Source organism: Aeromicrobium panaciterrae, from assembly GCF_031457275.1.
Lineage (GTDB): Bacteria > Actinomycetota > Actinomycetes > Propionibacteriales > Nocardioidaceae > Aeromicrobium > Aeromicrobium panaciterrae_A.
Genome location: NZ_JAVDWH010000001.1, coordinates 2,032,276 through 2,143,241, shown reverse-complemented (window position 1 = coordinate 2,143,241; position 110,966 = coordinate 2,032,276). Strand labels below are relative to the sequence as shown.

The 110,966-nt window shown below is 64.2% G+C and carries 118 protein-coding genes, 3 tRNA genes and 1 other RNA gene (2 of these 122 only partly in view); 70 read left to right on the top strand and 52 right to left on the bottom strand.

The features are described 5' to 3' along the window. Positions 1-671 carry the final stretch of a 3-isopropylmalate dehydratase large subunit gene (gene leuC / locus J2X11_RS10960; protein ID WP_309970696.1) on the top strand. The gene continues 751 nt to the left of window position 1, outside the view, so only the last 671 of its 1,422 coding nucleotides appear in the window; the start codon falls outside the window, past its left edge; it ends in the stop codon at positions 669-671. Positions 672-673: 2 nt separating this feature from the next. Continuing rightward, complete coding sequence (leuD, locus tag J2X11_RS10955; RefSeq protein WP_309970693.1) at positions 674-1,273, top strand: 3-isopropylmalate dehydratase small subunit; 600 nt, start codon at positions 674-676, stop codon at positions 1,271-1,273. Here leuD and J2X11_RS10950 read toward each other — a convergent pair whose 3' ends face one another. Further along, entirely contained in the window at positions 1,274-1,459 is a 186-nt protein-coding gene (locus J2X11_RS10950; RefSeq protein WP_309970691.1) for a hypothetical protein, read from the bottom strand. A 43-nt stretch (positions 1,460-1,502) separates the two neighbouring features. Here J2X11_RS10950 and J2X11_RS10945 point away from each other — a divergent pair, with 43 nt between their 5' ends. Beyond that, positions 1,503-2,255: a lysophospholipid acyltransferase family protein gene (locus tag J2X11_RS10945; protein WP_309970689.1), complete on the top strand. Its 753-nt coding sequence runs from the start codon at positions 1,503-1,505 to the stop codon at positions 2,253-2,255. 2 nt (positions 2,256-2,257) lie between these two features. Continuing rightward, positions 2,258-3,259, top strand: a complete 1,002-nt coding sequence (locus tag J2X11_RS10940; RefSeq protein ID WP_309970686.1) for an NAD(P)H-dependent glycerol-3-phosphate dehydrogenase — start codon at positions 2,258-2,260, stop codon at positions 3,257-3,259. Positions 3,260-3,413: 154 nt separating this feature from the next. Here the strand turns inward: J2X11_RS10940 and J2X11_RS10935 are convergent, their stop codons facing one another. Beyond that, positions 3,414-4,481: a trans-sulfuration enzyme family protein gene (locus J2X11_RS10935; RefSeq protein WP_309970682.1), complete on the bottom strand. Its 1,068-nt coding sequence runs from the start codon at positions 4,479-4,481 to the stop codon at positions 3,414-3,416. A 50-nt stretch (positions 4,482-4,531) separates the two neighbouring features. On the opposite strand from J2X11_RS10935, the gene J2X11_RS10930 reads away from it, so the two are divergent. After that, positions 4,532-5,590, top strand: coding sequence for a D-alanine--D-alanine ligase family protein (locus J2X11_RS10930; protein WP_309970680.1), 1,059 nt, complete (start codon positions 4,532-4,534; stop codon positions 5,588-5,590). On the opposite strand, the gene J2X11_RS10925 is transcribed toward J2X11_RS10930, so the two are convergent. Then, a complete protein-coding gene (locus J2X11_RS10925; protein ID WP_309970678.1) occupies positions 5,587-6,021 on the bottom strand; it encodes a DUF3515 family protein in 435 nt (144 codons plus the stop codon). The genes J2X11_RS10930 and J2X11_RS10925 overlap by 4 nt on opposite strands. A gap of 3 nt (positions 6,022-6,024) precedes the next feature. Further along, the gene (locus tag J2X11_RS10920; RefSeq protein ID WP_309970674.1) at positions 6,025-6,261 is read right to left on the bottom strand and encodes an Lrp/AsnC family transcriptional regulator; all 237 of its coding nucleotides are present in this window, start codon (positions 6,259-6,261) and stop codon (positions 6,025-6,027) included. 85 nt (positions 6,262-6,346) lie between these two features. Here J2X11_RS10920 and J2X11_RS10915 point away from each other — a divergent pair, with 85 nt between their 5' ends. Continuing rightward, the gene (locus J2X11_RS10915) at positions 6,347-7,303 is read left to right on the top strand and encodes a thiamine-phosphate kinase (protein WP_309970672.1); all 957 of its coding nucleotides are present in this window, start codon (positions 6,347-6,349) and stop codon (positions 7,301-7,303) included. Position 7,304: 1 nt separating this feature from the next. On the opposite strand, the gene J2X11_RS10910 is transcribed toward J2X11_RS10915, so the two are convergent. Continuing rightward, positions 7,305-8,723 (bottom strand): amidase, encoded by a 1,419-nt coding sequence (locus J2X11_RS10910; RefSeq protein WP_309970669.1) that lies wholly within the window; start codon positions 8,721-8,723, stop codon positions 7,305-7,307. A 70-nt stretch (positions 8,724-8,793) separates the two neighbouring features. Beyond that, positions 8,794-8,979 (bottom strand): 50S ribosomal protein L28, encoded by a 186-nt coding sequence (gene rpmB / locus J2X11_RS10905; RefSeq protein WP_309972351.1) that lies wholly within the window; start codon positions 8,977-8,979, stop codon positions 8,794-8,796. Positions 8,980-9,134: 155 nt separating this feature from the next. Here rpmB and J2X11_RS10900 point away from each other — a divergent pair, with 155 nt between their 5' ends. From J2X11_RS10900 to coaD, 4 genes are all read left to right on the top strand, one after another. After that, positions 9,135-10,721 (top strand): DAK2 domain-containing protein, encoded by a 1,587-nt coding sequence (locus J2X11_RS10900; RefSeq protein ID WP_309970666.1) that lies wholly within the window; start codon positions 9,135-9,137, stop codon positions 10,719-10,721. Then, positions 10,721-12,859 carry an ATP-dependent DNA helicase RecG gene (gene recG / locus J2X11_RS10895; RefSeq protein WP_309970664.1) on the top strand — a complete coding sequence of 713 codons (2,139 nt, stop codon included), beginning with the start codon at positions 10,721-10,723 and terminating at the stop codon, positions 12,857-12,859. The genes J2X11_RS10900 and recG overlap by 1 nt, the downstream gene beginning before the upstream one ends. Before the next feature lie 76 nt (positions 12,860-12,935). Beyond that, positions 12,936-13,481 carry a 16S rRNA (guanine(966)-N(2))-methyltransferase RsmD gene (gene rsmD, locus J2X11_RS10890; RefSeq protein WP_309970661.1) on the top strand — a complete coding sequence of 182 codons (546 nt, stop codon included), beginning with the start codon at positions 12,936-12,938 and terminating at the stop codon, positions 13,479-13,481. A gap of 1 nt (position 13,482) precedes the next feature. Continuing rightward, a complete protein-coding gene (coaD, locus tag J2X11_RS10885; protein ID WP_309970658.1) occupies positions 13,483-13,956 on the top strand; it encodes a pantetheine-phosphate adenylyltransferase in 474 nt (157 codons plus the stop codon). Positions 13,957-14,027: 71 nt separating this feature from the next. On the opposite strand, the gene J2X11_RS10880 is transcribed toward coaD, so the two are convergent. Then, complete coding sequence (locus J2X11_RS10880; RefSeq protein ID WP_309970655.1) at positions 14,028-14,381, bottom strand: hypothetical protein; 354 nt, start codon at positions 14,379-14,381, stop codon at positions 14,028-14,030. 48 nt (positions 14,382-14,429) lie between these two features. Next, complete coding sequence (dinB, locus tag J2X11_RS10875; protein WP_309970653.1) at positions 14,430-15,629, bottom strand: DNA polymerase IV; 1,200 nt, start codon at positions 15,627-15,629, stop codon at positions 14,430-14,432. Positions 15,630-15,866: 237 nt separating this feature from the next. Between dinB and J2X11_RS10870 the strand changes: the two genes are divergently transcribed. The 9 genes from J2X11_RS10870 to J2X11_RS10830 all read left to right on the top strand — a co-directional run bounded on the left by J2X11_RS10870 (position 15,867) and on the right by J2X11_RS10830 (position 22,543). Continuing rightward, positions 15,867-16,412 carry a YceD family protein gene (locus tag J2X11_RS10870; protein ID WP_309970650.1) on the top strand — a complete coding sequence of 182 codons (546 nt, stop codon included), beginning with the start codon at positions 15,867-15,869 and terminating at the stop codon, positions 16,410-16,412. 3 nt (positions 16,413-16,415) lie between these two features. Beyond that, a complete protein-coding gene (gene rpmF, locus J2X11_RS10865; RefSeq protein WP_309970647.1) occupies positions 16,416-16,601 on the top strand; it encodes a 50S ribosomal protein L32 in 186 nt (61 codons plus the stop codon). Further along, positions 16,556-17,323 carry a ribonuclease III gene (rnc, locus tag J2X11_RS10860; protein WP_309970643.1) on the top strand — a complete coding sequence of 256 codons (768 nt, stop codon included), beginning with the start codon at positions 16,556-16,558 and terminating at the stop codon, positions 17,321-17,323. The genes rpmF and rnc overlap by 46 nt, the downstream gene beginning before the upstream one ends. Beyond that, on the top strand, positions 17,316-18,182 hold the full coding sequence (mutM, locus tag J2X11_RS10855; RefSeq protein ID WP_309970640.1) for a bifunctional DNA-formamidopyrimidine glycosylase/DNA-(apurinic or apyrimidinic site) lyase: 867 nt from the start codon (positions 17,316-17,318) through the stop codon (positions 18,180-18,182). Before rnc ends, mutM begins: the two co-directional genes overlap by 8 nt. Positions 18,183-18,196: 14 nt before the next feature. Further along, complete coding sequence (locus J2X11_RS10850) at positions 18,197-18,667, top strand: GNAT family N-acetyltransferase (protein WP_309970636.1); 471 nt, start codon at positions 18,197-18,199, stop codon at positions 18,665-18,667. After that, positions 18,664-19,896, top strand: coding sequence for a deoxyguanosinetriphosphate triphosphohydrolase (locus J2X11_RS10845; protein ID WP_309970633.1), 1,233 nt, complete (start codon positions 18,664-18,666; stop codon positions 19,894-19,896). The genes J2X11_RS10850 and J2X11_RS10845 overlap by 4 nt, the downstream gene beginning before the upstream one ends. A 41-nt stretch (positions 19,897-19,937) precedes the next feature. After that, entirely contained in the window at positions 19,938-21,818 is a 1,881-nt protein-coding gene (dnaG, locus tag J2X11_RS10840; protein ID WP_309970630.1) for a DNA primase, read from the top strand. 71 nt (positions 21,819-21,889) lie between these two features. Then, entirely contained in the window at positions 21,890-22,480 is a 591-nt protein-coding gene (locus J2X11_RS10835; RefSeq protein WP_309970627.1) for a sigma-70 family RNA polymerase sigma factor, read from the top strand. Continuing rightward, positions 22,471-22,543, top strand: a tRNA-Asn gene (locus J2X11_RS10830). The genes J2X11_RS10835 and J2X11_RS10830 overlap by 10 nt, the downstream gene beginning before the upstream one ends. Before the next feature lie 50 nt (positions 22,544-22,593). Here the strand turns inward: J2X11_RS10830 and J2X11_RS10825 are convergent. Next, the gene (locus tag J2X11_RS10825) at positions 22,594-23,154 is read right to left on the bottom strand and encodes an ester cyclase (protein WP_309970624.1); all 561 of its coding nucleotides are present in this window, start codon (positions 23,152-23,154) and stop codon (positions 22,594-22,596) included. A gap of 1 nt (position 23,155) precedes the next feature. Further along, positions 23,156-23,896, bottom strand: coding sequence for a PIG-L deacetylase family protein (locus J2X11_RS10820; RefSeq protein ID WP_309970622.1), 741 nt, complete (start codon positions 23,894-23,896; stop codon positions 23,156-23,158). 27 nt (positions 23,897-23,923) lie between these two features. On the opposite strand from J2X11_RS10820, the gene J2X11_RS10815 reads away from it, so the two are divergent. Together J2X11_RS10815 and J2X11_RS10810 are read left to right on the top strand one after the other, a co-directional pair. Then, positions 23,924-23,997, top strand: a tRNA-Met gene (locus tag J2X11_RS10815). Between the two features lie 24 nt (positions 23,998-24,021). Continuing rightward, positions 24,022-24,450, top strand: a complete 429-nt coding sequence (locus J2X11_RS10810; protein ID WP_309970620.1) for a phosphatase domain-containing protein — start codon at positions 24,022-24,024, stop codon at positions 24,448-24,450. Here the strand turns inward: J2X11_RS10810 and J2X11_RS10805 are convergent. Then, complete coding sequence (locus J2X11_RS10805; RefSeq protein ID WP_309970618.1) at positions 24,447-24,752, bottom strand: GNAT family N-acetyltransferase; 306 nt, start codon at positions 24,750-24,752, stop codon at positions 24,447-24,449. The two genes, J2X11_RS10810 and J2X11_RS10805, sit on opposite strands and share 4 nt — an antisense overlap. Before the next feature lie 113 nt (positions 24,753-24,865). Here J2X11_RS10805 and J2X11_RS10800 point away from each other — a divergent pair, with 113 nt between their 5' ends. Next, positions 24,866-25,375 carry a DUF3145 domain-containing protein gene (locus J2X11_RS10800; protein ID WP_309970616.1) on the top strand — a complete coding sequence of 170 codons (510 nt, stop codon included), beginning with the start codon at positions 24,866-24,868 and terminating at the stop codon, positions 25,373-25,375. Between the two features lie 160 nt (positions 25,376-25,535). On the opposite strand, the gene J2X11_RS10795 is transcribed toward J2X11_RS10800, so the two are convergent. Then, entirely contained in the window at positions 25,536-26,396 is an 861-nt protein-coding gene (locus tag J2X11_RS10795; RefSeq protein ID WP_309970614.1) for an acyl carrier protein, read from the bottom strand. 90 nt (positions 26,397-26,486) lie between these two features. Here J2X11_RS10795 and J2X11_RS10790 point away from each other — a divergent pair, with 90 nt between their 5' ends. Next, positions 26,487-27,446 carry an alpha/beta fold hydrolase gene (locus J2X11_RS10790; protein WP_309970611.1) on the top strand — a complete coding sequence of 320 codons (960 nt, stop codon included), beginning with the start codon at positions 26,487-26,489 and terminating at the stop codon, positions 27,444-27,446. Here the strand turns inward: J2X11_RS10790 and J2X11_RS10785 are convergent. Together J2X11_RS10785 and aceE are read right to left on the bottom strand one after the other, a co-directional pair. Next, complete coding sequence (locus J2X11_RS10785; RefSeq protein WP_309970608.1) at positions 27,439-28,512, bottom strand: phosphatase PAP2 family protein; 1,074 nt, start codon at positions 28,510-28,512, stop codon at positions 27,439-27,441. The genes J2X11_RS10790 and J2X11_RS10785 overlap by 8 nt on opposite strands. Before the next feature lie 62 nt (positions 28,513-28,574). Further along, positions 28,575-31,331, bottom strand: coding sequence for a pyruvate dehydrogenase (acetyl-transferring), homodimeric type (gene aceE, locus J2X11_RS10780; RefSeq protein WP_309970605.1), 2,757 nt, complete (start codon positions 31,329-31,331; stop codon positions 28,575-28,577). A 127-nt stretch (positions 31,332-31,458) separates the two neighbouring features. On the opposite strand from aceE, the gene J2X11_RS10775 reads away from it, so the two are divergent. The 3 genes from J2X11_RS10775 (at position 31,459) to J2X11_RS10765 (ending at position 32,619) form a co-directional block, all read left to right on the top strand. Then, positions 31,459-31,845, top strand: coding sequence for a DUF3052 domain-containing protein (locus J2X11_RS10775; protein ID WP_309970602.1), 387 nt, complete (start codon positions 31,459-31,461; stop codon positions 31,843-31,845). A gap of 79 nt (positions 31,846-31,924) precedes the next feature. After that, the gene (locus tag J2X11_RS10770) at positions 31,925-32,404 is read left to right on the top strand and encodes a peroxiredoxin (RefSeq protein WP_309970599.1); all 480 of its coding nucleotides are present in this window, start codon (positions 31,925-31,927) and stop codon (positions 32,402-32,404) included. A 141-nt stretch (positions 32,405-32,545) separates the two neighbouring features. Beyond that, a tRNA-Val gene (locus J2X11_RS10765) sits at positions 32,546-32,619 on the top strand. A gap of 220 nt (positions 32,620-32,839) precedes the next feature. Here the strand turns inward: J2X11_RS10765 and J2X11_RS10760 are convergent. Genes J2X11_RS10760 through J2X11_RS10745 form a run of 4 tightly spaced genes read right to left on the bottom strand, consistent with a single transcriptional unit; the run spans position 32,840 to position 39,809 of the window. Next, entirely contained in the window at positions 32,840-33,937 is a 1,098-nt protein-coding gene (locus J2X11_RS10760; RefSeq protein ID WP_309970596.1) for a hypothetical protein, read from the bottom strand. 44 nt (positions 33,938-33,981) lie between these two features. Then, positions 33,982-35,079 carry a hypothetical protein gene (locus J2X11_RS10755; protein WP_309970593.1) on the bottom strand — a complete coding sequence of 366 codons (1,098 nt, stop codon included), beginning with the start codon at positions 35,077-35,079 and terminating at the stop codon, positions 33,982-33,984. A gap of 39 nt (positions 35,080-35,118) precedes the next feature. After that, positions 35,119-36,915, bottom strand: coding sequence for a YhgE/Pip family protein (locus J2X11_RS10750; RefSeq protein ID WP_309970590.1), 1,797 nt, complete (start codon positions 36,913-36,915; stop codon positions 35,119-35,121). Continuing rightward, positions 36,915-39,809, bottom strand: a complete 2,895-nt coding sequence (locus J2X11_RS10745) for an MMPL family transporter (protein WP_309970587.1) — start codon at positions 39,807-39,809, stop codon at positions 36,915-36,917. The genes J2X11_RS10750 and J2X11_RS10745 overlap by 1 nt, the downstream gene beginning before the upstream one ends. Before the next feature lie 72 nt (positions 39,810-39,881). On the opposite strand from J2X11_RS10745, the gene J2X11_RS10740 reads away from it, so the two are divergent. From J2X11_RS10740 to J2X11_RS10715, 6 genes are read left to right on the top strand one after another with little or no spacing between them, the layout of a single operon-like run. After that, positions 39,882-40,517 carry a TetR/AcrR family transcriptional regulator gene (locus J2X11_RS10740; protein WP_309970585.1) on the top strand — a complete coding sequence of 212 codons (636 nt, stop codon included), beginning with the start codon at positions 39,882-39,884 and terminating at the stop codon, positions 40,515-40,517. Beyond that, on the top strand, positions 40,514-41,281 hold the full coding sequence (locus J2X11_RS10735) for a putative protein N(5)-glutamine methyltransferase (protein ID WP_309970582.1): 768 nt from the start codon (positions 40,514-40,516) through the stop codon (positions 41,279-41,281). Before J2X11_RS10740 ends, J2X11_RS10735 begins: the two co-directional genes overlap by 4 nt. A gap of 49 nt (positions 41,282-41,330) precedes the next feature. Then, complete coding sequence (locus J2X11_RS10730; RefSeq protein WP_309970578.1) at positions 41,331-43,427, top strand: RecQ family ATP-dependent DNA helicase; 2,097 nt, start codon at positions 41,331-41,333, stop codon at positions 43,425-43,427. 22 nt (positions 43,428-43,449) lie between these two features. Next, on the top strand, positions 43,450-44,586 hold the full coding sequence (locus J2X11_RS10725; protein ID WP_309970575.1) for a Nif3-like dinuclear metal center hexameric protein: 1,137 nt from the start codon (positions 43,450-43,452) through the stop codon (positions 44,584-44,586). After that, positions 44,583-45,326 carry a zinc ribbon domain-containing protein gene (locus J2X11_RS10720; RefSeq protein WP_309970571.1) on the top strand — a complete coding sequence of 248 codons (744 nt, stop codon included), beginning with the start codon at positions 44,583-44,585 and terminating at the stop codon, positions 45,324-45,326. The genes J2X11_RS10725 and J2X11_RS10720 overlap by 4 nt, the downstream gene beginning before the upstream one ends. Beyond that, the gene (locus J2X11_RS10715; RefSeq protein ID WP_309970568.1) at positions 45,323-46,396 is read left to right on the top strand and encodes a histidine phosphatase family protein; all 1,074 of its coding nucleotides are present in this window, start codon (positions 45,323-45,325) and stop codon (positions 46,394-46,396) included. The genes J2X11_RS10720 and J2X11_RS10715 overlap by 4 nt, the downstream gene beginning before the upstream one ends. Here the strand turns inward: J2X11_RS10715 and J2X11_RS10710 are convergent. Beyond that, positions 46,393-47,148 (bottom strand): YaaA family protein, encoded by a 756-nt coding sequence (locus tag J2X11_RS10710; protein WP_309970565.1) that lies wholly within the window; start codon positions 47,146-47,148, stop codon positions 46,393-46,395. The genes J2X11_RS10715 and J2X11_RS10710 overlap by 4 nt on opposite strands. 9 nt (positions 47,149-47,157) lie before the next feature. Further along, complete coding sequence (locus J2X11_RS10705; RefSeq protein WP_309970562.1) at positions 47,158-47,712, bottom strand: TMEM165/GDT1 family protein; 555 nt, start codon at positions 47,710-47,712, stop codon at positions 47,158-47,160. A gap of 230 nt (positions 47,713-47,942) precedes the next feature. Here J2X11_RS10705 and rnpB point away from each other — a divergent pair. Further along, positions 47,943-48,303: RNase P RNA component class A (rnpB, locus tag J2X11_RS10700), an RNA gene on the top strand. A gap of 10 nt (positions 48,304-48,313) precedes the next feature. Here the strand turns inward: rnpB and J2X11_RS10695 are convergent. Then, positions 48,314-48,544 (bottom strand): hypothetical protein, encoded by a 231-nt coding sequence (locus J2X11_RS10695; protein ID WP_309970560.1) that lies wholly within the window; start codon positions 48,542-48,544, stop codon positions 48,314-48,316. A gap of 88 nt (positions 48,545-48,632) precedes the next feature. On the opposite strand from J2X11_RS10695, the gene J2X11_RS10690 reads away from it, so the two are divergent. From J2X11_RS10690 to J2X11_RS10680, 3 genes are read left to right on the top strand one after another with little or no spacing between them, the layout of a single operon-like run. Next, entirely contained in the window at positions 48,633-48,938 is a 306-nt protein-coding gene (locus tag J2X11_RS10690) for a hypothetical protein (protein WP_309970558.1), read from the top strand. Positions 48,939-48,967: 29 nt separating this feature from the next. After that, positions 48,968-49,804, top strand: a complete 837-nt coding sequence (locus J2X11_RS10685) for an aldo/keto reductase (RefSeq protein WP_309970555.1) — start codon at positions 48,968-48,970, stop codon at positions 49,802-49,804. A 31-nt stretch (positions 49,805-49,835) separates the two neighbouring features. Further along, a complete protein-coding gene (locus J2X11_RS10680) occupies positions 49,836-50,018 on the top strand; it encodes a hypothetical protein (protein ID WP_309970553.1) in 183 nt (60 codons plus the stop codon). Here the strand turns inward: J2X11_RS10680 and map are convergent. Further along, positions 50,008-50,847, bottom strand: coding sequence for a type I methionyl aminopeptidase (gene map, locus J2X11_RS10675; RefSeq protein WP_309972349.1), 840 nt, complete (start codon positions 50,845-50,847; stop codon positions 50,008-50,010). The two genes, J2X11_RS10680 and map, sit on opposite strands and share 11 nt — an antisense overlap. A 38-nt stretch (positions 50,848-50,885) precedes the next feature. Here map and J2X11_RS10670 point away from each other — a divergent pair, with 38 nt between their 5' ends. Both J2X11_RS10670 and J2X11_RS10665 read left to right on the top strand, forming a co-directional pair. Beyond that, positions 50,886-51,095, top strand: coding sequence for a hypothetical protein (locus tag J2X11_RS10670; RefSeq protein ID WP_309970550.1), 210 nt, complete (start codon positions 50,886-50,888; stop codon positions 51,093-51,095). After that, positions 51,095-51,382: a hypothetical protein gene (locus J2X11_RS10665; protein ID WP_309970547.1), complete on the top strand. Its 288-nt coding sequence runs from the start codon at positions 51,095-51,097 to the stop codon at positions 51,380-51,382. The genes J2X11_RS10670 and J2X11_RS10665 overlap by 1 nt, the downstream gene beginning before the upstream one ends. Here the strand turns inward: J2X11_RS10665 and J2X11_RS10660 are convergent. After that, on the bottom strand, positions 51,379-51,852 hold the full coding sequence (locus J2X11_RS10660; protein ID WP_309970543.1) for a MarR family winged helix-turn-helix transcriptional regulator: 474 nt from the start codon (positions 51,850-51,852) through the stop codon (positions 51,379-51,381). The two genes, J2X11_RS10665 and J2X11_RS10660, sit on opposite strands and share 4 nt — an antisense overlap. Before the next feature lie 54 nt (positions 51,853-51,906). Between J2X11_RS10660 and J2X11_RS10655 the strand changes: the two genes are divergently transcribed. The 3 genes from J2X11_RS10655 to J2X11_RS10645 are packed head-to-tail and all read left to right on the top strand — an operon-like array spanning position 51,907 to position 54,238. Further along, positions 51,907-52,878, top strand: a complete 972-nt coding sequence (locus J2X11_RS10655; protein WP_309970541.1) for a glutamate-cysteine ligase family protein — start codon at positions 51,907-51,909, stop codon at positions 52,876-52,878. Continuing rightward, positions 52,875-53,852 (top strand): ATP-grasp domain-containing protein, encoded by a 978-nt coding sequence (locus J2X11_RS10650; protein WP_309970538.1) that lies wholly within the window; start codon positions 52,875-52,877, stop codon positions 53,850-53,852. Before J2X11_RS10655 ends, J2X11_RS10650 begins: the two co-directional genes overlap by 4 nt. Next, positions 53,840-54,238 carry an MAPEG family protein gene (locus J2X11_RS10645; RefSeq protein WP_309970535.1) on the top strand — a complete coding sequence of 133 codons (399 nt, stop codon included), beginning with the start codon at positions 53,840-53,842 and terminating at the stop codon, positions 54,236-54,238. The genes J2X11_RS10650 and J2X11_RS10645 overlap by 13 nt, the downstream gene beginning before the upstream one ends. Positions 54,239-54,246: 8 nt before the next feature. Here J2X11_RS10645 and panB read toward each other — a convergent pair whose 3' ends face one another. Together panB and J2X11_RS10635 are read right to left on the bottom strand one after the other, a co-directional pair. Next, positions 54,247-55,110 carry a 3-methyl-2-oxobutanoate hydroxymethyltransferase gene (panB, locus tag J2X11_RS10640; RefSeq protein ID WP_309970532.1) on the bottom strand — a complete coding sequence of 288 codons (864 nt, stop codon included), beginning with the start codon at positions 55,108-55,110 and terminating at the stop codon, positions 54,247-54,249. Positions 55,111-55,206: 96 nt separating this feature from the next. After that, a complete protein-coding gene (locus tag J2X11_RS10635; protein WP_309970529.1) occupies positions 55,207-56,958 on the bottom strand; it encodes an NAD+ synthase in 1,752 nt (583 codons plus the stop codon). A gap of 228 nt (positions 56,959-57,186) precedes the next feature. Between J2X11_RS10635 and glnA (J2X11_RS10630) the strand changes: the two genes are divergently transcribed. Genes glnA (J2X11_RS10630) through J2X11_RS10620 form a run of 3 tightly spaced genes read left to right on the top strand, consistent with a single transcriptional unit; the run spans position 57,187 to position 61,883 of the window. Further along, the gene (gene glnA, locus J2X11_RS10630) at positions 57,187-58,524 is read left to right on the top strand and encodes a type I glutamate--ammonia ligase (RefSeq protein ID WP_309970525.1); all 1,338 of its coding nucleotides are present in this window, start codon (positions 57,187-57,189) and stop codon (positions 58,522-58,524) included. A 20-nt stretch (positions 58,525-58,544) separates the two neighbouring features. Further along, positions 58,545-61,466 carry a bifunctional [glutamine synthetase] adenylyltransferase/[glutamine synthetase]-adenylyl-L-tyrosine phosphorylase gene (locus J2X11_RS10625; protein ID WP_309970523.1) on the top strand — a complete coding sequence of 974 codons (2,922 nt, stop codon included), beginning with the start codon at positions 58,545-58,547 and terminating at the stop codon, positions 61,464-61,466. A gap of 39 nt (positions 61,467-61,505) precedes the next feature. Then, complete coding sequence (locus J2X11_RS10620) at positions 61,506-61,883, top strand: hypothetical protein (protein WP_309970522.1); 378 nt, start codon at positions 61,506-61,508, stop codon at positions 61,881-61,883. Between the two features lies 1 nt (position 61,884). Here J2X11_RS10620 and J2X11_RS10615 read toward each other — a convergent pair whose 3' ends face one another. The 7 genes from J2X11_RS10615 to J2X11_RS10585 are packed head-to-tail and all read right to left on the bottom strand — an operon-like array spanning position 61,885 to position 68,110. Further along, a complete protein-coding gene (locus J2X11_RS10615; protein WP_309970519.1) occupies positions 61,885-62,169 on the bottom strand; it encodes a WhiB family transcriptional regulator in 285 nt (94 codons plus the stop codon). A 3-nt stretch (positions 62,170-62,172) separates the two neighbouring features. Beyond that, positions 62,173-63,399: a cyclopropane-fatty-acyl-phospholipid synthase family protein gene (locus tag J2X11_RS10610; RefSeq protein WP_309970516.1), complete on the bottom strand. Its 1,227-nt coding sequence runs from the start codon at positions 63,397-63,399 to the stop codon at positions 62,173-62,175. Beyond that, positions 63,396-64,142, bottom strand: a complete 747-nt coding sequence (locus tag J2X11_RS10605) for a DUF1365 domain-containing protein (RefSeq protein WP_309970512.1) — start codon at positions 64,140-64,142, stop codon at positions 63,396-63,398. Before J2X11_RS10605 ends, J2X11_RS10610 begins: the two co-directional genes overlap by 4 nt. Continuing rightward, positions 64,136-65,413 (bottom strand): NAD(P)/FAD-dependent oxidoreductase, encoded by a 1,278-nt coding sequence (locus J2X11_RS10600; RefSeq protein ID WP_309970508.1) that lies wholly within the window; start codon positions 65,411-65,413, stop codon positions 64,136-64,138. The genes J2X11_RS10605 and J2X11_RS10600 overlap by 7 nt, the downstream gene beginning before the upstream one ends. A gap of 15 nt (positions 65,414-65,428) precedes the next feature. Next, positions 65,429-65,644: a hypothetical protein gene (locus tag J2X11_RS10595; protein ID WP_309970505.1), complete on the bottom strand. Its 216-nt coding sequence runs from the start codon at positions 65,642-65,644 to the stop codon at positions 65,429-65,431. 25 nt (positions 65,645-65,669) lie between these two features. Continuing rightward, the gene (locus J2X11_RS10590; RefSeq protein ID WP_309970502.1) at positions 65,670-66,959 is read right to left on the bottom strand and encodes a fatty acid desaturase family protein; all 1,290 of its coding nucleotides are present in this window, start codon (positions 66,957-66,959) and stop codon (positions 65,670-65,672) included. Between the two features lie 17 nt (positions 66,960-66,976). After that, on the bottom strand, positions 66,977-68,110 hold the full coding sequence (locus J2X11_RS10585) for a ferredoxin reductase (protein WP_309970499.1): 1,134 nt from the start codon (positions 68,108-68,110) through the stop codon (positions 66,977-66,979). A 100-nt stretch (positions 68,111-68,210) separates the two neighbouring features. On the opposite strand from J2X11_RS10585, the gene J2X11_RS10580 reads away from it, so the two are divergent. After that, the gene (locus J2X11_RS10580; protein ID WP_309970497.1) at positions 68,211-68,843 is read left to right on the top strand and encodes a TetR family transcriptional regulator; all 633 of its coding nucleotides are present in this window, start codon (positions 68,211-68,213) and stop codon (positions 68,841-68,843) included. Positions 68,844-68,846: 3 nt separating this feature from the next. Here J2X11_RS10580 and J2X11_RS10575 read toward each other — a convergent pair whose 3' ends face one another. After that, positions 68,847-69,254: an SRPBCC family protein gene (locus tag J2X11_RS10575; protein ID WP_309970495.1), complete on the bottom strand. Its 408-nt coding sequence runs from the start codon at positions 69,252-69,254 to the stop codon at positions 68,847-68,849. 111 nt (positions 69,255-69,365) lie between these two features. On the opposite strand from J2X11_RS10575, the gene J2X11_RS10570 reads away from it, so the two are divergent. Together J2X11_RS10570 and J2X11_RS10565 are read left to right on the top strand one after the other, a co-directional pair. Then, positions 69,366-71,072: a choice-of-anchor A family protein gene (locus J2X11_RS10570; RefSeq protein ID WP_309970492.1), complete on the top strand. Its 1,707-nt coding sequence runs from the start codon at positions 69,366-69,368 to the stop codon at positions 71,070-71,072. Beyond that, entirely contained in the window at positions 71,069-71,983 is a 915-nt protein-coding gene (locus J2X11_RS10565) for an NAD-dependent epimerase/dehydratase family protein (protein ID WP_309970490.1), read from the top strand. The genes J2X11_RS10570 and J2X11_RS10565 overlap by 4 nt, the downstream gene beginning before the upstream one ends. On the opposite strand, the gene J2X11_RS10560 is transcribed toward J2X11_RS10565, so the two are convergent. Genes J2X11_RS10560 through J2X11_RS10550 form a run of 3 tightly spaced genes read right to left on the bottom strand, consistent with a single transcriptional unit; the run spans position 71,984 to position 73,870 of the window. Then, entirely contained in the window at positions 71,984-72,619 is a 636-nt protein-coding gene (locus J2X11_RS10560; protein WP_309970487.1) for a hypothetical protein, read from the bottom strand. It abuts the gene before it with no gap. 10 nt (positions 72,620-72,629) lie between these two features. Beyond that, complete coding sequence (locus J2X11_RS10555) at positions 72,630-73,268, bottom strand: lysoplasmalogenase (protein WP_309970485.1); 639 nt, start codon at positions 73,266-73,268, stop codon at positions 72,630-72,632. Between the two features lie 53 nt (positions 73,269-73,321). Further along, on the bottom strand, positions 73,322-73,870 hold the full coding sequence (locus tag J2X11_RS10550; protein ID WP_309970482.1) for a hypothetical protein: 549 nt from the start codon (positions 73,868-73,870) through the stop codon (positions 73,322-73,324). A 160-nt stretch (positions 73,871-74,030) separates the two neighbouring features. Between J2X11_RS10550 and J2X11_RS10545 the strand changes: the two genes are divergently transcribed. Both J2X11_RS10545 and J2X11_RS10540 read left to right on the top strand, forming a co-directional pair. Further along, complete coding sequence (locus tag J2X11_RS10545) at positions 74,031-74,750, top strand: SDR family oxidoreductase (protein ID WP_309970479.1); 720 nt, start codon at positions 74,031-74,033, stop codon at positions 74,748-74,750. 16 nt (positions 74,751-74,766) lie between these two features. Beyond that, positions 74,767-75,759 (top strand): NAD-dependent epimerase/dehydratase family protein, encoded by a 993-nt coding sequence (locus tag J2X11_RS10540; protein ID WP_309970477.1) that lies wholly within the window; start codon positions 74,767-74,769, stop codon positions 75,757-75,759. A 15-nt stretch (positions 75,760-75,774) separates the two neighbouring features. Here J2X11_RS10540 and J2X11_RS10535 read toward each other — a convergent pair whose 3' ends face one another. Both J2X11_RS10535 and glnA (J2X11_RS10530) read right to left on the bottom strand, forming a co-directional pair. Next, complete coding sequence (locus J2X11_RS10535; RefSeq protein ID WP_309970475.1) at positions 75,775-76,395, bottom strand: thermonuclease family protein; 621 nt, start codon at positions 76,393-76,395, stop codon at positions 75,775-75,777. 246 nt (positions 76,396-76,641) lie between these two features. Then, on the bottom strand, positions 76,642-78,063 hold the full coding sequence (gene glnA / locus J2X11_RS10530) for a type I glutamate--ammonia ligase (RefSeq protein ID WP_309970471.1): 1,422 nt from the start codon (positions 78,061-78,063) through the stop codon (positions 76,642-76,644). 169 nt (positions 78,064-78,232) lie between these two features. Here glnA (J2X11_RS10530) and J2X11_RS10525 point away from each other — a divergent pair, with 169 nt between their 5' ends. After that, positions 78,233-78,592, top strand: coding sequence for an RDD family protein (locus J2X11_RS10525; RefSeq protein WP_309970469.1), 360 nt, complete (start codon positions 78,233-78,235; stop codon positions 78,590-78,592). 33 nt (positions 78,593-78,625) lie between these two features. Beyond that, positions 78,626-81,025 carry a hypothetical protein gene (locus tag J2X11_RS10520; protein ID WP_309970466.1) on the top strand — a complete coding sequence of 800 codons (2,400 nt, stop codon included), beginning with the start codon at positions 78,626-78,628 and terminating at the stop codon, positions 81,023-81,025. A gap of 1 nt (position 81,026) precedes the next feature. On the opposite strand, the gene J2X11_RS10515 is transcribed toward J2X11_RS10520, so the two are convergent. Genes J2X11_RS10515 through J2X11_RS10500 form a run of 4 tightly spaced genes read right to left on the bottom strand, consistent with a single transcriptional unit; the run spans position 81,027 to position 84,362 of the window. Further along, positions 81,027-81,734, bottom strand: coding sequence for a DUF4191 domain-containing protein (locus J2X11_RS10515; protein ID WP_309970464.1), 708 nt, complete (start codon positions 81,732-81,734; stop codon positions 81,027-81,029). Positions 81,735-81,744: 10 nt separating this feature from the next. Further along, the gene (gene lipA, locus J2X11_RS10510; RefSeq protein WP_309972347.1) at positions 81,745-82,668 is read right to left on the bottom strand and encodes a lipoyl synthase; all 924 of its coding nucleotides are present in this window, start codon (positions 82,666-82,668) and stop codon (positions 81,745-81,747) included. 36 nt (positions 82,669-82,704) lie between these two features. Beyond that, complete coding sequence (lipB, locus tag J2X11_RS10505; RefSeq protein ID WP_309970461.1) at positions 82,705-83,430, bottom strand: lipoyl(octanoyl) transferase LipB; 726 nt, start codon at positions 83,428-83,430, stop codon at positions 82,705-82,707. Further along, positions 83,427-84,362, bottom strand: coding sequence for a metallophosphoesterase (locus tag J2X11_RS10500; RefSeq protein ID WP_309970458.1), 936 nt, complete (start codon positions 84,360-84,362; stop codon positions 83,427-83,429). The genes lipB and J2X11_RS10500 overlap by 4 nt, the downstream gene beginning before the upstream one ends. A 79-nt stretch (positions 84,363-84,441) precedes the next feature. Here J2X11_RS10500 and J2X11_RS10495 point away from each other — a divergent pair, with 79 nt between their 5' ends. Together J2X11_RS10495 and J2X11_RS10490 are read left to right on the top strand one after the other, a co-directional pair. Beyond that, positions 84,442-84,861: a hypothetical protein gene (locus J2X11_RS10495; protein ID WP_309970455.1), complete on the top strand. Its 420-nt coding sequence runs from the start codon at positions 84,442-84,444 to the stop codon at positions 84,859-84,861. A gap of 54 nt (positions 84,862-84,915) precedes the next feature. Continuing rightward, positions 84,916-86,010 (top strand): NAD(P)-dependent alcohol dehydrogenase, encoded by a 1,095-nt coding sequence (locus tag J2X11_RS10490; RefSeq protein ID WP_309970452.1) that lies wholly within the window; start codon positions 84,916-84,918, stop codon positions 86,008-86,010. A 9-nt stretch (positions 86,011-86,019) separates the two neighbouring features. On the opposite strand, the gene J2X11_RS10485 is transcribed toward J2X11_RS10490, so the two are convergent. From J2X11_RS10485 to lpdA, 3 genes are read right to left on the bottom strand one after another with little or no spacing between them, the layout of a single operon-like run. Further along, entirely contained in the window at positions 86,020-86,904 is an 885-nt protein-coding gene (locus J2X11_RS10485) for a TIGR01777 family oxidoreductase (protein ID WP_309970449.1), read from the bottom strand. Between the two features lie 4 nt (positions 86,905-86,908). Then, positions 86,909-88,753, bottom strand: coding sequence for a 2-oxoglutarate dehydrogenase, E2 component, dihydrolipoamide succinyltransferase (gene sucB, locus J2X11_RS10480; RefSeq protein ID WP_309970446.1), 1,845 nt, complete (start codon positions 88,751-88,753; stop codon positions 86,909-86,911). Positions 88,754-88,774: 21 nt separating this feature from the next. Further along, complete coding sequence (gene lpdA / locus J2X11_RS10475; RefSeq protein ID WP_309970443.1) at positions 88,775-90,157, bottom strand: dihydrolipoyl dehydrogenase; 1,383 nt, start codon at positions 90,155-90,157, stop codon at positions 88,775-88,777. 107 nt (positions 90,158-90,264) lie between these two features. Between lpdA and J2X11_RS10470 the strand changes: the two genes are divergently transcribed. After that, positions 90,265-90,834 (top strand): hypothetical protein, encoded by a 570-nt coding sequence (locus J2X11_RS10470; RefSeq protein WP_309970440.1) that lies wholly within the window; start codon positions 90,265-90,267, stop codon positions 90,832-90,834. Beyond that, positions 90,834-91,175 (top strand): iron chaperone, encoded by a 342-nt coding sequence (locus J2X11_RS10465; protein ID WP_309970437.1) that lies wholly within the window; start codon positions 90,834-90,836, stop codon positions 91,173-91,175. Before J2X11_RS10470 ends, J2X11_RS10465 begins: the two co-directional genes overlap by 1 nt. Before the next feature lie 2 nt (positions 91,176-91,177). Here the strand turns inward: J2X11_RS10465 and J2X11_RS10460 are convergent, their stop codons facing one another. Beyond that, positions 91,178-92,632 (bottom strand): leucyl aminopeptidase, encoded by a 1,455-nt coding sequence (locus tag J2X11_RS10460; protein ID WP_309970434.1) that lies wholly within the window; start codon positions 92,630-92,632, stop codon positions 91,178-91,180. A gap of 38 nt (positions 92,633-92,670) precedes the next feature. Between J2X11_RS10460 and gcvT the strand changes: the two genes are divergently transcribed. Both gcvT and J2X11_RS10450 read left to right on the top strand, forming a co-directional pair. Beyond that, positions 92,671-93,771 (top strand): glycine cleavage system aminomethyltransferase GcvT, encoded by a 1,101-nt coding sequence (gene gcvT, locus J2X11_RS10455; protein ID WP_309970432.1) that lies wholly within the window; start codon positions 92,671-92,673, stop codon positions 93,769-93,771. A gap of 2 nt (positions 93,772-93,773) precedes the next feature. After that, positions 93,774-93,971, top strand: coding sequence for a hypothetical protein (locus J2X11_RS10450; RefSeq protein ID WP_309970429.1), 198 nt, complete (start codon positions 93,774-93,776; stop codon positions 93,969-93,971). A gap of 97 nt (positions 93,972-94,068) precedes the next feature. On the opposite strand, the gene J2X11_RS10445 is transcribed toward J2X11_RS10450, so the two are convergent. Next, entirely contained in the window at positions 94,069-94,626 is a 558-nt protein-coding gene (locus tag J2X11_RS10445) for a DUF3043 domain-containing protein (RefSeq protein WP_309970426.1), read from the bottom strand. Between the two features lie 31 nt (positions 94,627-94,657). Here J2X11_RS10445 and J2X11_RS10440 point away from each other — a divergent pair, with 31 nt between their 5' ends. The 10 genes from J2X11_RS10440 (at position 94,658) to J2X11_RS10395 (ending at position 103,850) form a co-directional block, all read left to right on the top strand. Next, complete coding sequence (locus J2X11_RS10440; RefSeq protein WP_309970423.1) at positions 94,658-95,368, top strand: PspA/IM30 family protein; 711 nt, start codon at positions 94,658-94,660, stop codon at positions 95,366-95,368. A gap of 3 nt (positions 95,369-95,371) precedes the next feature. Continuing rightward, positions 95,372-96,268, top strand: a complete 897-nt coding sequence (gene htpX, locus J2X11_RS10435) for a zinc metalloprotease HtpX (RefSeq protein ID WP_309970420.1) — start codon at positions 95,372-95,374, stop codon at positions 96,266-96,268. Next, positions 96,268-96,834, top strand: a complete 567-nt coding sequence (gene pspAB, locus J2X11_RS10430) for a PspA-associated protein PspAB (RefSeq protein WP_309970415.1) — start codon at positions 96,268-96,270, stop codon at positions 96,832-96,834. Before htpX ends, pspAB begins: the two co-directional genes overlap by 1 nt. A 29-nt stretch (positions 96,835-96,863) precedes the next feature. After that, positions 96,864-98,135 (top strand): aspartate aminotransferase type Ic, encoded by a 1,272-nt coding sequence (locus J2X11_RS10425; RefSeq protein ID WP_309970412.1) that lies wholly within the window; start codon positions 96,864-96,866, stop codon positions 98,133-98,135. A gap of 7 nt (positions 98,136-98,142) precedes the next feature. After that, positions 98,143-99,258: a glycerate kinase family protein gene (locus tag J2X11_RS10420; RefSeq protein ID WP_309970410.1), complete on the top strand. Its 1,116-nt coding sequence runs from the start codon at positions 98,143-98,145 to the stop codon at positions 99,256-99,258. 78 nt (positions 99,259-99,336) lie between these two features. Then, on the top strand, positions 99,337-99,705 hold the full coding sequence (locus J2X11_RS10415; protein ID WP_309970407.1) for a HesB/IscA family protein: 369 nt from the start codon (positions 99,337-99,339) through the stop codon (positions 99,703-99,705). Positions 99,706-99,770: 65 nt separating this feature from the next. Continuing rightward, the gene (locus J2X11_RS10410; protein ID WP_309970404.1) at positions 99,771-100,754 is read left to right on the top strand and encodes a carbohydrate kinase family protein; all 984 of its coding nucleotides are present in this window, start codon (positions 99,771-99,773) and stop codon (positions 100,752-100,754) included. Positions 100,755-100,875: 121 nt separating this feature from the next. Continuing rightward, a complete protein-coding gene (gene ctaC, locus J2X11_RS10405) occupies positions 100,876-101,694 on the top strand; it encodes an aa3-type cytochrome oxidase subunit II (RefSeq protein WP_309972345.1) in 819 nt (272 codons plus the stop codon). After that, a complete protein-coding gene (gene ctaD / locus J2X11_RS10400; protein ID WP_309970402.1) occupies positions 101,694-103,451 on the top strand; it encodes an aa3-type cytochrome oxidase subunit I in 1,758 nt (585 codons plus the stop codon). The genes ctaC and ctaD overlap by 1 nt, the downstream gene beginning before the upstream one ends. A 3-nt stretch (positions 103,452-103,454) precedes the next feature. Then, positions 103,455-103,850: a cytochrome c oxidase subunit 4 gene (locus tag J2X11_RS10395; RefSeq protein ID WP_309970399.1), complete on the top strand. Its 396-nt coding sequence runs from the start codon at positions 103,455-103,457 to the stop codon at positions 103,848-103,850. Here the strand turns inward: J2X11_RS10395 and J2X11_RS10390 are convergent. Continuing rightward, positions 103,844-104,083, bottom strand: coding sequence for a hypothetical protein (locus J2X11_RS10390; RefSeq protein ID WP_309970396.1), 240 nt, complete (start codon positions 104,081-104,083; stop codon positions 103,844-103,846). The genes J2X11_RS10395 and J2X11_RS10390 overlap by 7 nt on opposite strands. An 88-nt stretch (positions 104,084-104,171) precedes the next feature. Between J2X11_RS10390 and J2X11_RS10385 the strand changes: the two genes are divergently transcribed. Further along, positions 104,172-105,332, top strand: a complete 1,161-nt coding sequence (locus J2X11_RS10385) for a L,D-transpeptidase (RefSeq protein ID WP_309970393.1) — start codon at positions 104,172-104,174, stop codon at positions 105,330-105,332. 58 nt (positions 105,333-105,390) lie between these two features. Here J2X11_RS10385 and qcrB read toward each other — a convergent pair whose 3' ends face one another. The 4 genes from qcrB to ctaE form a co-directional block, all read right to left on the bottom strand. Then, entirely contained in the window at positions 105,391-107,106 is a 1,716-nt protein-coding gene (gene qcrB / locus J2X11_RS10380; protein ID WP_309970391.1) for a cytochrome bc1 complex cytochrome b subunit, read from the bottom strand. Then, a complete protein-coding gene (gene qcrA / locus J2X11_RS10375; RefSeq protein WP_309970388.1) occupies positions 107,103-108,152 on the bottom strand; it encodes a cytochrome bc1 complex Rieske iron-sulfur subunit in 1,050 nt (349 codons plus the stop codon). The genes qcrB and qcrA overlap by 4 nt, the downstream gene beginning before the upstream one ends. Continuing rightward, positions 108,149-108,973 carry a cytochrome bc1 complex diheme cytochrome c subunit gene (gene qcrC / locus J2X11_RS10370; RefSeq protein ID WP_309972342.1) on the bottom strand — a complete coding sequence of 275 codons (825 nt, stop codon included), beginning with the start codon at positions 108,971-108,973 and terminating at the stop codon, positions 108,149-108,151. Before qcrC ends, qcrA begins: the two co-directional genes overlap by 4 nt. 76 nt (positions 108,974-109,049) lie before the next feature. Beyond that, positions 109,050-109,688, bottom strand: a complete 639-nt coding sequence (ctaE, locus tag J2X11_RS10365; protein WP_463675073.1) for an aa3-type cytochrome oxidase subunit III — start codon at positions 109,686-109,688, stop codon at positions 109,050-109,052. A gap of 26 nt (positions 109,689-109,714) precedes the next feature. Here ctaE and J2X11_RS10360 point away from each other — a divergent pair, with 26 nt between their 5' ends. Further along, on the top strand, positions 109,715-110,119 hold the full coding sequence (locus J2X11_RS10360) for a response regulator (protein ID WP_309970384.1): 405 nt from the start codon (positions 109,715-109,717) through the stop codon (positions 110,117-110,119). A gap of 5 nt (positions 110,120-110,124) precedes the next feature. After that, positions 110,125-110,966: the 5' portion of an anthranilate phosphoribosyltransferase gene (gene trpD, locus J2X11_RS10355; RefSeq protein WP_309970381.1), read on the top strand. It continues 211 nt past the right edge of the window; only the first 842 of its 1,053 coding nucleotides appear in the window; it begins with the start codon at positions 110,125-110,127; its stop codon lies beyond the right edge, outside the window.

Sequence of the window (110,966 nt, the reverse complement as noted above, 5' to 3'; positions counted from 1 at the left end):
CCGGCGCCGACTGGGATGCCGCTGTCGCGCACTGGGACAGCTTGGTCACCGACGACGACGCCGAGTTCGACAAGACGATCACGATCGACGCGTCGACCATCACGCCGTTCGTCACCTGGGGCACCAACCCCGGCCAGGGCGTGCCGCTGTCGGGCAACGTTCCCGACCCGGCCTCGTTCGAGGACGACAACGAGCGCATCGCCGCCGAGAACGCCCTCGTCTACATGGGGCTCACCGCTGGCACGCCGATGAAAGACATCAAGGTCGACACGGTCTTCATCGGCTCGTGCACCAACGGTCGTATCGAGGACCTCCGCGTTGCGGCCTCGCTGATCGAAGGCCACAAGGTCGCCGCTGACACCCGGATCCTCGTCGTACCGGGATCCGTACGCGTACGTCTGCAAGCCGAGCAGGAAGGCCTCGACGTCATCTTCAAGGACGCCGGAGCCGAATGGCGTGGCGCTGGCTGCTCGATGTGCCTCGGCATGAACCCCGACCAGCTCGCGGTCGGTGAGCGCAGCGCGTCGACCTCCAATCGCAACTTCGAGGGACGTCAGGGCAAGGGTGGCCGTACGCACCTCGTCTCGCCCGATGTCGCCGTTGCAACAGGCATCCTCGGACACCTCGCCGGTCCTGCTGACCTGGCTGAGCTCGCAAAGGCAGGTAACTGACCATGGAGAAGTTCTCGTCTCACACTGGTGTTGGCGCCCCGCTTCGTCGCAGCAATGTCGACACCGACCAGATCATCCCCGCCGTGTGGCTCAAGAAGGTCACTCGCGACGGCTTCGAAGAGGGACTGTTCTCGGCTTGGCGCAACGATCCTTCGTTCGTGCTCAACCAGGACGCCTTCAAGAACGCGACCGTCCTCGTCGCCGGCCCCGACTTCGGTACGGGTTCGTCGCGCGAGCACGCCGTCTGGGCGCTGCAGAACTACGGCTTCAAGGTCGTCATCTCGCCGCGCTTCGGTGACATCTTCCGCGGCAACTCCGGCAAGGCCGGCCTGCTCGCGGCTCAGGTCGACGACAAGGTTGTCCAGCGTCTGTGGGACTACCTCGACGAGAACCCCGGCGCGTCGATCACGATCGATCTCGAGACTCGTACGGTCAAGGCCGGCGAGGGCCCCGACGCGATCGAGGACTCGTTCACGATCGACGACTACACGCGTTGGCGCCTGCTTGAGGGACTCGACGACGTCGGCATCACGCTGAGCCACGAGGACGACATCGTCGCGTACGAAGCGAAGCGCCCCAGCTTCAAGCCTGCAACGCTCTGATCAGTTCCATATCTTGATGCCGGTGATGGTGTCGCCGTCAGTCTCGACGAATACGCGCTGACCGACACGTAGGTGGCGGATGTGCTCTGCCAGTGTCGCCGCGCCGAATTCCATCGGCATGCCCTCGTCGGTCAGGAGCTTTCCTGAACGATCCGCGGGGTCGAAGCTGGAGACGGTGCCTTGCATGCCCTCACCCTAGTGGCGGTGGCTCGGGGTTAGGCTCGCCCTCATGCAGAAACGTGTCGTCCCGCGCACCACACGGGTCATCGCATTCTTCCTGCGTCCGCTGTTTCGGATCTTCTCAAAGCGTGACTATGCAGGGGTCGAGAATCTGCCCGAGGGCGGATATGTACTCGCGCCCAATCACCTCTCGCATCTCGATCCGCTGTTCATCGCGCTCTTCATGCTCGACAACAACGTGCCGCCGCGATTCCTCGGCAAGGACACGATCATGGACCTGCCCGTGATCGGTCGGATCCTCCGATCGGCGGAGCAGATCCCGGTCTATCGCAGCACCGAAGGCGCCGCTGAGTCGCTGCGTGCCGCCGTCGCAGCGGTCAATGACGGCCAGATCATCACGATCTACCCCGAGGGCACGATCACTCGCGATCCTGCCGCATGGCCGATGAGCGGCCGGACGGGCGCCGTACGCGTGGCGCTGGCGAGCGGCAAGCCGTTGATCCCGGTCATGCAGTGGGGCCCTCAGGCGGTCCTATGGCCGTACTCCAAGCGCCTCAGGCTTCTCCCGCGCAAGACGATCCACGTGCGGGTCGGCAAGCCGATGGACCTCAGCGCGTACGAAGGCAAGCCGCTCACCGAAGAGCTCCTTCATGCGGCAACTGACGAGCTGATGGACACCCTTACTGCCATGATGTCTGAGGTACGTGGAGAGCTTCCCTCGACACCGAGGATCGACATTCACACGTTGAGCAAGCCCCGGAGCAATTACAAGGGGCAGAACTACAAGCGATTGGACTCCTGACAATGGCCAAGACAGCCGTGATGGGTGCAGGGTCCTGGGGCACCGCGTTCGCTCTGGTGCTCGCTGATGCCGGCAACGACGTATGCATGTGGGGTCGCCGCGAAGAGCTCTGCGAGACGATCAACTCCAAGCACGAGAACACCGACTACCTTCCCGGCATCGCTCTCCCAGAGACCATCACAGCGACGCACAATCCGGCCAAGGCGCTCGAGGGTGCGGAGATCGTCGTGCTCGCCGTACCGTCACAGCAGCTGCGCTCGAACCTCGAGTCGTGGAGCAAGCACATCCCCGCCGACGCCGTCATGGTCAGCCTCATGAAGGGCGTCGAGCTCGGCACCCACAAGCGCATGAGCGAGGTCATCGCCGAGATCACTGGCGCCGGACCTGAGCGCATTGCCGTTGTCTCCGGCCCCAACCTTGCCAAGGAGATCGCCAACCGCGAGCCTGCCGCCAGCGTGGTGGCGTGCACCGATCAGGCGGTTGCTGAGCGCATCCAGAAGGCGTGCCACACAGCAGCATTCCGTCCCTACTCGATGACGGACGTGATCGGCTGCGAGCTTGCCGGCACCGCCAAGAACATCATCGGCCTCGCAGTCGGCGTGTGCGTCGGCCTCGGCTATGGCGACAACACGAAGGCGTCTGTGATCACGCGAGGCCTCGCGGAGGCAGCCCGGCTCGGCGCAGCAATTGGCGCTGATCCGGTCACGTTCATGGGTCTGGCGGGTATGGGCGACCTCGTCGCCACCTGCTCGTCGCCGCTGTCGCGCAACCGTACGTTCGGCGAGAAGCTCGGCGAAGGTATGTCGGTCGAGGAAGTGACGGCGCAGACCCGCCAGGTGGCTGAGGGCGTGAAGTCCTGCCAGTCCGTCAGCGAGCTCGCAGCCATGTATGGCGTCGAGATGCCGATCGTCGAGCACGTCGCGGCGCTGATCGCCGGCAAGATGACCCCGAACGAGCTCGTCTCAGCCCTGATCTCGCGACAGGCAAAGCCCGAAAAGGTCTAACCCCTCGCTCGCTAAGGAGCGAAGCGACTGGGAGGGGCGAGGAACGAGCCCCGAAGCGTGGTGAGTTCGAGGGCTCGAGCGAGCCTCTAGTCGCACGCCCCTTCGCTTCGCTCCCGCTCCTCGCAGAGCTCGTCGCTAGGGGGGCGGGGTGCGGCTAGTTCGTCGCGGCGAGGACGTTCTGGATATCGATCCAGAGGTCCTCAACATCTTCGATGCCGACCGAGAGTCGAATCAGTCCCTCTGGGACGGACTCAGACTCACCAGGGTGACGGCGACGGCGCTCCCACGTCGACTCCACACCGCCGAGGCTGGTGGCGTACGTGATGATGTCGCTCTGCTCAGTCATCTTCTGCGCGACCTGCGGGCCGCCGACGACTTCGAGAGCGATGATCGTGCCGAAGCCGGGGTAGCGCGACGAGCTGATGAGCCGGTGTGCCGACAGGCGCTTGTGCAGTTCCTTGGCGTTTGCCTCGGCGCGGTCGAGCCGAACGTGGAGCGTGCGGATGCCGCGAGCAGCCAGCCAGGTCTCCATGGCTCCGGGGATTGCGCCGAGCGTTGACCGGCGCTTCTCGATCGCCTTGTGGGCGCGTTCGCTGTTGGTGACGATCGCACCCAGCACCACGTCGCTGTGCCCTGACAGCAGCTTGGATGCGGAGTGGACGACGAAGTCGGCGCCGAGCTCGAGTGGGCGCTGGCGCAGGGGAGTGGCGAAGGTGTTGTCGACCGCGACCGCGGTGCCGGACTTGGCGGCGGCATGTGTGATGGCTTCGATATCGGCGATCTGGAGTCCCGGGTTGGTGGGCGACTCGATCCAGACGAGCGCAGCGCTCTCGGACGCGGCGATGATCTCGGCTGTGTTGTCCATGTCGACGAGGCGGAGCTCGATCTGACCGCGGCGCGCACGCTCCTTGAGCTGGTCGACCGTGCCGTAGTAGGCACCACGGGGGGCGACAACCACAGACTTGGCCGGCACGAGATCAAAGAGCGCAGTGGAGGCAGCTATGCCCGATGCGAACGCGAGCGCACGCCCACCTTCGAGGGCACCGAGCACCTGCTCAAACGAGTCCCAGGTCGGATTGCCGTGGCGTCCGTACTCGGACTGACCACCCGGAACCAGCGCGCTGGCAAGCGTGATCGGTGCGTTGAGCGGGCCCCCTGGCACGCGGTTTGGCCGTCCCGCGCCGACCGCAATGGTCGAGGGCGAGAGATCGTGTCCGTGCATGCGCCCCATTGTGACACTGACCGGTATCTTGGTCCGCAATGAGCCTCTCGATGGACCCCTCAGTCGACAAGCCCCGCCTGGCCGTGATCTTTGGCGGTCGTTCCAGCGAACATGGCGTCTCCTGCCTCACGGCGCGCGAGGTGCTCGCTGTGATCGATCGCGAGAAGTACGACGTACAGCCGATCGGCATCACCCGTGAGGGTGACTGGGTGTCCGAAACGGCCGAATGGCCGGACCTCGAGCCAGGCACGCTGCCCGAGGTGCGCGCCGGCAACGCCGCATTCACCTGGGAAGCTCTGCACGAGTTCGATGCCGTTTTCCCGCTGCTCCACGGCCCGTGGGGCGAAGACGGCACGATCCAGGGCCTGCTCGAGATGGCGAATGTCCGCTACGTCGGCGCCGGCGTCCTCGCCAGTGCCGTCGGTATGGACAAGCCGTTCACCAAGACCGTGTTCTCCGCTGGCGGTCTGCCGCAGATCCCGTACGTCACGATCCAGCTGTGGCAGTGGAAGAGCCAGCACGATCGGGTGATTGCCCGGATCAAGGCACTCGGCCTGCCGGTGTTCGTCAAGCCGGCCCGCGCAGGATCAAGCTCGGGCGTGATGATGGTCGACTCGTGGGACGAGCTCGACGGTGCCGTCGCCAAGGCTCAGGACTTCGATCCCAAGGTTGTCGTCGAAGCCGCCGCCAAGAACAAGCGCGAGCTCGAGTGCGCTGTCATGCAGCAGCCGGACGGTACGCCGATCGCCAGTGTCGTCGGCGAGATCACCGTCGCCGAAGAGTCCAACCATGAGTTCTATGACTTCGAGGCGAAGTACCTCGACGGCACCAGCGTCAACATCGTGCCCGCCGACATCTCGACGACGTTGAGCGAGCGGATCCGTACCTACGCGGTGCAGGCGTTCGAGGCGATCGGTGCCGAAGGCCTGGCGCGCGTCGACTTCTTCGACACATCAGACGGCCTGATCATCAACGAGATCAACACGATGCCCGGATTCACCCCATTCTCGATGTTCCCGTTGCTGTGGGAGGCGAGTGGTGTGCCGTACGCCGAGCTCGTCGATCGCCTGATCCAGCTGGCGCTCAACCGCGACACAGGTCTGCGCTAGACGCAGGCCTTGACCACCGGGTCGTGCTTGAGCACGGACGGTGCGATGTCGACCAATGCGTCGGCGGCCGGGTCGTATGCGGCCGGCACCTCGACGCTGATGAAGAACTGGCGACCGATCGTCGTGAACAGGTAGCCGTCCGCGATCTTCTCGGTGAACCAGCCGACATCGGCGACCATGTCGCAGCGTGATGTCGCCAGGAGCTCATCTGGCTTGGTGACGCCGCAGCGCAGGATGATCGCTGGATCACCCCATGCCGTGGCCTTCGAACCCTTCACGAGCACCTGCTTCTGACCCGCAACCTTCTGGACGCCGTCGGCGTACAGGGCTTTGCAGTCAGCGTCGGTGTCAGGCGTCGTGGGGTACGTGTCCACCACGAGCCCCGAACTGCACCCCGCGAGCAACAGCAGCGCGGGCAGGAGTCGCTTCACGCGTCAGATGCGCACAATCGGGCAGGTCAGCGTGCGGGTGATGCCGGGAACGCCCTGCACCTTGGTGACGACCATGGCGCCAAGCTCATCGACGCTGGCGCCCTCGGCGCGGACGATGACGTCGTACGGGCCGGTGACGTCCTCGGCCATCGTGACGCCCTCTATGTCGGCGATTGCCCGGGCGACATCGGCCGCTTTGCCGACCTCGGTCTGGACGAGGATGTAGGCCTGAACAGCCATCATGAAACTCCTTCGTGGGGGCGAGACTTGCCACGGTATCCGATGCCTCCCGCGTCCGACCCGCTACCTGCGCCACAATGCCCCTATGGACTCTGGTGCAGGTGGTGAACCGACAGTCGGTGAGGTTGGCGAATTCGGGCTGATCGAGTTGATCCGCCAGGGCATCGGCACCAGCAAGCACGTGTTGATCGGGCCTGGCGATGACGCCGCGTACCTAGCAACCAGTGACGGCAAGGTTCTCGTGTCGACCGATCTGCTGGTGGAGAACCGGCACTTCCGGCGCGACTGGTCGAGCCCGTACGAGATCGGTCGCAAGGCGGCCGCGTGCAACCTTTCGGACATCAACGCCATGGGAGGTGTGGCGACCGGGCTGACGATCGGCTTCGGAGCTCCCGCAGACCTGCCGGTGGCGTGGGCCGTCGACATGGTGCGAGGTTTCGAGGAGGAGTGCTCGAAGGTCGGCGCCCATATCGTCGGCGGTGACGTCACGGCGTCAGACCTGATCATCCTTGCGGTGACAGCACTCGGCGACGCCGTACGACCTGTGCGTCGCGATGGTGCACTGCCGGGCGATGTCGTCGCGTTCGCAGGCCAGCTCGGACTCGCTGGCGCCGGATTCGCTGCGCTCAGTCGCGGATTCCGCTCGCCGCGCGCCGCCGTGGATGCGCACCGAATCCCCACCCCGCCGTATGCGGCCGGGCCCCAGGCAGCGAATGCGGGAGCAACCGCAATGACCGACATCAGTGACGGGTTGCTGGCCGACCTCGGTCACATCGCTGAGTCCAGTGGTGTCGCCATCGACCTCACGTCGTCAGCGTTCACGCTTCCCGAGCCGGTTGTCACGGTCGGAGAGGCCCTTGGTGCAGACGGCATGGCGTTCATGCTCACCGGCGGCGACGACTACGCGTTGGTCGCCACATTCAGCTCCGAAACGACCCTGCCGAAGGGCTGGACGCGCATCGGCGTCGTATCCGACGGCTCGGGTGTGACAGTCGACGGCAAGCCGTACGAAGGCCCTGCGGGCCACCAGCACTGGCGCTAGATCAGCGCTGGATCTTGGCGAAGGGTTGGGCAGCCTCGAGCTCGTACGCGATCTCCAGCAGCGTCTGCTCGTCACCGTGATCAGCCGAGATGTGTACGCCGATCGGCATGTCCGCGGACGACCGACCGAGCGGTAGCGAGATTGCCGGTCCACCGGACGCGTTGTTGAGCGGGGTGAACGCTGCGTAGTTGATCAGGCGCTCGAAGACGACGGGGAAGTCGACGGCGGGGGACAGGTGTCCCAGCTCAGGCGTCGCGTAGGCGAGCGTCGGCGACAGAATCACGTCGACGTCCGCGAATGCCTGGTGATAGACCTGCGTCGATCGCTTGAGTCCGCGGATCGCGGCCGGAGTACGCCACGCATTGCGCTTGAACGTCTTGGCCAGTCCGCGGGTGAACGGATCGGTGAGGGTCTTGTCGAAGTCGGGGCTCATGACCCGCTTGCCGAAGTGCTGCGTTGAGAACGCCAGCATCGCCCAGTAGTGCTTGAAGTCCTCCATGAACTTCTGATCAACCGGGAGCTCGACCTCGACGACGTCGTGACCGAGCGACGTGAGGAGGCCAGCGGTGTGCTCGACCGCCTTGCGGGTGTCGTCGTCAGTGGAGAAACCGGTGATCGAGTCGACGATCAGGCCGATCTTCAGTCGACGATCCGACGGCCCTTCGACCAATCCGAGCTCGGGCATTCCGGCGGCGGCCTGGTGGATCTGGGTCGCAGCCATGAAGTGCGCGGTGTCGCGTACAGACCGCGTCACGACTCCGTTGGAGATGATGTCGACCGGCAGCGAGGCTGCGGCGTGAGCGGGTGCGACGCGACCGCGGGTGGGCTTGAGGCCCACGAGACCGCATGCGGCTGCCGGGATACGAATCGAGCCGCCGCCATCGTTGGCGTGGGCGATTGGTACGACGCCAGACGCCACGAGAGCTGCGGCGCCACCCGAGGATGCGCCTGCCGAGTAGCCGGTGTTCCAGGGGTTGCGGGTCGGCGGGAGCGTGGCGTACTCAGTGCTGGCGTTGAATCCGAACTCCGGCATCGTCGACTTGCCGAGCATGGTGAACCCGGCTGACAGGAACTGGTCAGTGAACGCTTCGTTCTTGGTTGCCACACGCGACTTCACCGCAAGTGAGCCCTGGTCGGTCGTGAGCCCTTCGACCTCGGTGTTGTCCTTGACGAAGCTGGGCACGCCGGACAGAAGTCCGGGGGCGGGGTTGTCGGCAGCCTTCAGTGCCCGATCGAAGTCGGGTACCTGAATGGCGTTGATGGCCGGGTTGACGGCCTCGGCGCGGGCGATCGCGGCTTCTGCAGCTTCGCGTGCGCTGATGGTGCCTGCAGCAATGGCAGCGGCGACCCCGACTGCGTCGAGGTCGCCGAGAGCGTCATCGGTGAAGGCGTGTACTCGGGAGTTGGTCTCGTTGGTCACGAGAAGACTCTAGACGGCGATCCGTAGGACCACTCGCCGTTCGACCGGTACAGGTCCAGAGAGAAACGAGTTAGCGGCTGACCTTGCCGGCCTTGAGGCACGACGTGCAGACATTGACGCGCTTCGGGGTGCCCTCAACCACAGCGCGAACACGCTGGATGTTGGGATCGAAACGACGCTTCGTGCGTCGGTGCGAGTGGGAGACGTTGTGGCCGAAGCCGGGTCCCTTGCCGCACACATCACAAACCGCAGCCACGGCGAACTCCTGTTGAATCAGATTGCTTGGACGAATGTGGGTGCCGCCGACGCATGCATCAGCAGACAACCGCTCAAGAATAGCCGATCACTCGACGCTGACGCGAATCGCGTTGGGTCCGCTGGGTGCGCGGTGGTGACCGATAGCCTCGCCCCATGGGCCTCACCCTCAACTCCACGGCGTTTCGGGCGTGGACTCAGCTGTGCGCTGAAGCCCTTTCTGTCGCTCGGGCCGAGATCGATGCCCTCAACGTGTTCCCGGTCCCTGATGGCGACACCGGCACGAACGCGTACCTGACCTTCGTGTCCGGCGCAGACGCAGTCAACGCGCTTCCCAGGGGCACGGAGCTTCAGGCGCTGGTCAAGGCGTACGTCGATGGGCTGCTCACGGGCGCCAAGGGCAATACCGGCGTGATCCTGTCGCAGCTCGTACGCGCCTGCTTCTCTGACCTCGACCTCGCGAGCAACGTGACTGCCACCGATGTTGCTGCGTCGTTCGTCGCCGCCGCCGACGCTGCGTATGCCGCGGTCGGCGTACCGGTCGAGGGCACGATCCTCTCGGTGGCCCGCGCTGCTGCCGTCGGAGCCACGGAGGCTGCTGAGGCAGGCGTCGATGGCCGTACGGTCTTCGGCAAAGCCGCCAACTCGGCTCGCGTTGCATTGGCGCGCACACCGGAGCAGATGGAAGTGCTGGCCCGCGCTGGCGTCGTCGACGCAGGCGGCCGTGCGCTGGTCGTCGTGCTCGATGCCACGGAGCAAGCCCTCACCGGACGCGTGCCGGAGAAGGTCACCGCGCCCGTGCCCGTGCCGGTTCTCGTACCCGGCGATGACCTCAGCGCCGATGGACCCTCGTACGAGGTGATGTACCTGCTCGATGCGGATGACGACGCGATCCCTGAGTTGCGAGCGAAGCTGCTGCCGCTTGGCGACTCGCTCGTCGTGGTCGGCGGCGACCGGCTCTGGAACATCCACGTGCACGTCGACGACGTGGGTGCTGCGATCGAGGCCGGAATCGCGGCCGGTCGGCCCTACCGGGTCACCGTCACCCACTTCGCCGACCAGATCGCGCAGCGCCCCAAGGGCGGGCGCGTGGTTATCGCTGCGACAACAGGCGCTGGTCTCACGGCGCTGTGCGAGGAAGCCGGAGCGCAACCGCTCGCATTTACGCGCGAAGCGCCGCTGACGGTCGCCGCAATGAGTGCATCGCTCAAGGACTCGGGCGCCGACGAGATCATCGTGCTGCCCAACAACTACCGCTACATCGGCCAGTTTGAAGCCGCAGCGCAGGCGGCGCGACAGGACGGCATACGTGTGGCTGTCATCCCGACCACCGCCCAAGTGCAGGGACTCGCAGCGTTGGCCGTTCACGATCCGGGCCTTGGCTTTGACGAGGTTGTCGTTGCCATGTCGAGCGCTGCCGCGCATACGCAGCACGGCGCCGTCACGATCGCGACCGAGCCCGGTATGACGATGGTCGGACCGTGCAAGCCAGGTGACGTACTCGGCGTGATCGCCGGTGACTTCGCGGTTGTCGGCAACGACGTGTTCGAGGTGACCGTCGAAGTGCTCGATCGCATCCTGTCGCCGGGCGGCGAGATGGTGACCGTCGTGCTTGGCGAGGGCGGCGCCGACGGCGTCGAGGCGCACCTGACCGAGCACCTGCGCCAGGCCCGACCGGACGTCGACCTCGTGGTCTATGACGGGGGCCAGGAGAACTACCCGCTCTTCATCGCGGTCGAGTGATGGTCGGCCTCGACACCAAGCTCGGCAACATCCTTGGCGACAAGACGGCCAAGCCATTGGCCACGGCGTTCGAGATGAAGACCGTCGGCGATCTGCTGCGGCACTACCCGCGCCGGTACGCCGAGCTCGGCAAGCTCACCGATCTCTCCGAGCTGGTGGTCGGCCAGCACGTCACGATCATGGCCCGCATTGACTCGGTCAAGAACCACTCGTTCGGGTCGGGCGGTCGGCGTACGCGTACGGAGGTTGTCGTCACGGACGGCACCGGATATCTCACGCTGACGTTCTTCCAGCAGGCCTGGCGGCTCAAGTCGATGGTCCCCGGCACGCTGGGTCTCGCTGCCGGTGAGGTGACCGAGTTCAACCGCAAGCTCCAGCTCACGCACCCCGACTGGGAGTCGATCGAAGCGTCCGACGATCCGACCGAGGCGAGTCGGCTGAGCCGCGGCATCATCCCGATCTACAAGGCCACCGCCAAGATGGCGACCTGGAAGATCGAACGCTGCGTCGGTATGTGCCTCGATGCAATCGACCCAGTCGCTGATCCGCTGCCAACCGACGTACGAGACCCGCGTGGGTTCTTTGACCTGATGGGCTCGTTCGAGGCAATCCACCGTCCTCGCAATGCGAAGGACTGGCAGCGTGCTCGAGATCGCTTCCGGTTCGAGGAAGCGTTCGTCGTACAGACCGTGTTCGCGCAGCGGCGTCTCGCGGTCGAGAACGAGCGCGCGAAGGCGCGACCAGTCGCGCCGGGGGGACTGCGCGAGCGGTTCGAGCAGCAGCTCCCGTTCACGTTGACTGCCGGTCAGAGCGGGGTTCTCGCTGAGATTGCCGCGGACATCGAGAAACCCCATCCGATGCACCGACTGCTCCAGGGCGAGGTGGGTTCCGGTAAGACGATCGTGGCTCTGCTCGCGATGCTCCAGGTCATCGACTCAGGCGGCCAAGCGGCCCTGCTCGCGCCCACAGAAGTACTGGCATCGCAGCACTATCGGGCAATCACCGGGCTGCTGGGGGATCTTGCCAAAGGCGGCATGCTCGGCGGCGCCGATGGGGCCACCCGCGTACGGCTGCTGACTGGCTCGATGGGTGCCAAGGCGCGCAACGAGTCGCTCCTCGATGCTGCGTCCGGCGAAGCCGGGATCGTGGTTGGTACGCATGCCTTGATCCAGGATCACGTGCAGTTCGCCGAGCTTGGACTCCTTGTTGTCGACGAGCAACACCGCTTTGGCGTCGAGCAACGGTCAGCGCTGGTCGACCGCGCCGAAGTGACGCCCCACGTACTCGTCATGACTGCAACGCCGATCCCACGAACCATCGCGATGAGCGTCTTCGGCGACCTCGAAGTGTCGACGCTGCGAGAGCTCCCGGCAGGGCGCCAACCGATCCAGACCACCGTCGTACCGTCTGATCGCCGTTCATGGCTCGACCGCGCGTGGGAACGCGTACGTGAAGAAGTCGGCAACGGCCGTCAGGCGTACGTCGTGGTCTCGCGCATCGGTGAGGGCGGCGAGGTCGATGACAAGGACACCCGCTCGCTGGTCGAGCTGGCAGATGAGCTGACAGCTGGGCCGCTCCAGGGTCTGCGAGTTGGCAGCCTTCACGGCCGCATGAGTTCTGAGGAGAAGGACGCAGCCATGAACTCGTTCTCCGGCGGCTCTCTCGACGTACTCGTCGCAACGACGGTCGTCGAGGTTGGCGTCGACGTACCCAACGCCACCGTCATGGTGATCATGGACGCCGATCGATTCGGAATGTCGCAGCTTCACCAGCTACGAGGACGCGTGGGACGAGGCAGCGAGAAGGGTCTCTGCCTGTTGGTGACGTCAGCCGAGGAGGGCTCGCCGGCACGCGAGCGCCTTGATGCAGTCGCCGGCACCAATGACGGCTTCGAGCTCTCGCGGCTCGACGTCGAGCTCCGTCGCGAAGGTGACGTCTTGGGCGCCCGTCAATCCGGTGTGCGTTCGAGCCTGCGCCTGCTGTCGGTCGTACGCGACGGTGAAATCATTGATGAAGCGCGTACTGCTGCCGAACTTGTGGTCGCCGCCGATCCGTCGCTGTCGTGCCACCCAGCACTCGCCGATGCCGTCGCCGATCTGGAGCGTTCCGAGCAAGCCGACTACCTGGAGCGCACATGACCGAGCGCCAGCGAGGTCACGACAAGGCTGTCATGTCGTCGTTTCCGTACGCTCCTTTTCCGACGGAGATGACGACATGACCCGCATCATCGCCGGCGCGTACGGCGGACGACAGATCAAGACACCCAAGGGCGACGGAACGAGGCCGACGAGCGATCGAGTCCGCGAGGCGCTGTTCTCATCGCTCGAGTCCGAGCTGGGTGGCTTCGACGGCTTGCGCGTACTCGACCTCTTCGCCGGATCGGGCGCCCTTGGCCTCGAGTCGCTTTCGCGGGGAGCGATCCACGCCACGTTCGTCGAATCGGATGCTCGAGCCGCGGCGGTCGTGAAGCAGAACATCGAAGCGCTGGGTGCGCCCGGAGTCGTCGTCCGTACGACAGTCGAGCGCTATCTGACCACCTTGCCCGGCGAGCCCTTTGATCTGGTCTTCCTCGACCCGCCGTACGCGGTGACGACAGATGCCGTCTCGGAGTTCGTATCGTCGCTCACCGACGTCTGGACGGCGCCAGACGCGCTGTTTGTCGTCGAGCGCTCCACCCGCGATCCCTTCGTGTGGCCAGAGGGTGTCGAAGGTCTCAGGAACAAGAAGTACGGAGAGACGACGCTTTGGTACGGTCGCTGACATGACGAAGGTCGTGTGCCCCGGCTCGTTTGACCCCGTGACCAATGGTCACCTCGACATCATCGAACGCGCTGCGCGCCTGTTCGACGAGGTTGTCGTTGCGGTGCTGGTCAACGAGTCAAAGCAGGGACTGTTCTCGATCGAGGAGCGCAAGGACCTGTTGGCCGAGGCCACCTCGCACCTGCCCAATGTCTCGGTCGCTTCGTTCAAGGGTCTTTTGGTCGACTTCTGCACCGCCAACGGCATCGCTGCGATCGTCAAGGGTCTGCGCGCTGTCACGGACTTCGACTACGAGCTCCAGATGGCGCAGATGAACGGCAGCCTCACCGAGGTCGACACAGTGTTCATCCCGACGACTCCCGAGTACTCGTTCCTCGCATCAAGCTTGGTCAAGGAAGTTGCCAAGCACGGTGGAGACGTTTCTGGCCTCGTCCCCGACTTCGTCCTGGACAAGCTCAAAGCCAAATTCGCTTAGGCGGGTACTCCGTTCCCTAAGGAGGCCGTCCGCGGCCGACTGGGAGCGAGCTCCCTCCCGCGACTTCGTCGCTAGGGGCCGGAAAGTTCGGCGATCAGGGCTTCGGCCAGCGCTCTTGCTGCGTCGGGGTCGACGTATGGGGGAGCGAGACAGCCGGTCTCCAGGTCCTCCAACGAAACCCCGTCGGGCACGACAGCTGTGTCGCCACGCTGCGCGACATGACGTGAGCGTTCGTGGACGATCAGCTCGTGAGTCGCTCGCTGGCAGTCACCGCTCTGCTTGATGTCAGCGAGAGTGACGACGACCGATTCCCAGAGCGCCTGGCGCACTTCGTCGGAGAACTCGGTGGTCTGGAGGAGTTCGCAGCGGTAGACGACGCGGCGCAGCTCAAGCACCACGGTGTTGCGATCTACTCCCTCTCCCATTGAAAGATGCTACGAGCGCGGCAGGTTCGCCGTGGCGAAACGTCCGGATCAGTCGGGCAGGATCGGCATGGCATCTCGATCGGGCCGCCCGACTTGCACGGCCCGGCGGAGCGACTTCGAACCGAACTTGTCGCGGATGGCGTCGACTGCGTCATCGATCGTCGCCCCGCCGACCACGTCGATCGGCAGCGCGAGTTGCATTGGGTTGTCGTCGAGCGATCCAACCGAGACGCCGATCAGGGTGATGCCCTTCTCGGCAATCGCCGCTGCGCGTGAGGCAAGCAGTTGGCGAGCGACATCGAGGATCGTCAGCGTATGAGCGGTGGGACGCGGCAACGTATGCGAACTCGTTGAGCGGGTGAAGTCACCGAACCGCAGCCGGATGGTGACCGTACTTCCCGTACGACCCGCTGTTCGCATGCGACCAGCGACGCGGTCGACGAGTCCCAGCAGGGTCAGATCCAGCTCTTCGGCGGTGTGATGGCCGCGGCCGATCGCGTGCTGAGCTCCCATGGAACCTCGGCGCTTGCCCACGACCACAGGCCGTGGGTCACGGTTGTGCGCCAACGCATGCAGGTGATGGCCACTGCCAGGTCCGAGCAGCTGGACCAGCTCGCCTTCGTACATCGCTGCGACATCGCCGACCGTGTTGATGCGTGCTGCCCGAAGCTTGCCCGAGGTGACCTTGCCAACGCCCCACAGCCGCTCGACCGGCAGCGCGTGCAGGAAGTGCAGCTCGCGCTCGATCGGCACGACCAAAAGACCCTCGGGCTTGGAGACGGCGCTGGCGACCTTGGCGAGGTACTTCGTACGCGCCACACCGACCGAAATCGGCAAACCGACGCGCTCCATGACGTCCACACGGAGCTGAGCGGCGATCTCTGACGGCAGCCCGCGTATGCGCCGCAGCCCTCCAACCTCGAGGAATGCTTCATCGATCGACAATCCTTCGACCATCGGCGTCGTGTCGTGAAAGACGTCGAAAACATCGCGGCTGGCCTGCGTATATGCGTGCATACGCGGTGGCACGACGATCGCGTCAGAACAGATGCGCAGCGCCTGGCGCCCACCCATCGCCGTACGTACGCCGGCACGCTTGGCCTCGTACGAAGCGGCCATCACGACACCGCCGCCGACGATGACCGGCCGGCCCCGCAAGGACGGGTCATCACGCTGTTCGACCGAGGCGAAGAACGCGTCGAGGTCAGCGTGCAGCACTGTGCCCTCGGTCAGTGTGCTTTCACCCATGCCAGCATCGTGTCATCGAGGGCTGACACTAGGTTTCGACCTTCCTGGCGCCTTCGGCGCGGCACGCTCAACCTCGAGTGACGCCGCTCGCAGGGCTCGCTTGGTCACTCGATTGGCTCAGGCGTGGCTCCGCGGGTTACGATTCTCTTCGGCCTGCTTGCGGGTCGAAGATTTGTCGTGCATCTGGATGGATGGTCAAACGTGCTGTCGGGACCTCTGGTTTTCGATACCCATGAGATGGGTCGCAAACCGGGCGCCGAACGTACTTTCACCGTCACGATAGAAGCACCGGCAGATTTGGGTTACGACGTCTACGGCGTGCCCGAGGGTTCCAAGGTGGATATCGAGCTTCGGCTCGACGCCATCATGGAAGGCATCCTGGCAACAGGGACCGCCTCGGCGCGAGCAACAGGTGAGTGCGTACGGTGCCTGGACTCGATCGACAACGCTGTTGTCATCGGATTCACGGAACTTTACCTCTACGACGATGCACCCGAAGATCAGAAATCTGAAGACAGTTTCATCCTTGAGGACGAGCTACTCGACCTCGAAACCGCACTGCGGGACGCGGTGGTGCTTGCACTGCCGCACAACCCATTGTGTGGTCCGGACTGTCCGGGATTGTGTGCTGAATGTGGCGCTCGACTCGCGGACGATCCAGATCACACACACGGTGACGCGATCGACCCTCGTTGGTCGGCGTTGAGCCAGCTGGCGGACCAACCGGTCCGGACAGCCGAGACATCAGAGTCGGGGAACGTTCCCGATGACAGCAAGGAGTAGATCGTGGCAGTCCCGAAGAGGAAGATGTCGCGCAGCAACACGCGCCACCGTCGTTCGCAGTGGAAGACCACTGCAACGCAGATCGTTGATTGCGCCAACCCTGCCTGTGACTCCAAGGTGCAGCCGCACCACGCCTGCACCAAGTGCGGACAGTACGGAGCTCGCGGCGAGAGCCGCCAGGTTCTCTGATCCACCCCGACAAAACGGGGGCGTCAGTATCCACTGACGCACTCCGGGATGTCCTTGGAGTCCAGGATCTCGATCCCGGGCTCCTTCAGCATGCCCTGACGCACCGTTCGTTCGCGTACGAGAACGGTGGCGTCCCCAACAATGAGCGCCTTGAGTTCCTGGGCGACTCCGTGCTCGGTCTCGTCGTGACCGACACGCTTTTCACCAAGCACCCCGATCTGCCCGAAGGCCAGCTGGCCAAGCTACGCGCTGCGGTTGTCAGCGCGAAGGCCCTGGCTGTTGTCGCTCGTACGCTCGGCGTCGGCGACCACGTACGTCTCGGTCGCGGCGAAGAAGCCACCGGCGGTCGCGACAAGGCATCGATCCTGTCCGACACCGTCGAAGCGCTGCTTGGTGCGATCTACGTGCAGTTCGGCATCGAACGCTCCGCCGAGGTCATCCACCGCATCTTCGATCCGGTGATTGCCGATGCGGCCAAGCTCGGCGCTGGCCTCGACTGGAAGACCTCGCTCCAGGAGATCGCCGCCAACAACGATCTGGGCGTTCCTCAATACACGCTCGACGGCACGGGCCCCGATCACGACAAGACGTTCACCGCGAGCGTGAAGGTCGGCGAGCGAGTCTTTGAGGGCGGCATCGGTCCGTCCAAGAAGGAAGCCGAGCAGATGGTGGCCGAGATCGCCTGGCAGGCCATCACCCGCGACCTCGAAGCCAGTGCCTGAGCTTCCTGAAGTCGAGGTCGTGCGCCTCGGCATCACTGACCACGTCGTTGGTCGCACCATCTCGGCCGTCGAGGTCTTCGACGTGCGATCCGTACGCCGCCACCTTGCTGGACCGGCTGACTTCATTTCACGACTTGAAGGTCGTACGGTCGTCGGCGCTGCTCGACGCGGCAAGTACCTCTGGATGCAGCTCTCTGATCCTGATTTTGGGGCGAGCGACGCCGTGCTCTGCCATCTCGGGATGAGCGGCCAGTTCCTCATTGCCAATGCCGGCGACGAGCCGCCTCGCCACCTCCGCGTCTCGCTGGCGCTCGACAATGGTCGCGAGCTGCGTTTCGCTGACCAGCGCATCTTCGGCGGTATGTCCTTCAGCGAGGACGGTGCCGAGCTGCCGGACGAGATCGCCCACATCGCTCGCGATCCGCTCGACCCACTGTTTGATGCCGCTGCTTTTGCGGCTCGGCTCCGCAAGCGCGAGACCGGCGTTAAGCGCGCGATCCTCGATCAGACACTGATCTCCGGCGTCGGCAACATCTACGCCGACGAAGCGCTCTGGCGTACGCCGCTGCACTACGCCCGCAACACACGACACCTCAAGACGCGTGAGATCGAGGCGCTGCTGGGCCACATCACGCAGGTCATGCATGAGGCGCTCGAACAGGGCGGCACGTCATTCGATGCGCTGTACGTCAACGTCAACGGAACGAGTGGCTACTTCGATCGCTCGCTGCAGGCGTACGGGCAAGAGGGCAAGCCCTGCCAGCGCTGCGGCACCCGGATGCGCCGCGATGCATTCATGAACCGCTCGTCCTACTGGTGCCCGTCGTGTCAGCCGCGCCCGCGCAACGGCAAGTTCTAAGTACGCTGACCCCCGTGACCGTCACTCTGCAGCCGATGACTCCCGAGCGATTCGTCTCGTGGAACGAGCGGCTGGTCGTGGAGTACGCCAAGGAGAAGGTCGATTCGGGCAACTGGCCGGCCGAAGGTGCTTTGGAGCGCTCGGCAAAGGAGAACCAGCGGGATCTACCTCATGGTCTCGACACTCCTGGCCACGGCATCTTCGTGGGGCTTTCCGGCGGTGAAGAGGTCGGCGTGCTCTGGCTGTTCACCGATCCGGCGCTGAAGACGCCCGAGACGATGATCTACGACATCGAGATCGCTGAGGACCACCGCGGCAAGGGTCTCGGTCGCGAACTCCTGACAGCCGCGGAGGAGTGGTGTGCCGATCACAGCATCGGCCTGCTCAAGCTCCATGTGTTCGCAAAGAACACCACCGCGGTCAGCCTGTATGAGTCAGCAGGCTTTGAGGCCACCAACATCAACATGGCGAAGATCATCCGATGACCGACGCACCGTACGGCGACGAGGCGCGCGTTCGTTTTGTCGACGAGCCACCCAAGCGCGCAGGTCGTACGCCGTTTGAGCGCGATCGCGCTCGCGTCGTCCACTCGGCAGCATTGCGACGGCTCTCGGCCAAGACTCAGGTCATGGGCGCTGGCTTTGATGACTTCGTACGCAATCGGCTGACGCACTCGCTCGAGGTTGCCCAAGTCGCCCGAGAGCTGGGCAAGGCGCTCGGCTGCGATCCCGACATCGTGGACTCGGCGGCTCTCGCTCACGATCTCGGTCACCCGCCGTTCGGTCACAACGGCGAAGTTGCCCTCGACGAGGCTGCGCAGTCGTGTGGTGGCTTTGAGGGCAACGCCCAGACCCTCCGCATTCTCAGCCGACTCGAGTCGAAGGCGTTCGCGGCCGACGGTACGAGCGTCGGTCTCAACCTCACCCGCGCGACGCTGTCGGCCTGCGTGAAGTACCCGTGGGCGCGTGGCGAGGCGCCCGATGGCAGCGCGAAGTTTGGCGCGTACGCCGATGACCTACCTGTCTTCGAATGGTTGCGCGAAGGTGCTCCGGCGAAGCGCCGCCCGATCGAGGCGCAGGTCATGGATCTGGCGGACGACATCGCGTACTCAGTGCATGACGTCGAAGACGGAGTCGTCGGCGGCTGGTTCGCTCTCGGTACGGGCGAGCTCGACCGCGCAGCGATCCACGACGTGGCGCGCGACTGGTACGACACCGAGGCAACTGACGATCGACTCGATGCTGCTTCGCTGCGACTGCAGGAAATGCCGGAGTGGCCGACTTCCCGCTTTGACGGCAGTCGTGCCGAGGGAGCCGTGCTCAAAAGCCTGACCAGCGCACTGATCGGTCGGTTCGCCAACGCCGCTGAGCTCGCAACGAAGCAGCAATGGGGCGAAGGCCCGCTCATACGGTTCGACGCTGACCTCGAAGTGCCCACAGATACGCGCGACGAGATCACCGTGCTCAAGTCGATCGCGGCTCACTACGTCATGCGATCTGACGATCGGGTCGGTCCACAGGGCCGTCAGCGCGAGCTGCTCCATGCCCTCGTCGAGGTGCTGGATCGCGGTGAAGGACGCGACCTCGAGCCCGAGTTCGCGGCCGATTTCCAGCGCGCGACGGACGATGCTGGCCGGCGTCGAGCGCTCATCGACCAGGTCGCCAGCCTCACCGATGTGTCGGCCCGCGCGTGGGGTTTGCGTCTCCTCAACTGACCGCCGTATGAGTGTGGGTTCGGCCGACTAACATTCACCACATGCCAGGGCGGATCAAGGACGAGGACATTCAGATCGTCCGCGAGCGCGCCCGCATCGATGAGGTCATCGAGCAATACGTCACCCTCCGCAACGCCGGCGGCAACCGCATCGGTCTTTGCCCGTTCCACGACGAGAAGTCGCCGTCGTTCAACGTACGACCGGTGCAGGGGTTCTATCGCTGCTTCGGTTGCGACGCGTCCGGTGACGTCTACAAGTTCCTGATGGAGATCGAAGGCCTCACCTTCGTCGAAGCCGTCGAACGACTGGCCGCCAAGTACGGCATCACCCTCCGCTATGAAGACGGCGACGCCGGTCCTCGCCGCGATCCGCAGCAGCGCAATCGACTGCTCGAGGCGCACCGAGAAGCGGGCGCGTTCTACGCCGCCGCGCTGCAGTCATCGACGGACGCTGAGGTCGGCCGTCAGTTCGTGAAGGATCGAGGCTTCGACCAGGCTGCCGCCGAGGTCTTTGGTATGGGATTCGCGCCACGTGGGGGAGAGGCGCTCGTCGCCCACCTCAAAGGCAAGGGATTCACCGACGACGAGCTCACGATCGGTGGACTCGCAGCCAAGGGCAACCGCGGTCTCTATGACCGGTTCCGCGGTCGACTGCTCTGGCCGATCCGCGAGATGACCGGCGAGATCATCGGATTCGGCGCTCGCCGCATGTTCGACGACGACCGCGTCGAGGCGAAGTACCTCAACACCTCCGAGACACCGATCTACAAGAAGAGCCAGGTCCTCTACGGACTCGACATGGCCCGCAAGGCGATCTCGTCGTCGAGCCAGGCCGTCATCGTCGAGGGCTACACCGACGTCATGGCCTGCCACCAGGCTGGCGTGATGACGGCTGTCGCCACGTGCGGCACAGCGTTCGGCGAGGATCACGCCCGCGTGATGCGCCGCCTCATGCTTGATCACGATGCGTTCCACGGCGAAGTCATCTTCACGTTCGATGGTGACGAAGCCGGTCAGCGTGCGGCACTCAAGACGTTCAGTGGTGACCAGCAGTTCGTCGCGCAGACGTACGTAGCCGTCGAGCCGCGCGGCATGGATCCGTGCGATTTGCGTCTAGCCGACGGAGACGCTGCCGTACGCGAGCTCGTAGCGTCGCGCATCCCGCTCTACCGCTTCGTACTCGACAACATGCTCAGCAAGTACGACCTCGATCGAGGTGACCAGCGCGTCGACGCTGTACGCGAAGCGGTCTCGCTCGCATCGGCGATCCGTGACAAGTCCAAGGTCGATGAGCTTATGCGTGAGATCTCCGGACGAGTCGGTGTCGACATCGATCAGGTACGCGCCGAGCACCGCAAGCGCGCTGCGGCGCCCAAGCCCGCGCCAACGACCACCACGCGTCCGACCGAGCCAACCAGCGACATTCCGCCGGTTGAGGTTTCGAGCTTCGGCGGTCCGCAGTTCTTCGACGAGCGTGAGGCGCTCAAGGCGATCGTTCAGCACCCGCACCTGGCCAAGGAGCTTGCCCAGGGGCTCGACGCCAACGACTTCACCCACCCGATCTCGCAGGAGCTCTGGGGCTTCATCCAGGTCATGCCATGGCCCGATGCCCCCGATTCCAACTGGCTGCCCAAGCTGTCGGACTCGGTCGCCAGCGACGAACTCAAACGCGTACTCGCCGTTGCCGCGGTCGAGCCGATGCGCGCGGGGGAGAGCAACATGAGCTCCGTCGTCGAGTCGGTCATCCTGCGGCTCCAGCTGCTCACGACGGCTCGGCGGATCAATGAGGTCAAGTCCAAGCTGCAGCGCACCAACCCGATCGACGAGGCCGAGCCCTACAACCGAATGTTCGGTGAGCTCATCGCCCTCGAGCAGCAGCACCGCACGCTGCGTGACCGCTCGATCGGCATCCCCACCCTCTAGAGCGTCAGGCGACGTCCACAGCCCGTACGCGGGCTTCCCAGCAGCGGTCGCGGGCGGCCGAGGCTGGCGTCATGGACGCCTTCATCAAGAGCCTGCTCGCCCAACCACAGCTCGCTGCAGCGGACGAGCAGTCGTTGGCGCGACGGGCCCGAGATGGCGATCCCGAGGCTCGAGACACGCTCATCACCGCTGGCATGCGGGCCGTGGCGCTACGCGCGATGCTTCACGGATTCAGGGGCGACGAGATGCGCGACGCCGTGCAGTCCGGCGCGCTCGGCCTGATCCGCGCTGTCGACCGCTTCGATCCTGATTGCGGCACGCGTTTGTCGACGTACGCCTGGCACTGGATCGGCTCAGCCATGAAGCAGGCGCGCCGCGACGATCCGCTCAATGCCGCCGACGAACCGTTCGTCGAGGACGCGATCGGTGACGGTCACGAACTCCTCCTGGGTCTTCCCGACGAGCTCGCCGAAGTGCTCCGTCTGCGCTACGGATTGGGCGCCGCAGATGCTGCTCCGATGACGCTCAGTGAAGTCGCGCACACCTGCAGCCTGACGGTCGCGCAAGTCAGGCAACGCGAGGCGAAGGCGATGCGGCATCTGCGCGTGGGACTTGCTAAGGTTGTGCACCGTGCTCCACACCGTGGGGCCGATCCCCTGTAGCTCAATTGGCAGAGCAGCCGACTGTTAATCGGCAGGTTATTGGTTCGAGTCCAATCGGGGGAGCAAGACAGCAACGGCGCCGAAGATTCGGCGCCGTTTCGTCATTCCCAGGCCTAGGTGTCGAGGTCCGGTGCTGTCGTGTTGACGAGACGAGGGTCGGGCTCTGAGCCCGACATCGTCAGCATGCCGAGGAGAGCTCGGACGAGCTTCATGAGGTCACGCGGATCCTTCTTGTTCAATCCGCCCACGACTTGCTTGAGGACCGAGAGCTGATCGAAATAGATGCGCTCCGTGATGAGGCGTTCGTCCTCATCGAAGATGAAGAAGGCCGTGATCCTCGTGCGGTGCTTGCCACCGGTGGCGGGGATCTTGCCCAACGGACCGAGGTGGGTGCCCAGCAGCCAGAACTCGACGATGACGGAGTCCGCGCTGTGGCGGATCTCGATGATCTCGTGGTTCTGGTCGGGGAATGCGACTCGTGTGTCGCGGTAGTAGTCACGAACCTCGGTGTCACCATCGTGGACGACCATCATCGGAATCAGCTCGTAGTGCGGATGTGGGAACGTCGACAGGGTTGCGTCCCAGTCGTGCGCGACCTCGTCATGGAAGTGGTCGAGGACGAGCTTCTCTCGTGCTCGAAGGACGGTCTCGTTCGGGATCGCAAATCGGTTCATGTCATTCGCCCCAGGACATTGAGAAGACTTCGAATGGTGCTGCGTGCGTGACGCCGAGGCGTGATCCGGTCGGACGCGACATACCTTCGAGGAACTCGGCAGGATCGAAGTGCTCCCAGCCGAGACCGTCGATGTACGCCTTGTGAGCCATCAGGGATGCGACGCCTCGGTCGAAGGTCTCGGTTGTGTCGACTCCGTGCTTGCTGTCTGGTGAGCCCGCCGCCCAGACCTGCTTCACGCCGCCCCACGGCTCGACGCCGTCGATGAGCTGCTCGGAGAAGATCCAGCGGTTGCCGGCGTCGCTGACGGCATTGAGTGACGCCTTGCCCACTGCGATGTGATCAGCCTGGTTGGGCATCGAGCCGCCCCAAGTCTCGCGGAAGTTGTTGGTGATCACGATCTCGGGCTTGTGTTTGCGGATGACCTCGGCGATGACACGCCGCAGCGGTACGCCGTACTCGACGATTCCGTCGGGGAGGCCGAGGAACTCGACAACCTCGACGCCAACGATCTTGCCGGACTCAATCTGCTCGCCGATGCGCACTTCACGCGCTTGATCAGGCGTCATGCCGTCGATCCCGGCCTCGCCACTGGTGACCATGCAATAGACGACGGCCTTGCCTTGATCGGTCCAACGGGCGACTGCAGCAGCGGCACCGAACTCGACGTCATCGGGGTGGGCAACGACAACGAGAGCGGTCTCCCAGCTCTCATCGACAGGTTCAAGGGGAAGAGGGTCCATCCGGCTAGGCTAAGCCCGCATTCCCTTGGGGAGGTAGCTCAGCTGGTTAGAGCAGGGGACTCATAATCCCTGGGTCGCGGGTTCGAGCCCCGCCCTCCCTACTTGAACGTGACAGGAGGGCGTACGTGCGCGACGCGGTGATCTTCGACATGGACGGCACGCTGTGCGACACCTCGAGTATTGAGCACCTGATCGAGGGCGACGAGAAGGACTTCTGGGCCTTCCACGCTGCCTCTGCCGACTGCCCGCCTCATTCGGACGTGGTCGACGCCGTCAAGAAGGAACACAAGGCTGGCCGAGCGATCCTCGTGGTCACGTCGCGCGAGTTCCAGTGGCGTGACACGACGCTGACGTGGCTGACCAAGCACGACGTACCGCATGACGCGGTCTACATGCGGATCGTCGGCGACTACCGCAAGGACGTCCTGATCAAGACCGACATCCTCGAGCAGATCAAGGCTGACGGATTCAACGTCGTCGCGGCGTGGGACGACAAGCCCGCCGTGCTCGACCTGTGGCGTGAGAACGGCATCGACGTCCACCCGGTGGGCTAGAGACCGAAGACGGGGCGTTCTTCTTCTCGTACGAGGTCGGTGAGTTCGGGGTCATCGCGGATGACGCGAGCCACGAATCGGCAGTAGGGAAGCACAGTTCCGCCACGCTCGGCGATCTGTGCGAGAGCACCGCGTACGAGCTCATGGCCCAGGCCATTTCCCTCGTAGTGCGGGTAGATGCGGGTGTGTGGAACCTTGTACTCGTCGCCGTGCTTGCTGTATTCGACGTATCCCGCGAGCTCACCGTCGACCTCGATCTCGAAGCGGGACCGCTCGGGGGCGTCCTGGACAGTCGTCGCCATTCGACATTCCTCTCGGGACAAATGTTGTCCCTGGTCGCTGCAATGCGTCACAATGGTCGCAGGTGCTCCCAAGACGCTGGGGAAGGCGACACTAGGGAGGCACCCAAATGAACATGTCTTCGCCGACCACCCCGACCCGGGGTGTGCTTTTCGTGCACTCAGCTCCGTCTGCGCTGTGCCCTCACGTCGAGTGGGCTGCTGCTGGCGTACTCGGCGGAACTCCCGACATCGCCTGGGTGCCTCAGCTCGCCGATCCCGGTACGTACCGCGCCGAGCTGTCCTGGCAGGCCGAGGCCGGTACGGGTGCCGCACTCGCCTCAGCCCTTCGTGGCTGGGAGAAGCTTCGCTTCGAGGTCACCGAGGAGCCGACCGCACGCTCCGAAGGCGCGCGCTTCTCGTACACGCCGAAGCTCGGCATCTTCCACGCACTGACTGGGTTGCACGGCGACATCCTGATCCCGGAGGACCGCATCAAGGCCTTCCGGGTCAAGACCGCCCTCGGCGAGATCACGATGGACGAAGCCCTCGACGGTCTCCTGGGCGCTGCCTGGGATGCCGAGCTGGAACCGTTCCGTCACGCCGGCGACGGCGCTCCCGTCCGCTGGCTCCACAAGGTCATCTAGGGCATCTCTCCCAATTCGATGGTCGGCTCGCGCGGCCCCGCATCCCGTCTGGCGGCGTTATCGTCGTCGCCGCACAACCCCGGTGCGACTCCCTCCTCTGCCTTGCCATCCGGGCGCGGATGCCACGCTCCCTGATCGACCACCAATTGAGAGAGACGCCCTAGCCGATTTCGACCGCGACCGAGGGCGAGGACTTGCCCGACTCCTCGTGGAACAGGCGGAACTCACGCCTGCCCGTACGCGACGTGTAGATCTCTGTCGCGTACCTGCCGCCTGCCTTGGTCTGGGTGTCGACCGGGAAGTCATCCCAGTCGCTACCGGGATCCTTGACCTGCACCTGAAGTGTCGCGCCAGCCCCAAGCTCCGGGAAGGCGCCCTCAAGTCGGAACCGTTCGCCGGGAGAGACCCGAGTACTGGAGACCACGAGCGTCGGATCCTCGGTCGGCTCGCCGTCTGTCTCAACAGGGGCCGGGGTTGTCGTAGCAGTTGTGGTGGGCGCGTCGGGCGTCGTGACGCTGAGCGGTGGCAGGTTGGCAGCGCCCAAGCCAGTCGCACCGATCACGGCCGCGCTGCCCAGACCGATGAACACACCCAGCCCTGCGCCGATGATTGCCATCCACGTTGCGAACCGACCGGCAACGCGGACCTTCTCGCTGTCGAGGTGCTCGCGAGCCGGTGCAGCGTCGTACGACCGTACGGGCGCTGGCTCAGGCGTCGAAACTCGCGGCACTGGGGGAGCGAGCTTGGCGGGTACGGCTGGCGGGCGCGAGCCCTGAGGCGCGCCATCGTGATGGACGACGGCGTTGACAGCGCTCTTGACGGTCGTGAAGCCGTCGATCGCCTCATCGGACAGATAGACGTTGAAGCGTCGCCCGAGTTCCTCGCCGATCTCGATCATCGTGATCGAGTCGACGCCCAGATCCTTGAGCTTGGCGTCGAGTTGAACAGCCTCAGGTTCACACCCCTGCACTGCGGCCAGGATGTCGGCGAGTTCTGCGAGTACGTCTTTGGGAGCCGGCACGCCCCGAGTCTATGTCGCGTGTGGAGAGTCACGTACGCATCTATCGGGGTTCACCGTTTGGATGCTCCCTGGCCACCTTAGGATGAGGCGATGGAGACGCTTGGCGAAGTCCAATACCTCACCGTTCACGGTTACCGTCGCGCGTTCCGCATATCCGGATCTGGCCCCGCCCTGCTGCTTCTGCACGGGCTCGGCTGTGACTCGTCGACTTGGGTTGACGTCATCCCGGCGCTGTCGAAGCAGTTCACGGTTATCGCTCCTGACCTGCTCGGTCACGGCGAGTCCGACAAGCCCAACGCTGACTACTCGCTCGGCGGCTACGCCAACGGTATGCGTGACCTGCTGACTGTCCTTGGCATCGACAAGGTGACCGTCGTCGGTCACAGCTTCGGTGGCGGTGTGGCGATGCAGTTCGCCTATCAGTTCCCCGACCGCACCGAGCGCGTGATCCTGGTCTCGACCGGTGGCCTCGGCAAGGAAGTCACTCCACTCATTCGCTTCCTCACGGTGCCGGGCAGCGGTGCAGTGCTGGCGGCGGCGACGTTCAAGCCGTGGCGCCCCGTCGTTGCGGGCGCCTTGCGAACCCTGGCCAAGTCACCGCTCAGCGCCACCCGCGACCTCGACGAAGTCGCTCGCATCTACGAGACTCTCGGCGATCCGGCGCAGCGTACGGCCGTGCAGCGCGTCACCAGCCATGTCCTCAACTGGCGCGGCCAGTTCGTCACCATGACCGATCGCAGCTACCTGGCGCGACTGATGCCGGTGCTCGTCGTATGGGGCCGCCAGGACATGGTCATCCCGTCAGCGCACGCCGACATGGCACCCACGCACGAGATGTCTGACGTCCACGTCTTTGAAGATTCGGGCCACTTCCCGCACAAGGATCACCCGAAGGACTTCGTACGTATCGTGACGAAGTTCATCGCTGACAACGAGCCGGCTCACTATCACAGGGGCAAGTGGCGCGCGCTGCTGCGCCGTGGCGACCAGTTCGAGCTCGAGAGCGTTCCGACCGGAGCCGAAGCGGCCGCTCAGCCCGCGATCAGCTAACTGATTCTGCGGCCGGTTCTGGATCGGCGATGTCGGCCTTTGAGGCGATCTCGGCCTCACGCGCCGGACTTCGTCGCCGTCGCCCGCGATTGCCTGAGGCCCAGGCGCCGATCGAGACCGACAGCCAGCCGATGAACAGACCCGCGACATCGTCCGGGATGTAGTGCCAACCGAAGTAGATCGTGGCGAGGATCGTCATGACCAAGAACGCCCAGGCGAGCACGCGGATCGCGAGCTTCTGGCCGGTGCGCTCGAAGAAGATGCACGCTGTCACGACGACTGACACGTGCAGCGAAGCGAAGCCGGCGATGCCGTACGTCGAGCTGCCCCCCGGATCTTCCTTGAAGCCCGCCCCAGCTCTGAACAATGAGCGTTGCAGTGCCGTCACGCCTGTGACCGGGAGGTCTTGGAACATCGACGACTGCGCGAACGCCGGACCGAGAGTCGGCAGCGAGTAGTAGCTCACGACGCCGAGCACCCAGTTGAGGCTCAACGCAGTGGCGTACCAGGCGCCAAGCGAGAGGTCCTTGCCCCACACCAGGAACGCACCGAGCGTCAGCGGGATGAGCGGCAGGTAGGCCACGTATGCCGTGGCAAGCACCTGTGCGGCGACATCAGTGCCGAGGAAGTTGTGTAGCACCTCAGCAGGGTTGTGCTGGAAGAACAGGTAGTGGTCGAACCGCAGCATGTCGCGGTCGTACAGGACACCTTCGCGGATCAGCGGGAGATCGCTCTTGAGGTTGCGGTAACTGACGTAACAGACGTAGAAGGTGATGAGTCCGGTCGCGATGTAGCCAACGCGCTTGAGGCTCCAGTCCGCCTTGATGATGTCGCGGAATGCTCCCACGACTCCACCGAATCCTTTGCGCCAGCCGCGGCGAATCGCCACGGGGATGACGCCGACTGCGAAGAACAGCAGTCCGATCACGGGGAGACGTACGTAGGCGGGCCCGAGGAATCCGTCAGGGTCTCGCAACTTCACGTCGAGTCGTTGTGAAGCGATGATCGCGGTGACGCCTACGACGATGGAAAGGCACACGCCAAAGGTGTAGGGCCAACGTCGCATGCAGTTCATCCTAGGGGTGGATCCTTAAGGGGAGATGAGGGCCATCTCCCCGTAAGACGCTCCTAGGCGTCTCCGCCTTCCTGCGGCACTCCGGTCACGGCAGTCGGGTCGTCGATGCGGAACCGCGTGAACGCGTCACGTGCAGTCTCAGGCGCGACCAGGCCGCGATGAGCGAGGCTCTGCAGGACGCTGACGACGATTGACTCGGCGTCGACCTGGAACGTTCGACGTGCTGCGGCACGGGTGTCCGCGAAGCCGAAGCCATCAGTTCCGAGTGACTGCCACGGACCAGGCACCCAACGGGCGATCTGATCAGGCACGGCGCGCATGTAGTCGCTGACGGCGACTGTCACGGCGGACGTGTCCATCAACTTGACCGTCACGTAGGGCATACGGCTGTACTCGCCGGGGTTGTTGAGGTTCCAACGCTCGGCCTCGACGGCGTCCCGCGCGAGCTCGTTCCACGACGTCACAGACCACACGTCGGCAGGTACGCCGTACTCGGTCGCGAGGATCTCCTGAGCCTTGAGCGCCCACGGCACTGCGACGCCGGACGCCATGATGCGCGCGGTTGATTCGCCGCTCAGTGCCTTGCGGTAGAGGTACGTGCCTTTGAGCAGTCCTTCGACGTCGAGGTCAGCCGGCTGCGGTGGTTGTACGTACGCCTCGTTGTAGACCGTCAGGTAGAAGATGATGTCTTCGCCGTGCGGCTTGGCGTCCGTTGTGCCGTACATGCGCTCAAGGCCGTACTGCATGATGTGGCTGATCTCGAAGCCGAACGCCGGGTCGTAGTGCACGACCGCGGGGTTGGTCTGCGCGATCAGTGGCGAGTGACCGTCAGCGTGCTGCAGACCTTCGCCGGTGAGCGTCGTACGACCCGCAGTGGCGCCAATCAGGAATCCGCGCGCCAGCTGGTCAGCCATGGCCCAGATCGAGTCGGCGGTCCGCTGGAAGCCGAACATCGAATAGAACATGTAGATCGGGATCATCGGCTCGCCATGCGTCGCGTACGCGCTGCCTGCGGCCGTGGCTGACGCCATGGCGCCGGCCTCGCTGATGCCCTCGTGGAGGAGCTGGCCCTGCTTGGACTCCTTGTAGGCGAGGAGCAGCTTGCGGTCGACGGCGTCGTACGTCTGGCCAGCCGGGTTGTAGATCTTGGCCGACGGGAACATCGAGTCCATGCCGAAGGTGCGGTACTCGTCAGGCGCGATCGGCACGATGCGCTGTCCGATCTCGGGGTCCTTCATCAGATCGCGCAGAAGACGTACGAAAGCCATCGTCGTCGCGATCTGTTGCTTGCCCGAGCCCTTCTTGAGCTCGTCGTACATCGAGTCCTCGGGCAGCTTCACGCTGACCGGGCTGACGACGCGCTTGGGCAGCGATCCGCCAAGAGCATCGCGGCGGGCCTTCATGTACTGGATCTCTTCGCTGTCGTCGCCCGGGTGATAGAACGGCGCGATGTCGGAGCCGTCGATCTGCTCGTCGGAGATCGGAATGTTGAGGCGATCGCGGAAGCCCTTGAGGTCGTCCTTGGTCAGCTTCTTCATCTGGTGGGTCGCGTTGCGGCCCTGGAACGACTCGAGGAGCCAGCCCTTGATGGTGTGCGCGAGGATCACGGTCGGCTGGCCGGTGTGCTTCTGTGCAGCCTCGAACGCGGCGTAGACCTTGCGGTAGTCGTGGCCACCGCGGGGGAGACGCTCGATCTCTTCGTCCGAGAGGTGCTCGACCATCTTCTGCAGGCGCGGGTCGGGGCCGAAGAAGTTCTCGCGGTTGTAGGCACCCGACTCCACCGACAGCGTCTGGAACTCGCCGTCGGGGGTGCGGTTCATCTGGTTGACGAGAGCGCCGTCGGTGTCGCGGGCGAGCAAGTCGTCCCACTCGCGACCCCATACGACCTTGATGACGTTCCAGCCGGCGCCGCGGAAGTAGGACTCCAGCTCCTGGATGATCTTGCCGTTGCCGCGTACGGGGCCGTCGAGCTGCTGCAGGTTGCAGTTGATGACGAACGTCAGGTTGTCGAGCTCTTCGCGAGCTGCGACACCGATCGCGCCGAGCGACTCGACCTCGCCCATCTCGCCATCGCCAAGGAACGCCCATACGTGCTGCTGGCTGGTGTCCTTGATGCCGCGGTTGTGGAGATAGCGGTTGAAGCGCGCTTGGTAGATCGCGTTGATGGCGCCGAGGCCCATCGAGACCGTGGGGAACTCCCAGTAGTCCGACATGAGGCGAGGGTGCGGGTAGGACGAGAGGCCTTTGCCTTCACCGTGCGAGCGCTCCTGGCGGAACCGGTCGAGCTGTTCTTCGTCGAGCCGGCCTTCAAGGAACGAGCGCGCGTAGATGCCGGGCGCTGCGTGGCCTTGGTAGTAGAGGTGGTCGCCACCGCCAGGGTGGTTCTTGCCACGGAAGAAGTGGTTGAAGCCGACCTCGTAGAGGCTGGCTGCTGACTGGTACGTCGCGATGTGGCCACCGACGCCGAGGCCCGGGCGGTTGGCGCGTGAAACCATGACGGCTGCGTTCCAACGGATGTAGGAGCGGATGCGGCGTTCGATCGCTTCGTTGCCGGGGAACCAGGGTTCGCGCTCGGGCGGGATCGTATTGATGAAGTCAGTGCTGCGCAGCGCAGGCACGCCGACGTTCTGCTCGCGGGCACGTTCGAGGAGCTTGAGCATCACGTACCGGGCGCGGCTACGTCCGCCGCTTTCGATCATCTCGTCGAGCGAGCTGACCCATTCCGCCGTCTCTTCAGGGTCGATGTCAGGGAGCTGCGTCGGCAGGCCCTCGTGGATGACGGGCGGACGTTCCTGGCCGGTAGGCGACATGCTCACTCCCTTGGTGTCTTGTGGACCCCTCCATCATTCCACCCTCGGTTCGCTACTGTGATACCGGCAACAGGGCAGACAAACCTACTTTTCAGTAGGTTTTCAACGAACGTAGGGAGACATCGCGGTGGACGCGGGCAAGTTGGGCTTCGGTCCTGACACCGTCATCCAGGAGCTTGGCTGGGATGAGGACGTCGACGAGGAGCTCCGTGTCGAGATCGAGCGTCACACCGGAAACAACCTGGTCGACGGCGACGTCGGCGATGTGGTTGACGGAGTCATTCTCTGGTGGCGCGATGGGGACGGCGACCTGGTCGACGAGCTCGTCGGATCGCTGCAAGACCTCGTTGAGGGCGGCTCCGTATGGCTGCTGACTCCCAAGATCGGACGGCCCGGCTATGTGCCCGGCGCTGACGTCGTAGAGGCTGCCCCAATCGCGGGTCTGTCGACCACGACGACTTCGTCTGCGTCAGCCGAATGGGCCGCGACTCGCCTCACCGCTCACAAGCGGTGAAGCTGAGCGAGCTCTGCGAGCGAACGCTGAGCCGGGTTGAGCGTGCCACGCCGAAGGCGTCAGGAAAGTCGAAACACTCGTGACGTCACTCGAGAACGCAACCATCGAGATCGGTGACGTCGCTCCCGACTTCACCCTGAAGAACCAGCATGGCGAGGAGATCTCGCTGTCGTCGTTCCGCGGCGAGAAGAACGTCGTGCTCGTGTTCTTCCCGTTCGCGTTCAGTGGCATCTGTACGGGCGAGCTGTGCGAGATCCGCGACAACCTCGGTGACTTCGCCGAGCTCGATGCCGAGATCTTGGCCGTTTCCTGCGATCACTTCTTCTCCAACCGAGCGTTCGCGGATCGTGATGGATACGAGTTCTCGTTGCTCAGCGACTTCTGGCCGCATGGCGATGTTTCTCGCTCGTATGGCGCGTTCAACGAGGGTGCGGGCGCCCCGAATCGGGGTACGTATGTGATTGATCGCGAAGGTCTGCTGCGCTGGAAGATCGTTCAGGGGATCGGCGAGCCACGGAACCTCAATGACGTTCGTGAAGTTCTTGCGGATATTTCCTGAATTCTTGGTCAATTTGGCTGCGCAGCAAGTCTCGGATGCGGTTTGATATTGCTGCTGCGGCTGCCAGGGACCCGAGACCTTGGCAGCCGCTTCATTTTCTTGATCGGCGTAGGTCTGCGGTAATGTTCCGCTGGTTCCCGAGGGCGAATAGCTCAGTTGGTTAGAGCATCCGGTTTACACCCGGGAGGTCGGGGGTTCGAGTCCCTCTTCGCCCACCGAAGGACAGGGCTCCCCACCTGAGTGCTAGGTGAGGAGCCCTTAGTCATTCTGGGAGCCCTGCCCTTCGGTGAATCCAAGCGAGTACTCGAGTCGGGCCCCACCACCGACCGTACGCAGGCGCGGCGCAGCCGCCACGTCGTACGGCCTTGACGAGGGATCCCTCTTCGCCCACTTCGATGGTGAGGCCGGCTGTCCTTTGGCCGGTGTCACCATCAATCATTTTTCGTGGCCAGCTTTTTGGAGCATCCCCAGGAGAACCTCGGTGATGTCGTCGTGCCCCGGCTGGCGGCGCACGAAGTTGTAGATTTCGCGGGCCTGGGCGACCTTGCGCGGCCGCAACGTTTTCGAGGCAAGCAGCTCGAGGTCGAGTGGCTCATGGAACGTGGGGAAGCTGTCCAGACGGTCAATCGAGGCGAGGCACGCCATGGTGCGTAGGCATTTGAGGCAGCGGCAGCAGTTCATGTCGGTGAACTTCTCGTAACAGACGCGAAGGTGTCTTTGGGCAACAGGATTGTCGGCGAACAGTTGGGCCTTCACCGATCGACCGACTTCGGCTCCGTCATGCTCGACGGTGAGCCTGTCGGTGGTCCACTGCTCATCGAGCAAGGGGTGAGAACCCCACTTTTGACCGGTCGCGTACGTGTGCGTGGCGGGAATCAGGATCCGGTCCAGGATTGGGGAGAACAGCGTCGCCAAGGTGGCGAGAGCCGCGCCGTGAGCTTCGCTTCCCCAGCGGGTGTCCTCGGCCAAGAACTTGCGGATCGTGGTCCTGGCGGTCAGGAGTCGAACTCCGCTTTCGGCCGCGACATCCTCAAGGAGCGCGTTGGTACGCGCGATGGCCTCCCTTTCGCGAAGGGGGACATCGATGCCGAAGCCGTAGACGATCGCTCCGATGCGATCAGCGTTCTTGGTCAACGTGTGGAAGGAGTCGACACCGCCGGTGAAGAACGCGCCGGTGATCTTCTGTGGAGACCCCAGTCGGCGACGGGTTCGTTCGGCGGGAGGCGCGTGCACCTCGACCTGCTTCATTCGATGCGGGTACCAGGTCGACAAGATGTCCTGAACGCGTGCAATCGAGGCGGCCCGCTCTGAGATCGGGTCCGTGAGCTCCAGATCCTCACCACGGCGTTTCGCCACGACCAACATGGTCGGCAGCCACAGATCGCCCTTGTTCGTCTTCACGAACGGAATGTCGGGAGACGTCACAAACGTGAGCACTCGACGGCTGCCGTCGGTGAAAGTCACCTTCACCTTGGTGCGGTGTCGACCGTCCTCAAGAACGTCCTGCCGCGTTCGACCGACCTTCATCGTCACGGGTAGAAAGATAGACCACGGCGTCCTGGCGACTTCTGAACCGCCTACACCGTGGGCTTTTCGAGCAGATCCCAAAGGATCTTCTTGATGTCGTCGTGGCCTGGCTGTCGCCGGACGAAGTCGTAGAGATTGCGCACGTTGGTGACGTCATTTCCCCGGCGGCGCATCACGTAGGCAGCCATCAGTTCGAGGTCGAGTGGCTCGTGGAAGGTCGGGAAGTCGTCGAGGCGGTCAATCGCTGCGAGGCCCGCCATGGTGCGCTGACACTTGAGGCAGCGGCAGCAGTTCATGTCCGCGAACTTCATGTAACAGACGCGGAGATTCCGCTGGGCAACTGGATTGTCGGCGATCACTTGAGCCTTCCAGGGACGGCCGGCTTCCGAGCCGTCGTGCTCGACGGCAAGACGGTCTGTCGACCACAGGCCATCGAGCATGGGGTGTGACCCCCATTTGGGAGCGTTCGAGTACGTGTGGGACGCAGGGACGAGGATCCGGTCGACAATCGGAGAGAACAGAGTCGCGAGAGAGGCGAGAGCCGCGCCGTGGGCCTCGCTACCCCAGCGGGTGTCCGGTTGCAGGAACTTGCGGATCGTTGTCCTCGCGGTCAAGAGTCGCACCCCGCTTTCGGCCGCGACATCCTCAAGCAGTGCGTTGGTGCGTTCGACGGCCTCGATCTCGCGGAGTGGCACGTCAATGCCGAAGCCGTAGACGATCGCTCCGATGCGATCAGCGTTCTTGGTCAGGGTGTAGAAGGAGTCCACGCCGCCGGTGAAGAACGTGCCAGTGATCCTCTTCGGTGACCCCAGTCGGCGGCGGTTTCGCTCGGCGGGAGGCGCGTGCACCTCGACTCGCTTCATCCGCTGCGGGTACCAGGTCGACAAGATGTCCTGAATGCGGGTGATTGAGGCAGCTCGTTCGGAGATTGGGTCCGTGAGCTCCAGATCCTCACCACGGCGTTTGGCCACCATCAACATGGTTGGCAGCCACAGATCGCCCTTGTTCGTCTTCACGAACGGAATGTTGGGTGACGTCACAAACGTGAGGACTCGACGGGTGCCGTCGGTGAACGTCACCTTCGCCCTTGTGCGGTGTCGTCCGTCCTCAAGAACGTCCTGCCGCGTCCGACCGACCTTCATTGTCACGGTCTGAAACTAGGGGATCGAGTCTCTACCCGCCATAGTTCATGCTGCGCTGATCTGTACCTGCGTCACAGTGACGGTGCGCTCTCGATGAGCTGCGATCGAGGTCGCGATGAGGCCCAGCACCAGCCATACGGAGAGCGCGATGATCGGGGCAGTAATGCCGGCTCCGCCGGTCTGGGCCCCGCGAAGACCGTCGATTGCCGGATTCAGCGGCGAGAGGGTGCGCACGGCTTCGAACAGGTTGGGAAGGCTGCCCGCTGGCTGGCTCGGATCAGACATCGAGGCTTGAACGAACAGCCAGGCCGCTCCGGCGAAGGTGCCGCCGCGTCCGAACAGAGCCACCAGGGCCTGGACGATCGCCGTGAAGCTCCAAGCAGCGACGAACGCGACCAAGGTGAATTGGACCGGCCGCTCGACACCGAGCCGATCGGTCAGGGCGAACACCCCGAGCAGGGCGACAACCTGGCTGCCAGCGAGCAGCAGAGCGGGAAGGTAGCCGGCGAACGTTGCTCGCCATCCGGGTAGTGCTGCCGCAAGGGCGCGAGCCGCGAGCGGGGTGAGCAGGATGAACGTGGCGAGTGCGCCAAGGAACAGCGCAACTGCCAGGACAAACGGAATGCGGGCCTGGGTCGCGGAATCGACAGCATTGATCTTTTCGGTCTCGGCTGTCACTGGGGCCGCTACGACCTTGCTGAGCTGGGCCCGTTCGCCGGCGCTGTAGTTCGGCACCTGCTTGGCGCCGTCGGCGAGTCCGTCCGCGAGCTTGTTCGATCCACCCGCGAGCAGTCTTGCGCCGGCAGAAGCCTGCGAAATCGCGTCGGCGAGCAGCGGAACCTGACCTGCGAGCTGGCGAGTGCCATCGTGCAGTTGTCCGGTGCCGTCTGCGAGCTCAGCGGTGCCACCCTTCAGTGTTCCGATACCACCGTCGAGCTTCGCCGTACCGCCAGCGAGCTGCTTGGCTCCGTCGCGAGCTTGTGCGACGCCGTCGCAGTAGGCCTGGAACAGGATCAGTCCGGGGCACTTCGCGACGAGTTGGTCCATACCCGAGGCGAGCTGCGCTGAGCCGCTCTTGAGCTGGGCGCTGCCGTCCTTGAGTTTGGCGACTCCACTGTCGAGCTGCTGGACTCCGTCGTCGAGCTGAGCCACACCGGAGTCGAGCTTCTTGGCATCGGCAGGGAAGCTCGCAGTCTTCTGATTGAGCAGCGCCAGGCCGTCGCTGAGTTGCTGGGCTCCGTCATCGAGTTGACCAGCACCATCGGCTGCCTTGCCGACGGAGGACTTGATGGTGCCGAAGCCGACATACAAATTGTCGAGGTACGTCGTGGTGACGAATCCGTTGAGCGTCGAGGTGGTGGCCTTCCCGACGACGCGGGCGATCTGACCGTTGAGGTAGCTCGTGGTGTCGTTCGTTTCGATGCTCAGCGTCCCCTGCTCGGGGTTCTTGCCTGCGGTCGAGATGGCGGAGGCCGAGAGGTTCTCGGGGATCGTCAGCACGGCGCCGTACGTGCCGTCTTTCAGTCCCGCGGCCGCGTCCTTGCTGTGGGTGATGACCCAGTCGAAGTTGTCGGTGGAGGTGTCTCCGGCGAGCTGGCCAGCAAGCAGTCGCCCGACCGCCACAGGCATCTCGTTGCCTTTGAGGTCCTTGGTCGTCACGATCTTGTCGTTGTTGACGATGGCGGCCCGGACGGTGCTGACGTCGTCACCCGCGTCGGTCAACGTCTGAAGCAGCCCGGCCAGTAGCGGCACGACCATGACCGTCAGGAGCGCGATGCGCGTACGGCGTGCGCGAGTCAGCCGGGCGAGCTCGAACCAGGGGAGGGAGCGGGAGGTGAACATCAGTGAGCCATTTCGTGGTGGGGGAGTCTGGCGGGCAGCTCGACGATGTCGACGTGCTCGACGTCGTGAGGACCCTCGGCGGCATACGTGACGCTGGCGATGACGCTGGGACCTTCGATGCCAGTGAGAGCGCCGACAGTCGACCAGAACAGCTGGATCTGGCTCGGCGAACGCAGGTCGTCGACGTCGGGAATGATCACGATGTCGGGGTTCGAGGTCAGTGAGAGCGCAACTCCCAAGGTCAGGCGTTCGAGGTCTGACAAGTACGCGACGCGGTCGTTCCTGCGCAGAGGCAGCGGGTCGCCGGCGCGCGCCCAGGCATAGGCGTCGAACAGGGCGGAGTTGATTCCGGTGATGACCTCGTCGATGCGTGACTTGGCGATCCAGGCTCGCAGGGTGCCGACGGAGAGCTGCTGGGCAACGTGCTCGCCCACGGTCATCTGCGGGTCGAGGTCATTGATGCCGGTGAACTCGGCCAGCTGTACGCGTGCACGTACGTGCCCGGCCTCGTACGGGAGGAGATGGTCGGCGACACGCATCTGTCCGTCGGCGAACGGGAGGCGGCCGGCGAGAGTCAGCAGTAGCGCGTTCTTGACTCCGCGGTCTTGACCGGTGACGAGCATCCAGCGCCCGCGCTCGAGGCGCAGGTCGAGCGGAGCGCGATCGATGTCGTACGGGGCAGCGAGGACAAGTCGTTCGGCGGTCAAGACGACGTCGGCCCGATCGGCCGGCCACGTCGCCTGGGTCAGTCGTGCACGCAGTCCTTCGCCTTCAACGTCGACGTGGGGGAGCCAGCGGTCGATCGATGCGGGCAGCCACCAAGCTCGAGCGCCGAAGAGTTGCAGCGCGGCCGGCACGACGATCATCCGCACCAGGAAGGCGTCCACGAAGACACCGACGGCGAGGCCCAGGGCTACTGGCTTGATCGAGGGGTCTCCATCCGGAACGAAGGCGGCGAACACGGCGAACATGATCGCGGCCGCAGCCGTGACCACCCGACCGCTGGAGACGAAGCCACGCTCGATCGATCCGGAAGCGTCCTGAGTTCGCGCGAACTCCTCCTTCATACGGGAGACGAGGAAGACTTCGTAGTCCATCGCGAGGCCGAACAGGACGCCCATCAGGACAATCGGCAAGAAGCTGATGACGGGTCCGGTGTGTTCGACGTTGAGCAGGCCGTTGAGCCAGCCCTCGTTGAACACCAGCGCGACTGCGCCCAGCGAGGCGCCGAGCGACAACAAGTAGCCCAAGGTCGCCTTGAGTGGCACGAGGATCGACCGGAACACCGCCATGAGCAGGAGCAGCGACAAGCCGACGACGAGGATGCCGAATGGCAGCAGCGCACTCTTGAGTCGAGACGAGATGTCGATCTGGATCGAGGTGGCTCCGGTGACCGTGGTGCGTACGCCGTGCTTCTTCTCGATCGCAGGCCCGGCTGCCCGGATGCGCTCGACGAGGTCCTCGGTCTTCACGTCGGAGCCGCCGGTGGTCGGCACGATCTCGAGGACAGCGGTGTCGGCATTCGGGTTGGGCGTCGCCAGGATGATCGCCTCGACGCCATCCATCTTCTCGATGTCCGCCTTGAGTCCGGCGACAAGTCCGAGGGGGTCTGTGCTGTCGACGATGTTGGCCTCGACCAGCAGGGGGGCGTTGAAGCCCGGACCGAATCGCTCGGTGACGAGGTCAAATGCCTTGCGCTGGGTCGTGGACGTGGGCGCTATGCCGTTGTCGTCGAGGGCCAGCAGAAGACCTCGAGCGGGGAGTGCCATGAAGCCGAGGGCGACCACGACGAGCGCGATCGTCGCAACCGGTCTGCGAGTGACCGCCCGAACCCAGCGGTGGGCGAACCGCGCTCTGGCAGCACTTTCGGTGGCGCGAGCTGAGGGAGTCAGGCGAGTGCCGGCGAAACCGATGAACGCCGGAAGGAGAGTGAGTGCGACGAGCACCGCGACGACCACGGCGCCTCCGGCCACGACCCCCATGGCTGTGAGGAACGGAATGTTGGCGACCGAGAGACCGACCAGCGCGATCATGACGGTTGCGCCGGCAAAGATCACGGCGGACCCGGCGGTCGCAATGGCGCGGGCGGTGGACTCTTCCTCGTCGATGCCCTGGGCGAGCTCTTCGCGGTAGCGACTGATGATGAACAACGCATAGTCGATGCCGACCGCGAGACCGATCATCAACGCGAGCAATGGCGTAGCGCTCGACAGTGTGAGAACTGAGGTGGCGGCAAACGTGATGCTCATCGTGACGCCGACACCGACCATTGCCGTGACGAGGGGAATCATGGCGCCGCTGATGCTGCCCAAGAACAGAAGCAATACGACGAACGTGATGGCGACACCGACGGCCTCGGTGGGGGTGAGCTTGGGCCCGGTGTTGGTGAACGCCACACCGCCGAACTCCGCGGTGAATCCTGCATCGCGAAGGGGTGTGGCCTTGGCCTCGAGTTTGGTCAGCATCGCGGGGGTGATGTCACCGAACCCGTCGATGAACTGCACCTGAGCCATGGCAGCTCGATCATCCTTGGCGATCGAACGGTCGATCAGTGGGCTGTACGGCGAGAGGGTGCTTTCGATGAAATCGAGCTTGTCGATCGTCTTCAAGGTGCGTGCGACATCGGCTTTGATCTCGGGATCGGAGAAGGTCGCACCCTTGGGAGCCACCATCACCAGCTGAGCGGAGGCGCCGCTGAGTTGAGGGAACGTGCGCTCGAGGGTGTCGAGGGAGGCCTGCGACTCCGTACCGGGGATGTCGAACGAGTTGCGGGTGCCCTCGGAGAAGGCACCCATCAGGGCGCCGGAGCCGATCAGTAGGACGAGCCAGAACGCCAGTACGCGTCGTCGGTGCACGAACGACCATCGGCCGAGGGAGTACAGGAGTGACGACACACGCTCACGATACGTTTCTGTATTGGATACGTCAATGTATCCAAAGGCCTCGTTCTCGGTTATCGTGGCGGGATGCCAACCACAGAGATGAAGAGCACGCGACGCCGCGAGGCGACCCGCGAGCGACTCCTCGACGCGGCGCGGGACGTGCTGGCGGAGAGTGGAATTCAGGGCGCAACCGTTGAAGAGATCTGCGAGCGCGCTGGGTTCACCCGCGGTGCCTTCTATTCCAACTTCGAGTCCAAGGACGACCTCGTACTCGACCTGTTCAGGCGCGAGAAGGACCTCATGTTGGGTCGGGTGCAAGCAGCGCTCGACATCGAGCTCCTGTCGCCGGCCGAAACCGACGCCGAGACGATCGTGCGAGTGCTCGACCAGTTCCTCGGAAGTCAGCCGACTGATCGTACGTGGTTCCTGGTGCACCAGGAGTTCGTGATCCATGGCGTACGTCAGCGCGAGATTGCGGACGTCTATCAGGAGCTTTGGACCCAGACCCGGGCTGAGTTCGCCACGATCATCACGGGCGCCGTTGAAGCGCTCCAACGCAAGCTGGCACTCCCTGTCGAGCAGATGACCCTGATCCTCATGGGCGTCTTCGACGAAGCGATGCGCAATGCGTTCTTGTCGACCAGCGCGGACGCCTTCGATGCCACGGAGCTTCGCGAGATGCTGCCGGCGCTGCTCATGGCGGTCTCAGAGCCCCTGTGAGTCAAGCCGAGATTGTTGAACGTCTGCGGGCCGCGGGCTGCGTGTACGCCGAGGATGAAGCTGCCCTGCTTGTCGAGGCCGCTGACGACGCCGACGAGCTCGAAGCGATGGTTGCGCGTCGAGTCGGTGGTGAACCGCTCGAGTACGTACTCGGGTGGGTCGAGTTCGCCGGTCTGCGGATTATCGTCGAGCCTGGCGTGTTCGTGCCCCGCCGGCGTACGGAAGTGCTCGTCAACGAAGCCGGCCGGCTCGCGAGGCCGGGAGCGATCGTGGTCGACCTGTGCTGCGGGGCGGGCGCAATCGGCGCTGCCCTGCTGGAGACCTGCGAAGGCATCGAGCTGCACGCCGCTGATATCGATCCGGCAGCTGTCGCGTGCGCTCGGCTCAACCTCGAGCCCGACGGCCACGTGCACGAAGGCGATCTCTTCGCCGCCATCCCTTTTGACTTGAAGGGCCGGGTCGACATCGTCGTCGTCAACGCGCCCTACGTACCCACTGACGCCATCGAGCTGATGCCGCCTGAGGCGCGCTTGTACGAGGCGACCGTCGCGCTCGATGGGGGATCCGACGGGGTCGATGTGCACCGACGCATTGCGTCCGAGGTCGGCGAGTGGTTGGTGCCCGACGGCTACGTGCTCATCGAGACGAGCCAGGAGCAGGCACCCCTGACGATCACCGCACTCGAAGACGCCGGCTTCTCGGCCTGGATGGAACGCGACGAAGAAGTCGACGGCACCGCCGTGATCGCGACTCGCCCGATCTGACTGTGGTCGGCAGGCGCGCGGTGTCGGGAGGGACTGACACAGTGGCCACATGACGACCGCGAGCACCGAGACCGATGCCCTCGACGCGCTGCGTACCCTGACCGGCCGCGAGGACGCGGTGTTCCACGACGGTCAACTCGAGGCGATACGTGCGCTGGTCGATGACCACAGCCGAGCGCTGGTCGTGCAGCGCACGGGTTGGGGCAAGTCAGCGGTCTACTTCATCGCGACGCTGTTGCTGCGCCAGCGAGGTGCGGGACCCACATTGCTCGTCTCTCCGCTGCTCGCCCTGATGCGTGATCAGGTGGCCGCTGCCGCGCGTGCGGGCGTACGAGCCGTCGCGATCAACTCGGCCAATCCGCACGAGTGGGACGAGACGCTCGCCAAGCTCGCCGCTGACGAAGTCGACGTCCTGCTGGTCTCTCCCGAACGGCTCAACAACCCGCGCTTCCGCGATGAGCAACTTCCGGACCTGATCGCGCGTATGGGAATGCTCGTCGTCGACGAAGCCCACTGCATCTCCGACTGGGGCCACGACTTCCGACCCGACTACCGTCGCCTCGCCGAACTCATCGCAGCCCTTCCGACCGATCTGCCGGTCCTCGCGACCACGGCGACGGCAAATGAGCGGGTCGTCGTCGATGTCGCCGAGCAGCTCGGTGCCGCTGGTGAAGTGCTGACGATCCGTGGATCGCTCGCGCGTACGTCCTTGCGACTCGGCGTACTCCAGCTGTCCGACTCGCGGGCGCGTCTCGGCTGGCTGCTGAGTCATCTCGGCGACATGCCGGGCAGCGGCATCATCTACACGCTCACCGTGTCGGCGGCCGAGGACACGGCTCGACTCCTGCGAGAGGCCGGTCATCAGGTGCGCGCCTACACCGGCCGTACGGACACCGACCAACGCGAAGGACTCGAGCAGCAGCTCAAGGACAACGAGCTCAAGGCATTAGTGGCAACGAGCGCCCTCGGCATGGGGTTCGACAAGCCGGACCTTGGCTTCGTCATCCACCTCGGCGCCCCCTCCTCGCCGGTTGCCTACTACCAACAGGTGGGCCGCGCCGGCCGCGCGACCGAGAGTGCTGACGTCCTACTGCTCCCAGGACGCGAGGATCCGGACATCTGGCACTACTTCGCCACTTCGTCGATGCCCAACGAGGCGCGTGCCGCTGCAGTCATCAACGCGCTGAGCGATTCGCCGATTTCGACGCCAGCCCTCGAGGCCCTCGTAGATCTGCGACGTACCCCGCTCGAGCTCCTGCTGAAGGTGCTCGATGTCGACGGCGCTGTTCGCAAGGTCACCGGCGGTTGGATCGCGACGGGCAAGCCCTGGACGTACGACAAAGAGCGCTACGAGCGCATCGCCGAAGCGCGCGCTGCCGAGCAGCAGTCGATGGTCACCTACGAGACCTCGAGCATGTGCCGCATGGAAATGCTGCAAGCCGACCTCGACGACCCAACGGCCGCGCCCTGCGGTCGATGCGACAACTGCGCTGGCGCTTGGTACCCGGCTGCAGTCGACGAGTCCGCGGCACAAGTTGCTGCTTCGTCGCTCGACAAGGTTGGCGTCGAGATCGACCCACGGGCGCAGTGGCCCACGGGCTCCCAGCACGCCAAAGGCAAGATCGCCGAGCCTGAGCGTGCCGAGCCAGGCCGTGCCGTTGCTCGCCTCACCGATCTCGGCTGGGGAGGGACGTTGCGCGAGGTGTTCGCGGCCGGCGCTCCGGACGCGCCAATCACCGACGCCTTGCTGGGTGCCTGTGTGCGCGTACTCAAAGACTGGGAGTGGGACGAACGACCCGCTGCCGTCGTCAACATCCCGTCACGATCCAAACCACTGCTGGTGGACTCATTCGCGCGGGGGATAGCCCGCATCGGGCAGCTCCAGGATCTCGGGGCTCTCGATCTGGTTGGCGAAGGACCACGAGGAGAGCCGGGCGGCAACAGCGCCTACCGACTCGCCGGCGTATGGGGAGCGTTCACCGTTGGTGCCGAGCTTGCTGAACAAATCCAGGCGCTTGACGGCAAGCCGATCCTGCTGATCGACGATCGAGTCGACAGTCGGTGGACCATGACGGTTGCTGCACGCGAACTACGCGACAACGGTGCAGGTCAGGTCCTTCCGTTTGCTCTCGCCGTGGTGGCCTGACCCGCGCAGATAGAGTTCACGCATGCCCACCTTGCGTGAAGTAGTCGCCGTCCTCGACGGTCTGTACGACCCGCGCTGGGCCGACGACTGGGATGCCGTAGGCACCGTCACGGGCCACCCCGACGCGAACGTCTCCAAGGTGCTGTTCGCCGTCGACCCGGTCCAGGCGGTCGTCGACGAGGCAATCGCTTGGGGAGCTGACCTGGTCGTCGTTCACCACCCGCTCTATCTGAAGGGCGTCACATCGGTCGCGGCGACGAGCCCCAAGGGCCGCGTGATCCACGACCTCATCAAGAACGGCATCGCCCTCCATACCTGCCACACCAACGCGGACAGCCCGCCACTCGGAGTCTCCGAGTCGATGGCGCTCGCAATTGGGCTGACGGACGTACGACCGCTGGCGGCGGATCCTGTTGAACCGATCGACAAGTGGGTCGTGTTCGTGCCCACCGAGGACGCCGACAAGGTGGCCGCGGCAATGCATGGCGCTGGTGGAGGACGCATTGGCGACTACGACTCCGCACAATTCCAGTCGACCGGCGTCGGATCATTCCGCCCACTGGATGGCGCGAGCCCCGCCGTGGGGACAGTCGGCGCAGTCGAGCAGGTCGCTGAGACCCGGATCGAGATGATCGCCGATCGCACCCTGCGCGAAACCGTACGAACCGCGCTGCTCGAGGCTCACCCGTACGAGGAAGCGGCCTACGACGTGCTGGAGCTGGCGGCTCGCAGTTCCGACCGCGGACACGGACGGATCGGAACGCTGACAACTCCGATGTCGCTCGCCGACTTCGCCCAGCAGGTGACCGAGCGTCTGTCGTCCCATCACAGCGCCACTCGGGTGGCGGGGGACCCCGCTCGACTGATCACCACGGTCGGCCTCTGCGGTGGCTCGGGCGACTTCCTCCTGCCCGTCGCTGACGCTGCAGGTGCAGACGTCTACGTCACCTCGGACCTCAAGCATCACCCGGTCAGCGAGCACCTGGAGAACCCCGATGCGTGCGCTGTCATTGACGTTCCGCACTGGGCCGCAGAGTCGACCTGGCTCCCTGTGGCCGCCGCTGCGTTGAGCGCTCGAGTCACGGGCGTCGATGTACGAGTCTCGGAGCTGGTGACCGATCCGTGGACCGCCCACGTGCCGGGTACGGTGTCCATGTGAAAGCCGATCCCACAGCCCAGGCCGCCCTGCTCGACCTTCAGGCGACGGACTCGACGCTTGCCCAGCTCCAGCACCGCCGCAAGTCCCTTCCGGAGCACACCAAGATCGCGGAATTGCAGGCTCGAGTCACCCAGCTCGATGGCACTCGCATCGAAGCCGCAACTGCCGTGGACGACCTGACCCGTGATCAGCGCAAGGCTGACGCCGAGGTTGAACTGGTCAAAACCCGTCGCGCCCGCGACGAAGAGCGTCTGGCCTCCGGAGCGATCTCCAACCCCAAGGATCTCGCCAGCCTGCAGCACGAGCTGACCGCCCTTGAGCGCCGCATCACGACGCTCGAGGATGAGGAGCTCGAGGTCATGGAGGCGCTCGAAGAAGCACAGTCCGCACTCGACGCATTTCAGATCGAACTGTCGAACGTGCAGGCCGAGCTCGATCAGACCATCGCAGCGCGCGACGCTGCCGTAGCCGTTCTCGACGAGCAGATCGCCGATGCTGAATCCGAGCGAGCCGTGAGCGCTCAGAGCGTTCCTGATGACCTCACGAACCTGTACGACAAGGTGCGCGCGCAGTACGGCGGCCTCGGTGCTGCCGCGCTTCGTGCCAAGAAGTGCGAAGGCTGCCGCCTCGAGATCAACAGCGCTGACCTGCGCGAACTGGCCGCGCTGCCCGAGGACGAGGTGCTCCGCTGCCCCGAATGCAGTCGCATCCTCGTACGTACCGCTGAGTCAGGGCTGTGACAGCTCGCATCATCGTCGAGGCTGATGGCGGGTCGCGGGGCAACCCGGGACCGGCATCGTACGGAGCCTTGATCCGCGACGCCGACACTGGCGCCGTGATCGCTGAACGCGGTGAAACCATCGGTGTAGCCACCAACAACGTGGCCGAGTACAGCGGTCTCATCGCGGGGCTCGAACTCGTACGCGATCACGCACCCGATGCTGAAGTCGAAGTACGCATGGACTCCAAGCTGGTCATCGAGCAGATGGCTGGCCGGTGGAAGATCAAGCACCCCGACATGAAGCCACTCGCCGCCAAGGCGCAAACGCTCGCTCCGACCGGCACGGTATGGACCTGGATTCCGCGCGAGGAGAACTCGGCGGCCGATGCTTTGGTCAACGCGGCACTGGATGGCGCCGCAGCTGAAAAGAAGACGGAGAAGAATCCGCTCGTCGGCTGGAAGAGCGGGCTCGACGGTGCGCCGACAACGATCATCCTGCTGCGCCACGGCGTCACGGAGTCGACGACGCGCAAGCTGTTCTGCGGCAGCGGGGGAGCAGATCCCGGCCTGACCTCGACTGGCGAGGAGCAGGCCCAGCGGGCCGCCACCTGGATCGCCAATCACGGCGGTGCCGATGCGATCGTGTCCTCCCCGTTGCGTCGTACGCGTGAGACGGCTGCGTTCGTGTCACGCGAGCTCGGACTCGACGTCGAACTTGAGGCGGGCATCGCCGAAGCAGCATTCGGCGAATGGGATGGATTCAGTTTTGGCGAGGTCATGGAGCGCTGGCCCGAAGAGCTTGACCACTGGCTCGGGTCGACTGCTGTCGCGCCGCCAGGCGGAGAACCGTTCGACTCGGTCTATGAGCGGGTGACTGCGGCGCGCGACCGGCTCATCGAAACGTACGCGGGCAAGACCGTTGTCGCGGTCAGCCACGTCACGCCGATCAAAATGATGGTTCGGCTCGCGCTGGATGCCCCGATGCCGGTGATCTACAAGATGGAGCTCGCGCCGGCGTCGATCACGACGATCAGCTGGTGGCCGGACGGCACACCGTCGCTGCGCAACTTTTCGGTCGTACCGGACTAGATCTCGGCCACGACGACGTCGAGGCGTTGTGCGTGACGTTCGACGGTCCAACCGAGCTCGCCCAGCAGGTCCTGCAACTCGTCGATCGAGACAGGATTGGCGCCAGACTCGAGAATCGCTCGGACGATCCGTCCCTTGGTTGCCTTGTTGAAGTGGCTGACGACCTTGCGTACACCTTGGTGTTCGTGGAGTACGCGCATCGTCACGGTGCGGTCAGCCGGCGGTTTGCCCAGAGCGGCGTACATGCCAGATCGCAGATCGATCACCAGCCCGTCTCCAGCAGCTTCCTGTAGGACGCGGGGGAGCGGCGTACGCCAACGGCTTGCGACGGTCCCGAGCCGCGGCAACGATCCGTCACCGGACAGTCGGTACGCGGGGATGTGATCGCTGGGTCGTACGAGGCCGAACAAGGCACTCGCGATGGCCAACGACTCGTCGGCGCGTGAACGCGACGCGGGGTCGAGAGTTGGCAGGTCGAGCATCGAGTAGAGGACGCCCGTGTAGATCTCGTCTGCGCGCGCCGTCGGCTCTTGATCGAGACCCGCGTTGATCTCGATCGCCTCGGCCTGGGTCGGCCCAAGGCCGAGAGCTTGCATGGCGCGCTTGGGATTGCCCGAGCACATCTTGATCAACGTGCGGAGGAGCTGAGCGCGTACGGGCGTGAGCGTCGGGAACGACAGCGACTCGAGATCGAGCGGCGCACCGGTGGCGGGACGGGTCTTGCCCTCGGAAGGCGGGAGCAGGATCAGCACCGGATGAACTTAGCCGATGAGCATCCAGACGCCGACGGCGGCGAACAGGGCAGCGGACACGATGTGGACCGTACGGATCGGGAGAATCTGAAGCAGTGCGCGCCCCGCGAACACTGCGAGCACGATCGCGGTGAGCTCGCCAATGAGGCTGCCGATCCAGATCAACACCCAGTGATACTGCGTGGACAGCGTCATGGTGGCGAGCATGGTCTTGTCCCCGAGCTCGGCGAGGATGAACGCGACGGCGACCACCAGCACGGCGGCACCCCCGCGCTTTCGCTCGACTGGTGGTGCGTCGTCAGATGGCACGTTGCGAAGCGTCAGCGCGGCGAAGATCAGGAACAGCACACCGGCAGCGACGCGCACTGCGTGTTGGGGAAGGTTGTCGCCGATGGTGTTCCCGACGAATGCCGAAACGAAGGTTGTGAGGGCGCAGCCGAGGCCGGCTCCGATGATCACGGTCCGGGTTCGATAACGGGTCGCAAAGGTCATCGACATGAGCTGGCTCTTGTCGCCAAGCTCGGCGATGAACACCAACCCGGCACTCAATAGGACCGCGTACACGGCAAAGGCTCCTCGTCCGCCTGGACGAAGAGCCTTGGATGACAAGCCTTCGACCAGGCATTGTCATTGACAAATACTGGTCGAAAGTCTCGTCCGCCATCCGGAGATGGCCTGAAGCACCGGATCCCACAACTTCGTGAGCTCAGTATGTCGATGCAACCGTTGGGGACTACTCCCTTTCGTACGACCAGCCTAGCCCATGCCCGCGACGGTAGACTGAGAGACGCGAATGAGTCGGCCGGGCGGCCGCGGCATCTCACGATGTCGAGGAAAGTCCGGACTCCGTAGAGCGACGGTGGTGGCCAACAGCCACCCACGGCGACGTGCGGGACAGTGCCACAGAAATCAAACCGCCAGCGGCCTTCGGGTGCGGGTAAGGGTGAAACGGTGAGGTAAGAGCTCACCAGCGCTCCGGGTGACCGGGGCGGCTAGGTAAACCCCACCGGGAGCAAGACCAAGAGGACCTTCGGGTCTGCGCTGACGGGCTGCTCGTCCAATGTCAGCGGGTAGGTCGCACGAGGCGTTCAGCAATGGACGTCCCAGATGGATGGTCGCCCACGACAGGATCCGGCTTACAGGCCGGCTCATTCGCACCTAGACGTCAGGAGACGTCGGCGAGCTCCAGCGACTGCTGCACAGCGGCAGGGTCGTACTCCCAGGCGATCTCACGAACGATGTCGACGAGGTCCGGATCGTCGGTCTCGATTGTCACGCTGATCTGGTGTTCAGGCAGGCGGGCGAGCGTGACATTGGCTATGGCGCTCAACGCTTGCTCGACCGCAACGTACGCGTCATCGCCGCTGAGCTCCATCGTGAGTGTCACTCGATGCATGAAAGGCTCCCTCTTTCGATAGTTCACTCCCTGCCAAGGTGAACGAGCCCGAGTCAGGAAAGTTAGCGCCAACTGCGAGAATGGACTCGTGACCATCGAAACCCGCGACCGCGCAGCCGAGCTGATTGCACTCAGGAAAGTCCAGCGTCGAGTTGCGGCGATCGGCTTTTTCGCTGTCGCTGTGCACGGCATCATCGGACTCGCCGTTGTGGGCCACATCGTCGATGGGCAGGGACGTCAGGGAGACGCCATCCTGCTCACGGTGATGTCGGGTGTCCTAGCACTGATCACGTACGGGATCGTGCGCACGATCCTGCAGCGTGGGCTCTGGTCACCCATCTGGATCTTGATCGCGATCACGCCGACGGTCTTCGCAGCAACACAGCTCGCCTGACCGTTGAACGGAGTCAGTAGCGTGGCGTCATGACTTCAGTCCCCAACATCACGCTCAACAACGGAATTGAGATCCCGCAGCTCGGCTTCGGTGTCTGGCAGGTGAAGCCGTTCGAAACGAAAGCGGCGACTCTCGCGGCGTTTGAGATTGGCTATCGCCACATCGATACCGCGCAGATGTATCGCAACGAGCAGGGTGTGGGCGAAGCAGTCGCCGAGTCTGGACTCGATCGTGGCGAGGTGTTCATCACCAGCAAGCTCAACAACGGCTATCACGCCCACGACGACGCGTCGAAGGCGTTCGACCGATCGCTCGAGAAGATGGGCTTCGACTACCTCGACCTGTTCCTCATCCACTGGCCTCTGCCGGACATCGATGTCGACTTCGTCGAGACGTGGGGTGCGCTCGAGGAGATCTACGCGTCTGGTCGCGCCAAGGCGATCGGCGTCTCCAACTTCCAGCCGGCGCATCTGCGACGCGTCGTCCAGGAGGGAACGGTCGTACCAGCGGTCAATCAGATCGAGGTGCACCCCTTCCTGACGCAGGACGAGGCGCGCGCCGCCAACACCGAGAACGGTGTCGCGACTGAGGCATGGTCGCCACTTGCTCAGGGACTTGTCGTCGAGAGTCCTGAAATCGCGGCTATCGCCAACGCTCACGGCAAGTCGCCCGCTCAGGTGGCTCTTCGCTGGCAGATTCAGCGCGGCGACATCGTGTTCCCCAAGTCGGTCACGGTCGAGCGGATCAGGGAGAACTTCGAGATCTTCGACTTTGAGCTGTCCGAGGACGAGGTGGCGGCAATCTCGGCACTAGACAAGGGCCACCGCACGGGACCGAACCCGGACGAGTTCAACTGGATCCCCTGATTCACGCTCAGATCCGGCTACGCTGCCGGTCATGAGCGAAGAACACGAGCAACACGTGCCGCCAGCCCGATTCAGTTACGCCGTCGGCGCAGGCCTCGGCATGTTGGTCGGTGGAACCATTGGCTTGTTCATGGACCACTTCCTGATCGACGCGCTGTTCGGCGTCGCGATTGGCCTCGTGGTCGCGTACATCGTCAGGAACATCAAGCCGTAGTTGTCAGGATCTCCGCGCCGTCCTTGGTGACGAGCAGAGTGTGCTCGAACTGTGCCGTGCGTGACTTGTCCTGAGTGGTCGCGGTCCAACCGTCGTCCCACATGTCCCATTCGACGCTGCCGAGCGTCAGCATCGGTTCGATGGTGAACGTCATGCCCGGCAGAATTACGGTGTCGGCGGCCGGGTCGTCGTAGTGCGGAATGACGAGCCCGTCGTGGAACGCCGGTCCAACGCCGTGTCCGGTGAACTCGCGTACGACGCCGTAGCCGAACCGGGCTGCGTACGTCTCGATCACGCGGCCGATGACGTTGATCTGGCGGCCTGGCTTCACTGCCCGGATCGCACGCATGAGTGCTTCCTCGGTGCGCTCGACCAGCAGACGTGACTCCTGGTCGACATTTCCTACGAGGTAGGTCTTGTTGGTGTCGCCGTGCACCTCGCCGAGGTATGCGGTGATGTCGATGTTGACGATGTCGCCGTCCTCGAGGGGGCGATCGTCGGGGATGCCGTGGCAGATGACTTCGTTCACGCTGCTGCACAGCGACTTCGGGTAGCCGCGGTAGCCAAGTGTCGAGGGGTACGCGCCATTCGCGATCAGGAACTCGTGACCAACGGCGTCGAGCTCGTCCGTGGTGACGCCGGGAGCGATGGCTGCCTCCACAGCGTCGAGTGCCTGAGCAGCAATGCGTCCAGCGATGCGCATGGCTTCGATCGTGGCGTCGTCGCGTACGAAAGATCCGCGATAGGGGAGCGGCGCGATCTGGCCGACGTACTCCGGTCGCTCGATGGAGCTGGGTACGGCTCGCTCAGGGGACAGTCGACCAGCCATGAGTACGTTCACCCGGCGAGTTTAGTAGCCTCGCAAACATGGCTGATGACGAGAAGTGGTACTTCTGCATGGTGCATCGCGAGGTGGAGCCGCAGGAGGGTTGCAGGCCCGCCGATCGGCTTGGTCCGTACGACTCGGCCGAGAAGGCCGCGCGTGCTCTCGAGATCGCTGCGGAACGTACGAAGGCGTGGGACGAAGACCCGCTCTGGAACGACACAGAACCTGACAAGGCGGCAGACGACAAGTGATGGCGCGCAAGCGTCGCCGCACGGGGAAACTCAACCTCGAGCGGTCTGGTCCGTGGATCGCGATTGTCGGGCTGCTGATGGTTTTGTGGTGCTCGATCTCGACGGGCTTGTATGCGCCGATCTGGGGGATCGTGCTGGCCATGTCTTTCTTGATCCCGCAGGTGTGGCTCGTTGCCAAGTGGGCCAAGCCAAAGCCCAAGCTGACGATGGTTGTCCCAGTTGTCGGACTGGTCGCCTGGGCCTGCTTGTCGTTGATCGGCGCCCAGTGGTGGGGTTGGAGCCCCTAAGCGGGTGATTCGGCAGGGGAGATGTGTGCGAGAGCCTCTGGGATGCGGCCGAGCACCGCGATGGCCGTGTCAAAGGCCTCCTGGCCGACCAGTCCGATGAGCGACTGCTCGACGTCGAGGATGTGCCCGAATCCGCCGCGGGCAAACTCGCGACCCTTCTTCGTGTAGGTCACGAGCTTGGCTCTGCGGTCCTCGGGATCGGGTGTCATCTCGAGGATTCCGAGGTCGACGAGCTCGCGGATAACCTCGCCCATCGCCTGCTTGGTGATGCGGGCGCGTGCGGCGAGATCTGAAGAGCGCTCACCTTCGGGTTTGCTTAGCGTGCTGAACAGAGCGTTGTGGGCGAGTCGGAGCTCAGGGAATCCTCGAGATCGGCCCTCGGCGACCATGTCGTCCTGCAGTCGGCGCGCGGCATGCTCGACGACCGCGATCAGCGGTTCATGATCCGGTCTGCCCTCAAGTCTTGACACGGTAAGGTCACCTTCCTATTATCGTCAGGTAACCTTACCTTATCAGGAGGAGCCATGGCTCTCATGATGGACACACCGCAGGTCGAAGGGCTTTTTCCGTCCCGTGTTGGTCGCTCGACGACCAAGGTTGCCGTCGAGCATGAGCTCGTTTCTCGCGATGTTGTCGATGGATCTGTCCCACGGATCGAGCGAGTCGCGGCCGCGACGGTGGGCGCTCAGTACGCGCCGTATCTCGCGTTCGAGCCCGGGGGACAGGTCGAGCTGAGCTTCCCAACCGCAGCTTCTCCCGGTGAGCTGGAAGCGCTCGTACGGCGAGACCTCACGTCCCTTCGTGCAGACTGCACCCGAGTGGGTGTCGAGCTCGAGGCAGTTGCCGTCGATCCGCGTGGCGTGCACGCCGTACCGCTCCAGTTGGATCGCCCGCGCTACCTCGCGATGCAGGACCGCTTCGACGAGGTCGGCCCTGCCGGTCGTCGGATGATGCGACTCACCGCGTCTACCCAGGTTTGCCTGGACTGGGCATCGGGCGCAGCAGGCCTCGAGCAGTGGCGGCTGGCTCAGCTCGCCGGTCCTTACCTCGCGGCTGCCTTTTCCACCTCAACTCAGTTGGACAGCCGGCTCGCGATCTGGCTCGAGGTCGACCCGACGCGCACGGCTTTCGATGGTCGCCTGCTCGGCACGGACCCGGTTGCGGCGTACGCGGACTTTGCTGCCGGTGCGGCGCGCTTCACCTCCGAGGCTGAGCACCTCTCAACACTGTTCCCGCCTGTACGTCCACGTGGTCACTACCTTGAGGTCCGCTACCTCGACGTACAGCCAGACCATCTCATCGGACGTGTTGTGTCAGTGCTGGCGAACCTTCTGCACGACGCCGACCGACGTCGCGCCGCGCTGGCTCTGCTCGCTGGTCCGGAGCGACAGGCCGAGCGCTGGCACGAGGCAGCGTATGCACCGCACTTGCTCGCGGACCGCGGACGCGAGCTGATGAGGATCGCTGGAGCTCGTACGCGGGTGGGTGCGGCATGAGCGCCCTGTTCGTGACCGACCCGCTCGCTGGGCTCGATCCGGAGATCGACAGCAGCATCGGCTTGATGGCTGCGTGCCAGGAGCTGGGCGAGTCCGTGTGGGTGTGCCAGCCCGAAGACCTCGCGGTCATTGACGGCCGCCTCGTGAGCCGGGCAACGCGGATCACCATGCGGCCCCGCAGCCGACATGGCGATCATCGTTGGGCAGTCGAGCCTGAGTGGTTCGACGTGGAAGAGCGTCGCATCATCGACGTCGCCGAAGAGGTCTCGGTAGCCCTGATGCGCCTCGATCCACCCGTGAGGAGCCGTTACCAGAACACGCTGCACCTGCTCGATGTCGCGTCGGCTGCTGGTGTGCTCGTTGCCAACCGTCCAGACGGGATCCTCCAGATCCAGGAGAAGATGTTCGCGCTGCGATTCCCGGAGCTGATCCCGCCCACCACTGTCGCGTCCTGTCAGCGAGTCATAGACGGCTTCGTCGCCGAGCATGGTGCTGCAGTTGTGAAGCCGGTCGACGGATTTGCGGGCATCGACGTATGGCTGCTCCGGCACGACGACCCCAATGTCGCGTCGCTTATCGAATCGGCCACACAGGGCGGTCAGCGGCACGTGATCGTGCAGCGCTACCTCCCGTCGGTCGAGGAGGGCAATAAGCGCCTCTTCGTGCTTGATGGCGAGATCATCGGCTCGGTTATGCGCAGCCCATCGCGTACGGATTTCCGGATCGGGCCGCCGTCCGCACCAGCTGATGTGGATGCCCGCGACGAAGAGATCGTCGCGACTTTGGCGCCCTCGCTGAGGCAGGCGGGAATCATCCTCGCTGGCCTCGACGTCATCGATGGCCAGCTGATCGAGATCAACGTGACCTGCCCCGGTGGCATGCACAAGACCGACGCCCTCCTGGGCACAGACCTCAGCGGCGCAATCATGCGTCGCCTGTTCATCAACGAAAGGGTTCTCCCATGTCTGACCTGATCATCATCTGCATTGCCCTGCTCGGCCTGCTCATCTTCCTGTTGGGTGCGAACGTCACCCGACTCCGCGCGATACGCGGCAAGAACGGTGGTCCGCAGATGTCGAAGGATCCGACGGATCGCCTGTTCATCGCGATCCGGGCACACGGCAACGCCGCTGAGTACATCCCGATGCTGGCGATCCTGATCATCGTCTGCTCGACTCTCACCAGCGGCTGGTGGCTCGAGTCCCTCGCAGTTGCTGCCGTTGTCGTACGCGTGCTCCACGCCGGCGGGATGCTCACCACGAAGTCGCTCGCAGAGCACGGTCCCTTGCGCGACCTCAGCGCGACAGGCAACTACGTCGTCGGCATCGCCCTCGCGATCACGGCGCTGGTGAACCTGTGAGGCCGGCGTCAGCTCTCGAAGCTGTGCTCAGCTGCGGGAAAGGCGCCTTCCTTGACGTCGGACACGTACTGCTTGGTGGCGTCGAGCATGACGCTGTGCAGGTTGGCGTACTTCTTGACGAAGCGGGCGGTCTTGCCGGAGTTGAGTCCGAGCATGTCCTGCCAGACGAGCACCTGGGCGTCGCAGTCGATGCCAGCACCGATTCCGACGGTCGGGATGCGTAGTGCCTTGGTGACCTCGGCGGCGACGGGGGACGGGACCATTTCCATGACGATCGCGAACGCACCTGCGGCCTCGAGGGCTTTGGCTTCCTCGACCATGCGTGCGGCGTCATCGCCACGGCCCTGCACTCGGTAGCCACCGAGGTTGTGCTCGGACTGAGGCGTGAAGCCGATGTGAGCGCATACGGGGATTCCGGCGTCCGTCAGCAGCTTGACCTGGGGGACCATCGCGAGTCCGCCCTCAAGCTTCACCGCGTGGGCGTTGGCTTCCTTCATGAAGCGGACGGCCGTGTGGAAAGCCTGCTCAGGTGAGCCCTGGTAGGAACCAAACGGCAGGTCGGCCAGTACGAGCGCGCTCTTGGCGGAGCGGGCCACGGCGCGTACGAGGGGGATCAGCTCGTCAACCGTGACGGGCAACGAGGTCTCGTTGCCGTAGACGTTGTTGGAGGCCGAGTCGCCGACCAGCAGCACCTCGACTCCGGCGTCGTCGAAGATCGCGGCGGTGTACTGGTCGTACGCCGTCAGCATCGTCCACTTCTCGCCCTGCTCCTTGAGTTGCTGCAGGTGATGAGTGCGGATGCGCTTGCGAGTGGTCGGCGCTGCTGCTGCAGCTCCCGAGCCGTAGGGCGCGGTCTCTTCAGGGGTGGTCATGATTTCTCCTTCTCGCAGCTCCTTACGGAGTCCACGGACTCCTCCAGACTGCCAGATCCTGAGCGCAGTGGCCCCCGTACGCGTACGTGAGGCTGGTTACACGTCCTCGCGCCAGCGATGGGTGATCGGTACGCGGCGATCGCGGCCAAAGTTTCGGCGCGAAACCTTGGGTCCCGGCGGGTACTGCCGGCGCTTGTATTCCGCCCTGTCGACCAGCGTCACGACGCGGTGCACCAGGGCGGGATCGTGGCCCTCCGCGATGACTGCAGCGGAGCCGAGATCGCGCTCGACGTACGCATCCAGGACCGCGTCGAGCAGGTCGTACGGAGGCAGCGAGTCCGAGTCGAGCTGACCCGGACGAAGCTCGGCCGACGGCGGCTTGCTGATCGTGGCTTCGGGGATCGGAGGTGTCTCGCCGCGCTCGACGGCGATCTCGTTGCGCCAGCGGGCGAGCTCCCACACGAGCGTCTTGGGCACGTCTTTGATCGGTGCGTACGCACCAACCGCATCGCCATAGATCGTCGAGTAGCCCGTCGCGAGCTCGGACTTGTTGCCGCAGGCGAGTACGAGGTGACCGTGCTGGTTGGACAGTCCCATCCAGATCACGGCGCGGATGCGAGCCTGCAGGTTCTCCTCGGCGAGGCCGGTGAGGTGCAGCGACTCCTGATAGCTGTCGAAGATCGGCGCGATCGGGATCGTGTCCAGCGAGAGGCCCGTACGTTTCGCCATCTCGGCAGCATCGGACTTGGAGTGCTCACTCGACCAGGCGCTGGGGTTGGAGATGCCGTTGACGTTCTCCGGGCCGAGTGCGTCGACGGCAATCGCCGCGACGAGCGTCGAGTCGATGCCGCCGGACATACCGAACAGCACGGACTGGAAACCGTTCTTGTGCACGTAGTCACGGAGACCCGTGACGAGAGCGGTGTAGATCTCCTCGTTGCGGCTCAGGCGTTCGGCCTGCGCGGTCGGCAGCGGTTCGTACGCGGCGAATGGTTCGGACGTGATGATCGTGCGCTTGATCTTGAGCCCGCCAAACCGTTCATCGTCGCTCGGCATCGTCGCGGTAGCCGCGGGGAGCTCGAGGTCGACCACGAGCAGCTCGGGGTCGAACTGTCCTGAACGACCCAGCACGGTGCCGCTCGCGTCGACGACGATCGAGTCGCCGTCGAAGACGAGCTCGTCCTGTCCGCCGACGAGATTCACATACGCCAGTACGCAGTCGCCCTCGGCAGCCCTGCGCGCGCAAAGCGCGAGGCGCACGTCGTCCTTGTCTGCTTCGTACGGCGAACCGTTCGGCACGACGAGCAGTGCGGCGTCAGCAGCCTTGGCCGCGGCAGACGGGCCGTCGCGCCAGAGGTCTTCGCAGATTGCGAGGGCAACGTCGATGCCGCCGATCTGCACGACGTTGATCGTGTCGCCGGCAACGAAGTTGCGGATCTCATCGCCCACGCCGTAGTTCCAAAGGTGGTGCTTGGCCTGGCGCGCGACGATCGCACCGTCGTGGATCACAGCGACGTTGTTCTGCGGTGCGTTCTTGGGGATGCCGGGTGCGTCGAGGACGTCGGGCTTCTGGTCGAGGTAGCCGACCATCGCGACGAGGTCGCCGCAGCCTTCGTCCTTCAGTCGTACGGCGAGCGCTTCGATGCCCGCTTTGGACGCTTCGATCAGCGACAGGCGCATCGCGAGGTCTTCGAGCGGGTAGCCCGTCAGCATCATCTCCGGGAAGACGACGAGGTGGACGCCCTGATCGACAGCCGCCTTGCAGTGCTCGACGACGAGATCGGCATTGCCGACGAGATCGCCGACCGTGGCGTTGACCTGGGCAAGAGCGAGGCGCAATTGGGGCACATATGCAGCGTATCGGGGCCGAATTTCCTCGGTGGTTGAGTAGCCCGAGGAACGAGGGCGTATCGAAACCTCGTGCGCCGAGATGCTCGCGCTGGGCGGTGATCTCCCGAGGATTCGACCTTCCTGGCGGCTTCGCCGCGGCACGCTCAACCCGCCTCGACGCTCGTCGCTAGCGCTCCTCGGTCTCGACGAAACATGCTCGTAACACGTGGTCGTCACACTGGCTACATGGGAAAACAGGAAGACTTTGTGCTGCGCGCGCTCGATGAGCGGGACGTGAAATTTGTACGTCTGTGGTTCACCGATGTGCTCGGATCACTGAAGTCCGTGGCGATCGCTCCAGCTGAGCTCGAAGGCGCGTTTGCCGAGGGAATTGGCTTCGACGGCTCGGCCATCGAGGGCTTCGCGCGCGTGCACGAGGCCGACATGCTGGCGCGCCCTGATCCCTCGACGTTCCAGATCCTCCCGTGGCGCGGCGAGACGCCGGCGACGGGACGTATGTTCTGCGACATCCTCATGCCCGACGGCTCGCCGTCGTACGCGGATCCGCGCCACGTCCTCAAGCGCACGCTGCAGAAGGCCTCCGAGGCCGGGTTCACGTTCTACACACACCCCGAGATCGAATTCTTCCTGTTCAAGGGCAAGCCCGACGTCGGCGACCGTCCCATCCCCGTCGACGACAGCGGCTACTTCGACCACACGGCTCAGGGCGGCGGCCAGGACTTCCGTCGCGAAGTCATCACGATGCTCGAGAACATGGGCATCTCGGTCGAGTTCAGCCACCACGAGGGCGGCCCCGGCCAGCAGGAGATCGACCTCCGCTATGCCGATGCGCTCTCGACGGCCGACAACATCATGACGTTCCGCACTGTCGTACGTGAGGTTGCTCTGTCGCAGGACAAGTGGGCGTCGTTCATGCCCAAGCCGTTCACCGACCACCCGGGCTCGGGCATGCATACGCACGTCTCGCTGTTTGAGGGTGACGAGAACGCCTTCCACGAGGCCGGTGCTGAGTACGGGCTCTCCAAGACGGGTCGCGCGTTCGTCGCCGGCGTCCTGCGCCACACGCCAGAGATCACCGCGGTCACCAACCAGTGGGTCAACTCCTACAAGCGCCTCGCCGGCGGGGGAGAAGCACCCAACTATGTCTGCTGGGGCCACAACAACCGATCGGCGCTCATCCGCATCCCGATGTACAAGCCGCACAAGGGCAACTCGGCACGCATTGAGCACCGCGCCATCGACTCGGCCTGCAACCCGTACCTCGCGTTCGCGCTGGTGCTGGCTGCTGGACTCAAGGGCATCGAGGAGAAGTACGAACTCCCGCCCGAGGCCGAGGACGACGTCTGGTCGTTGAGCGAGAACGAGCGCAAGGCGATGGGCATTGCTCCATTGCCGCGCAACCTCGACGAGGCGATCCGCACGATGGAGACCAGCGAGCTCGTGGCCGAGACGCTGGGTGAGCACGTATTCGACTTTTTCCTGCGCAACAAGCGTGCGGAATGGCAGGACTACCGCTCGCAGGTCACGCAGTTTGAGATCGACCGCATGATGCCGATGCTCTGAGCAGGTCGTAGCCTGCTCAGGTGGCCAGTCACACAGCGGAGTACGCCCAGGCGCTTGCGCGCAAGGGATTCCGCAATGGTGATCTGGCCGTCGCCAACCTCGAACGCCTCGGTGACGCGCCCGACGAACTGATCGACCAGATCGCCAGCGTCGCGGGTCCTGACATTGCGCTCTCGTCGCTCGCGGCGATCGCTGATCGTATGGGCGCGCCCAAGCTGCTCAAGCAGCTTGCGAAGGACGACGAGCTGCGTCAGCGACTGCTGGTCGTACTCGGCACCAGCGAGGCGCTCGGCGAGTTCGTGGCGAGGCATCCCGAGTTCATCAGTGACCTCAGCAGCAAAGAGCTGTCGAACGCGCCGATTTCCCTCGACCTGCGCCGCTCGCAGATGTCGACCGCGACGAATGCCGACGAACTGCGCGTCAACTACTACCGAAAACTTCTGCACCTCGCTGCCCGCGACCTCACGGCTTTGACCGGCTTCGAGGATTCTTCGGCCGAGCTCTCCGACCTCGCTGTGGCGACCCTCGGTGCCGCGCTGCAGATCGCCCGCGTCGACGAGAAGGACGACGGGCTCTGCAAGTTCGCGATCATGGCGATGGGCAAGACTGGCGGTCACGAGCTGAACTATCTCAGCGATGTCGACGTGATCTTCGTGTACGAGGCGTGCGACGGCGCCGACGACCACGAGGCCGCTGCCGCAGCGACTCGCTTGGCCGCCGCGACGATGAAGCTGTGCCGCGAACACACTGGCGAGGGCACCATCTGGGAGGTCGACGCCAACCTCCGGCCCGAGGGCAAGGACGGTCCGCTCGTACGTTCGCTGGCGAGCCATGTCGCGTATTACGAGCGTTGGGCGACGACCTGGGAGTTCCAGGCGCTACTGAAGGCACGGTTCGCTGCCGGTGACAAAGCGCTCGGCCAGGCGTACATCGACGCGCTGTCGCCAATGATCTGGATGGCCAGCACTCGCGAGAATTTCGTGACGGACGTACGTGCCATGCGTCGCCGTGTCATCGACAACCTCCCTGCGAACCAGCGCGACCGTGAGCTCAAGCTCGGTCCGGGCGGACTCCGCGATGTCGAGTTCGCCGTCCAGCTCTTGCAGCTCGTCCACGGCCGCGCCGACCCTTCGCTCCGCAGCCCCACGACTCTCGAAGCGCTGAGGGCGCTGACCGAGGGTGGGTACGTCGGGCGTCGCGATGGTGCGGCGATGGAGGAGGCGTACGAATTCCTCCGAACGTTGGAGCACCGCATCCAGCTGTTCCGGCTACGCCGTGGCCACACCGTCCCGGACGATCCCGAGGACCTCCGCCGCATCGGTCGCAGCATGGGATTCCGCCACAATCCCGCCGAGAACCTGACCAAGGAATGGCAGGCGCATCGGCGCCTCGTACGACGGTTGCACGAGAAGTTGTTCTACCAACCGCTGCTCGAGGCCGTTGCGTCCTTGCCAACCGATGGCCTGCGTCTGACGCCGCTTGCGGCTGAGCAGCGCATGACGGCACTCGGCTTCGTCGACCCGAAGGGCGCGCTGAAGCACATCGAGGCGCTGACCTCGGGTGTCTCACGGCGAGCGTCGATCCAGAAGGCACTCCTGCCGGCGATGCTGGCCTGGCTTGCTGAGACGCCGGATCCCGAGGCCGGGCTGCTGGCCTTCCGCAAGATCTCCGAGGGGCTTGGCGAGACGCACTGGTATCTCCGCAAGCTCCGCGACGAGGGCGAAGGCGCTGAGCAACTCGCTCGCGTACTCGGCTCAAGCCGCTATGTCACCGACCTGATCCTCCGCGCACCCGACTCGGTCGCACTGCTGGGTGACGACGCCGAGCTCGTACCGCGGTCCATCGAGCGTCTCCGCAGCGAAATGGACATCGCCGCCGAACGGCACAGCGACCCGGTCGACGCGATCCGGGCCGTGCGTCGCGTACGACGCCGCGAACTCTCTCGTATCGGCATCGCCGACGTCCTCGGTCGTCTCGACATCCTCGAGGTTGGCGAGGCGCTGACTGACATTTCGGTCGCCACGTTGTCTGGAGCTTTGAAGGTGGCAACTGCCGCCGTCGAAGCCGAGCGCGGAACGATGCCGACGCGTATGGCGATCGTGCTGATGGGACGACTCGGTGGTGGCGAGGCTGGATATGCCTCGGACGCCGACGTGATGTTCGTGCACGACCCGCTGCCAGGTGCTGACGAGACCGAAGCATCCGAGGCTGCGACCGCGGTGGCGGTTGGTCTGCGCAAAATGCTCGCTGCGCCGTCGGACGATCCGCCGCTCGAGGTCGACGCCGAGCTGCGTCCCGAAGGCAAGAATGGCCCGCTCGTCCGTACGTTTGCCGCTTACGCGGCGTACTACGAGAAGTGGTCAGCCGTCTGGGAGGCCCAAGCGCTTCTCCGTGCGAACGCCGTGATCGGCGACGAGGAGTTGTCCGCCCGTTTCACTGCTTTGATCGATCCCTTGCGTTGGCCCGAGGGCGGTACGACGTCCGACGAGGTACGCGAGATCCGTCGCATCAAGGCTCGCATCGACTCGGAGCGTCTGCCGCGTGGCGCCAATCCCAATACGCACCTCAAGCTCGGCCGTGGCGGGCTCGCCGACGTTGAGTGGACCGTTCAGCTGCTTCAGATGCAGCACGCCAACGCGATCCCTGACATGCGTACGACTCGCACCCTCAAGGCGCTCCACGCGGCACTCAAGGCTGATCTGATCAGCCATGAGGATGCGACCACACTCGAGAACGCCTGGCGACTCGTCAGTCGCATCCGCAACGCTGTCGTACTGATGCGCGGCAAACCAGCCGAGTCGATGGTCGAGCAGGGCGCAGACCGCGCCGGCGTGGCTCATCTACTTGGTTACGGCATGGACCAGAGCGAACGCATGGTCGACGACTACCTCCGCACCACCCGACTGGCGAGAAAAGTAGTAGAGCGCATCTTCTACGAGTGAGTCCCCGATACCCCCACGGAGTGCCGGTACGGTTCGGGCATGCGAAGCAGGAGGACTGCCGGAATTTTCTGCGGCGGCGTGATGGTCGCGGCGATGGTGGCATGGGTGGTCGGCGCGGACACATCGCACTTCGACTACAGCACGTTCGACAACCTCGTCGGGGGCGCCGGAGTTGCCGCGTGCGCATTCGCAGTCATTGCAGCGTTCAGATCCAGCTGGGCCCGAGTGCCGTTAGTCGCAGCCTTCGCTGTGGCGGCATTGCTGGCCGATGCCCGATTCAGTGACTCAACGGAAGACGGCATCGACCTCACACCGATTCTCCTGCCGCCGGTGATCTTCTTCCTTGGGTCGCTGGCACTACTCATCACGGCCATGTCCCCAGGCCGAGACAAACCGACCCCCGCCGCGCAGGAGTGAGCTAGCCGGCTTTGCGGTTGGCGATGATCATCTCTCGCTCGTTGATGTTTAGACCGCCCCAGACGCCATACGGCTCGCGTACAGCCAAGGCGTGTTCGAGACACGCCTGACGTACGGGGCACACCGCGCACAGCGCCTTCGCTGCAGCCTCACGCCGACGCCGGCGGGGTCCACGCTCGGCGTCGGGTGAGAAGAACGTCTCGGGATTGGTCTCGCGGCAGGCACCTTCGTACTGCCACTCCCACGTGTCTTGGATCGGCATCGGGAGCCGAGTGATGCTCGCCATGGCTCAGCCCTCCGAAGGACGCGACATGGCGACCTGGTGGACGTTGATGTAGCCCGTGCTGAATCCCGCTTCGCAGTAGGCGAGATAGAACTCCCACATGCGACGGAAGGTCTCGTCGAAGCCCTGGGCGTTGATGGTCGACCAGTTGGCGTTGAAGTTTTCGCGCCACTGCTTCAGCGTGCGGGCGTAGTGCTTGCCGAGTGGTCGCTGATTGGTGACGGCGAGCGTCGTGTGCTCAGCCAGCACCTGGTCGACGGCAGTCAGCGAGGGGAGGAGTCCGCCGGGGAAGATGTACTTCTGGATCCACCCGTATGAGTTACGGGTTGCAAGGTAGCGATGGTGATCCATCGTGATCGCCTGAATGGCAACGTGGCCGCCGGGTGCGAGCAGCTTGTCGATGGTCTGGAAGTACGTCGGCCAGAACTCTTCGCCGACCGCTTCGATCATCTCGACGCTGACGATCGCGTCGTACTCGCCGGTGACCTCGCGGTAGTCGACGAGCTGGAGGTCGACGTCGACGCCGGCCTCGGCGAACCGCTCCTCGGCGAGGGCAGCCTGCTCCTTGGAGATCGTGATCGTGGTGACCTTGGCGCCGCGCTGGGCTGCGCGGATCGCGAGGGAGCCCCATCCGCTGCCGATCTCCAGCATGCGGGTGCCGTTGCCGACGTGTGCGTCGTCGAGGACCGCGTCGATCTTGCGCATCTGCGCCTCTTCGAGGGTCTCGTTGCCCTCGAACCAGGCTGACGAGTAGTTCATCGACGGATCGAGGAACTGCGAGAACAGCTCGTTGGAGAGGTCGTAGTGTGCCTCGATGTTCTTCTGCGAACCCTTGACGGAATTGCGCTGGTGGTGCGGGAGCTTCTTGTCGACGAAGACCCGGAACTTCTGCAGTGGTACCGGCACGATCGTGGTGAGGCGCTCGGCGAACGGTGTCAGCAGGTCGGCGAGGTCGGTGCCGTCGCCGGTGGTCCAGTCGCCGGCCATGTAGGCCTCGCCAAAGCCGATCTTGGTGTCAGCGCCGAGTCGGGCAAAGAAGGCACGAGGGCGCACGACGCGCATCTCGGGGGAGCTGTCGTCGCCCGCACCCCAGCGGGTGCCGTTGGCCATCGTCAACCGGACGGGTACGCGGTTGATCGTGGGCTTGAGAATTGCCTTGGCGATGCGTGCCTTGGCGGGGGTACGTGGGGTGTGCGCGATGCCGGGCCAACGGGCTGTGGCGAACTCAGTCATTGCGTGCCTTCCTGCGGTGTGTGAGCCGGTCGCGTGATGACCGGCAATCTGCGGATCCAGAGCCATACACCGTGTATTCGGATCAGAAGGCTTGTGCGATGGGTGATGAGCGGCATCTTTATGAGGAGTTTGCTGAGGCGGCCTGGTGTGGCGGGGCGAGGCGTACCGCGGAACGTCGCACTGAAGACCGCTTCGCCGCCCTGGCGCAGGATCACGGTCGACGACACGGACTCAGGCGTCAGCGTGAACTGCAGGTCGTAGCGGCCATCGACGGTGAAGAACGGCGACACGTAGAACTCCTTGTCGACCGTCGCCTTGCCGGCGTCGTCGGTCTCCAAGAGGTAGGCGTGGCGCTCGCCGTACGTGTTGTGCACCTCGGCGACGATGCAGCGCAGCGAGCCGTTGGGCGCGATCGCCCAAAACACGCTGAGGGGGTCGAAGGTATGGCCGAGCACGCGGGCGTTGGCGAGCATCAGCACGCGGTGACCGCTGATGTCGACTTCGTTGGCCTTGCAGAAGCGCTCGATGTTGGCGCGGATCGTGTCGTCGGGGTCGCCGATGTGGTCGGCGGCCCTGAACGACGAGAACGGGCGCAGTGCGCGGTTCATACGCGGCAGCTCGTCTACATCGACGAGCCATTGGTAGACGCGGTTGGTGAAGCGATGACGGATGGGTCCACGACGCGTATGTCCTACCGTGCCTTCAACAAGGGCCGGCAGGACGGGGAGCGTGGGACTCACCATGCAGTGCCCAACGCCAGAGCTGCATCGACGCCTGAGCGGCAGCCGTCCTCATGGAATCCCCAGCCGTGATAGGCGCCAGCAAACACCGTGCGATCGGTGAAGAGGCCCTTGAGCTCGCCCTGGGCAGCCACGGACTCCGGGGTGTAAATCGGGTGTGTGTAGTCCATCTTCGCAACGACCTTGGACGAGTCGATGCGCTCGGACGCGTTGAGTGTGACGAGAAACGGTTCGGTGCTATCGATGCCTTGAAGTCGGTTCATCCAGTAGGTCACCGCCGTCCGGTCACTTCGTTGCGCGCAGTCGTCCATCCGATAGTTCCACGATGACTGCGCGCCCGCCGCGTTTGGCAGCTGGGAGTCGTCGCGGTGCAGCAGAGTCTCGTTGTGCGAATACTCGAACGCACCCAGCACGCGGCGCTCATCGTCGGTCGGATCGGTGAGCAGGGCCAGGGCATCGTCGGCGTGAGTCGCGATGACCACGGCATCGGCCTGATGCAGGGTGCCGGCAGCGTCGATGAGCTCGATGCTGTCGGGCTTGCGGGTGATCGACTTGATCCCGGTCGATGCGCGTACGTCGCCGACCGCTGCGGTGACCTTGTCGATGTAGGTGCCCGAGCCGCCCGACACGGTGAACCACTGCGGCGAGCCCTTGATCGACAGGAAGCCGTGGTGCTTGAGGAACTCGAAGAGATAGCGCGCCGGGTATGAAAGCGCGTCGTCGTGGCCCGAGGACCAGACGCACGAGACGACCGGGATGGCGTAGTGCGAGATGAAGAATTCGGAGAAACCGTGGATGCGGAGGAAGTCGCCGTACGTCTGCGGCTCGTCAGCGGACTCGTCGGCGTCGAGGAGCTGCTGGGCCAGGCGGCCAAACTTCTTCACGCCGAGCAGCATCGCGAGATAACGCGGGTCGGCAGCGCGGCGCTTCTGCGCGAACACGCCCTTGCCGCCGCGCCCTCCGGCGTACTCGAGCCCGCAGCCGTCGCAGTGGATGCTCATGCTCATCTCGGTCGCATGGACCTCGACATCGAGCTCGGCGAACAGGCGACGCAGCAGGGGATAGGTGCGGTCGTTGTGGACGATGAAGCCGCTGTCGACCCGATGCGTGGCACCTGGGTCCGTGACGGTGTGCGTATGCGCATGCCCGCCGATGCGGTCATCGGCCTCGAAAACCGTGACGTCATGGGTCTTGCGGAGGACGTACGCGGCAGTCAGGCCGGACACCCCCGATCCGATGACGGCTACGCGGCGTCGGGGCGTGTCTGGGCTCATGCCAGTAGTTCGTGGCTAGCCGTTGTCCGGATTGGTCTTCTCGGCGTCTTCGCCGGCTCTGCGGCTCGACTCGGTGATCTCAAAGATCTCCGTGCCGAACGCGCCGAGCTCAGTCGTGATTTTGCGAGCGCCTTCGAACAGGATCGCCGCCACATGACCGCCAGTTGCGATGGCTGCTTCTACGGACTGCTGGAACACGTCCTTGGCGATCTCGCGCCTGCTCAACGCCATCGGGTTGCCTCTCGGTCGGACTCGACTATGAGGTCAATTGTGGCGTACGAACTTCCTCGGCGCGACGTGCGGCTTCCTCCCGCTTTGCGCGACGCAGAGCCTTCGACTCCGGGCTGTTGCCGATCTTGAGCGGATCGCTCGGCTTCTTGGCCAGCTTCGCGAGCTGACGGATGACCGAGAACATCTGCTTCGACAGGCGACCGGTGTTGTACTGCAAGCCGTACTTCTCGACGAGCAGCTTCACGTCCTCCGCAACCTCGGGGTAGCGGCGAGCCGGGATGTCCGGGAACAGGTGGTGCTCGATCTGGTGGCTCAGGTTGCCGGTGAGGATGTGGAACGGCTTGTGGCCGGAGATGTTGGCCGAGCCAAGCAGCTGGCGGAGGTACCACTGGCCGCGGTTCTCGTTCTTGGCGTCCTCTTCAGCGAAGGTCTGGACCTCAGCCGGGAAGTGACCGCAGAAGATGATGATGAAGGACCAGATGTTGCGGATGACGTTGGCAACGACGTTGGCAACGAGGATCGCGACGGGCGCCCACCAACCGGTGAACGGGACGAGAGCGATACCCATGACGGGCCACGCGACGTAGTCCTTGAAGACCTGCTTGCGGATCTTCTTCATGGCGCGCTTGCGGCGGCCCTGGAAGTCTTCCTTGGTGATCTTGCCCTGGAGGTACTGGTCGAGCTCGACACCGTGGTACATGATTCCCCACTCGAACACGAGCATCAGGATGAACGCGAGCGGCAGGTTGAACCGGTGCGACGCGTACCAAGGCTGGTCCTCGTCGATGCGGAACATGTTGTAGCCGATGTCGCGGTCCATGCCGTGGATGTTGGTGTACGTGTGGTGGATGTAGTTGTGGCCGTGCTTCCAGTCCTGCGAGGGGGCGATGTTGTCCCACTCGAAGCGGCTGGCGTCGATCATCGGATCGTTCATCCAGTCGTACTGGCCGTGCATGATGTTGTGGCCGATCTCCATGTTGTCGAGGATCTTGGCCAGGCCGAGGAACAGGATGCCGGCGATGAACGCGGGCGGGAAGAACGGCATGAAGATGCCGATGCGGCCCAGCACCTCAGAGGCGCGCTGCACCTTGATGACGCGGCGGATGTAGTCAGCGTCCTTCTGGCCGAGGTCGTCGAGCACGCGCTGGCGTACGGCGTTGAGCTCGTTGCCGAAGTCCTCCAGCTGGTCGTACGTCATGTATTCGAGACCGATGGTGGCCTGCTTGTCGCTGGTGGGGTCGATCAGTGACAGCGGGGCAGCGTTGTGGTTGCGCGCGCTGTGCGGCTTGATGGGTGCGTTCTTGGTCTTGGACATGGGTGGTTCTCCCTCTCCTAGAGTGCGACGTTGACGTCGCCGACGGGGACGCTCACACAGATCTTGATGGTCTCGTCTGTGTTGGCAGTGATCTCGTTGCTGATGACGTGGCGCACTGCGCCGTGGTTCTTCTTGACGACGCAGGTGTTGCAGACGCCCATGCGGCAGCCGAACTCAGGCTTGAGTCCAGCGGCCTCGGCCTGTTCGAGAATCGTCTGGCCGGAGTTGTCGGCCTCGATGGTGGCTTTGTCGAATGTGATGGTGCCTGTGGCCTCGGCTGCGTTGAGGTCGACGCTGGGCACCTTGAAGTACTCCATACGGAGCTGCTCGGTCGCGCCGAGCTCTTCATAGGTGTCGCGGACGCTGGCGATGAGGCCTGCGGGGCCACATACGTACGTGAGCGTCTCTGACGGGTCGATGCCGAGATGCTTGAGGTGGTCGATCGAGAACCGACCCTTGAGCTCAGCGCCTTCGGCGGGCTTGCGCGTGAAGATGCGGACGACCTGCGCCTGGGGGAGTGCCGCGGCGATCTCATCGAGTTCGCCGCTGAACATCTCGTCCTCAAGCGACCGGGCGTAATGCAGGAAAGTGACGCGGCCGGTGTGGCCGGAGTCGCGGAGCGTACGGATCATCGACATCACGGGAGTGATGCCGGATCCGCCGCTCATCAGCAGGACGTCGTCGGGGGTCTCGCGGGGGAGAACGAACTCGCCCTCGGCCTGCGAGAGGTAAACGATCGTGCCCGGCTTCAGGTCGTTGTGCAGGAACTGCGAAACGTAACCGTCGGGATGTGCCTTGACCGAAACGCTGAAAGTCTTGTTCTTGTTGGCGCGTGAGCTCGATACGGAGAACACGCGTACACGGCGCTTGCCATCAACCTCTACACCGAACTGCACGTGCTGACCGGGCGTGAAGCCCTTCCAGGCGCCGTTGGGGCGCAGCACCACAGTGCTGGCATCGCCAGTCTCGTGGATGACCTCGACGACCTTCGCGCGTACGTTTTCCGCTGCGAGCATGGGGTGAATCTGGTCGAGGTAATGATCGATTGTGTAGGGGGAGGTCAAGGACGCGACGGGCCGTGAGGCGAGAGCCTTGCGGATGATGCCCATCTTGTAGCCCTCCTCAAATTCAGTGAACGTGCGTACACTCAAATAGTGCACGGTATTCGGGCCATGTGCAAGCACGAACCACGTGACCTGAGGCACGCTGCGTACGAGTGTTCACTGAAAGGCAGGAAGTTAGGCTGTGGCCATGTCAGATTCTGTGCCCGTGGAAACCCGCCAGGCGCAGAAAGAACGTACCCGTCAGGCGATCCTCGCCTCGGCTCTTGAATTGAGCCAGACGCAGGGGTTTGCGCAGATCAGCCTGCGTCAGGTGTCTCGTCACGCCGGCATTGTGCCGACCGCGTTCTATCGCCACTTCGAGTCAATGGACGAGCTTGGGCTCGCGTTGGTCGAGCAATGCTTCATGACGCTGCGCTCGATGATCCGAGATGCTCAGCGCGATTCAAAAGTCTTCGACAACATCATCGACTCGTCAGCCGAGATCCTGGTTGGCGTCGTGAAGCAGAACAAAGCCGACTTCGGATTCATCGCCCGCGAACGTTTCGGTGGGCAGAGCGTCGTTCAGCAGGCGATTCGCCGCGAGCTGGAGGCATTCGTCAGCGAACTCGCCGTACTTCTCGGCCGCCTGCCCAATATCGAAAATTGGGACACCGAAGACGTTCAGATGGTGTCGCGGCTGTTTGTCCGCAACATGGTGTCGAACGCCGAGGAGGTCGTGGAGATGCCGGATGGTCGTCCCGACCTCGAGGAGAAGATCAAAGAAGGCGCCCGCCGTCAGATGCGCCTGATCGTCATCGGCTTCAAGGAATGGCGCAGCTAAACGTCAGGCTGAGATCTGCTGGGCTCCGTGGAGATCCTGAGCGGTGGTTGCCAGGCGGTCGAGCGCAAGCTTGAACACGTCGTCGCCGAGATCGTCCTCGAGCTGCTGCAGGATGGCCGGGTCAGCCGTGAAGTCGGCTTCCCAGGTGACGTACGACGTCGTGTCGCTGTCGGCTTCGACGAGGACCGTCGCGCGGTGGTTTGCGATCGGGAACGGAGGATCAGGCATGTGGTACGAAAGCGTCATCTCGGACTCGTCGCGTGATACGACGGTCACGACGAGCTCGGGCGAAGCCTCGGGGCCGTCGGCATAGATGCGGAGCTTGGGGTGCCATTCGGCGAAGTCGCCGGCGAGCTTCCATACGGTCTCAGCCGGTGCTGCGACGAAGGTCTTGCGAGTGATGCGGGGCATGCGGGTCCTCAGTTCGATGTGCGTATCCATTGAACCGGCTTAGCGTGCGTTCGCCTGCATCCAAACGGTGAGGCATTGCTCACGTGCGGCGGATACGGAACGATGTTGCGTATGCGGCGAGTCGTCTTTGTGTGTGGGTTCACGCTCCTTGTCGCGATGGGGTGGTCCTTGTCGGCGGTCGCGTTCCCGGATCCGATCGGCGACTGCATCGGGAGCGGCTGCCCGTCTGAGCCCTATCCGAACCCGAACAACGGTGACTTCATCGGCACAGACGAGGCCCTCAACGTGTTTGTCGGCGGTTCGATGAATGTTGTTTCCAGTGCGGCCGAGTCAGAGGGCAAGCTCGTTGTCCTGGGGAATCTGGACGTCTCCAAGTCGAGCGCTGGCTCCTACAACATCGGCGTGGTCGGCGCGGGCTCGCGCATCACCCCTCCCAACGACTCTGACCACGCGGTCATCGGTGGCGACATCACAGTCGAGGATTCACCGCTCTCAACGATTCACCTCGGTGGAAGCGACAGCGATGAAACGCGCTGGGGCAATCTGGCGTATGGCGGGGACACCACGATTTCGCAAGGCGACCGCCTCGACTTGACTCCGAATGGCCAGTTGATCGACGGCGGTCCCACAGTCACAGATCCGTACGCATCGCTGCGGGGAACGATCACCGGCATCTCCAACTGCGCTGCGACCTATACGGCCACTGGCACGGTCAACGTTCAATTTGGAACGGCAACATTCACCGGCGATGGTGCCTCGATGTTGCAGGTGTTCAACGTTCCCGGCGACATTGGTACCAGCAGTGAAAATGTCTCGATTGACCTCGTGGGAGTCCCCGAGGGCGCGACGGTCGTCATCAACATGCTGGACACCGATCCCGGCGTTTTCCTCAACGTGGCGCTGCTTCTCTCAGTAACTCCGGAGTACACGCGCCTCGTCTGGAATTTCCCGAATGCGGCGACCGCGACCATTGGTGGATCCGCGCAGGTCCCCGGCTCGATTCTGGTTGGGCCCACGACCAGCACAACAACAATCACCAGTCCAGGAACCAACGGTCGCGTTCTGCTCGCCGGCAACCTCGTGCACGGCGGAGGGACAGCATCCGGACAAGAAATGCACGCCTATCCGTTCAAGGGCACGCTCCCGCCGTGCGAGCCGGCCGAGGATGTTGACACTCCAGCAGATGTGGCTGACACCGACACAGATGCAGACACAGACACGGCAGCAGATGCCGATGCTGACCTTCCGGCTGACGTTGCTGACTTTGGTACTGACACAGAGAGCGACGTAGACACCGACCTGCCGGCAGACGTGGCTGATCTGGGCACCGATACCGAGAGTGACGTCGATACGGATCAGCCTGCGGATGTGGCTGATCTGGGTACGGATACCGAGAGTGACGTCGATACGGATCAGCCTGCGGATGTGGCTGATCTGGGTACGGATACCGAGAGTGACGTCGATACGGATCAGCCGGCCGATGTCGCTGATCTGGGTACGGATACCGAGAGTGACGTCGATACGGATCAGCCGGCCGATGTCGCTGACTTTGGTACGGATACCGAGAGTGACGTGGACACCGATCAGCCCGCAGACGTCGCTGACCTCGGCGCCGACACCGATGGCGACGCTGACACCGACGATGCAGCCGACGATTCTGACGGGGGAGAGGTCGATCCTGAAGAGGGTGAGGCACTGCCCGACACTGGCGCAGACCGTTACGCCCCGCTGATCGCAGCCCTGGGAGCGGCCAGCCTGCTCGCCGGTACGGCAATCACTCGCCGTGCACGCCGCCCACTTCCCACACACCGCGCGTGACACATCTCGTCATCGGTGCTGGCGCAGTCGGCCGGCATATCGCCGAGCTACTCGCCTCCGAAGGCAAGCAGGTCACCGTGGCCACCCGATCGGGCGCCGACACGGGCCTTGCCGGGGTTGATCACATCGCGCTGGACGCCTCCGACGCCGATGCGCTGAGCGCCAAGGCTGACGGCGCCGAGGTGATCTACAACTGTGCGAACCCCGCCGACTACACCACCTGGGCCACGTTCTGGCCGCCGCTTGCCAAGTCATTCCTGACAGCAGCGGAACGCACAGGTGCTGTCTACGCGATCACGGGCAACCTCTACCCGTATGGGCCGGTCAGCGAGCCGATGCGAGAAGACATGCCTGACGCGGCGACCGACCACAAGGGACGCCTGCGCGCATTGATGTGGGCCGACGCGAAGGCCCTGCACGATGCAGGTCGCATTCGCACGGTCGAGGTGCGCGGGTCCGACTACGTCGGCACCGGCGTTGGTGACAACGGACATGTCACCCGGCAGATCCCAGGGGCGCTCAAGGGCAAGCGGGCGATGGTCATTGGCCGCAAGGATCAGCCACACGTCTTCACCGACGTGCTCGACGTCGCCAGATTGATGGTCGCAGCGGCGGCCGACGAGTCGGCGCTTGGGCGTACGTGGCATGTACCCAGCAACCCGCCGCGCACTCAAGAGCAGGCGATCAATGATGTGCTCGCGAGCATCGGCAAGCCGCCGGTCAAGGTGAGCGCCATTCCTGGCCCGATCTTCGCCAGCGCGTCGCTGGTCGTGCCACTCGTGCGAGAGCTGCGCCAGCTGTCGTACCAGTGGACGAAGCCGTACCTGCTCGACGACAGCGCCGCCCGGGCGCATTTCGGCATGGAGCCGACTCCGTGGGACGAGGTGTGCCGCCGTAGCGCGGTCGTGTGATCAGGCGCCCATGAGTGAGCGCATCTCGAGCGCGACATTCCACCCGAGCGACTCGTACATCGCCTTGCCTTGAGCCGTCGCGGCCAAGATGCCGGTCTTCGCGTCGTGGTCGAGCGCGTAGGAGCTGAGCATCGACATCACGCACGATCCCAACCCACGACGCTGAAATCCCGGAGACGTCTCGACTGCGTCAAACACGGCGACGTCGCCCAGGACGCCGACCGTGCCCTCCGAGGCGACCTTCTCGGCTGTCTCCAGCCGCAGCGTGACGCTGTTGCCCTCGAGGTCCCATCGAGCCGTGAACTCGGCGTCGTGTGCTGTCGGCGTTGGTGCGAGGGGGATCGTCATCAGCGTCTCGTCGTCCCGATCGACGCGTACGCCCGGCGGCAGCGTGAGCGCTGCGTACGGCGCCACGTCTTTGGCGATGACCGTGAGCATGGCGCGCGGGTCGCCGTCGACGTGTCGCATCAGAGCGCTGAACGCCTCAGGACCGGGGTCGCTGCAGATCAGTTCGCTCTCGCGCGTACGCGATCGCGTATGCACGAGCGGCCACCCGTCGAGCTCGGTCACCTCGATGTCCCGTACGTGTACCCACGCAGCGATCCATTGCTCGGTGAGCTCGGCGGCATCGGTCATGTCGATCCGATCAGGTCCAGCCGAGAACGCCGGCCACGATCAACGCCTGTCCGACGTGGTACGTCGTCATGATCGCGAGCTGAGCGTGCGGAATTGGTCGGACAAAGCGGTTCATAGAGAGCACCGAGTCGCTGACCACGAATACCGCGGCTCCTACTGCGATCAGCCAATCGCCGGTGAACCACGCAAGGATCAGCATGCCTGCGATGACCAGGGTGTAGGCGACCACTGGCGCGCTGAGCGCAAGGCCACTCTGGCGGTGCGTCGAGGGTGTGACCTCACGGGTCCAGATCATCGACAGGATGAGGACGCCGAATACGGCCCAGCTCCAGCCGGGCCGAGGCAGCCCCAGCTCGGAGAAGCACACGAGATAGCCCAGGTGGCCGATCAGGAAGGTCCCCAGCCCCATCTTGAATCGCGACTCGGAGTCGCCCAGGTTGGCGATGTCGCCGACCAGGCCGAAGGCGAGTGCAAACAGCAGCCAGCGTCCCGGTGATGTGTCGCTCGCCCCAAGGGACAGCGCGACCAGGATGAGGGCGACCAGCGTGGCCGGTTTGGCAATCGTTTCGAGCCGCTTGTTCTCGCGGTACACGGCGTGCCAGTCGGTCAGGGCAGCCAGAACGAAGAACCCCCAGGCGGCGTATGTCATGGGCGAGATCATGCCATGGGCCTGTGCTCGTCAGGGCCCGCAAACGCAGATGGTCAGGCGCGGAACTGGTCGAGCGAGTCGAGGATTGCCGAGGCGTCGGAAATACGGGCCTCCTCGGCCTGGATCAGGAGGCGCTGCAATTCGTTGATCTCACGATCCTGATCGGCCATGATCTGCCGCATCTCGTTGATGTCTGCGTCGCGTTCGGCAATCGCAGCCATAGCGTTCCCAAACTCAATACGCGCTTGGCTTGCTCGCTCCGACGCTGCCTCGAGTGCATCGATGGTGTCGGCATAGCGCGCCTTGACGTTGGTGAGCTCGGTTTGGAGCATCTGGAGTTCCACACGAACCTGGCTCTCGCGGCGCCGGGCTTCCTGCACCGCTGCATTGTCTGATTCGCCTTCGTAGGCCGGGCTCGGCCGCTGAAAGGGCGCTTCGCTCTGAACGTCGCTTGAGGTGGCTCGAATGGCCAAACGTCGTCCAGCTGACTGCTTGATCAGTGCCTGACAGGCGTCATAGAACTCGGGGCTGTTCGGGTCGAGTTGCTCGGCCGACGCGATCAGGGCGCGAGTAGCCGATTCATGGCTGTGGGCGGCATCCATGCGCAAGTCCTCCGAGTAGGGAGCTAGCGACGACGGTTGGTCTTTGCAAGACCAAGAATACGTGGCGGTTGACCGTCGTGTGAGCATTCAACGATTCCAAGGCGGCTTCCAGTCGAACGGCTGCTAGGTTGCGTCGTCGGGGAATGTGAAGGGGAGAATTGTGGCTGGACGTTTTGAGGGCAAGCGAGCGGTGGTGACCGGCGCTGCTGGCGGAGTTGGTGCGGCGACTGTCGAGCTAATCGAGCGCGAGGGTGGGTCCGTAGTGGGCGTCGACCTCAACGCGACGGGTGACGTGTTGGCGTGCGATGTCAGCGACGAGGCGTCCGTACGATCAGCCGTCGCGACGGCGGCCGAGCGCCTAGGTGGGCTCGACATCGTGGTCAACGTTGCCGGCATCGACCAGTTCCGCAAGTTCGAGGACCTCGACTTCGCCACGTGGCAGCGCCATCTTGGTGTGAACCTGACTGGTCCCATGCTGATGAGTCACGCTGCGCTGCCGCACCTGCGCGAGAGCAAAGGCAACATCGTCACGATCGCCTCGATTGCAGGTCTGCGCGCCCAGCCGTACCAAGCGGCCTACTGCGCCTCAAAGGCTGGCGTGATCCTGCTGATGAAGTCGCTCGCACTCGAGCTCGCCGCCGATGGCATTCGGGTCAACACGATCTGCCCTGGCGGCATACAGACTGACCTGCCGACCAACGCGGCCGCCGAGCACGCTGATACCCAGCTCGATTGGGAGCTGCTGATGGAGACCGCCGGCGCCCGGTACGGGTTCATGCCGCCGAGCGATGTCGCCGACGCGATTGCGTACCTGGCCTCTGACGCTGCAGCCTCGGTGACCGGAGCTGTGCTCTCGGTTGACCGCGGCACGGCCTGCTGAATCGAGGGGTGAAGTGGTGAGCGGTACGAAACTGGTCATGGGTGCCAGCGGCTTCCTTGGCTCACACGTGACCCGTCAGCTCGTCGAACGAGGGGACCAGGTCCGGGTTTGGATCCGCCAGTCCAGTTCGACGCTGGGCATCGACGACCTCGAAGTAGAGCGGCACCACGGCGACCTGGACGACGTCGAAGCCATGCGTACAGCGATGACCGGCGTGGACACGGTCTTCTATTGCATCGTTGATGCGCGCGCATGGCTGCGCGATCCGTCGCCGCTGTTCGCCACCAACGTCGAGGCCCTGCGCACCGTGCTGGATGTAGCGATCGAGGTCGGCGTTCCGAAGTTCGTCTTCTGCAGCACCGTTGGCGCACTCGCGATCGCCGACTCTGGGCTGGTCGACGAATCAATGCCGCACAACTGGCGCCACCTTGGTGGCGCGTACGTCGAGTCCCGGACGCAGGCGGAGGAACTCGTGCTTCGCTATCACCAGGAGCAGGGACTGCCGGCCGTCGTGCTGAACGTCTCGACGACCTACGGTCCGCGAGACCACGGTCCGACTCCACACGGCAAGCTGGTCAAAGCCGCTGCTCGCGGCAAGGTTCCTGCGTACGTCAAGGGTGTCTCGATGGAAGTTGTCGGCATTGAGGATGCTGCGACCGCATTCCTCCTTGCGGGGGACCGAGGCCGGATCGGCGAGCGGTACATCATTTCCGAGCGCTTCCTGCCCATCAAGGACCTCTTCGACATTGCGTCGGACGAGGGCAAGGCTAAGCCGCCGAGAATCGGCATCCCGCTGCCAGCCATGAAGGTGATCGGAGCTGTGGGTGGTGGAATCTCGCGGCTGTTCCGGAGAGATTCGGTAGTGACCTCGACGAGCGTCCGACTGATGCATATCCAAACGCCGGTCGATCACAGCAAAGCCACCCGCGAACTGGGTTGGGAACCAACGCCGGTCGAGGACTCCATCCGTGCCGGCGCGCGATGGTTCCTGGATCAGCCCAAGAACTAGCCGCGACAGCAGGTCCTAGTCGCAGCCGGTTCCGTCGCCGTCTCGATCGAGTCGATACGGGTCACTTCCGGTGACGGTGACGGGGTGGCCAATCTCTGGACAGTTCATGTCGGAGCGGATCGGAAGGCATGGCGAGTAGCCATCCATACAGTTGCTGTTAGTTGTCTTCGCTGGCTTCTTCACCAGCGGGACGGGCTTGTTGCTCGCCTTGCACGACGGAGCTGGCGCTGATGCGTAGGCCGCATCCAGCCTCTCGGCCAATGCGACGTTCTCGTGGCGGAACTCCGCAAGGTAGCGGTCATCGCCGAGTCCGCTCGTGGCGAAGGCAACGTTGAGTGAGTCGCCGGACTTGTCGAACACTTCTGCGACGTGGCGTCCGTACGTGTCGGTCGAGTAGTCGTCGACGGTGAACCCATCCTTCACGAACTCGCGCGTAAACGCTGCGGCCTCGGAAAAGCAGTCTTCGCCGACTTCCGGGGCATTGACCATGCCGAGCCGGTATTCGTCGTCGTCGGACGCGACCCAGGAGTCGCCGTCCTTTTGATCGGTGATGAAGAGCAACACGGGCGTCGACGGCTCGGAGGTCAGATCAGCCTTCGGCGAGGCCGCTGTTGATTCGGAATCAGTCAGGTCCACGGTCGTGCTTGACGGCTCGGTCTCTGGAACGAGGCTTCCAACCGCGCCAAGGCCCACGAACGCAGCGAAGCTCGCTACCACCCAGAACTTCCAACTGTGGCCCTTCAGCATCTGACGAGAGTCGCACGGGTGTTGCGCACCCATGTCCCGATTGAGTGAAATGACTCGATCGAGCTATCGGAGGTCGCGCCGAAACGCAGAACGCCCCAGACCTTTCAGTCTGGGGCGTTCTGTTACGTCATCGGCTCAGATGTCGTAGTAGAGCTCGAACTCGTGCGGGTGCGGGCGAAGCTGGATCGGGAGGATCTCTTCGGTCCGCTTGTAGTCGATCCACGTCTCGATCAGGTCGGGCGTGAACACGTCACCAGCAGTCAAGAACTCGTGATCTGCCTCGAGGTTGTCGAGCACCGAGTTGAGTGACGTCGGGACCATGTTGATCGCTTCGTACTCTTCCGGCGGCAGTTCGTAGATGTTCTTGTCGATCGGAGCCGGCGGCTCGATCTTGTTCTTGATGCCGTCGAGCCCGGCCAGCAGCAGCGCCGAGAAGGCGAGGTACGGGTTGGCCGACGGGTCGGGGCAACGGAACTCGATGCGCTTGGCTTTGGGGTTCGATCCCGTGATCGGGATACGGACACAAGCCGAACGGTTACGGGCCGAGTAGACCAGTGCGATCGGAGCTTCGAAGCCCGGCACCAGACGGTGGTAGGAGTTCGTCGACGGGTTGGTGAACGCCAGAAGCGACGGAGCGTGCTTCAGGATGCCGCCGATGTAGTGGCGAGCGAGGTCCGACAGTCCGCCGTAGCCCGACTCGTCATAGAACAGCGGCTTGCCCTTGTCCCAGATCGACTGGTGAACGTGCATGCCCGAGCCGTTGTCACCGAAGATCGGCTTCGGCATGAACGTGACGGTCTTGTCGTTGGCCCACGCCGTGTTGCGGACGATGTACTTGAACTTCATGACATCGTCGGCAGCCTTGAGCAGCGTGTCGAACTTGTAGTTGATCTCGGCCTGACCGGACGTACCGACCTCGTGGTGGCCGCGCTCAAGGATGAGCCCGGAGTTCGTGAGGTTGGTCATCATGTCGTTGCGGAGGTCAGCAGTCTTGTCCGTCGGCGCGACCGGGAAGTAGCCACCCTTGTAACGAACCTGGTAACCGCGGTTGTCGTCGATCGAGTTGCCGGTCTGCCAAGCAGCTTCGCTCGACTGGATCTCGTAGAACGACTTGTTGGCGCTGGTGCCGTAGTTGACGCGGTCGAAGATGTAGAACTCTGCTTCGGGAGCGAAGAACGCGGTGTCACCGATGCCGGTCGTGGCGAGGTAGGCCTCGGCCTTGCGAGCGATGTTGCGCGGGTCGCGCGAGTAGGCCTCGCCCGTGATCGGGTCGTGGACGAAGAAGTCCATGGCGATCGTCTTGCGAGCCTTGAACGGGTCGACGTATGCCGTGCCGATGTCCGGGTACAGGACCATGTCGGACTGGTCGATCGTCTGGAATCCGCGGATCGACGAGCCGTCGAACGCCACGCCGCTCTTGACCATGTCGGCATCGAACGTCGAAGCCGGCAGAGTCACCTGCTGCTGGATGCCGGGAAGGTCGGTGAAACGGACGTCGAGGTACTCAACACCCTCGTCCTTGATGAACTTGAACAGCTCGTCGGCATTGCCGAACATATGTCCTCCTCGACCGCGTGGCGGTCACTGATGTCGGATGGCAGGAAAGTGCGTCGCTGCACTGAAGCCGACGTTAGGCTCCGGCAGTTTCCCGACCATCACTGAATTGTTTCAGGCATGTTACAAGTGCCTCGGCGAGTGAATTCGGCGCCATCGATAGGCTCGGCGCGTGGAAACCCCCTCACTTGGCCGTCGCATCCTCGCATTGCTCATCGATTGGGCCGTTGCCGCCTTGAGCGCCGTGGCATTGACGGGAGTCAGTTATCCGCCGAAGAACGTCGGGGAGAACCTGGTGATCGTGGGGTTCTTCATCGTTGAGGTAGGCATCCTGACGGGCCTGCTCGGGTTCACGATCGGTAAGCGCATCCTCGGTCTCAGAGTCGAAAATCCCGCTGGCCGACCGATTGGCGTGCCCCGTGCAGTTCTTCGTACGGCCCTGCTGTCGCTGGTGCTGCCAGCCATCGTCATGAACGAAGACAAGCGCGGTCTGCACGACATCGCAGCGGGTGCCCGGGTCATACGCGTCTAGACGCCACACGGCCGGGAGTGGTTGAGTCGCTCCATGGCTGGCGGTCGTTGGGTCGAGCTCCGAGTACACGGTGTCAGCGGCACGCCGCCTGAGTCGCTCCTGGCTCACCCGCACGTCAAGCAGATCGCCGGTGACGGCTATTCGCGCTACTTCCGGCCGATCAACGGCAGCGGCAAGGAGTTGAAGGCCGACGACGGGCACACCGTCGAGGGCTATCACTGGGGCCAGTTCACCTCCGGTTCGTGGCGCGCGGGTCTGTGGCTGATCCTCGTCCCGTTCGGCCTGATCAACGCGGCCCAGTTCATGCTGCCGCCGTTCGTCAACCGGACCTCCAAGTTCTGGCATGGCCTCTGCGGTGCATTGCTTCGGCTGGCGGCGCTGCTCATGACCTGCTTGTTCGCGTTCACAGCGGGCTTCGTGTTGATGGACCTGCTCGGCTGGCGCTGGGCGGCCAAGACCCGACTACTCCGGAGCTATGAGCCGGACACAGTTCTCACGGGTGCGGTGATCCTGAGTGCCGTCGCCATGCTGATCTTGTACGTGCTCGGCAAGGGCTTTGGCCGTACGGGACCGTCCGACTCGACCGAGACCGACGAGACGACGACCACGCCGCTGTCCAAGAAGTCGTTCTACCGAGGTGATGCGGACGCCTCGACGCTTCGTGCCCTTCACCTCGTCGCCTCATTCGCGCTGATCGCGATCATGGCGACGTTCGCGCGGGATTCAGACGCATGGTCCACGCGTCCGCTGGTCGGCGTCATTGCGCTCGGACTGCTTGTCGTCACCGTGATCGTGGTCGTCTTCCTCGGCGATCCAGAAGGTTCGGTCAGTGTTGCGATGCCGTCGCGGGTGGCTCGTCTGCGCACCAACTGGCATGGCGTGGTCAAGGTGTTGTCGCCGCTGCTGCTGGTCTTCTCCACGATCATCGTGATCGCCGCCGCGATTCAAGTGAGCGGCGTTGAACGACCCAAACCGGTCGGTCGCATCGAAGCTTTTGACGGGTTCGCCAACTCGCTGATGGTCGCCGGCGTACTGGTACTCGTTCTGATGTCGTGGGCCAACATCGCGTTGGCATGGACCACCCGTACAAAGACGGGCAGCGACAAGGACCCCGCACGATTCTTCGTTCGGTACGGATGGGGGATGACGAGCTACTTGATCGCCACCGTCGCCACGTTCATCGGCGTGGGACTCTCGGCTGCGGTGTCGACCGCTGTGTCGACCTCGCTCGACCTCGACATCGCCGAGCGGATCGACGAGAAGGGTCTGACACTCAAGACACGAGTCGGCGCGACACCGATGCTGGACCGGGTGGCGTACGCGTGGGGCCTCACCGCGCTGATGCTGGTGGCGATCGCCATCTTTGCGTTGACGTTCTACTTCATCCGTCGCAAGCACTTCATCGGCGTGAGCGAAGCGATGCACGGCTCGCCGGCCGAGGCGACCACCAAGCTCCCGGAAGGGTGGACGTCCAAGATCGCGCGCGGCATCTGGATCGCGCGACTCAAGACCAAGTTGCCGGCGCTGTTCTGGGTCTTCGCAGCGTTCGGGGTCGTGCTTGCTCTCGTGGTCGCTTGGGAAGTCGGGTTCTGTGCTGGCGGGAACGATCCGACGGAGTGCAAGGAGGCTCCATGGCTGCTCGACTACTTGAGTCAGCCGCGGCGTAGCGGCAATGGCGACTTCCTCACCATCTTCGGCGCGTGGACGCTGCTCGCTCTCGCAGCAGGCACCGTCGCGCTGAGTCGTGGAGCCATCAAGACGCAAGCCTCGAGGCGTGGCGTCAGCATCATCTGGGACATCGTGTCGTTTTGGCCCCACGCGGTGCACCCGTTCGTTCCGCGCCCGTACTCGCAGCGCACCGTGGTCGACTTGCGTGACCGCATCCGCTGGCACCTCAGTGAGATCGGCGAATCCGATGTTCAGCGACCTGTGGTCGTATGCGGACACAGCCAGGGGAGTTTGATCTCATTCAGCGCACTTCTGTTGCTCAGGCCGGAGGAACGAGATCGCGTTGCGCTGGTGACGTTCGGATCGCAGCTGCGGCTGATCTTCCCGCGCGCGTTCCCGGGCTTCGTCAACCTGGACTCGATCGCAGGTCTGTACGCGTCGCTCAACGGAGCGTGGGTCAACCTCTATCGCGCAACCGACCCACTGGCTGGACCAGTGTTGTCGTGGGATCACTCGCCCGACGGTGCCGAACCGTCATCGCAGCACTTCCCGGACATCGGTGCCGGACGCCAGCCCGACTCGTACGATCCCGTGACCCGTCGTCGCATTAGCGGTGCGGACTGGAGGGTCATCGACCCGACGCCGTACGACGAGGCTCTGCAGACCGGACCGGTGACCAGGCTGCACGGGCACAGCGAGTTCTGGGACGACGTTGATTGGCCGACTGCACTTCAGGCAGTCGTCAACGTCCCACCGCGAGGCTGAATCAGCCTCGCATCGCCTTGCGGGAGCCCTTCATGCTCGTCGGCACGGGGCCGCGCGGCATGGGAGCGGCCGGACGCATCGCGTCGAGTGCCTTGAGCTTGTAGAGCAGTGCCGTCATCTGGGCAGGCTTGATGTTCTTGGGCAGCTTCTGGACGTGCTTGAGGAGCTTGGTCAGCTGCACTTCGCCGTCGCCTCGGCCCACGACGATGTCGGTCACGGGCACCTCTTCGCCACCGATGCGGGCGTGCTTCTTCTTCTCGGCCGCAAGAAGGTTCTTGACCCGCGTGGGGTTGCCCTCGCCGACGAGGATGATGCCGGGACGACCGACAACACGGTGGACGATGTCCTGGTTCTTGGTGAACGCGACGGCGGGCTTGACGTCCCAACCGCGACGCAGCATCTGCAGCGCGCCGGCAGCTGCACCGGTCTGGCCTTCAACCTGCGCGTACGCAGCCTTCTCGGCGCGACGTCCGAAGACGATCAGTGAGGCGAGGATGCCGATCAGCACGGAGAACAGGATCGTGACGATCAGGCCGAATGTGCCCGTACCGAAGACCAGGTAGCCGAGCGCACCAGCGGCACCGCCGAACACGAGGAACGTCAGCAGCAAGATCAAACCGATGTTGCGATCGTTGCGCTTGGTGATCGTGTAGGCCTGTCGCATCTGGCGGATGCGGCCCTTGGCGGGTGCGGGTGTGGCGTTGGACATGAGGGTCAGTCTACGGCGCGGTACGGATGGCAGCGCTGCCGCGTCCGCTCTCAATGGCCTGCTGGTAGAGGCGACCTGCGCGGTACGAAGAACGTACGAGGGGTCCGGACATGACTCCGGCGAATCCGACCTCGTCGGCCTCGTCCTTGAGCTCGACGAACTCCTCGGGCTTCACCCAACGCTCGACGGGGTGGTGGCGCTTGGAGGGGCGCAGGTACTGAGTGATCGTGATCAGGTCGCAGCCGGCCTCGTGCAGGTCGACGAGTGCCTGCGAAACCTCTTCGCGGGTCTCGCCCATGCCGAGGATCAGGTTGGATTTGGTGACCAGGCCGTAATCGCGAGCCTGGGTGATGACGTCGAGCGAGCGCTCGTAGCGGAACGCCGGACGGATGCGCTTGAAGATGCGGGGGACCGTCTCGACGTTGTGCGCCAGCACCTCGGGGCGGCTGTCGAAGACCTGCTCGAGCAGTTCAGGCACGCCGTTGAAGTCGGGGATGAGGTTCTCAACGCCGATCCCGGGGTTGAGCTCATGGATCTTGCGAACCGTCTCGGCGTAGAGCCAAGCGCCACCGTCAGGTACGTCATCGCGGGCGACACCGGTGATCGTCGCGTAACGGAGCTGCATCTTCTGCACGCTCTCGGCAACACGGCGAGGCTCGTCGCGGTCGATCGGGTCCGGCTTGCCGGTATCGATCTGGCAGAAGTCACAACGGCGGGTGCACTGCTCGCCGCCGATGAGGAAGGTCGCTTCGCGGTCTTCCCAGCACTCGAAGATGTTGGGACATCCGGCTTCCTGACAAACGGTGTGGAGGCCTTCGCCCTTCACCAGATTCATCAGCTCGGTGTATTCGGGACCCATCTTGGCGCGAGTCTTGATCCACTCGGGCTTCTTCTCGATCGGGGTCTCCGCATTGCGGACTTCGAGCCGCAGCATTTTGCGGCCTTCAGGAGCGATAGTCACAGGGCCAGCCTACGCCTGTGAACCAACGGCGAGATTCAGCACCGGGACGTCCGGGATGGCATCAGCAGCAAGGTCGGGTGATGGTGCGTAGGACTCCCACTCCAACAGCTCGACGAGGTGTGGAGTCACTGCTGCTGCGGCCTCTGAAACGGTGACGTCACGGCCCAGCTCTGTGGTCAGCGAGGTCACTCCTGCGTCAGCGATGCCGCACGGTACGAAGCGGTCGTAGTAGCTCAGATCGACGTCTGCGTTGAGCGAGAATCCGTGCATCGTGACTCCGCGTGAGACACGGATGCCGATCGCCGCGATCTTGCGCTCGATCTTGCCGTTGCCTGCCGGCAGCCAGACTCCGGAACGACCGGCGACGCGACCAGTGGTCACGCCGAGATCAGCGACGCCGCGGATCAGGGCTTCCTCGACGCGACGTACGTAGTCGACTACGAGAACGTGCGACGGAAGCTTGGTGATCGGGTAGCCGACGAGCTGGCCCGGCCCGTGGAATGTGATCTTGCCGCCACGGTCGACGTCGATGACGGGAGTGCCGTCGAACGGACGCTCGTGGGGCTCGGTGCGACGTCCAGCGGTGTAGACGGCGGGATGTTCGAGGAACATCGCGGTGTCGTCGATCTGGTCGTTGGCGCGCTGCTCATGAAGTTCGCGCTGCAGCTCCCAGGCGTCGAGGTAATCGATCGCCTTGTCGCCGTACCAGTCGTCGATGATCTGGAGCTTCGTCACGTCTCCAGCGTATCTCCGTCGACCATGACCATCGAATCGATGTCGACCGAGGCCTTGGCGAAGTTCTCGCGCCGGTCGGCGGGCGTCATGGCCGCGACGTGCTCAAGTGCCTCGAGTGGATAGTCGACGACCAAGCGACCCGGCTGTACAGGAACGGTGCTGTGAACGATGCGGTCGGCGAACACGTGCGCCAGGTCGAATGACTGCGATCCGTCGTAGCCGCGTAAGCCGCGCGGATCCGCCGCCGGATCGATGATGTAACAGGTTGAGGCGGCCACGGAGACAGGCACGGAGCCGAGCGTGCTGTGAGCGGAGTAGTGGTAATGCCCGGCGAGGATCGTTCGAACGTCGGTGTCTTCGATCGCATCAGCCAACAGGTGTTGATCGGCGAGCTCGATGATCGTCATCAGCTGCAGGTGCGTCGCGATCGGTGGGTGGTGCATTGCGAGGAGCGTGCCGTGAGGCGCCGGGGATGCGAGCTCCTCACGCAGCCATTCCAGCTGGGTCGCTGACAGCTCGCCGTCGTGATAGCCCGGAATGGTCGTGTCGAGCGCAATGACGCGTAGCCCGTTGATGTCGAAGACCTGGTCGATTGGCGCCTCGGGATCGCCGTCGCGCCCCAGCAGTCTGCGTGAGAACGGTTCGCGAGCGTCGTGATTGCCCATGACCCAGATGAGTTCGGCACCCATCTCGGCCGCTGCGTCGACGACGATCGAGGCAACAGCCTCGTACGCCTCCGGCTCACCGTGATCAGCGATGTCGCCGGTGAACACGATGGCGTCCGGCCGCACGATAGCGAGGCGGCGCATCGTGGCTTCGAGGTACGCGGCCGGATCGGTGTTGCTGTAGACCGCGGCGGTACCGTGCCCGAAGTGGGTGTCGCTGACGTGCGCGATGACATGGGATGCGGGAGCGTGCTGGCCGAGCTGCATGGTTCCAACGTACGACTGCAGAGTGGCACTCTGTGGATGCCGATCGGCGCTCGCGAGGCCATTGCGGCACGGTGTCGCGATGGATTGGATCCTCGCGTGGGTGGCAGCGATTGCCGCGTTGGCAGGCTCAGACGAGGTCCATTGGGCGGGAGTTCTGGGTGAGCTCGACGACGTACGAGCTCAGGCTTTCGCGAACGCCGATCCAGCTCTGTTGAGCGAGGCCTACGTACGTGCCAGCTCCGCTCGAAAGGCTGACGCCGCACTCATCCGCGACTACCGGAGCCGGGGCGCTCAGGTCGTGGGTGCAGACTTCATCGTCTTGTCCTGCAAGGTGAAGAGCGCATCGGCCGATCGAGTCAGCCTCATCGTCGTCGATCGGCTGGCTCCGGCGCACGTGGAGTGGGACGACGGTACGACGCGTAGGTTGCCGCGGGATCTGCCGACGCGGCGAGTCGTGACACTCATACTCACTTCGCATGGTTGGCGCATCGAGAACTAGAACTCGTTCCACTACTGTGACGGCTGACCACTACTTCTGGCTGGAGCGTGACGTATGAAGACCACTGTCGCTGTTGTGAACTCGCAGGGCGCCGACTTCTCCCTCGAGGAGATCGAGCTCGGAGACCCGCAGGCCGACGAGGTTCTGGTCAAGATCGTCGCGACCGGTCTGTGCCACACCGATATCCACCTCAAGGGCTTCCTACCTGCAGAGATGTTCCCGAATGTCTTCGGCCATGAGGGTGCCGGCATCGTCGAGGCGGTTGGCGAGGGCGTCAGCGGAATCGAAGTCGGTGACCACGTCGTCCTCTCGTTCCGCTCTTGTCGCGGCTGCGAGAACTGCAAGAACGATCTGGTCGGCTACTGCGACTCCTCCCTCCTGCTCAACTACATGGGCATGCGGATGGATGGCAGTACGACGTACAGCCGCGATGGGTCGCCCGTTTTCGGCAACTTCTTCGGCCAGTCGAGCCTTTCCCAGTACGCCATCGCGTACGCCGACAACTGTGTGGTCGTCGACAAGTCCGTCGACCTGACCAAGGTCGCCCCATATGGCTGCGGCTTCCAGACCGGTGCGGGCACGGTGCTCAACGTTCTCAAGCCGACCGCTGCGGACAGCTTGGTCGTCTTCGGTTGCGGAGCCGTCGGTCTGTCCGCGCTGGCGGCTGCCAAGCACCTGGGTGTCGGAACGATCATCGCCGTCGACCCGCTGGAGAGCCGCCGTGCCACGGCTGCTGGATACGGCGCGATCGGCATCGATCCAACGGCCGAAGAGGACGTTGTCGCCAAGGTCAAAGAACTCACCGGAGGCACCGGAGCGTCGTACGCGATCGACACCACGGCGATCTCTGCTGTCGTCAAGCAGGCTCAGCAGGCGCTGAAGGTCCGCGGCACTCTGGTCGCGCTGGGTCTCGGCGCGGAGGAGTACGCGATCGACGCGATCGATCTGCTGCAGACCGGCAAGGTCATCAAGGCGTCCATCGAGGGCGACTCCGACCCGCTGGAGATGGTTCCGCGACTGATCGCCCTGAACGCGGCCGGCGAGTTCGATGTCGATGGGCTCATCGCGACGTACCCGTTCAGCGAGATCAACACCGCTGTCGCAGACGTGCTGGCCGGAAAGGTCGTCAAGCCCGTATTGGTGTGGTGAGAACGCCAGTCACAACGCGGCTTCGATCGTCGACGCGAGATCTGGATGCTCGAACTCGAACCCTGCTGACGTCAGTGCTTTGGGGGAGACCCGCAGCGATCCGAGCAGGTCCTTCGCGATCCCAGTGCCCAATGCGGCCTTGAGCGCGATGCCGGGAGCCGCGAGGAACGTCGGACGGTGCAAAGCGACGCCGAGTGCGTCCGTGAACTCGGCGTTGGTCTGCGCCTGCGGAATCGTCAGGTTGTACGGTCCGTTGGCCGTCTGCGAGTCCAGCAGGAACTCGACCGCGCGCAGCCAGTCATCCAACGAGATGAACGACATGTACTGAGTGCCGGGGCCGATCTTTGCTCCGGCGCCGAGCTTGAACGGGATCAGCATCAGCTTGAGCAGTCCGCCACGCTTGTCGAGCACGAGCGTCGTACGAAGGAACACCACGCGGGTGGTCTCGACAGCAGGGAGAGCAGCGGCTTCCCATGCTTGAACGACGTCGGAGAGGAATCCGGTTCCAGCTGTGGAGCGCTCCGTGAGCACCTCGTCACCACGGTCGCTGCCATAGAAACCCATGGCGGATGCCGAGAGCATCACCGGTGGAGTCGGCGACTTGGCGATCGCCTGTGCAATCACGCTGGTCGGCGACGTACGGGAATCGAGCAATTCCTGGCGATAGGCCCGCGTACGTGGCCAGCGGGAGATGGAGGCGCCCGACAGGTTGATGACGGCGTCAGCGGCGTTGATCAGGTCTTGGTCGATGACGCCAGCGGCTGGATCCCAGCGTGAAGCGTCGTCGCCGGAACCTGAACGCACCAGTCGAGTGACCGTGTGCCCCTGTGAACGCAGGTGCTTTGTCAACGCCGTGCCGAGGAACCCCGACGCGCCACCGATGACTACCTGCATGTGGTCAGGAACCGAGCTCGACCTCGAACGCACCGGCCTGCAGGCGTTGCTTGACCGCAGTCAGGAAGCGACCAGCGTCGGCACCATCGACGAGACGGTGGTCGTACGTGAGCGCGAGGTAAGCCATGCTGCGGACCGCAATGCTCTCGCCGACCGTCGGGTCACTGATGACCACAGGACGTTTGACGACCGCGCCGACGCCCAGGATCGCAACCTGAGGCTGGTTGATGATGGGCGTGTCGAACAGTGCGCCGTTGCTGCCCAGGTTGGTGATCGAGAACGTTCCGCCGGACAGCTCGTCCGGAAGGATCTTGTTGTTGCGCGTCCGATCGGCGACGTCGGCGATCTTGCGAGCCAATCCTGCGATCGACAGGTCGCCAGCGTCCTTGATTGTGGGCGCCAACAGGCCGCGCTCGGTGTCGACGGCGATCGAGAGATGCTCGCCCGACGGGTACGTGATGACGCCTTCTTCGAGGTCGAGCGCTGCGTTGAGTACCGGGTAGAGCTTGAGCGCCTCGATGGCGGCCTTCGCGAAGAACGGCAGGAATGTCAGTTTGACGCCCTCGCGCTCCAGGAACGCGTCCTTGTGCTTGGCGCGCAGGCGGGCAACCTCGGTGACGTCGACTTCGTGGACCTGGGTCAGCTGGGCTGAGGTCTCGAGCGACTCGACCATGCGCGTTGCGATGGTCTTGCGCAGGCGTGTGACCTTTTCGGTCTTGCCACGCAGGGGCGACGGCTCAGTTGCTGCGGCAGCAGGTGCCGGAACGCCTGGCGCCGGAGCAGCTGCCGGCTGTGCGGCGGCAGCATCAATGACGTCCTGCTTGCGGATGCGTCCGCCGACGCCGGTGCCGGCGATCGCGGCAAGGTCGACGCCGTGCTGCTTGGCGAGCTTGCGCACGATCGGTGTGACGTACGAGTCGGTCGGTCCCGAAGATGCCGGGGCAGCCGGTGCCGGTGCGGCCGGTGCGGCAGGTGCAGGAGCAGTGGGTGCCGCAGGGGCTGGAGCAGGCTCAGGCGTTGGGGCGGCTACCGGCTCCGGTACCGGCTCAGGCTCGGTGTCGGGCGGTGTCGGCGCATTGGGTGCTGCGACCGGCTCGGGATCCGGAGCGGGTACGGGGTCCGGCGCCGGGGGAGCTGGAGCGGGAGCGGGCTCTGCGGGTGCCGGGGCAGCTGCAGCCGCACCAGCGGTACCGATGATCGCGAGCTCAGCGCCAACTTCGACGGTCTCATCCTCGGCAACCTTGATCTCAAGGAGGGTGCCTGCGACCGGGGACGGGATCTCGGTGTCGACCTTGTCGGTCGAGATCTCCAGAAGCGGCTCGTCGACGGCAACGTCATCGCCGACCTGCTTGAGCCATTGGGTCACGGTGCCTTCGGTGACGCTCTCGCCGAGGGCAGGCAGGGTCACGGCGGTGCTGCTTCCGCCAGCGGCGGGCGCAGGTGCAGCAGGAGCAGGCTCGGGCTCAGCCGCTGGTGCGGGGGCGGGCTCGGCCTCGGCAACTGGTGCGGGCTCGGGCTCGGCCACGGGGGCCGGCTCGGGTGTGGGTTCGGGGGCTACTTCGGCAGCGGGTGCCTCTGCGGCGGGAGCGGCGTCTCCACCTGTCGACTCACCAGCCTCACCGATGATGGCGAGCACAGCACCGACCTCTACCGTCTCGTCTTCGGCGGCCTTGATCTCCAGCAGAACTCCGGCGACCGGCGACGGGATCTCGGTGTCGACCTTGTCGGTCGAGATCTCGAGCAGCGGCTCGTCGACGTCGACAGTGTCACCGACCTGCTTCAACCACTGCGTGACTGTTCCCTCGGTGACACTTTCACCAAGGGCGGGAAGGGTGACAGACGTAGCCATGGGGTCCTCTGGTTCTCCGGGTCAGGCGTGTGAGTGTAGGGGTTTGCCGGCCAGGGCCAGTGCGGCCTCGCCGAGCGCTTCGTTCTGCGTCGGGTGTGCGTGGATGAACTGTGCAACGTCTTCCGGGTACGCCTCCCAGTTGACCATGAGCGAAGCTTCACCGACCTGCTCGCCGTAGCGGGCGCCGATCATGTGTACGCCGACGATCGGGCCGTCCTTTTCGCGCACGAGCTTGACGCTGCCCGCGGTGCCGATGATCTGCGATTTGCCGTTGCCGCCCAGGTTGTAGTCCTGGATCTCGACCTTGTCGTCGCCGTACTTCTCGCGTGCCTGCGGCTCGGTGAGTCCGACGGACGCGATCTCGGGATCGCAGTAGGTCACGCGCGGGATGCCCGAGTCGATGACGGGCTGGGGCTTGAGACCGGCGATCTCCTCGGCCACAAAGATGCCGTGCGCGAAGCCGCGGTGGGCGAGCTGGAGGCCGGGGACGAGGTCACCGACAGCGAAGACGCCGTCGACGTTGGTTGCGAGGCGTTCGTTGGTGGGCACCCAGCCACGATCGACCGTGATGCCGGCCTCTTCGTAGCCCATACCGGCTGAGTTGGGTCCGCGACCGACTGCGACGAGGACCAAGTCAGTCTCGATCGTGGTGCCGTCCTCGAGGGAAACGGTCACGCCGCTGTCGGTCTGCTCGACGCCGGTGAACTTCACGCCGGTCTTGAAGTTGATCTTGCGCTTGCGGAACGCGCGCTCAAGCTGCTTCGACAGCGACGGATCCTCGAGCGGGATCAACGTCGGCAGGCCTTCGATGATCGTGACGTCGGCACCGAAGGACTTCCACACGGATGCGAACTCGACGCCGATGACGCTGCCGCCGATGATGACGACCTTTTCGGGCACTTCGGTCATCGTCAGGGCTTCGGAGCTCGTGATGACGCGGCCGCCGATCTCCACTCCGAGCGTGCGGGACACCGAACCGGTGGCAAGCACGAGGTTGGTGCCGGTGTACTGCTGGCCAGCGACCTCAACGGTCTTGGGGCCGACGAGCTTGCCGTCACCCTCGACGACGGTGATGCCGCCTGACTTGATGAGGCCCTGCAGACCCTTGTAGAGGCGATCGATCACGCCGTCCTTGTAGGCGTTGACGCCTGGCATGTCGATGCCTTCGAACGTCGACTTGACGCCGTAGTGCGAGCCTTCGCGCGCTCCATCAGCGATTTCCGCCGCGTGCAGCAAGGCCTTGGTCGGGATGCAGCCCGTATGCAGGCAGGTTCCGCCCAGCTTGCCCTTCTCGATCAGCGCGACCGTCTTGCCGAGCTGCACGGCACGCAGAGCGCACGCATAGCCGCCGCTTCCGCCGCCGAGAATCACGATGTCGAAGTTGTTGCCGGCGCCGTCCGCCACGGTGTCCTCCCAAGGGAATTCTCTTTCATCATCATCTTGTCACTCGACCCGAACCACGTGCCACCGGGGTGAGCTCCGGATGCTGAGCCATCGGGCACAATTGCGCCATGGGAATTTTCCGTGGGCGCAAGACCCGGACCGATGGTGGCGCTGTGATCTCGGATCGCAACGCCAGCAAGTCCGACCTTGACGCACTGCGAGAGTTCGCGGAGTCCCGCAAAGGTGTTGAGGGCTACATCGAGCCCAAGACGTCGGTAACTCAGACGACGCTGCTGCTCGTCGCGGCAGATGGCGAGTCGCTCCGTCGCAGGGTCAGCTCTGCGCAGGCGGCTGCCGACTTCGCCCGCAAGAAGCTCGGAATCCCTGTTTACGACGCCAATCTGGTTGGCATCCCGTCGCGCAAGCGCGACTACGACCTCCGCAAAGCCAAGGGCGCCCCTGCCGCAAAGCCGTCGACACCGGCCCCGGCGAAGCAGACTCCCAAGGAACTCGCCGCGATCATGACTCTTGAGTCGATCGCGGGCGTTGACCCGCTGCCCAACAACCCGTCATTCGACGAGCTGATGGTCGTCTATCGCAAGGCACGCAAGCAGGCGCATCCCGATCGTCTCGATGGCGAACGTGCGAAGTGGGACAAGGTCGAGGAAGCAGCACGCGCTCTCGGACTTCCCGACTGATGAGCTTCCAGACGGTCGACGACTACATCGCTTCCTACAGTCCGGAGATTCAGGCGATCCTCCACGAGGTGCGTTCGACCATCAAGTCCGCCGTGCCTGAGTCCGGCGAGACAATCCGCTACCAAATGCCGTGCGCGACGATCGGCGACGACTACCTGATCCACTACGCGGCTTGGTCCAAGCACATCGGGCTCTACCCTGTGCCGGTCTTCGAATCGGATCTCGAGGCGGAGGTCGCGCCGCTGCGTTCAGCCAAGGACACGGTCCAGCTGATGTACGTCGATCCGCTACCGACTGACCTACTCACGCGGATCGTGCAACTCATCGCCTCTCGGCGCTAGGCCTACTTGCTCGACAGGTCCAAGGCGAGCTTGACGAGCGTACGAACGCCCGTGCCCGTGCCGCCGACAGGTGTGTAGTCGAAGGGCGAACCTTCGTTGAACGACGGTCCGGCGATGTCGAGGTGTGCCCAGGGGATCTCGCCCACGAACTCGCGCAGGAATGCCGCGGCGAAGAGAGTGCCGCCGTATGGCTTGGGGTTGTGCTGGCGCAGATCGGCGATCTTCGACGAGGTGACGAGTGCCTTCATCTCCTCAGCGATCGGGAGGGGCCACATCGACTCACCCGCATCCTTGGCGTTGGCCAGGACGCGCTTGCCGAAGTCGTAATCGTTACCGAGCACGCCGCTCGTACGCTCACCGAGCGCGACGACGCAGGCGCCGGTCAGCGTTGCGACGTCGACGATGTGATCGGGCTTGGCCTCGGCGGCAAGTGCCAGACCGTCGCCGAGCACGAGCCGTCCTTCGGCGTCGGTGTTGAGGACTTCAACCGTGCTGCCGTTGCGCATCGTGAGCACGTCTCCGGGACGGGTGGCGGAACCACTCGGCATGTTCTCGGCCAAGCAAGCAAACGTGGTGACCTTGATCGGCAGTCCAAGCTTGGCGATCGCAACGGTGGCCGCGACAACGGCGGCGGCACCTGCCATGTCGAGCTTCATGGTCGACATACCGGTTCCGGACTTGATCGAAAGTCCGCCCGAGTCGAACGTGATGCCCTTGCCGACCAGCGCCAAGTGGGCGACGGCGTTCTCGGGCGCGTATGTCAGCGTCACGAGGCGTGGAGGGCTGTCCGAGCCCTGGCCGACGCCGAGGATTCCGCCGCAGCGTTCCTTGGCGAGGCGCTTCTCGTCCCAGACCGACACGCGGACGGCCGTGCCGGCGTGAGCTGTGATGGCTTCGGCGAACGCGCTGGGTCGCAGATCCGCAGGAGGCGTGTTGACCCAGTCGCGCGCGACGTTGACCGCTTCGCTGACGGTCGCTGCGCGCTCGACGGCCTTCGTCGCGGTCGTCTGGCGGGCGAACGCGCTCAGGATCGTCGCGGTGGTGAGCTTCCGCTCAGGCTTCTTGGCGCCCTTGCCCTTCTTCTTGGACTTGTAGGCGTCGTACTTGTACGCGCCGAGCGTGATGCCTTCGGCGATTGCCTCAACCTCGTCGACACCGGCGGGATGAAGTGCGACGGCGATGCTGGTCGCGTTCTTGGCGGCGCGGACACCTCGGGCGGCCGCGCGTCGGAGATCTTCTGCGTTGGGCTCGTCGGGAAGTGCGACGGCAACCACGAGGTCAGCCTTCGCCTTGCCATTCGACGGGAATGCCACGACCTGGTCCTTCTCGCCAGTGAACCCGAGGACGTCTAGCGCTGCCGCGAACTCCTCGCGGTCCTCGTCGCCGCGGATCCCGAGGATCAAGGCGTCGGCGCGGGCTGTGATCGGCTTGGCTGTGCTGAGGCTGACGGTAGGCATGTCGTCACTGTATCCACGGCTCCTCTAGGTTTGCGTTCATGGATCTGCTGCACTCGCCCCTTCACGATCGTCACGTCGCCCTCGGCGCCAAGCTCGCGGAGTTCGGAGGCTGGGACATGCCGCTCGAATACGCCGGCGGTGGAGTGCTTGCGGAGCACAAGGCCGTACGCGAGGCCGTTGGCCTGTTCGACGTCAGCCACCTCGGCAAGGCGCTCGTTCGTGGCACCGGCGCAGCGGCGTACGTCAACAGTTGCTTCACCAACGATCTTGACCGCATTGCGCCGGGCAAGGCCCAGTACACGCTCTGCTGTGACGAAGACGGCGGCACCGTCGACGACCTCATCGCGTATCTCCGCAGCGACTTCGAGGTGTTCCTCATCCCCAACGCCGCCAACACGGCAGCCGTCGTTGCCAAGCTCCAGGCCGAGGCGCCCGACGGAATCGAGGTCACGGACCTGCATCGTGACTACGCGGTCCTGGCGATCCAGGGAACGCTGAGTGATGAGGTGCTCCAGGCTCTCGACCTGCCCGTCGATCACGAGTACATGTCGTTCGCTGACGCCACCATCGCCGGCAAGGACATCACCGTCTGCCGCACCGGCTACACCGGCGAACGCGGCTACGAGCTGGTCGTACCGGCCGACGACGCTGTCGCCGTGTGGGACGCCGTCATCGCAGCGGGGGAGCCGTACGGCATCCGCGCCTGCGGCCTCGGTGCGCGCGACACCTTGCGTACGGAGATGGGATACCCGCTCCACGGCCACGAGTTGTCCGCTGAGATCAGCCCCGTGATGGCTCGCGCCGGATGGGCTGTCGGCTGGAAGAAGCCGACGTTCTGGGGCAAGGACGCTTTGCAGCGCCAGCGTGACGAGAAGACCGTACGCACGCTGCGCGGACTTCTCGCTCAAGGTCGCGGCATCCCGCGCCCCGGTATGACGGTGCTCGCCGACGGGGGAGCAGAGCTCGGCGAGATCACGTCGGGAACGTTCTCACCGACGCTGCGTCAGGGCATTGCTCTTGCCCTGCTTGAGCCGTCGGTCGAGGATGGCGCCACGGTCACCGTCGACGTCCGGGGACGTTCCGAACTCTTCACGGTGACCAAGCCACCGTTCGTGCAGCCGTCAACCAAGGAGAGCTGACCATGGCCTGGACCTGGACCCTCGAGACCGCAGCAGGAGACGTCATCCGCCGGTCCGAGGACTTCGAAAGTCGCGGAGATGCCGAGTCGTGGATCGGCGAAGCCTTCGGCGATCTGGTCACCGACGGTGTCGATCAAGCGCGACTGTTCGAGGGTGAGAACGAGATCTACGGCCCGATGTCACTCCACGCTGATGAGTGAGGCCGAGCGAGCTCTGCGAGCGAGCGTCTCGCCAGGTTGAGCGAGCCGCGGCGCAGCCGCCAGGACGGTCGAAACCAGGTGAGCTGAGCACCCAGCGTCAGTAGCGCGCCTTCATGGGGTCGCCGTGCTTGAGCTGAGGCTTGGGCAAGCGCATACGGCGTAGCTGCATGCTGCGCAGGATCGCGTACGCGACCGTGCCCTTGGTCTCGTCGGGCTCGAACCGCGCCTTGAGCTCCCTGCGGAGCTTGCGTGACAGGACGATGACATCGACGACCACGCCGATGATGACCAGCGGATAAACCAGCGTCGTCGCGTAGTTGGTCCACTCGGGGTGTCCCGAGGCTCCCGCGATGAACAGGAACACGAGGATCAGGAACAGGAACGGGATCAGCAGTTCGCCGATGTTGCGACGGCGATCGACGAAGTCGCGGGCGAAACCACGTACGGGTCCGCGTTCACGTGCCGGGAGGTATCGCTCGTCGCCGGTCTTCATGGCATCGCGCTGCTTGATGCGCAGTTCCTCGCGGGCCGCACGCTCACGCTTCGCCTGATCCTTGCGCGAAACAGGGGTCTTCAGACGCGCCTTGCGGGCCGCTTCTGCCTCTTTGCGACTCGGTGTTGCGCGCCCTTTGCCGGCCTCAGTCTCGTCTACCACCCGCGACACGCTACCCCGTAGGCTGAGTGACATGAGCATCGGTTCGCGGTTGTCCAGGATGTTTAGGGCGTGGCGTTTCAGGGGCAACGACCTCGAGGACCTCAAGGACAAGCTGGACGAGACCTACCGCACCCAGGCGACGCTGTTGCAGCAGGTACGCCGTGCGGTCGCGGATGTCGCGACGAGCCGCAAACGTGTCGAGCTCCAGCTCGCAGCGCTCAATCAGCAGATGTCACAACTCGACGATCAGGCCCGTCAGGCCGTCGGTCAGGGCAACGACGACGAGGCTCGGCGCATCTTGGCTCGCAAAGTTTCGCTTGAGAAGGCGGCGGCCGAGCTCTCGGAGCGCCACGCAGACCTCAAGGCCGAGGAGGACAAGCTCCACGACTCGGCAATGAAGATGGAGCAGGACGTCGAAGACTTCCGCGCCCGCAAGGACACGCTCGCGGCCCGCCACACCGCCGCCAGCGCACAGGCCGGCATGAACGACGCGAGCAAGGGCATCACATCAGCCGCCGGAGATGTCGGGCAGGCGATGGAAGCAGCCGAGCGCCGTACGCGCGAGCTCGAGGCTGCAGCAGACGCAGTCGACGAACTCGTACGCGAGGGACTCATCAACAAGCCAGGCGAGAGTGCAAACGCCGCGGCATCCCGTCGCTTCGATGCCGCTCTCGACAGCCCAGAGGTCAGCCGCCAGATGGACGAACTGACAGATGGCAACACGACCGACGGAGCGAAATAAGTCGTGGCACGTACGCGCTTCCGCAGTGACCGCGGTCTGACCCTGCGGATGGGAGGTGTCGGGCTGGGCCTGGGCGCGCTCTACGTCGCATTCGGCGCACTCCTCATCACCCAGACGGGCTTCGCTCTCGGCCTGATCATCACCCTCGGCATGGCGTGGGGCCAGTGGTTCTTCTCCGACACCCTCGCGCTCAAATCGATGGGAGCCAAGGAAGTCTCGCCCGAGCAGGCGCCCGAACTGCACGCCATGATCGACCGACTCTGCTCGCTCGCCGACATGCCGAAGCCCAAGGTCGCAGTCTCGGTCACCGACATGCCCAACGCCTTCGCTGCGGGCCGTACTCCCAAGCACTCAGCCGTCTGCGTGACGACGGGAATCATGCAGCGACTCGATGCCGACGAGCTCGAAGGCGTCCTCGCCCACGAGCTCGCCCACATTGCCAACCGTGACGTCTCGGTCATGACGGTCGCATCGTCACTCGGACTTCTGGCCGGCTTCATCACTCGCTGGGGCATGTATTTCGGCGGTGGTCGCAACCGAAACAGCAACGGGGGAGGCGTGCCGTTCCTCGTGGTCCTGGCGGTCAGCCTCGTCGTCTATTTCGTGAGCTTCTTGCTGACCCGCGCGCTCTCGCGCTATCGCGAGCTCAGCGCCGACCGTTCGGGCGCCTATCTGACTGGCCGGCCGTCGACGTTGTCGTCGGCGCTGGTCAAGATCTCCGGCGAGATGGCGCGAATCCCCAACAAGGACCTGCGCGAAGGCTCAGCGATCAGCGCGTTCTTCTTCGCGCCCGCGATCAACCGTGAGTCGATCGGCGCGCTCATGTCGACGCACCCGCCGCTGCAACAGCGCCTGGACAACCTCGCCAAGATCGGCGCCGAGCTGTCGGAGAAGGGCTGATGGGCTTCTTCGACTCGCTCCTCGGGCGCAGCAAACCCCCCGAGGCCGACCTCAATGCGCTGTTTGCCGTGCCGCAGGCAGCGCTCTCGCTTGGTACCGAGGGATTCACACCGACCGGCGTAGGCGGTGTTTGCTATCGCCCGACCGAGGGAGGTGCGTTCAGCGACACCGAGGCGCAGATCAAGCAGCTCGTGGCGACCGGCGGTGGGCCGGCGATCGAGGGCACGACAGACCGTTTCGGGTTCCGATGGCTCACGGTCACACGTACGGATGCAGACGTCTCAGGTCTCGTGACCGACCTCCACGCGATCAACTCCTCGCTCGCGGATGCAGGCTTCGGCTCGGCGCTGCTGTGTTCGACCGTCGTGTTCACTGCTCCGACCAAGAAGCCGATGGCTCTCGTCTATCTCTACAAGCGCGGCACCTTCTATCCCTTTGCTCCCGAGACCGATGAGCGTCGAGACAACTCGCTCGAGCTGCAGGTACGCGGACTCATCGCAAACGATGTCGCCGTCGAGCCCGACTTGTCGCGCTGGCTCGCGATCTGGGGCGCTCCCGGGCTTTGACCGTTCGGGTCCCGCGATAGGTTGGGACCGTGCCATTTTCGACCCTGTCCCGTGACCAGATCCAAGAGCTTCTCGTCGAGCAGTCGGCCAAGTATGTCGAGCTCCAGGAAGCCCAGCTCAAGCTCGACCTGACGCGTGGGAAGCCCTCGCCTGAGCAGCTCGATCTCTCCAATGAGCTTCTCTCGTTGCCGGGTGGCGACTTCAAGGACGCCGCTGGCACGGACACCCGCAACTACGGCGGATTGACCGGTCTCACGGGACTGCGCGAGATCTTCGCCGAGATCATGCAGGTGCCGGTCGACCAGGTCATCTGCGGAGACAACGCCAGCCTCGCGCTGATGCACGACACACTCGTGTTCTCGCTGCTGCAGGGCACCGTCGACTCGCCCAAGCCATGGGCCAAGGAAGACGCGATCAAGTTCATCTGCCCGGTTCCGGGCTATGACCGTCACTTCGCTCTCTGCGAGGAGTACGGCATCGAAATGCTGCCGGTCGCTCTCAACGACGACGGTCCTGACATGGAAGCCGTACGCGAGTTCGTCAACGACCCAGCGGTCAAGGGCATGTGGCTCGTCCCGACGTACGGCAACCCCAGCGGATCCGTCATCAGCGAGGCCATCGCTGCAGAACTCGCGGCGATGGAAACCGCAGCGCCTGACTTCCGAATCATGTGGGACAACGCGTACGCGGTTCACCACCTCACGGAACAGCAGACCAAGACGGCCGACATCCTCGGGCTGTGCGCTGCCTCGGGCCACCCCAACCGCCCGATGATCTATGCGTCGACGTCAAAGATCACGTTCGCCGGATCCGGAATCCCGTTCATGGGCGGCTCGGCCGACAACATCGCGTGGTTCCTCAAGCACCTCGCGAAGCGGACGATCGGTCCTGACAAGGTCAACCAGTTGCGTCACCTTCGCTACCTCCAGGACGTCGACGGCGTTCACGCCCTGATGGACAAGCACCGTGCGATCTTGGCGCCGAAGTTCTCGAAGGTCGTCGAAATCCTTGAGTCGCGCCTCGGTGGCCATGACGTGGCGACCTGGACAGACCCCAAGGGCGGCTACTTCGTCAGCCTGGACACGTCTGACGGCCTCGCCTCGCGAGTGGTGAAGCTTGCCAAGGATGCAGGCATTGCCATGACGCCTGCTGGTGCCGCGTTCCCGTACGGAGACGACCCGCGCGACCGCAACATCCGCATCGCGCCGTCGTTCCCTGGAATGGCCGAGCTCGAGCAGGCAATCGACGGGCTCGCCACGTGCGTGCTGGTGGCTGCCGCGGAGCAAGCATTGGCGAACTGACCGCCGCATGCGTGTCCTGATCGCTCCCGATGCCTTCGCGGGCACACTCTCTGCTCCCGAAGCAGCGCGCGCGATCGCGGAGGGCTGGCAGCGGTACGCCGTCGACGACGTCGTCACGCTGGCACCGATGGCTGATGGCGGACCCGGATTCGTGGACGTGCTGAACACGGCACTCGACGGCGAGCTCGACTCGGTCGTCGTGAGGGGACCGCTTAGTGACGACGTGCCAGTGACTGTGCTCCACGTCGGCGACACCGCGTACGTCGAGAGTGCGCAGGCGTGCGGACTGCATCTCGTCGATTCGCCGGATGCCCTGCGCTCGTCGACGTACGGCGTGGGGCAAGCGATCGCGGCTGCTGTCGATCGAGGTGCTCGCAAGGTCGTCATTGGACTCGGCGGAAGTGCCACAAATGACGGGGGAGCAGGCATGCTCGCCGCCCTCGGCGCAACGGCTGACAAGCAGCTCGATGCCGGACCCGAGGGGCTCGACGGAATCGCCGCTGCAGATCTCGGGCCAGCCCGTGCGCGGCTCGATGGAGTCGAAGTCGTGATCGCTGCCGACGTCGATGTCTCGTTGCTCGGCATGTTCGGTGCCACTAAGACGTTCGGCCCACAGAAGGGGTTGTCGGAGCCCGACATCATCCGCGTCGACGGAATCCTCGATCAGTGGGTCGTCGCGACCTGCGGCTCGACTCCGGCCGAGCGCCGGCCCGCAGACGCCAAGGGTGCGGGAGCGGCTGGTGGTCTCGGGTTCGCGCTGATGCTGCTCGGCGGCAACGTTGTGTCGGGCATTGACCTCGTCACTGACGCGGTTGGGCTGACCGAGCTGGCCAAGACCCACGACCTCGTCGTGACGGGCGAGGGCACGTATGACTTCTCGTCGCGCTCCGGCAAGGCGGTCTATGGTGTCGCGACTGTCGCAGCGGCAGCGGCTCGGCCCTGCATCGTGTTGGCCGGGCAGGTCAGCGTCGCGTCACGAGAGATGCGCGCCATGGGCGTGGAGTCCGCGTACGCGGTCGCCGACCTGGTGGGCGTCGAGGCCGCGATGGGTGTGCCATCCGACTCACTGGCGACACTTGCTGAGCGTGTCGCCCGGACGTGGTCGCCACGTCGTCAGGATTGAACGCGTAGGATGGAATGTATTCAGCACGGAGCACGTTGCACACCGTGACGAGTCCAGACCAGAATTTTGGGAGTACGCATGACGATCGAGACTGAGCAGTCCACCGTCGAGACCACGCCGAGCACCGAGGTCACCCTCAGCGCCGGCGCAGCCGAGAAGGTCGGGAGCCTGCTGGCGCAAGAAGGTCGTGACGACCTCGCGCTCCGTATCGCTGTCCAGCCCGGCGGATGCTCCGGCCTGCGCTACCAGCTCTTCTTCGACGAGCGTTCGCTCGATGGCGACCAGATCTTCGAGTTCGGCGGCGTCAACGTCGTCGTCGACCGCATGAGCCTTCCCTACCTCGGCGGCGCGACGATCGACTTCGTCGACACCATCGAGAAGCAGGGATTCACGATCGACAACCCCATGGCGACCGGTTCGTGCGCCTGCGGCGACTCGTTCCACTAGTCACTGAGAGTTACCTCATACGACGGCCTTCCGCATAGCGGGAGGCCGTTGTCTATTCTTTACGGGTGCACCTCGCTATCGCCGGCTCTGTCGCGGCTGACCATCTGCAGACCTTCGCGGGACGGTTCTCCGACTCGCTCGTTCCCGACCAACTCGACAAGCTGTCGGTGTCGTTCCTCGTTGAGGACCTCGACATCCGCCGCGGGGGGTGTGCCGCCAACATCGCGTTCGCTCTCGGGCGCCTTGGGCACCGAGCCACGCTGGTGGCTGCGGTGGGTCGTGACTTCGGCGAGCAGGGATACCAGGCGTGGCTCGAGGACGCCGGTGTCGACTGCAGCCGCGTGCACGTCTCGCCCACGCTGCACACAGCCCTGTGCACCATCACCACAGACGACGCGCACGCCCAGATCGTCACGTTCTACCCGGGCGCGATGTCCGAGGCCCGTCAGATCGACGTAGCGGCGCTGCACGCCGAGCAGGCGATCGATCTCCTGCTGATCGGCCCAGACGACCCACAGGGCATGCAGCAGCACACCGCCACGGCTCGCTCGCTCGGGATCCCGTTCGCTGCCGACCCGTCGCAGCAGTTGGCGTGGGCCGACGGAGAGCTCATCCGCGACCTCGTGGAGGGCGCGACCTACTTGTTCACCAACGACTACGAGGCTGCACTCATCTCGCAGAAGACCGGCTGGTCAGCTGACGAGGTGCGCTCCGCCGTCGAGACCCAGATCATCACGCGCGGCAAGGACGGCGTCACGGTCTTCCCCAAGGGCGGCGACCCAATCGAAGTCCCGGCCATCAGCGGCGTCGTTGCGGTCGACCCCACCGGTGTTGGTGACAGCTTCCGGGCCGGATTCCTCGCTGGAATCGCAGCAGGGCTCGGCTTCGAGCGCTCTGCCCAGATCGGTTGCACGATCGCGGCGAGCGTCGTGGAGACCACCGGCACTCAGGAGTACATCCTCGAGCGCGAAGGCTTCCTCAAGCGGCTCGGTTCGACGTACGGCGAGCAGGCGCAGGCCGAGGTCGACGCCGCCCTCTCTCTTGCGTAACTCACCCGTCCGACACGCCCTTACAGGTGAGGTTGACCTCAGCGTCCCGGCACGCTCACGCTGGGCTAAGGTTCTTGATGTCGGAGACAGTCATGGTTCAGAAAGGCGCCCCGTGGGTCGTATGAAGTTGGCGATTCTCGCCTTTGCCGTGGTGACCTTGAGCGCATGTTCGCCCAAGGGCAAGACAGACCTCGAACGCCTGGGCCTACCGGTTGCCGGTAGCGACCGGTCGCAGCCGATGTGGGAGCTCTGGCTCGGCGGATGGATCGCCGTTCTGGTCGTATTTGTGCTGGTCTTCGGCCTGATCGTCTACGCGATGATCCGTTACCGCCGACGCAGCGACGACGAGGTTCCGGTCCAGATCCGCTACAACCTTCCGATCGAGGCGCTCTACACATTCGCGCCCGTCATCATCGTCGCGGTGTTCTTCTTCCACACGGTCACCTCGCAGAACGAGATGCTCGAGAAGGTCAAGAACCCCGATCACACGGTTGAGGTTGTCGGCAGCAAGTGGCAGTGGGGCTTCAATTACCTCGAAGAGAGCGCCGTCGCAGGCGATTCCGTTTTCGAGCAGGGCACACCCGAGGACCCGACCGAGCTGTGGCTCCCGGTCGACGAGTCTGTGCGTTTCGACCTCAAGTCGCCTGACGTCATCCACTCGTTCTGGGTTCCCGAGTTCTACTTCAAGCTCGACGTCGTTCCCGGTCGCGTCAACTCATTCGACATGACGCCGACCCGCGAGGGTGTCTTCACCGGCCGCTGCGCTGAGCTCTGCGGTCTCTACCACTCACGCATGATCTTCAAGGTGCACGTCGTATCGCGCGCTGAGTACGACGCCCACCTCAACGAGCTCAAGGACGCCGGCGACATCGGCCGCCCCGTGGGTGCCAAAGAAGCCGACACCATTGCCGGTCTGAATGAAGACGGAGAAGAGGGCTGATGGCCGACGCAACGGCAACCGCCGCATTCGACGACGGCTCCGATCGCGCCGCTATTCGCGAGCGCACTCTGGGCCAGAAGGTCGTCACAGTTCTGACGACCACCGATCACAAGGTGATCGGCAACATGTACCTCGTCACCTCGTTCGCGTTCTTCATCTTCGGCGGAATCCTCGCCCTGATGATCCGCGCCGAGCTAGCCCAGCCGGGCAGCCAGTACATCGACGACGAGGTCTACAACCAGCTCTTCACGATGCACGGCACGATCATGCTGCTGCTGTTCGCGACGCCACTGTTCTTCGGTTTCGGCAACGCGATCATGCCTCTGCAGATCGGTGCGCCCGACGTGGCGTTCCCGCGCCTCAACATGTTCAGCTACTGGCTCTACCTGTTCGGCGGTCTGATCACGGTCTCCGGCTTCATCGCCCCTGGTGGCGCGGCAAGTTTCGGCTGGTTCGCGTATGCGCCGCTGAGCGATGCGGTGAACTCTCCGGGCGTCGGTGGTGACCTCTGGATCATGGGTCTGTGGATGGCTGGCCTTGGAACAATTCTTGGTGCCGTCAACTTCGTGACCACGATCTTCACCATGCGCGCACCCGGTATGACGATGTTCCGCATGCCGATCTTCGTGTGGAACACGTTGGTCACCAGCATGCTCGTGCTGATCGCGTTCCCGATCTTCGCCGCGGCGCTTCTGTCGCTCGAGGCAGACCGACAGCTCGGTGCCCACGTGTTCGACGCCGCCAACGGTGGCCCGATCCTCTGGCAGCACCTGTTCTGGTTCTTCGGTCACCCCGAGGTCTACATCATTGCTCTGCCGTTCTTCGGCATCATCACGGAGATCCTGCCGGTGTTCAGCCGCAAGCCGATCTTCGGTTACATCGGCCTCGTTGGCGCGACCCTCATGATCGCGGCCCTGTCCGTGGCGGTGTGGGCTCACCACATGTTCGTCACCGGCGCGGTTGACCTGGCGTTCTTCTCCTTTATGACGTTCCTGATCGCGGTGCCAACCGGCGTGAAGTTCTTCAACTGGATCGGCACGCTATGGGGGGGATCTCTGTCCTTCGACACCCCGCTGATCTTCGCGCTCGGCTTCCTCGTGACGTTCCTCTTCGGTGGTCTGACCGGCATCATCCTGGCCGCACCGACGCTCGACTTCCCGATCTCAGACAGCTACTTCGTTGTGGCGCACTTCCACTACGTGGTCTTCGGCACCGTGGTGTTCGCGATGTTCGCAGGCTTCTACTACTGGTGGCCCAAGCTCACCGGTCGGATGCTCGACGAGAAGCTCGGCAAGATCCACTTCTGGCTGCTGTTCCTGGGCTTCCACATGACGTTCCTCGTCCAGCACTGGCTGGGTGTTGAGGGCATGCCCCGTCGCTACGCGGACTACTCGCCGACCGATGGGTTCACCACGCTCAACGAGATCTCCTCGATCGGTGCGTTCTTGCTGGGAGCCTCGACGCTCCCGTTCTTCTACAACGTGTGGAAGTCGCGCAAGAGCCCCAAGGTCAACCTCGACGATCCGTGGGGCTGGGGCCGCTCGCTGGAGTGGGCAACGTCTTCGCCTCCGCCGCGCCACAACTTCGTATCGCTGCCGCGCATTCGTTCTGACAGCCCGGCATTCGACCTTCACCATCCCGAGATCGCCGCTCTGGAGCTCGCTCACAACCCGGGGGAGACCTCCGGGCTGGCAGATGCTCCAGATGTCGACGGCAAGGGCGAAGCCATTTCCGACGCCAAGAAGAAGGGCCACTGATCCATGAAGGCCGAAACTTGGACAATCCTCGGTTGCGGGATTTTCTTCGCACTGATCGCGCCGATCTACTGGCTCCTCACTGAGGACCCGACCGGTACGTCAGCACTGGTCATGACGACCCTGCTGTGCGCACTGCTGGGCTTCTACCTCGCGGTTGTCGCCAAGCAGATCCCCGATCGTCCCGAGGACCGCAGTGACGGTGAGATCGCCGATGGCGCTGGTGAGCAGGGATTCTTCCCGCCCTACAGCTGGTGGCCGCTGTTCGCCGCCATGGCTCTCGCCGTGTGCGCCCTGGGCATCGTCTTCGGCTGGTGGCTGTTCATCATCGGCGCCGGTTTCGGTGCAGTGATGGTCTGTGGCTGGATCTTCGAGTACTACCGCGGCATCCACGCTCACTGAGCTGGCCAGGTTTTCGCGTCGCCAACTATGCGTCGCTTGAACCTTCGGTGAACTGCTTGCTTTGACACGCCCAGAGCCGCGGCTATGCCCGCCCAGCTCACGCCGGCCGTACGCGCACGCATCACCTCGAAGTACTCCTCGCGTTCGAGTTCCGCACGAAGCTTTGCCACGCGCTTGAGCGCGGACAGGGGATCGTCTGGCTGCTCGGACTGGGCGGTGATGCGTGTGGTCATTCCGTCAATATATGTTGACGCGCAAGGGTGGTCAACATGTGTTGACTCCGATTCCGGAGATGTCCTCCCGTCTGCCTAGACTGGCGGGGTGAGGGAAATCCGAAATATCGCTGCCTTGGCCTGCGTCACCGCGCTCGTCCTGACCGGTTGTTCAGACGTCAAGGACGCCGTGACCCCCAAAGATCCGATAGCGCTTGAGGCGAACGTGGCTGAGAAGGCCGCCGGCGTGAAGGTCGACACGATTGTCAGCGCGTCGGCCGAAGACGGTGAGATCACCGCGGCTGCGCTGACCACCTCTGACGGCAAGGCGAAGGTCAAGGGTCGGCTCGCGGACGGCAAATGGATCGCCACGCAGCGGCTGGAGCCAGGAACCGCCTACAAGCTGACCGTCACAGGCAAGGGCGAGGACGGCAAGGACAAGACACTCACCAGGACGTTCTCCACGGAGAAGCTCAGCCTGGAGCAGCAGACGTACCCAGCGGTGGCGCCACTGCAGGGCGAGACAGTTGGCGTCGGTATGCCGGTGATCGTCACGTTCGATGTGCCGGTCAAGAACCGCGAGCTGTTTGAGCGCAACATGACGGTGAAGACCTCGCCCTCGGTCGAAGGCTCGTGGAACTGGTTCAGCGACCGCGAGGTTCACTATCGACCGGAGAACTTCTGGCCAGCTGGCACCAAGGTCAAGGTCGTCCTACGCCTCAACTCGCTCCCGGCGGCCAAGGGTGTCTACGGGCAGCAGGACCAGGTCATCGCGTTCAAGGTCGGTCGCAAGGCGGTCAGTACGGTCGACGTCCGATCGCACGAACTGACGTACACGGTCGACGGCAAGGTCAAGCGCACCATCCCGGTGTCGACCGGCGACGCAGGACATCGGTCACGCGAGGGCACCAAGGTCATCATGGAGAAGTTCTCCAAGGTCGACATGGACGCGGCCACAACGGGCGTCGACTCTGAAGATCCCGGCTACTACAACATCAGCGACGTCCGATGGGCCATGCGAGTGACCAACTCGGGGGAGTTCCTCCACGCGGCACCCTGGTCCGTCCCATTCCAGGGCAACTCCAACGTCAGTCACGGCTGCACGGGCATGAGCACGGCAAACGCTGCATGGCTCTACAAGCAGTCAAGGCGCGGTGACATCGTGAAGTTCGTCCACAGCCCCCGGCCGCTCGAGGATCGCAACGGCTGGACCGACTGGAACGTCGACTGGGAGAAGTGGCAAGAAGGCTCAGCCTTCAGCGACTCCTGAGGCCAGACATGAAGAAGGGCCGCACCCGATTGGGTGCGGCCCTTCTTCATGCTGATGATCAGTGGACGCGGGGGATACCCGTCTCCGACACGCCCTGGAACTCATCGCCCAACTCGACAGGGTGACCGTCAATGTGAGCCATGTGCTCGTTGGCGTGGTGCACGTCTTCGGTCGTCGGCTTGTCCAGAACGCCGTGGTAGTAGCGCTTGCGAACCCAGGCCTGAATCTTGGCCTTGCGTCCGTTGGGCGCTGCCACGCCGTTCTTGTCCGTCTCAGCCGGCGCTGTGAGCTCTGGGAGCCGTTCGTGCGTCGTGAGTGCGTACTGGCGAACTGGATCAAGCGGTGCGTGACGCTCCGAGAAGCCGCCATCAGGCGAGCGCTCGATGACGCCGGTCTCGTAGCCGTGCAGGATGCGGTTGGCGTCCTGACGCTGCAAGCCGATGCAGATCCGCTTGGTCACGTGATAGGCGATGACCGGGAAGACGAAGAACGCAATCTGCAACGTCCGCGTGATCATGAAGATGTCGAGGTGCAGGCGAGTGGCGATGATGTCGTTGCCACCAGCCATCCAGAGCACCGCGTACGCCGTCATGCCAGCAACACCGAGCGCTGTACGCGTCGGGGCGTTGCGGGGACGCTCGAGGAGGTGATGCTCCTTCTTGTCACCCGTCATCCACTGCTCGACGAACGGCCAGACACCGAGCACGGTGAACAGCAGTCCCATCGCGCCAACGGCCGGGATGAAGACGTTCATGCTCCACGTGTAGTTGAGCAGGTTGAACTCGAGGTCCGGCATCAGACGCACAGCGCCCTCAGAGAAGCCCATGTACCAGTCAGGCTGCGAACCGGCGGTGACCTCTGACGGGTTGTAGGGGCCGTATGCCCAGATCGGGTTGATCTGCAGGAGGGCACCCATGAGAGCCGTGAAGCCGAAGACGACGAAGAAGAATCCACCGGCCTTGGCCGCGTAGACCGGCATCATCGGGTAGCCGACGACGTTCTTCTCGGTGTGTCCGGGGCCAGGCCACTGCGTGTGCTTGTGGTAGACGAGCAGCAGCATGTGGGCGCCGATGAGACCCAGCAAGATCGCAGGGACCAGCAAGATGTGCGCCATGTAGAGGCGGGGGATGATCACGTCGCCGGGGAACTCGCCGCCGAACATGAAGTATTCGAGGTACGAGCCAACCAGCGGGATCGAGCGAAGCAGACCATCGACGAAGCGAAGGCCGGTGCCCGACAGCAGGTCATCGGGGAGCGAGTAGCCCGCGAAGCCTTCGACCAGACCCAGAGACAGCAGTCCAACGCCGATGAGCCAGTTGATCTCACGGGGCTTGCGGTAAGCGCCGGTGAAGAACACGCGGAGCATGTGCAGGATCATCGCGGCGACGAACAGCGCAGCTGCCCAGTGGTGGATCTGTCGGATCAACAGACCACCACGGATGTCGAACGAGATGTCCAGAGTCGAGGCGTAGGCCGCCGACATCTCGACGCCCTTGAGCGGAGCGTACGAGCCGTCGTACATGACCTCGGTCATGGTCGGCTGGAACCACAGCGTCAGGAACACGCCGGTGAGCAGCAGAACCACGAAGCTCCAGAGCGCGATCTCGCCGAGCATGAATGACCAGTGCTCGGGGAAGACCTTGCGGACCTGCTTCTTCGAGATCGTGGCAAGGCCAAGGCGGTCGTCAAGCCACTGGACGGGTCCGCCGGCCTTCTTGCCCAGACCGGTGTCTTCGATGTTGGTGTACTCGGCGTCAGTCTCAGTTGTCGTCATGACTTCTTGTCCAACTTCTTCTGATCACGCGCGAGCTCGGGATAGCTCGGGCCGACGATGTGGGGGAAGTCGCTGACGGCGATGAGGTAGCCCTCGCTGTCGACCGCCAGCGGCAGCTGGGGCAGTGCCCGGTGTGCAGGGCCGAAGATGACCTTGCCGTTGTCGGCGAGGTCGAACGTCGACTGGTGGCACGGGCAGAGCACGTGGTGCGTCTGCTGTTCGTACAAGCTGATCGGGCAACCGACGTGCGTGCAGATCTTGGAATAGCAGAGGATTCCGTCGATGCCCCAGTTCTCGCGACCCTTGGACGGAGTGACGTCCTCGGGACGCATACGTACGACGATGACGGCGGCCTTCGACTTGGCCTGGAGGAGCTCCTTGCCGTGCAGCACGTGCTCTCCGTGCTCGTCGGTTTCGTACATGATCGCGGGCTCTGCGTTGACCAGGGCGCCGACCTCGAGGTCAGACGGCTTGATCGGGGTGCCGGAGACGTCGTTGACGACCCGCATGCCCTTCTTCCAGACCGTGTTGCGCTGTCCGTGGGGGAGCGGGCCCAGGTCGCCGAGCAAGATGACGGCGGGCAGGCCGAGGGCGCCCATCGCACCGAGCAGGCTGTTGCGGATCAACGGGCGACGGCCGATGGCCGACTCCTTGATGCCCTGGTTGAGGTCCTTGAGCACTGCCTCGCGGTCCTCCGTGGTGGACGCGACAGGGTGACGCATTTCGATGATCTCGTGGTCACCCATGAGCTTCTTGGCCCACTGGATGATGCCAACGCCCATGAGCAGCAGCGCGCCGCCGAGCGTGGCGCCGAGCGTGAAGTTCATGGCTGACCAGCCGAGGAAGGTCTGGTCCTTGTCGATCGTCACGTAGGCGACACAGAAGCCCAGCATCAGCAGCGTGGCGAGTCCGAACATGCCGGAGATCTGGCGCTCAGTTCGGCTCGCAGCCTTCGGATCAACGTCCTGCGGACGCTCCTGGTGCTCCTGGAGGCCGGGGTTCTTGATCGGTTCCGAGGCGTCGGGGCTCTCGATCAGGTCGGTCATTTCTTCTTCACCCTTGCTCCGTGCGCGCCGATCCAGATCGCGAAACCTACGAGACCGCCGATTCCGATGACCCAGGTGAACAGGCCGTCGACGACGGGGCCGTGGCCACCGCCTGCCATTCCACCGTATTCAGGCTGGGACTGGATCTTCTTGATGTACGCGATGACGTTGCGCTTTTCTTCAGGCGTGATGGTGGTGTCGGCGAACACCGGCATCTGCTGAGGGCCAGTCGTCATTGCTTCGTAAATGTGCTTAGCGTCGACGCCCTTGAGCGTCGGTGCGTAGCGGCCGCTCGGGAGTGCGCCACCGGCGCCGACCGAGTTGTGGCACGCCGTGCAGTTGGTGCGGAAGAACTCGCCGCCTTCGGCCAGTCCTTCTTCGTTCACGCCCTTGTAGTCGAGGTATTCGTCCTCGGGAATCGCGGGGCCAGGTGCCAGAGAGGCGATGTAGGCCGAGACCTGACGGGTCTCTTCTTCGTCGAATTCCGGGGCCTTGCGAGGTGCCTGCGGCCCGGAGTTGGCGAGCGGCATACGTCCGGTGCCGACCTGGAAGTCGACAGCGGCAGCGCCGACTCCGACGAGGGTCGGGCCGTAGTTGTCACCGCGCTTGGTCTGGATGCCCTCGGCATTCTTGCCGTGGCAGCTCGCACAGCCGATGAGGAACAACTGGCGTCCGGCCTCGATGTCACGAGCGGATGCCTCCTCAGCTGTGGCGGGCTTCGGCGCGAACGCGGCGTACATACCGCCGGCAACGACGAGTCCCATGAGGAGCACGACGAATCCAGCGAGGGGATGCCGGCGTCTGGTCGACAGTTTCCGCACCAAGAACCTCATTCCTAGGAGTCAGCTTCAGCGTACCGACGATTGACGTCGTACTTGGTAGTGAGGTTTACCTTGCTCATTTGAGCAGGTAAATCGTCGCGAACAGGCCTACCCAGACGATGTCGACGAAGTGCCAGTAGTAGGACACGACAATCGCTGAGATCGCTTGCTCATGGGTGAACTTGCGCGCAACGAAGGTGCGGGCGATCACGAGCAGGAAGGCAATAAGTCCGCCGAGAACGTGGAGTCCGTGGAAGCCAGTGGCGAGATAGAACATGCTGCCGTAGGGCGAGCTGGAGATCGTGGTGTGCTCGGTGACCAGCGTCGCGTATTCGGTGGCCTGACCGGCGATGAAGATCGCGCCCATGAAGTAGGTGAGGACGAACCACTCACGCATACCCCACTTGCCGATCTGCAGCAGCGACCCGCTGCGGCCCGGCTTGCCACGCTCAGCAGCGAACACGCCGAACTGGCAGGTGACCGACGACAGCACCAGGATCGTGGTGTTGATCGTCGCGAAGGGGAGGTCGAGCTTGGCGGTCTCTTGAGACCACAGCTCGGGGGAGATGTTGCGGATCGTGAAGTACGCCGCAAACAATCCAGCAAAGAACATGAGCTCACTCGACAGCCACACAATGGTGCCCACCGTCACCATTGACGGACGGCCTTCCTGGCCGTGGAGTCGTGAAGCAGGAATCACCGATGTAGTCGCCACGCGAACATCATATGTACGATCGACTCGTGAGTGAGCACAAGCCCCTACGTGTCCTGATCTACAGCGATGATCGCGACGTTCGCGCGACCGTCATCTCTGCCCTTGGAACACGTCCTCACCCGGACCTTCCACCCTTCGAATACCTTGAAGTTGCAACGGAGCCGGTCGTCTTCCAGCACCTCGATGACGCCAAGGCAGACCTGGTGATTCTCGATGGTGAAGCGGTGCCGGCTGGTGGCATGGGCATCGCGCGTCAGGTCAAGGACGAGATTTTCAATGCTCCGCCGATCCTGGTCATCACTGGCCGACCGCAGGACGCTTGGCTCGCTACTTGGTCGCGCGCCGAGGCTGTCGTCTCGCAACCACTCGATCCGATTCACCTTGCCGAGGTCGTCATCGACCTCGCCCGCGGTGTGCTCCAACCCGGCTGACGATCATGGTCAAAACTGCCGCGTCATCGTGGCCTGACGTTCTGGGGCCGCTCGTCGCGGGCCAGAACCTTGACGCATCGTCGACGACCTGGGCGATGGAAGAAATTCTCTCCGGTAACGCCACTCCGGCGCAGATTGCCGGCTTCGCCATTGCGCTGCGAGCCAAGGGAGAGACGATCGACGAGGTCCAAGGACTCGTCGATGCGATGTATCGCCATGCGATCCCGCTCAAGGTCGAGGGTCGCGCCGTCGACATCGTCGGAACTGGCGGTGACCTGGCCAAGACAGTCAACATCTCCACCATGTCTGCGGTAGTGATCGCAGGTGCGGGCATTCGAGTCGTCAAGCACGGCAACCGCGCGGCATCGAGCGCCAGCGGTGCTGCCGATGTGCTGGAGGAGCTCGGCGTACGACTGGACGTTCCTCCGACCAAGCTTGTCGAGGTGCTCGAGGCAGTTGGCATCACGTTCTGCTTCGCACCGGTGTTCCACGCCGGTTACCGCTTCACTGCGGTGCCACGACGCGAGCTGGGCGTTCCCACGACCTTCAACTTCCTCGGCCCACTGGTCAATCCGGCAAAGCCTGAAGCGTCGGCCATCGGCGTTGCGGATGGGCGAATGGGCCCGATCATGGCCAGCGTCCTCGCTCGACGCGGTGCAGATGCGTTTGTTTTCCGGGGAGACGACGGTCTCGATGAAATCACCACAACGACGACGACCACTGTCTGGATCGCTGACGGTGCATCCGGATCGGTGTCTGAGGACTCGATCGATCCCAAGAACTTCGGCTTCGACTACACCCCTGCTGCTGAGCTCACGGGCGGCGACGCTGCGTTCAACGCGAAGGT

Excerpts from the sequence above, each read along its gene's own strand:
- dinB (WP_309970653.1), bottom strand. The coding sequence starts at position 15,629 with ATGGGTGAAAGCACACTGACCGAGGGCACAGTGCTGCACGCTGACCTC.
- J2X11_RS10450 (WP_309970429.1), top strand. The coding sequence starts at position 93,774 with ATGGCCTGGACCTGGACCCTCGAGACCGCAGCAGGAGACGTCATCCGC.
- panB (WP_309970532.1), bottom strand. The coding sequence starts at position 55,110 with ATGACCACCCCTGAAGAGACCGCGCCCTACGGCTCGGGAGCTGCAGCA.
- J2X11_RS10730 (WP_309970578.1), top strand. The coding sequence starts at position 41,331 with ATGACGACCGCGAGCACCGAGACCGATGCCCTCGACGCGCTGCGTACC.
- J2X11_RS10655 (WP_309970541.1), top strand. The coding sequence starts at position 51,907 with ATGGCTCTCATGATGGACACACCGCAGGTCGAAGGGCTTTTTCCGTCC.
- J2X11_RS10945 (WP_309970689.1), top strand. The coding sequence starts at position 1,503 with ATGCAGAAACGTGTCGTCCCGCGCACCACACGGGTCATCGCATTCTTC.
- lipA (WP_309972347.1), bottom strand. The coding sequence starts at position 82,668 with ATGCTGCGGCTCGAAGTCCGCAATGCGGAGACCCCGATCGAGAAGAAG.
- J2X11_RS10490 (WP_309970452.1), top strand. The coding sequence starts at position 84,916 with ATGAAGACCACTGTCGCTGTTGTGAACTCGCAGGGCGCCGACTTCTCC.
- dnaG (WP_309970630.1), top strand. The coding sequence starts at position 19,938 with ATGCCAGGGCGGATCAAGGACGAGGACATTCAGATCGTCCGCGAGCGC.
- J2X11_RS10685 (WP_309970555.1), top strand. The coding sequence starts at position 48,968 with ATGACTTCAGTCCCCAACATCACGCTCAACAACGGAATTGAGATCCCG.
- J2X11_RS10590 (WP_309970502.1), bottom strand. The coding sequence starts at position 66,959 with ATGTCCAAGACCAAGAACGCACCCATCAAGCCGCACAGCGCGCGCAAC.
- rsmD (WP_309970661.1), top strand. The coding sequence starts at position 12,936 with ATGACCCGCATCATCGCCGGCGCGTACGGCGGACGACAGATCAAGACA.
- J2X11_RS10520 (WP_309970466.1), top strand. The coding sequence starts at position 78,626 with ATGGCTGGCGGTCGTTGGGTCGAGCTCCGAGTACACGGTGTCAGCGGC.
- J2X11_RS10935 (WP_309970682.1), bottom strand. The coding sequence starts at position 4,481 with ATGCACGGACACGATCTCTCGCCCTCGACCATTGCGGTCGGCGCGGGA.
- J2X11_RS10785 (WP_309970608.1), bottom strand. The coding sequence starts at position 28,512 with ATGCGACGTTGGCCCTACACCTTTGGCGTGTGCCTTTCCATCGTCGTA.
- J2X11_RS10610 (WP_309970516.1), bottom strand. The coding sequence starts at position 63,399 with ATGACTGAGTTCGCCACAGCCCGTTGGCCCGGCATCGCGCACACCCCA.
- glnA (WP_309970525.1), top strand. The coding sequence starts at position 57,187 with ATGGGAAAACAGGAAGACTTTGTGCTGCGCGCGCTCGATGAGCGGGAC.
- J2X11_RS10845 (WP_309970633.1), top strand. The coding sequence starts at position 18,664 with ATGACCGACGCACCGTACGGCGACGAGGCGCGCGTTCGTTTTGTCGAC.
- J2X11_RS10825 (WP_309970624.1), bottom strand. The coding sequence starts at position 23,154 with ATGAACCGATTTGCGATCCCGAACGAGACCGTCCTTCGAGCACGAGAG.
- J2X11_RS10615 (WP_309970519.1), bottom strand. The coding sequence starts at position 62,169 with ATGGCGAGCATCACTCGGCTCCCGATGCCGATCCAAGACACGTGGGAG.
- J2X11_RS10605 (WP_309970512.1), bottom strand. The coding sequence starts at position 64,142 with ATGGTGAGTCCCACGCTCCCCGTCCTGCCGGCCCTTGTTGAAGGCACG.
- J2X11_RS10870 (WP_309970650.1), top strand. The coding sequence starts at position 15,867 with ATGGGTCGCAAACCGGGCGCCGAACGTACTTTCACCGTCACGATAGAA.
- gcvT (WP_309970432.1), top strand. The coding sequence starts at position 92,671 with ATGGATCTGCTGCACTCGCCCCTTCACGATCGTCACGTCGCCCTCGGC.
- J2X11_RS10940 (WP_309970686.1), top strand. The coding sequence starts at position 2,258 with ATGGCCAAGACAGCCGTGATGGGTGCAGGGTCCTGGGGCACCGCGTTC.
- J2X11_RS10930 (WP_309970680.1), top strand. The coding sequence starts at position 4,532 with ATGGACCCCTCAGTCGACAAGCCCCGCCTGGCCGTGATCTTTGGCGGT.
- J2X11_RS10555 (WP_309970485.1), bottom strand. The coding sequence starts at position 73,268 with ATGACATACGCCGCCTGGGGGTTCTTCGTTCTGGCTGCCCTGACCGAC.
- J2X11_RS10550 (WP_309970482.1), bottom strand. The coding sequence starts at position 73,870 with ATGGATGCCGCCCACAGCCATGAATCGGCTACTCGCGCCCTGATCGCG.
- J2X11_RS10740 (WP_309970585.1), top strand. The coding sequence starts at position 39,882 with ATGCCAACCACAGAGATGAAGAGCACGCGACGCCGCGAGGCGACCCGC.
- J2X11_RS10695 (WP_309970560.1), bottom strand. The coding sequence starts at position 48,544 with ATGCATCGAGTGACACTCACGATGGAGCTCAGCGGCGATGACGCGTAC.
- J2X11_RS10620 (WP_309970522.1), top strand. The coding sequence starts at position 61,506 with ATGCGAAGCAGGAGGACTGCCGGAATTTTCTGCGGCGGCGTGATGGTC.
- J2X11_RS10670 (WP_309970550.1), top strand. The coding sequence starts at position 50,886 with ATGGCTGATGACGAGAAGTGGTACTTCTGCATGGTGCATCGCGAGGTG.
- J2X11_RS10560 (WP_309970487.1), bottom strand. The coding sequence starts at position 72,619 with ATGACCGATGCCGCCGAGCTCACCGAGCAATGGATCGCTGCGTGGGTA.
- J2X11_RS10580 (WP_309970497.1), top strand. The coding sequence starts at position 68,211 with ATGTCAGATTCTGTGCCCGTGGAAACCCGCCAGGCGCAGAAAGAACGT.
- J2X11_RS10920 (WP_309970674.1), bottom strand. The coding sequence starts at position 6,261 with ATGGCTGTTCAGGCCTACATCCTCGTCCAGACCGAGGTCGGCAAAGCG.
- J2X11_RS10460 (WP_309970434.1), bottom strand. The coding sequence starts at position 92,632 with ATGCCTACCGTCAGCCTCAGCACAGCCAAGCCGATCACAGCCCGCGCC.
- sucB (WP_309970446.1), bottom strand. The coding sequence starts at position 88,753 with ATGGCTACGTCTGTCACCCTTCCCGCCCTTGGTGAAAGTGTCACCGAG.
- J2X11_RS10800 (WP_309970616.1), top strand. The coding sequence starts at position 24,866 with ATGTCTTCGCCGACCACCCCGACCCGGGGTGTGCTTTTCGTGCACTCA.
- qcrB (WP_309970391.1), bottom strand. The coding sequence starts at position 107,106 with ATGACGACAACTGAGACTGACGCCGAGTACACCAACATCGAAGACACC.
- J2X11_RS10465 (WP_309970437.1), top strand. The coding sequence starts at position 90,834 with ATGAGCTTCCAGACGGTCGACGACTACATCGCTTCCTACAGTCCGGAG.
- J2X11_RS10650 (WP_309970538.1), top strand. The coding sequence starts at position 52,875 with ATGAGCGCCCTGTTCGTGACCGACCCGCTCGCTGGGCTCGATCCGGAG.
- J2X11_RS10665 (WP_309970547.1), top strand. The coding sequence starts at position 51,095 with ATGGCGCGCAAGCGTCGCCGCACGGGGAAACTCAACCTCGAGCGGTCT.
- J2X11_RS10805 (WP_309970618.1), bottom strand. The coding sequence starts at position 24,752 with ATGGCGACGACTGTCCAGGACGCCCCCGAGCGGTCCCGCTTCGAGATC.
- J2X11_RS10500 (WP_309970458.1), bottom strand. The coding sequence starts at position 84,362 with ATGCAGCTCGGCCAGCACGCTCCCGCATCCCATGTCATCGCGCACGTC.
- J2X11_RS10570 (WP_309970492.1), top strand. The coding sequence starts at position 69,366 with ATGCGGCGAGTCGTCTTTGTGTGTGGGTTCACGCTCCTTGTCGCGATG.
- J2X11_RS10440 (WP_309970423.1), top strand. The coding sequence starts at position 94,658 with ATGAGCATCGGTTCGCGGTTGTCCAGGATGTTTAGGGCGTGGCGTTTC.
- J2X11_RS10950 (WP_309970691.1), bottom strand. The coding sequence starts at position 1,459 with ATGCAAGGCACCGTCTCCAGCTTCGACCCCGCGGATCGTTCAGGAAAG.
- glnA (WP_309970471.1), bottom strand. The coding sequence starts at position 78,063 with ATGTTCGGCAATGCCGACGAGCTGTTCAAGTTCATCAAGGACGAGGGT.
- J2X11_RS10835 (WP_309970627.1), top strand. The coding sequence starts at position 21,890 with ATGGACGCCTTCATCAAGAGCCTGCTCGCCCAACCACAGCTCGCTGCA.
- qcrA (WP_309970388.1), bottom strand. The coding sequence starts at position 108,152 with ATGACCGACCTGATCGAGAGCCCCGACGCCTCGGAACCGATCAAGAAC.
- J2X11_RS10390 (WP_309970396.1), bottom strand. The coding sequence starts at position 104,083 with ATGACCACACGCATCACCGCCCAGTCCGAGCAGCCAGACGATCCCCTG.
- J2X11_RS10575 (WP_309970495.1), bottom strand. The coding sequence starts at position 69,254 with ATGCCCCGCATCACTCGCAAGACCTTCGTCGCAGCACCGGCTGAGACC.
- J2X11_RS10395 (WP_309970399.1), top strand. The coding sequence starts at position 103,455 with ATGAAGGCCGAAACTTGGACAATCCTCGGTTGCGGGATTTTCTTCGCA.
- ctaD (WP_309970402.1), top strand. The coding sequence starts at position 101,694 with ATGGCCGACGCAACGGCAACCGCCGCATTCGACGACGGCTCCGATCGC.
- J2X11_RS10485 (WP_309970449.1), bottom strand. The coding sequence starts at position 86,904 with ATGCAGGTAGTCATCGGTGGCGCGTCGGGGTTCCTCGGCACGGCGTTG.
- J2X11_RS10420 (WP_309970410.1), top strand. The coding sequence starts at position 98,143 with ATGCGTGTCCTGATCGCTCCCGATGCCTTCGCGGGCACACTCTCTGCT.
- J2X11_RS10790 (WP_309970611.1), top strand. The coding sequence starts at position 26,487 with ATGGAGACGCTTGGCGAAGTCCAATACCTCACCGTTCACGGTTACCGT.
- leuD (WP_309970693.1), top strand. The coding sequence starts at position 674 with ATGGAGAAGTTCTCGTCTCACACTGGTGTTGGCGCCCCGCTTCGTCGC.
- recG (WP_309970664.1), top strand. The coding sequence starts at position 10,721 with ATGGTCGGCCTCGACACCAAGCTCGGCAACATCCTTGGCGACAAGACG.
- J2X11_RS10820 (WP_309970622.1), bottom strand. The coding sequence starts at position 23,896 with ATGGACCCTCTTCCCCTTGAACCTGTCGATGAGAGCTGGGAGACCGCT.
- J2X11_RS10495 (WP_309970455.1), top strand. The coding sequence starts at position 84,442 with ATGGATTGGATCCTCGCGTGGGTGGCAGCGATTGCCGCGTTGGCAGGC.
- J2X11_RS10470 (WP_309970440.1), top strand. The coding sequence starts at position 90,265 with ATGGGAATTTTCCGTGGGCGCAAGACCCGGACCGATGGTGGCGCTGTG.
- J2X11_RS10595 (WP_309970505.1), bottom strand. The coding sequence starts at position 65,644 with ATGGCGTTGAGCAGGCGCGAGATCGCCAAGGACGTGTTCCAGCAGTCC.
- J2X11_RS10600 (WP_309970508.1), bottom strand. The coding sequence starts at position 65,413 with ATGAGCCCAGACACGCCCCGACGCCGCGTAGCCGTCATCGGATCGGGG.
- pspAB (WP_309970415.1), top strand. The coding sequence starts at position 96,268 with ATGGGCTTCTTCGACTCGCTCCTCGGGCGCAGCAAACCCCCCGAGGCC.
- J2X11_RS10515 (WP_309970464.1), bottom strand. The coding sequence starts at position 81,734 with ATGTCCAACGCCACACCCGCACCCGCCAAGGGCCGCATCCGCCAGATG.
- J2X11_RS10750 (WP_309970590.1), bottom strand. The coding sequence starts at position 36,915 with ATGTTCACCTCCCGCTCCCTCCCCTGGTTCGAGCTCGCCCGGCTGACT.
- ctaC (WP_309972345.1), top strand. The coding sequence starts at position 100,876 with ATGAAGTTGGCGATTCTCGCCTTTGCCGTGGTGACCTTGAGCGCATGT.
- J2X11_RS10915 (WP_309970672.1), top strand. The coding sequence starts at position 6,347 with ATGGACTCTGGTGCAGGTGGTGAACCGACAGTCGGTGAGGTTGGCGAA.
- J2X11_RS10415 (WP_309970407.1), top strand. The coding sequence starts at position 99,337 with ATGACGATCGAGACTGAGCAGTCCACCGTCGAGACCACGCCGAGCACC.
- J2X11_RS10725 (WP_309970575.1), top strand. The coding sequence starts at position 43,450 with ATGCCCACCTTGCGTGAAGTAGTCGCCGTCCTCGACGGTCTGTACGAC.
- J2X11_RS10900 (WP_309970666.1), top strand. The coding sequence starts at position 9,135 with ATGGGCCTCACCCTCAACTCCACGGCGTTTCGGGCGTGGACTCAGCTG.
- J2X11_RS10680 (WP_309970553.1), top strand. The coding sequence starts at position 49,836 with ATGAGCGAAGAACACGAGCAACACGTGCCGCCAGCCCGATTCAGTTAC.
- J2X11_RS10645 (WP_309970535.1), top strand. The coding sequence starts at position 53,840 with ATGTCTGACCTGATCATCATCTGCATTGCCCTGCTCGGCCTGCTCATC.
- aceE (WP_309970605.1), bottom strand. The coding sequence starts at position 31,331 with ATGTCGCCTACCGGCCAGGAACGTCCGCCCGTCATCCACGAGGGCCTG.
- map (WP_309972349.1), bottom strand. The coding sequence starts at position 50,847 with ATGGCTGGTCGACTGTCCCCTGAGCGAGCCGTACCCAGCTCCATCGAG.
- J2X11_RS10880 (WP_309970655.1), bottom strand. The coding sequence starts at position 14,381 with ATGGGAGAGGGAGTAGATCGCAACACCGTGGTGCTTGAGCTGCGCCGC.
- coaD (WP_309970658.1), top strand. The coding sequence starts at position 13,483 with ATGACGAAGGTCGTGTGCCCCGGCTCGTTTGACCCCGTGACCAATGGT.